This is a genomic window from Bifidobacterium sp. MSK.17.10 (genome assembly GCF_019129655.1).
Taxonomy (GTDB): domain Bacteria; phylum Actinomycetota; class Actinomycetes; order Actinomycetales; family Bifidobacteriaceae; genus Bifidobacterium; species Bifidobacterium adolescentis.
The window spans coordinates 57,672-173,014 of record NZ_JAHOJD010000006.1; the positions used below are offsets into that span (position 1 = coordinate 57,672).

A 115,343-nucleotide genomic window follows, 5' to 3' on the forward strand; every position below is an offset into this window, starting at 1 on the left:
ACGGATGGTTTTGCGGCCCTTCGGACCAGGCTGGTCGAACAGCACCGCGCTTTCATTGCTTGCCATGTCGCGTCACCTCCTCACCGCGAGCTTGTTGGACAGATACGTGGTCAGCATGCCGATCGGAATGATCAGAACCACATAGCCGAAGGCGAAGATCAGGAAGATCGGTACGATTTGGTCGGCGTGGTATTCGATCATTTCGCTCATCATCGTCGAGGTTTCGGTGGCCACGGATGCCGCCGCCGCGACGGTGGAGTTCTTCAGCAATGCGATCAGCGTGTTGCCCAACGGTGCCACGGAACCGCGGAACGCCTGCGGCAGGATGATCTGAGTGGCGGCCTGCATGAAGTTCAGGCCCAACGCGCGGGCGGCCTCGGCTTGACCAAGCGGCACGGTGTTGATGCCGGAGCGCAGCGATTCACATACGAAAGCCGCGGTGTACAGGCTCAGGCCCGTCACGGCCAGCCAGAAGAAGTTGGTGGCGAACGTGTCGGAGAAGCTGAACTTCAGCTGCGCGTACGCACCCAGCACCATGAACACCATGATGATGGTCAGCGGCAGGTTCTTGAACAGTTCGACGTAGGCACCGGAAACGGTACGGAGCGAGGCGATCGGAGAAATGCGCATCATCACGAGGATGACGCCCAGAATCGTGGAGAACAACGCCGACCACAGGGTCAGCTCGATGTTCACCAGAAACGCGCCGGGAATGTTGTATTGGCTGAACAACGCGAGGAATCCGTCCATCACTTATTCCCCTTTCCATTCGGCACCGGCGGATTGTACTTGGCGTTCGGCGTGTAGGCCACTCCCCTGGTGTTGTCGGAAATGGCCCTTTGCCAAGAACCGTCCTGAATCATATCGGTGATGGCGTTGTTGATTTTGTTCTTCAGCTCGGTGTTGCCCTTCTTGACACCGATGCCGTAATACTCCTGGGTGAACGGCTTGCCCACCACGCGCAGGCGTCCACGTGAGGCGGATGCGAGGCCAGCGAGAATGATGTCGTCGGTGGTGGCGGCGTCCACAATGCCGGAAAGCAACGCGGTGGCGCATTCCGCCATGCCGGGCTGTTCCATCAGCTGGGTCTGCTTGGCGAACTTCTCCTTGACGTTGACGGCGGATGTGGTGCCGGTCATGGAGCACAGCCGCTTGCCGTTCAGATCCTTAGGTCCGTCAATGCCGGTTTCGTCCTTGCGTACCAGCAGATCCTGTCCGGCCACGAAATACGGGCCGGCGAAATCGACGACCTTCTTGCGTTCGTCGGTGATGGAATAGGATGCGACGATGTAGTCGACATCGCCGTTCTGCAGCATAGCCTCACGCTGCTTGGACGGCGATTCCTTCCATACGATCTCGTCTTCGGAATAGCCGAGTTTCTTGGCCACGTACTTGGCCACGTCCACGTCGAAGCCGACGTAGGTGCCGTTCTTCTTGAAGCCCAGGCCAGGCTGGTCGAATTTGATGCCGATGCGGATCTTGCCGGTTTCGTCCGCGCCGCATGCGGATACCGCGAACACGCACGCGCACGCGCAGAATGCCGCGACGGCTCTGCGCAACATGCGTTTCGCCGTGATCGAAAGTGGTTTCATATCAGGTTCCTTCTTCTGTCGTTATGTTCCGTCACTTCAGTGGGTGAGGATCTTCGACAGGAAGTCCTTGGCGCGATCGGTCTTCGGATGTTCGAAGAAGTCGTCCGGCGTGCTCTGTTCGAGAATCTGTCCGTCGGCCATGAACACGACCTTGTCGGCCACCTTGCGCGCGAAACCCATCTCGTGGGTCACGCACAGCATGGTCATGCCTTCATGGGCGAGTTCGACCATGACGTCAAGCACTTCGTTGACCATTTCCGGGTCGAGAGCGGACGTTGGCTCGTCGAACAGCATGACCTTCGGCTGCATGGCGAGGGCGCGGGCGATGGCGACACGCTGCTGCTGGCCGCCGGACAGCTGCGACGGCATTTTGGAGGCCTGCGAGGCCACGCCGACGCGGCCCAGCAAATCCATGGCCAGGTCCTCGGCTTCCTTCTTGTCCATGTGGCGCACCTTGATCGGCGCCAATGTCACGTTTTCCAAAATGGTTTTGTTGGCGAACAGGTTGAACGATTGGAACACCATGCCCACTTCCGCACGCAGTTTGGCGAGTTCCTTGCCTTCCTGCGGCAGCGGTTTGCCGTCGATGCGGATATCGCCGGAATCGATGGTTTCCAGACGGTTGATGGTGCGGCACATCGTGGATTTGCCGGAGCCGGACGGTCCGACGATGACGAGCACCTCGCCTTTGCGTACGGTGAGGTTGATGTCCTTGAGCACATGCAGATCGCCATAATGCTTCTCGACATGGGTCAGTTCGACGAGCGGCCTGTTATCCGCTCCCGCGTCCGGCATGATGGGACGCTTCGCTTCGGTTTCTTTCATTTCAGACATAAAGGGCAGTATAAGAAAGCAATGCGAAATTCATGTTTCCTATACTGCCCGTTCACATCATTTCGTCCGGAATATGAGACATTTCATACCGTTTGACGAACATATTCATCAAACGGATCGCCGCCGGAGCAATGTCACAGCACCTTGGAGAGGAAGGTCTTCAATCGTTCGCTCTTCGGATGGTTGAAGATCTCGTCAGGGGTTCCCTCTTCCTCGATCACGCCGGCATCGGTGAAGATGACCCTCGTGGCCACTTCGCGTGCGAAGCCCATCTCATGGGTCACCAGCACCATGGTCATGCCTTTGGCGGCAAGGTCGCGAATCACTTCGAGCACATCGCCCACCATTTCCGGGTCGAGCGCGGATGTCGCCTCGTCGAACAGCATCACCTTCGGATTCATCGCCAGCGAGCGCGCGATCGCCACACGCTGCTTCTGCCCGCCGGACAGCGATTTCGGCATGGCGTCGGCTTTTTCGGCCAATCCTACGGTTTTCAGCAGTTCCATGGCGTGCGCGCGGGCCTGCTCATCCGTTTCATGATGCACCAGTTTCGGTGCGAGGGTGATGTTGTCGATCACGCTCATGTTGTTGAACAGGTTGAAATGCTGGAACACCATGCCCACCTGCTCGCGCACCTGGTCGATGTTCACATGGCTGTCCGTCAAATCGTGTCCGTTGACCACGATCTTGCCGCCGGTGGCCTGTTCGAGTCCGTTCAGGCAACGCAATATGGTGGATTTGCCGGCGCCGGACGGTCCGATGATGCAGATCACCTCGCCTTTGCGCACGGTCATGTCGACGCCTTTGATGACCTCGGTCTGCCCGTAGCTTTTGTGCAGATCCTTGACGTCGATGATCACGTCGTTCTCGTTCATCGGTTCACCTTCCTGTCCACGATGTTGGCCAGCCACGTCAGGATGGTGATGGCCACGAAGTACATGACGCCGACGATCAGCAGCGTTTCGGTTACGCGGAAGTTCGCCGCGTACAGCTGCTGCGCCTGGTACAGCAGCTCACCGAAGCCGATGGCGAGCAGTAGCGAGGAGTCCTTGATCATGATGACCAGCTGGTTGATGATCGAAGGCATGGCGATTTTGCTGGCCTGCGGCAGAATCACTCGGCGCATGGCCTGCCTGTGGTTGAGTCCCAGCGAACGTGCGCCCTCCATCTGTCCGGAATCGACCGATTGGACTGCGCCACGCACGATTTCCGCCAGGTACGCGCCGGAGTTGAGCGACAAGGTCAATGCGCCGGCGACCCAGATGTTCACGCTATGTCCGATGAGCTGGGGCACGCCGAAGTAGAAGAAGAACGCCCACACCAGGATCGGGGTGCCGCGGAACACCGCGATGTACACATTGGCCAATCCTGCGGCGATTTTGCTTTCCGAAACCTTCATCAGGCCGAACGCGACGCCGAGCACCAATGCGATCGCGAAGGAAAGCAACGTGATCAGCAGCGTGTTCCTCAAGCCCGTCAGCAATGCCGGCATCGACTGTTTGACCAGTCCGAGGAAACCGACCTTCTGTTGTTCGGCGCTGTCGTCGCCATTGTCGGTGATCATGCCGGAAATCGATTTGGCCTGCTCTTTCGCGCCTTGCTTGCCAAGATATTGTGCGACGATTCGCTCGTATTCTCCCGAAGCGATCATCTTGTTCAATCCATCGTTGATGGCGGCCAGCAAATCTGCGTTCATGCCTTTGTTCACGGCCATGCCGTATTCGCCGTGCGGCACCTTCGGAGTCACGATTTTCAGACCGTTGTTCTGCGATACGCCATATGCCAGTACCGGATAATCGTCGAACACCGCGACGGCATTGCCGGATTTGACCATCTCGTACATGGTTGAGGATTGGTCGACGGAAGTCACCTTGTAACCGTACTTGTCGGCATGCTGTTTGGCGTACGATTCGCCCTCCGAGCCAGTTTTCGCCACAACCGTCCGGCCTTTGAGGTCCTTATAGCCGGTGACGTCGTCGTTGTTGGCCGCGACGGCCATCTGGATGCCGGATTGGAAATACGGATTCGAGAAATCATAGGAGGCTTTACGCTCGTCAGTGATGGACATGCCGGCTATGACGACGTCCACCTGGTTGGAGCTTAGGGCCTGCAACGCGGCGTTGAATCCCAGCGACTGTATCTCGACCTTAAAGCCCTCTTCCTTGGCGATGCCTCGGATTAGCTCCATGTCGATGCCGGTCATCTTGCCGTTCTCACGGTATTCGAACGGTGCGAACGTGGTGTCGGTGCCGATTTTATATGTCTTGCCCTTGACCGAGGCCGGATTGCCAGTTTCGGAGGCGAGCGCATGCGGAACGGTCGTCATGAATGCCGCAAAGACCACGGCGAGCACGGCGAACAGCGCGCATATGCGCATGCCGACCGCGTTCAGTCGCTTCTTGTCCTGTGTTTTCGATTTCATACCGTGCTTCAACCCTTTCTGGTTGCCGGATAATCAAACACGCTCCACTGTAATGACAGCGACGGAAAATAGACAACGCGAATAATAAAAAATGTCCGAGCATCATTGATGTTCGGACATTTTTCATTCATCTATGGGCGAAACCGTATCAGTCCTCGTCCTCATCCGGATCGTAATCGACACCGGTCTCGGCGCGCTGCTCAGCGGAGATCGGAGCCGGAGCGCCGGTCAGCGGATCGCGGCCGCCGCCAGCCTTCGGGAAGGCGATGACGTCGCGGATGGAGTCGGCGCCAGCCAGAATTGCGGCGGTACGATCCCAGCCGAGAGCGATGCCGGCGTGAGGCGGAGCGCCGTACTTGAATGCCTCAAGCAGGAAGCCGAACTTGTCTGCGGCCTCTTCCGGCGTGATGCCAAGCACGTCAAGCACACGGTCCTGAATGTCGTCGCGGTGGATACGCACGGAGCCGCCACCCATTTCGTTGCCGTTGCACACGATGTCGTAGGAATCGGACATGGCGTGTTCCGGATCCTTGTCGAACTTGTCGATCCAATCCTTGGACGGCATGGTGAACGGGTGATGCATGGAGGTCCACTTGGAGTGGCCGACTGCCACATCGTCGTCGTCCGGGTCATCGGTCGGCTTGAACAGCGGGAAGTCCACAACCCAAGTGAAGGCGAAATCGTCGGGCTTGAGCAGGCCCGCGCGGCGGGCAAGCTCGACACGCACGGCGCCCAGCAGTTCCTGGGAGGAGGTGCGGCGACCGGCTGCGAAGAACACGGCGTCGCCGTCTTCGGCGCCGACGGCTTCCTTCAGACCGTTGCGTTCCTCTTCGGACAGGTTCTTGGCGACGGGGCCCTTGAGTTCGCCGTTCTCGGCGAACACCACATAGGCGAGGCCCTTGGCGCCACGCTGCTTGGCCCAATCCTGCCATGCGTCGAACTGACGGCGAGGCGTGGCCGCGCCACCCTTGAAGAGCACCGCGCCGACGTATGGGGCCTGGAACACGCGGAACGGCGTGTTCTTGAAGTAATCGGTCAGTTCGATCAGCGGATTGCCGAAACGCAGATCCGGCTTGTCGGAACCGTACTTGTCCATGGCGTCCTGCCAGGTGATGCGCTGGATCGGCAGCTTGATGTCGTAGCCGGCGGACTTCCAGATGGCGGCGATGACCTTTTCGGCCATGGCCATCACGTCCTCCTGGTCCACGAAGGCCATCTCCATGTCGAGCTGGGTGAATTCCGGCTGGCGGTCGGCGCGGAAGTCCTCGTCACGATAGCAGCGGGCCAGCTGGTAGTAACGCTCGACGCCGGAGACCATGAGCAGCTGCTTGAGCAGCTGCGGGGACTGCGGCAGAGCGTACCAGGAACCCGGCACCAGACGGGCCGGCACGACGAAGTCACGGGCGCCTTCCGGCGTGGACTTGATCATGGTCGGGGTTTCGATCTCCTCGAAGCCCATTTCCTCCAGCGCATGGCGGGCGGCCTTCGACATCTGGGCGCGCAGCTTCAGATTGCGCTGCATGGACGGACGACGCAGGTCGAGGTAACGGTACTTCAAACGCACGTCCTCGCCCGGCAGCTTGTTCTCGGACTCGTTCTCAAGAGCGGTGGAGACCTGGAACGGCAGAGCATCGGACTTGGCCAGCACTTCGATGCTTTCGGCCACGACTTCGATCTTACCGGTGGCCAGATGCTCGTTCTCGTTGCCGTCCGGACGCAGACGAACCTCGCCGACAACCTGGATCACGAATTCGGAGCGCAGCGGACGGGCCATCTCCTCGTCATAGATGACGACCTGCACCAGTCCGGTGTTATCGCGAAGATCGATGAAGGCCACGCCACCGTGGTCACGGCGACGGTCGACCCAACCGGCGAGCGTCACCTTCTGACCGACGAGCTGTTCGGTCACTTCGGTTGCATGGTGTGTTCTGTAAGCCGTCTGGCTCATGCTTCCCCTATTCCTTATCCTCTTGTATGTTGCGAAGTCTTGCGATTTCAGGCTTCAACGGTAACGGTTTGCTGGGCATACACAGTATCCGGCTCCCACGACTGTGCGTCAGCCGGCCGCTGGTCTCCTGTGATGATGTTCTTGACTTCGTCCTGGGCGCCCTCTTCGGAGGCGTCGGCCGGGAACCAGACGTACGGGATGCCGAGCTTGTCTGCATATTTGATCTGCTTGCCGAGCTTGGCCGCGGTCGGCGCCACGTCCGCCGCGATACCGCGGGAGCGCAGCTGGTTGGCGATCAGGTTGGACGCGGAGCGGTCGGCTTCGTTCCATACCGCCACGAGCACGGATGCCGGAGACACACGGTTGGCGTGCGCGCCTGCGGTGTGCAGCATGTAGGAGACCAGGCGGGACAGGCCGATGGACAGGCCCACGCCCGGGTACTTCTTGTTGCCCTGCGATGCGAGGTTGTCGTAACGGCCGCCGGAGCAGATGGAGCCCAAAGCGGCGGCGCCGTCGAGGAACGTCTCATACACGGAACCGGTGTAGTAATCAAGACCACGGGCGATTTTCAGATCGGCGATCACGGAGCCCGGACGGATGCGCGCGGCCTCGTCGACGATCATCGCCAGCGTGTCGAGTCCCTGGCGTGCCAACACGTAGGCGTCGGAATCAGACGCGATGTCATGCTTGGCGCACAATGCGTCGAACTTGTCGGACAGTTCCCTGCCGTCGGCGGCGGTCAGCTCGGCCAGTTCGAGGCAGGCACGGGCCTGGGCTTCGTCGGCGCCGCAGCCTTCGACGAGCAGCTTGGCCACCTCATCGGCGCCGATCTTGTCGAGCTTGTCGATCTCACGCAGCACGCCTTCGATATCCGTAAGGCCCAAACCACGGTAGAAGCCTTCGGAGAGTTTGCGGTTGTTCGCATGCACGGTGGCCTTCGGCAGACCGAACTCACGCAGACGTTCCAATGCGGACACCATGACCAACGGCAATTCGACCTCGTAATGGTCGGGCAGATCGCCATTGCCGATCACGTCGATGTCGGCCTGCACGAACTCGCGGAAACGTCCTTCCTGCGGGCGTTCGCCACGCCAGACCTTCTGAATCTGCCAACGTTTGAACGGGAACGCCAGATCGCCGGAATGTTCGACGACATAACGGCTCAGCGGAACGGTCAGATCGAAGTGCAGACCAAGACGATCCTCAATCGGAGTGTCGGACTCGTGTCCGACCTCCTGAAGACGGCTCAGCAGGTAAATCTCCTTGCTGGTCTCGCCTTTCTTGAGCAGGCTGGAACCCTGCTCAACAGCACGGGTTTCAATGCCTATGAAGCCATTGAGCTCGAATACATTACGGAGCGTGTCGATGACACGCTGCTCCACAACACGTTCAGAGGGGAGCCACTCTGGAAATCCTGAAATAGATGCACCTTTAGCCACGGTTCTCTATAATAAATGAGGTTACGGAAAATGCCGCGCGTTTTTCAAGGTTTGGAAGCGCACGTCACGGACCGTCACCCCTGCACTACATGAAGCTTACGTAAGGAGCTGGCCATGGCCGACGAGAATATCACCGCGTCCGAGAACACCACTGAAACCAACGAGCAGGCAGCGACGCCCGCAACCCAGACCAGCAAACCGGCCGTCCCGAGCCCAGCGGCCATGAAGCCGCATGCGCCGAGCCCCGCGGCCTTCGCCAAGAAGGCTCCGCAGCGTCCTGCAACCTCCACCGGATTCTCCGAAGCCGATATCAAGGCCACCGAAGCGTTCGGCCGTGTCGCCGATGACGGCACCGTGTTCGTGAAGGAAGGCGAGGGAGAACGCGAGGTCGGACAGTTCCCGGACGCTTCCAAGGAAGAGGCCCTGGCACTGTATGCCCGTCGCTATCTCGATCTGAAGGCAAAGCTCGACCTGTTCGCCAACAGGCTCAAGTCCAGCAATGTGAAGAACCGTGAGATCGACGAGTCCATCAAGACGCTTTCCGCCGAAATCGAGCAGCCGGCCGTCGTCGGAGATATTGAGGCGCTCAAGTCCCAGTTCGAAGCACTGAAGGAGGCCGGAGCGGCCAAGAAGGCCGAGCTGAGCGAGGCCCACAAGGCCGCCGTCGCCAAGGCGCTGGCCGAACGTACCGCGATTGTGGAGAAGGCCGAGGCTCTGGCCAATTCCCTGGGCGACAACACCAACTGGCGTTCCACCGCGGACAAGTTCCGTTCGCTGTTCCAGCAGTGGCAGGATCACCAGCACAATAGCGTCCGTCTCGACAAGGCCGACGCCGACGCCCTGTGGTCCCGTTTCTCCTCCGCCCGCACTACGTTCAACAGCGCCCGCCGCAAGTGGGCCCAGGGCCGCGATGAGGAGCGCAGCAACGCCAAGGCCGCGAAGGAGGCCATCATCGCCGAAGCCGAGGAGATCAAGGATTCCACCGCTTGGGTGGAAACCTCCCGCAAGTTCAACGAGCTGATGGATCGTTGGAAGAAGGCCGGTCGTGCGGGCCGTCGTGATGATGACGCGCTGTGGGCACGTTTCCGTGCTGCGGCGGACACGTTCTTCAACGCCCGTCAGGCCGATCGCGAGCAGATTAGCTCGTCCGAAAAGGAAAATCTCGCCAAGAAGGAAGAACTGCTGACCAAGGCTGAGGCTTTGGTGCCGGTCAAGGATGAGAAGGCCGCCAAGCAGGCTCGCCAGGCATTGGCCGCCATTCAGGAGGAATGGGACCAGATCGGCTACGTTCCGCGCGATGACATGCACCGCATCGAAAGCCGTCTTGATGCTGTCGACAAGCAGATCAAGGCTGTTGAGGATGCCGCCTGGAAGCAGTCCGATCCGGAAGCCGACGCCCGTAAGTCCTCCTTCGAGGAGCAGCTCAACGCACAGCTCGCCGAACTTGACGCCCAGATCGCCGCTGAGTCCGATCCGAAGAAGAAGGCCAAGCTTGAGGCGGAGAAGGCCACCAAGGAGCAGTGGCTGAACGCCATCAAGTAATGACGCTCCCATAGAGCGATACGGTTGTGGTTCCGCTTGGAAGTGGCGGAACCACAACCGTCCAGCTGAACGGATAGCTGGACGAATAGGCATATGTAAAAAAGACCGGTGGGTTTCATGACATTCCATCATGAAACCCACCGGTCTTTTTGCATACGCGTTGCCGGGGTTCTTACCCCGGCAACGTTGGAAATCAGTTCTGCGACTGCGCGGAATCAGCCGGTTCCGTCGATGCCGTCGGTTCAGTGGCGGCATCGGTTTCAGCGGCCGTTTCGGTCGCTTTCACCGGATTATCCGTCTGGCTCGGCTCTTCGAAGGCCTCGCCGGTGAACGTGAACTCACCCAGAATGCCTTCGCCTTCGGCGTCCACCTTCACGCGCTGGCCATCTTCGAGGTCGCCCATCAGGATCTTCTCCGAAATGGCGTCCTCGATGTCGCGCTGGATCACGCGACGCAGCGGACGGGCGCCCAGCAGCGGGTCGAAGCCCTTCTGTGCGAGCAGATCCTTGGCCGCGTCGGTCAGTTCGAGCGACATGTGACGGTCGAACAGACGGTCGTTGAGCTGCTTGACATCCAAGTCGACGATCTGGCGCACCTGCGGTTCGGTGAGCTGCTTGAACACGATGATGTCATCCAGACGGTTCAGGAACTCCGGACGGAACTGCTGCTTGAGTTCGGCGGAGACCTGTTCCTTCATGCGCTGGTAGCTCGATTCGGTGTTCGTGCCCAGGTTGAAACCGGTGTTGGCGGCCTTGGCGATGTCACGAGTGCCGAGGTTGGTGGTCAGGATGATGATGGTGTTCTTGAAGTCCACCTTGCGTCCCTGGCCGTCGGTCAGATGGCCATCGTCCAGCACCTGCAACAGCGTGTTGAAGATGTCCGGATGGGCTTTTTCGATTTCGTCGAACAACACCACGGAGAACGGCTTGCGACGCACCTTTTCGGTAAGTTCGCCGCCTTCTTCGTAGCCGACGTATCCCGGAGGCGCACCGAACAGGCGCGACGCGGCGTACTTTTCGGAGAATTCCGACATGTCCACGCGGATCAGCGCATCCTCATCGTCGAACAGGAATTCGGCGAGGGCCTTGGCCAGCTCGGTCTTACCAACGCCGGTCGGGCCAGCGAAGATGAACGAACCAGCCGGACGCTTCGGATCCTTCAATCCGACGCGTGCGCGACGGATGGAACGGCTCAATGCGGACACAGCCTCATCCTGACCGATGATGCGCTTGTGCAGTTCGCTCTCCATGCCCATGAGCTTCTTGGACTCGGCCTGGGTGAGCTTGAACACCGGAATGCCGGTGGTCTGGGAAATCACCTCAGCGATGACGTCCTCATCCACCACCATCTTCACATCGGACTCGCCCTCACGCCAAGCGGATTCCTTCTCCTTGCGCTCGGACTCGATCTTCTCCTGCTTGTCACGCAGCTCGGCGGCCTTCTCAAAGTCCTGGTCCTTGATGGCCTGGTCCTTCTCCTCGGCCAGCTTGGCAGCCTTGGCGTCCAATTCCTTGAGCTCCGGCGGAGCGGTGAGCCTGCGGATACGCAGTCGGGCGCCGGCCTCATCGATCAGATCGATGGCCTTGTCGGGCAGGTGGCGGTCCTGAATGTAGCGGCTGGAAAGTTCCGCCGCGGCCTGCAGCGCGCCATCGGTGATCGTCACATGATGGTGGTTCTCGTAACGCTCACGCAAGCCCTTCAGAATCTCAATGGTCTCGGCGATGGTCGGCTCGTGCACCTGGATCGGCTGGAAACGACGTTCCAGCGCGGCATCCTTCTCGATGTACTTGCGGTACTCGTCGGTGGTGGTCGCGCCGATGGTCTGCAGTTCGCCACGGGCCAGCATCGGCTTCAACATATCGGAAGCGCCCAAGGCGCCATCCGCGGAGCCTGCGCCCACGATGGTGTGAATCTCATCGATGAACAGCACGATGTCGCCGCGGGTCTTGATCTCCTTCAAAACCTTCTTCAAGCGTTCCTCGAAATCGCCACGGTAGCGGGAACCAGCAACCATGGAACCGAGGTCCAAGGAGTAGACCTGCTTGCCTTTCAGCGTTTCCGGCACATCACCGGCGTTGATCTTCTGCGCGAGTCCTTCGACCACCGCGGTCTTGCCTACGCCAGGCTCGCCGATCAGCACCGGGTTGTTCTTGGTGCGGCGACTCAACACCACCATCACACGCTCGATCTCGTTGGATCGTCCGATCACCGGATCGAGCTTCCCAGCGGCAGCCTCAGCCGTAAGGTTGCGGCCGAACTGGTCGAGAATCGCGGAACCGGTCTGATTGCGACGGTCCTGCACGCCACCGGCATTGGCGAGTTCGCCCTTGCCATCGTTCTTGCCGTCGCTGGAATTGCCTCGGATCAGATCGATGGTAGCGCTACGCAGTTCGCCAAGGTTGACATCCATCTTGATCAGCACCTGTGTGCCGACGCCTTCGCCCTCATGAATCAGACCGAGCAGGATATGCTCGGTGCCGATATAGCTGTGCCCCAGCTGCAACGCCTCACGTAGCGACAGCTCCAACACCTGCCTGGCATGCGGGGTGAAGGGAATGTGGCCGTTCGGCGACGCATTTCCCTTGCCGATCATCTCTTCGACCTGCTTGCGGGTGTCGTCCAAGGTCACGCCCTTCGAGGCCAATGCCTTGGCGGCAACGCCTTCACCCTCACGAATCAGGCCCAGCAGCAGATGCTCGGTGCCGATGTAGTTGTGCTGGAGGGTCCGAGCTTCTTCCTGCGCCAACACAATCACGCGTCGCGCACGGTCGGTAAACCGTTCGAACATGCTTGTCCTTCCACTCTTGTTAGTCCTTCAACACTCTACCGATTCGCGGTGACGTTTATTCCGCCGGCGCGTAAATTGCGCTATGGACGCAAAGGAACGGATATGCTTGACTTATGGCAACGACCAAGGAGGTCACCAAATGAGCGACACCATCCTGCAATCGAATGATGTGATGGATTCCCGCCGAGGCGACATCGTCGTCGGCGTCGACGGGTCCGATGAATCCTTCGCAGCCCTGCGTTGGGCTCTTGGCGAAGCATCGCTGACCGGACAGCAGGTGAATGCGGTCTACGCATGGACCCATTCATGGGATATGGGATCCCAGCCGGAAGATGAGGAGCAATGGGCGCAGATGCGTCATGATATCGCCCGTCGGCTGCGCGAATGGGTGGCCCAGGCCTCGCAAGGCATGACGATTGACGAGAACCGCGTCAAACTCACCTCCGTCAAAGCCACCGGAACGGCAGCGCTTCTGGAAATCGGCAAGGACGCCCAACAGATCGTCGTCGGACGTCGTTCGCTTGGACGCGTGGCACGATGGTTTCTGGGATCGCTTTCCGCTTCTCTTGCAGAGGAGGCGAAGGTGCCCGTCACCGTGGTGCGTATCCTCGATGATGAAGAGGCATCCGTGCAGGACGCCATCGCCAATGCGCTTACGCCGACCGAGGAAACGGTCTCCTACACGATGCCGGGTTCTCCCCTGCCTCGGAACCAGCGTCCGGTGGTTGTAGGCGTTGATGGTTCGGAGACCTCCAAACACGCTTTGCGTTTCGCCATCGATTTCGCGGCCCTGCATCACGCTCCCCTGCAGGTCATGTTCTGCTGGCAGCTGAAAGATTTGGGCGTGGTCAAAGGGTATGAGAACGCCGTCGCTCCCATCTCCGTCGGCCAGGCGCAGGCGGAACGCATGCTTGATGAATTGCTCGATTCGGTTCAGGTTTCATCAGCGAACATTCCCGACGATTTCCAAATCGAATCGCACGCTTTCCATATTCCCGCCTCGAAGGGGCTTATCGCGGCTTCCCGCTACGCACGTCATCTAGTGGTCGGTTCGCGCGGCTTGTCCGGTCTGGACGCGCATTTCCTTGGATCGGTTTCCAAGCAAATCATCAACTTCGCAGACTGCACCGTCACCGTCGTGCACTGACCGCATAAAAAAGAAAACAAGATATGAGAGGGCCACGTACACATTCAGGTACGTGGCCCTCTCATATACGATGACGATTATTTGTCGGATTCGGCTTGAGCCGACGAATCAGCTTCCGTCATTTCGCTTTCCGTTGTTTCAGCCGCCGCCGGTTCGGTTTCCACCGATTCGTCTTCCATCGATTTGTTTTCCGTTTGCTCGATGGTTTCAGCAGTCGGCTCAACTACCGTCTCATCCATCTGTTCAACCGGCTCAACCGACCCGGCGGAATTGACGGAATCGGCGGAATCAACCTGTTCAGTCTGTTCGACTGGCTCGTCCGATTCAGTCGGCTCAGCCGTATCAGCCGATTCGGTATCGTCCGACGTTTCCGGCTTATTCTCGTCGACCACGGTGACGGTGGTCTCTACTTCAGGCGCATCGTCGGAGGCCACATGCTCAAGCACATCCTCTTGGCTGGCGTCGTCGTCGATGGTGTTGGCTTCGATGTCCGCGTCCGAACCTTCCTCATCCTCATTCGGATTATGGTCGTCATCGGACGAAAGCTGTTCGATCAGCTCCACGGAGCCCCGCTCGTCACGCGGCGCCTGGGCGATGATATCGATATGCATGTCGTCGAACGCCGGCTTCGACTGCACCCACAGATGCGACGGCTCCGGTGGATCGATTTCGGAATGCTCTCCGCAGCCATGATCGATGGACACGACCCTGCCGTCATCCGGGCTCCACTTGTTGGCGCACACGCCGAACAGCAGGTTCAACTCACCCTTCAGCGGAATGAAGAATCCGCATGTGGAGCAAGGATTGCCGTCGGCCGTCTTGGTGGATAGCGATTTTGGCCCATGTGGGCCTTCGTACCAACGTTTTGCGGTCTGCGACCGGCCAAGCGGAGTCAACACGTGCCTGCGGGACAGGTCGAATTCCTCGACCGCCTCTTCGACATCCTCTTCGGACGTCACAGGCTGTTCGGAATCCTCCGAAACGTCCGTCTTCTCAGACTCATCCGAAGCGTTTCCATCCATCGCCGGTTCCTGTACGGTTTCATCCGCGACTGACGGTTTGTCTTCCGTATCGTCCGATGTTTCGGCATCCTGCGTCTTGCGGAAGCCCTCTTCCATGCGGGGGTCATCGGGATCGGTGCCGATTGAATCGGTCACCGCCAAATCGCCCGGCTCGAGACGGTCCTTCCAAGGAATCCATTTTGGCGGACGCAGGGCCTTGTCGGTCGGGACCAGGGATGATTCGTTGACCGTCCAATGGTCCAGTTCGACATCATGGTATAACGTGACCGACCATTGCCAGCCTTCGTAGCCGCGTACTCGGGATTCGAAGCGGAAATCGGTGACGTTGTCTCCCAGGTCGATGGCTTCCACGAAGTCGCCGACCTGACCGTCCTCGTCGGACACTGTGACAGCGACCGCTTGGGCGATTGCCTTGGGATCCATTGTGGTATCGGACATGAAACTCTATTCCTGTACGTCGAAATTGTCGGCGACCGCGCGCAGAAGCGTGGCGAGCTTCTTGCTTTCAGCCGGTGAAGGATAGCGATGTCGACGAAGCTGATTGCCCGCGGAGTCAAGCAGCTTGATCAGATCCTCCACGATGGCGGCCATATCGTCCGGCTTCGGACGGGTGGCTTTAACCAGCGACGGGGCCGAGGCAACCAGCGTCACTCCCATCGCCTGCGGCCCACGACGACCATCAATGACGGAATACTCGACCTTGGCGCCCTTACGCAGCGTCTTCACGCCCTCGGGAAGGGCGGCAGCGGGCAGGAACACATCATCCGTGCTCTCACCCGTCTGAATGAAACCATAGCCTTTGTTCGCATCAAACCAACGAACACGTCCGCTCGGCATTGTCACCTCACATTTTGCTGATCAGATACCTTCACGCGAATAGGTAAAACCATTCGCCCATTTTCAAACCAAAGATACAGTTTAGCGCAAGAGGTGGGCCGCACCCATCCTTCCGCGCCGATAGCGTCTGCTTTCCCGACGGAAAAGAGCGTTATTTCTTTGATTTGCGATTCTTTTTTTCGTTTTTTCGATTCTCGCTCGCCGTAATCGGCTGCGGCTTGGGTTCGACCGGGGCGATCGGCAGCACCACCGTCAGGGTCAGTCCCGTTCCTTCGCTGCCGGATGCGCAGATGAATCCATGATGCGCCTTGACCACGGATTGCGCGATTGCCATGCCGAGTCCCGTACCGCCCTTCTGACGCGCACGCGACGGGTCGGCGGTGTAGAAACGTTCGAAGATCTTCGACCGTGCCTCCGGCGGCACGCCGGGACCGTGGTCGCTGAATCGCACAATCGCGTAGTTCATACCCACTTGCATGGACTGCCCCACTTCGATGGCTTCGACCAGATGGCGCAGCGACTGCTCGTTGGACGGCATACGGGATAGGGATTCGGGACTGATCGACGCGGGGAGCACACCCATGGAGATCTCCACAGGCGAGTCCGCCGGCGTATACCGGTGGATATTGCCCACGATGTTGGTGACCACTTGACGCAGTCTCGAAGCATCACCCTTCAACTCAATCTGGGGCATCTGGCCATTTTGGAAGGCGAATTGGGCGGGATGATCCATATCGGTACTTGGTTGGAGCACGACCTGTCCGCAGGAAATGCCGCGGTCGGGGTCGAGCGCATGCAGGTCATCGGCTGCGTCGCGCACCACGAAGGTCAGTTTCACCTGCTGCGTGATGTCGATGCCACGTCCTTCGTCCAAACGAGCCAAAGACAGCAGGTCCTCCACCAGAACCGTCATACGCGCGCTGGACGCCTCGATATGTTCGATGGATTCGTCAGCCCTCTCCAAAGCCCCAGGCATGTCGCGCTGCATTTTGTACAGCTCGGCGTACCCGTGAATGGCGGCGAGCGGCGTACGCAATTCGTGACTGGCGTCCGAGACGAACCGCTTCATTTTTTCGGTGGTCTCTTCCTGCGCGTGGAAGCTCTCCTCGATGCGTGTCAGCATGGTGTTCAGCGACATGGACAGAGAGCCGACCTCCGTGCTTTCCGGCAGGTCTGGCACACGTTGGCTGAGATCTCCCGCGGCGATTTTCGCGGCGGTCTTTTCAATCCGCTTCAAGGGCGCGAGCGTGCTTTGCACCAGAATGGTGCCGAGTATCGCGCCGATCAGCACCACCGCGATGCCCACCATCGCGCAGAATCGCGTCAATGTGTTGGCCGTGTCGATCTGATCGCTCAACGACAGGCCGATGAACACGACGCCACTGTCCTTGACTTGCCCGGTCCGTGTCTTCTCGTTCCAAGGCAACGCGACAACACGCCATGGCGACTGCGCGGCCTGCATGATGGAATGATCCGGGGTGCGGCTTGTGGTGATGTGCACCACCGCACGTGTCGTGAATGGCTGTCCAAGAGTGACGCCGTCGATGCTGCCGTCGGCCGGCAGACTTGGTTCCGAAACCACTCCGTCACGGAGCATGGGCACCGATCCGGCACCCGTGCTTTTGTATTCGCTGTCGCGCACCTCCACGTAATACGTGTTCATGAGGCTGCGCCCGTCATCGCCGGTGTCGCTGCTGAGCGAGTCCATGCTGTTGAAAATCAGCTGGGCTTGGTTGATCAGCTGCGTATCGGTCTTCTGCAGCAGATAATTGCCCACCAACGTACGTATGGAAAAGGAGATGCCGATGGTGCCGATGGTCAGCAGCACGATGATGCAGGTGACCAGTTTCGTGCTCAGCGGAATCGCTTGAATCCTGCGGGTGAAACGGCTCCATACCTTGTTCTGCTTCGGCAGCGACCGGGGAGGCTGCATGGGGGCCGGAATGGCCGAAGGATTGGAGGCGTGGCCCGTGGACGGCGAATTGGGATTCTTGCTCATGGCTGAATCTAGTTCTTGGGAGCGCGAATCATATAGCCAATGCCGCGCTTGGTTTCGATCAGCGGCGTTACCTTGTGCTTGTCGCCGTTCTCATCCTCGATGACGATGCCATCGACCTTCTTGCGAAGATAGGAGATGTACGATTCGACGATGGCCGCGTCCCCGCCCCAATCGTATTGCCACACGTGATCGAGAATCTGCGCCTTGGACAGCACGCGGCCTTCATTGTCCATGAGGTAGCGAAGAAGCTTGTATTCGGTGGGGCTCAGGTCGATTGGCTGTCCGGCTCGGGACACGTCGTGCGAGTCCTCGTTGATTTCGAGATCGCCCACACGGATGATCGGATCGTCCTCCACCTGCTGCTGGGTGCGACGCAGGATGGCGCGGATTCGGGCCACGACCTCTTCGAGGCTGAACGGCTTGGTCACATAGTCGTCGCCTCCCACGGTAAGCCCCATGACCTTGTCTTGGGTGTCATCGCGAGCGGTCAGATACAGCACCGGCGTGGTGATGCCTTCCTGCCTGATGCGTCGGGTCACCGTGAACCCATCGATGTCCGGAAGCATCACATCAAGCACGATCAGATCCGGCTGCAGCCTTTCGATGACCTCGATGGCTTCGGATCCCGAAGCGGCCGTGTTCACTTCGAAACCGGCGAAATGCAGGGACGCCACCAGCAGCTCTCGGATGGACGGCTCGTCATCGACAACGACAATGGATGCTTCAATAGGCTTGCTCATGGCTTAAGCATCGCTCGCTTCACTGGATGTTTCCTGAACGGATTTTGAATCTTGCGTTGAAGCGGTATCCGGATTGACATAATCCTCGTTTTCCGATTCGGCGCCCCACTCTTTGACCGGTTGGATACGTTCGGCGACCGCACCATGACGGCCGCTATGGCGGCCCTTACGCCGATGCCCGATCACGCCCTTCTTGCGCAGGATATGGAACACCACCAGAAGCACCACCAGAAGCAGCAGCGCGCCGGCGAATCCTCCCACGCCAATCCATATGGTCCGCGACGAAGTCGAGGTCTTTTTCTGCACCGAAATCTGATTCATCATGTCGGTCGCGGACTTCGCCCAGTCCGGATCGCTTTCCATCAACGGTTTTTGCGCGGCATCGGACAGCGCGTCGACAGTCGACTTCTTCTTCAGCCATTCCTCCGAGTTCGAAGACACGGCCACCACCAGATTACCGTCATTCGAGGCAACCGCCAACATCACGGTATTCGGTTTCGGGTTCAACGATTCCAGCAGCGCGCTCACCCATTTATCCGGCTTGCCCTTGGCGTTGAAACTGTCCAGATACACCAAACGGACGGTGACGCCGGTCTCCTTTTTCGTCTGGTTGATGGCGTCCGTGATCTCCGAGACATTCGAACCGAGCAGATTCTGCGTGTCGGTGATGTCGTCCGTGGCTGTAATGCCCAATCCGGCACTGTCATCCGCATGGACCGGCGGAGTTATCCACAGCATCAAACACAAACCCAGCACGCTCGCCAGCAACATGCAAATCGCGATATTCCAACCTTTTGCCGTTCTGCCGCCGTTTCGCGACACGCCGACGGAACCCAAATGCATATGTTCTCCGACCACAGCTCCGTTTTTTTCGTTGCACACGCTCACTGATGACATAGCATCCACTGTACCGTCCGGTTGCGCCAACCGCGATCGCATGGAGAAACACACCAATCATCATTGAAAGGACCGGCACATGCCACAGTATCAAGTCGACAGCGAGCAGATTCAGTCCTCGAGCGCCGCCGTCAACGCCTCCATCCAATCCATCCGACAGGCCGTGCAGGGCATGTACGGCAATCTCAACAATCTGCAGAGCGTTTGGCGCGGCGGGGCTGCGACGCAGTTCACAGCGGTCGCCGAACAGTGGCGTGCCGCGCAGCAGCAGATGGAGCAGTCGCTTGAATCAATCCAGCGCGCATTGATGCAGGCCTCCACGTTGTATTCGGAGACCGAAATGCAGGCGTCGCGTTTGTTCGCGCAGTAGAAAGCGCGCGTAAGGCGCCTTCCAGATAAGCAAAGGCCCGCTCCCCATCGGGAAGCGGGCCTCATATCAGCTATTTGAGCTTATGGAAGCTTCCGGTCTTTCGATCAGTAGCCCATGTCGGCGCCAGCTGCCGGAGCGGCTGCCGGCGGTTCCGGCTTGTTGGCCACCACGGCTTCGGTGGTCAGGAACAGTCCAGCGATGGAAGCTGCGTTCTGCAGAGCGGAACGAGTCACCTTGACCGGGTCGGTGACGCCTGCGGCCAGCAGGTCCTCGTACTCGTTGGTGGCTGCGTTCAGGCCCTGGCCGTCAGGCAGGGAGCGAACCTTGTCGATCACCACATCGCCGGACAGGCCAGCATTTTCGGCGATCTGCTTGATCGGGGCTTCGACGGCACGGAACACGATCGCGGCACCGGTGGCCTCGTCGCCTTCGAGCTTGACGTCGTCCTTGGCCTTGGCGGCAGCCTGGATCAGGGCGACACCGCCGCCCGGCAGCAGACCTTCCTCGATAGCGGCCTTGGCGTTGCGCACGGCATCCTCGATGCGGTGCTTGCGTTCCTTGGCCTCAACCTCGGTGGCAGCGCCGACCTTGATGACGGCGACACCGCCGGCCAGCTTGGCCAGGCGCTCCTGCAGCTTCTCGCGATCGTAATCGGAATCGGTGTTGGCGATCTCGCCACGGATCTGAGCGACGCGAGCGGCCACGTCCTCCTTGGAGCCGCCACCGGACACGATGGTGGTCTCATCCTTGGAGACGATGACCTTCTTGGCGGTGCCAAGCACGGACATGTCGACGGAGTCGAGCTTCAGGCCCAGCTCATCGGACACCACCTGGGCACCGGTCAGGATGGCCATATCCTGCAGCATGGCCTTACGGCGGTCGCCGAAGCCCGGAGCCTTGACGGCGCAGGACTTGAAGGTGCCGCGGATGTTGTTCAGAATCAGGGTCGGCAGAGCCTCGCCGTCAACGTCCTCAGCGATGATCAGCAGCGGCTTGCCGGTCTTCATAACCAACTCGGCGATGTGGACGACATCCTGCTGGGAGCTCAGCTTGCCGGAGGTCAGAAGGATGTACGGATCCTCGAGAACGGCGGTCTGGTCCTCGGCGTTGGTCACGAAGTACGGAGCGATGTAGCCCTTGTCGAAGCGCATGCCCTCGGTGAAGTCAAGGTCAAGACCGAAGCGGTTGTTGTCCTCGACGGTCACGACGCCATCCTGGCCGACCTTGTCCAGAGCTTCGGCGATCTTCTCGCCGACTTCCGGATCAGCGGCGGAGATCGTTGCGGTGGCAGCGATCTGATCCTTGGTCTCAACGTCCTTGGCTGCTGCGACGAGTTCCTTGACGATGGCGTCGGCGGCCTTCTCGATGCCACGACGCAGCGCGATCGGGTTGGAGCCGGCGGTGACGTTCTTCAGACCCTCGTGCACCAGGGACTGGGCCAGCACGGTTGCGGTGGTGGTGCCGTCGCCTGCAACGTCATCGGTCTTCTTGGCGACTTCCTTGACCAGTTCGGCGCCGATACGCTCATACGGATCGTCCAGATCGATTTCCTTTGCGATGGAAACGCCATCGTTGGTGATGGTCGGAGCGCCGTAGGTCTTGTCAAGCACCACATTGCGGCCCTTCGGACCAAGGGTTACCTTGACGGTGTCAGCGAGCTTGTCGAGACCCGCGAGCATTCCCTGACGAGCTTCGTCGTCATATGCAATCATCTTTGCCATTGTTCCTCCACATATGGCTACACGGTATTATTTCCACCTTCGGAGCGACAATCAGAACCAGCCGTCAGCTGCCAGTTATCACTCTCACTCGTCGAGTGCTAATTCGCAGATTAGCACTCTCACGTCGAGAGTGCCAAACCCGATGACGTTCTTTGCGCTGTGAGCAAGATGTCAGTCGCATCGAATCAACTTGAAAAACGCCGGATTTCCAAGAAAATAAAAGAACCTCGCCTATGTTCGGGCGAGGTTCCAAACCGGTTCGGACGGCGTTTTTTCAGTTCAACAGCACCACAACGATCGGCGTGACCAATCCGCTGCTCTGCTGGACATTGGAGATTCCCAGCGTCTGCGCGACATTCTCCGCCGTCGCCTTGTCGGCCTCATTCTGATACCAGACAACCGTCTGGCTGGGAACGTTGCCGGTCGGATTGCTGGGCGTCACGCTGGTGTATCCGGCCTGGGTCAGGGCATCGGCCTTGCTCTTGGCGTAACCGGTGATGCTGGTGGCGTTCACCACGCGGATCTCGGTGGCCAGATTCACGCTCTGCTCAGAAGCCGCATCCTGGCCATTGTTCTGATCGTTATTCTGTTCCGCGTTCTGGTTGGCGTCCGAAGCGTCCTTCGACTGGCCATCCGAAGTACTGGTCTTCTTGCCGTCCTCGGACTTCTTGTTCTCCGTCTTGGCGTCTTTGGACGTGTCGTCCGTCTTCTTATCCGCCTTATCCGCCGTGGAGACGGACGATGAAGAGTCCTCCTTGGCCGACCAAGGCATTCTCAGGTTGCTGATCTCACCAGAATAGACTCCCCAGAACAGCAAGCCGGCGAGCAGAGCCACAATCACGACAATCACATACGGCAGAGCCCTGGACGCCATGGAACGTGCGCCACGGTGCACGCCCATCGGTCCCGCCGGAGGATTGTCGAACATATCCTTGGCGTAGGATTCGTAGGTCTCCTTGTCCTGCTTAGCCATTTTCTGCAACCTCATTTCTCACACTTACCGCCCCAGTGTACCGGCCCGTGCAGTCAGCCCACAATCAGCATCGTCGATTTTGCGCGTATTCGACACGTTTCCGCATGGAATCGGCATGGACATCCACAGGGCACGTCGTACAGTGGGAAAGTATGACTCATATCAAACCATTGAAGGATCTTGTGGAGCCCGGATGGGCCCAGGCCCTCGCCGATGTCGAACCCCAGATACATCTCATGGGAGACTTTCTGAGGTCGGAAATCGCGGCGGGACGTAAGTACCTTCCGGCCAGCAGGAACATTCTGCGCGCGTTTACCATTCCATTCGACGACATCAAAGTGCTTATCGTCGGCCAGGATCCCTACCCCACGCCGGGCCATCCGGTGGGACTGAGCTTCTGCGTGGCACCGGACGTCAAGCCCATTCCGCGCAGTCTGGCGAACATCTACACCGAGCTGACCGACGATCTGGGCGTGCCCATGCCGGCCAACGGCGACCTGACACCCTGGACCAAGCAGGGCGTCATGCTGCTCAACAGATGCCTGACCGTCGAACCGGGAAAGCCGGGAAGTCATCAGGGGCGAGGCTGGGAAGTGGTCACCGACGCGGCCATCAGCGCATTGAACAATCGCCGTCGGCCTGACGGCAGCGTCAAGCCTCTGGTCGCGATTCTGTGGGGACGAAAGGCGCAGACGTTGGAGCCCCTGCTCACCAACGCTTTCATCATCAAATCCCCCCATCCAAGTCCGATGTCCGCCCGCTACGGATTTTTCGGCTCGAAACCGTTCTCCCGCGCCAATCAGGCGCTAATCGAAGCAGGAGAACAGCCGGTGGATTGGACCCTCCCGTCAGCTTGACCCGTTAGAGTAGCAACCATGGCTTTATTCCCTCCAAAGAATCCGGCGCCAGCACCGGCACCCATCCCCATGCCCGCAGCCGCAAGACCAACCACGCTGTCGGCCGAAGACATCGCACGCGCCAGGAACATCGGTTCGCAGATTCGCGGACGTTTCGCGCAGACCCTGGTCGGACAGGACAATCTTCGTGAATCGCTGATCACCACTTTGGTGGCCGGCGGTCATATCCTCATCGAATCCGTCCCGGGTCTGGCAAAAACCACTGCCGCGCAGACCTTGGCCACTTCGGTGTCCGGCTCGTTCAAACGTGTGCAATGCACTCCCGATCTGATGCCTTCGGACCTGGTCGGCACTCAGGTCTTCGACTTCGCCACGCAGAAATTCTCCACGCAGATCGGCCCGATCCACGCCAATTTCGTGCTGCTCGACGAAATCAATCGTTCCAACGCGAAGACCCAGTCCGCCATGCTTGAAGCCATGGCGGAGGGCGCGACCACCATCGGAGGCCAACGCATCGCGCTGCCGAAACCATTCATGGTCATCGCAACGCAGAATCCAATCGAGGAAGAGGGCACCTTCAATCTTCCCGAGGCGCAGATGGACCGTTTCATGATGAAGGCCGTACTGACCTATCCGACAGCGCAGGAAGAGCAACGCATGCTCGCCATGCTGACCCGCCGCGGCTCCGATACCGTAGACCAGCACGCGCTCACCGGTGACACCGTTTCCATCAGCGACGTCGAATTCCTGCGTTCCGCGGCACGTCGTGTGCACGTGTCCGATGCGATCATGCAGTATGCGGTCAATATCGCGGCCACCTCCCGTGGCGCTGGAACCAAGCCCGTCCAAGGACTTTCCTCGCTCGTCAGGCTGGGCGCCTCGCCGCGCGCGTCCATCGCGCTGGTGCGCATAGGACAGGCCAACGCGCTCCTGCAGGGACGAGATTACGTCATTCCTGAGGATGTGAAGGCGTTCGCCCACGAAGTGTTGCGCCATCGTATTCTGATGACGTTCGAAGCACTTGCTGATGGCGTCACCAGCGACCAGGTGGTGGATTCGATCGTGCAGGCGGTCCCCGTTCCATGATCGACCAGATCCGTTCCGACGATCCGATCCGCAGAAAAATCGAGACGCTTGGAACCACGCTGAGTCTGCCGACGGTACGCAAGGCGCTCGGCATACTCGAAGGCGCGCACGCATCGAACAAACGCTTCGGCGCCGACGATGTCGTGGATATCCACGCCTATGAGCCGGGAGACGAGGCGAAACGCATCGATTGGAAGACCAGTGCCCGAGCGGGACGTCCAATGGTGGTGCAGCGTGAGCGTCCCTCCACTTCGAAGGCATGGTTGCTGCTTGACGTCGGACAGGAAATGACCGCCGCATGCCCTTCCTCGGAACAGGCGTACCAGGTGGCGGCAAACGCCTTATGCATGTTCGCCGCGCTCAGCCTGCGCCGAGGCGACGAAGTGTCCATGGTGTTCGGCGACAGCGCTTCCATCACCCGGGTGCCGTTCAACGGTGGCCTGGCGCAGTTCGAACGAACCTTGGATACGGCATTGCAGCGCGAGTGGACCAGGCCCCGCAATATCGACGCGTTGCTGGAATACGCACGCCGCATTCGGGACAAAGAGGCGCTGGTCGTCATCGCCACCGAGGAGCATGCGTTGGAGGAACGTCATTTGAGCGCCATCCGCACGATTGCAAGGACACATCCGATGGTGCTCATCGATGTGGCCACCATCAATCCGTTTGATGTCAGCCATGCGCGCGTGGTGCTTGACGGGGCTGGAAAACGACGCGTGCCTGCGTTCCTGCGTAGGGGAAACACAGCTGGGCAAGTGCGAACGCATCGTGAATACCTGGCTGCGTCCATTCGCCATGAGCTGAATCGCTGTGGCTCGACGGTAATTCGATCCGATTCCAGCGAACGCATGTTCCATGAGTTCGTGCGCATGGTTTCCACGGCTTTGGCCCAGTCCACACGTAACCAATTGAGAGCCCCGTCCGTATTGTCGTTGGGAGACAAGGCATGATGCTCTTCCTTGCCGAGGATGACCTCGTCATCAAGGACCAGATTCATCTTGAGAACGGTTTGGCCGTCGTCATCGCGGTCTGTCTGTTGCTTGCCGTCGTTTTGGTGGCTCTTGTGGTCTGGCTTGCCCGGCCGAGCCGGAAGCCCGCAAAAATAGTCAATCGCGGCCGACATGACGCGCTTGCCGGCAAAACCGTCTGGCATCAGCGTATCGATGATGTTGTGTCCCGCCATGCCCAGGGGGAGCTGGAGCGCGAGGAGGCTTTCGCACAGCTGGCCGCAATCGCCAGGGATTTTGCTTCCACTGCCACCGGAACGGACGTGCGCAACCAGACGCTCACCGACATCGAAGAGACGCCTCGGACCACGGGGAACCAGCAGGGTCTCACCTTGCTCAGGCAAACCATCGAGGCATTGTATCCGCCGGAATTCGCGGATGCCGAGCGCAATCACATCGCCAGGCAGGCCACGGTCGAGCAGGCTGGCGAATGGGTGGCCAATCTTGTGGAAAGGTGGCGATAGATGCAACTGTCATGGCATTGGCCTTGGGTCTTTCTGGCAGGCGTCATCGTGGTGCTGGCCGTTGCCGGCGTCACGTTGCTGGTGGCCGCGCGCCACAAAACCGATGACATCGAGAGTGCCCGCACCTTCAGCCTGGATGATGACCTCAACACGGAATCCGCATCGAGATTATTCCGCCAGTGGAGGGTTCTTTCCCGTTTGGCGGTGATTCTTCTAGTGGTCGCGTTGGCACTCGCCACGGCTCTGGTGGCACGTCCCAGCACCGTGGATGAAGGCGAGGAGAAGGCCAGCAGCCGAGACATCGTGCTGTGCTTGGATGTTTCCGGCTCGGCGCTCCCCTACGACCGCGAGGTCATCGACACCTACCGTCAACTCGTCGACAGCTTCAAGGGCGAGAGAATCGGCCTGAGCATCTTCAATTCGACGTCACGTACCGTTTTTCCGTTGACCGACGACTACGAACTGGTGTCCAAACAGCTTGACAAAGCCAGCAGCATCCTCGCAGGCGTCGAGTCCCAAGACGATATCGACAAGATGAAGGACAGCGATTATCAGGCGATTTCCGACTGGCTGGAAGGCACGCAGAACCGTAAGGAGTCCACTTCGCTGATTGGCGATGGCGTGGTGAGCTGCGCGGCCATGCTTCCCGGATTCGCCTATGGGAACGCAAGCGCCGACAATGCCGAGCGTCAGCGCGCCGCATCCATCGTGCTTGCCACGGACAACGTCGTTTCCGGAAAACCAACCTATACGCTTGACGAGGCGCTGAACCTGACCAAGCAGGCCCAAATCACCGTGGATGGATTGTTTTCCGGACCGAAGCAGAGCGAGGCCGACGAGACCACCCAGAAATTCAAATCCGCCATCGAAGCTCATCATGGGGTGTTTCTCACCCAATCGAATGGAGCATCCGTCTCTTCGCTGGTCAAGGAAATCGAATCTCGGCGGAACCATGAAAACGAGTCGAGCAACAAGGCCGCCATGGTGGATGCTCCCGGATGGTGGACACTGGCCTTGGCCATCGTTTTGATGGTCTGGCTGGCATTGGCTTGGAGGTTGAGGAGATGAACCATCTGACGCTTTCCCCTGCTTTGGGTTGGCCTGTCGGCGGAGCCGTCGCCGTGGTTCTGCTGGCCTGCGCCATTGCGCAGATCGTATTGCATGTTCGTCGCCGCGCTGACAGCGACGAAACCGTTTGGGCATGCGTTCGGCGCGTATTGCTTTGTCTGACGGTGTCGGTCATGGCATTGACGCCCAGTATCGTGGCGCCGACCAATAGCCGTGCGGTGAACGCCACCGACGTGGTGGTGGCCGTTGACGTGACCGGTTCCATGGCCGTCAAAGACGCGCAATATGGTTCAGCCGAACAGTCAAGCCGTCTCGACGTGGCAAAACAAGCCGTGAAGGACGTCACCGCGCTATATCCCAATTCCAGTTTCGCCGCTTTGCGATTCGGAGCTTCCGGCACGTTGGACGTGCCGTTGACCCCGGATTCGAACGCGATCGACAATTGGGCGGATACACTCGCGCCCGAGGCGACTTCCGTTTCGGCCGGTTCGACGTTGGATGCCCCTATCGACCAGCTGCTGCTGACCTGCAAGTCCATTCATGATCAGCATCCCGATGATGCGATCGTGCTGTACCTGTTTTCCGATGGAGAACAGACCTCGTCAAAGGCACGGCGCACGTTCTCATCATTGCGACGATACCTATCCGATGCCTTCACCGTAGCCATCGGCAGCGAGCAGGGAGGCAACATTCCCGTAATCGCCGACGGCGTCGATGGAAATGCGGACCAGTGGGTCACCGACCCTGATACCGGCAAACCCGGAGTGTCACGCATGAACAAGGATGAGATGGCGTCCATCGCCGACGAGTTGAGCGGTACCGCGCTGGTGTTGAACGCCTCCAACACCATGCGTGACGGCGTGTCCAAGGAAGCGTCCGATAAGTGGCGAGTCACCCAAACCACCAAGAAGCGCACCAGGACGATGCCCGTCGTATGGCCACTGGCCATCGTCACGCTGCTGCTGCTCGCATGCGAATTGGGGGCTTGGATAATTCAGTCGAGGAGTTTGCTATGACCAGAACAACCATGAAACCGCGTGCCTCGCTGACGGTTCGCATCGTTTTGGCCGTCATGGCGGCGTTGCTGGTCATGGCCGCCCTATGGGCCATAGTGAATCTCGCAGCCGTCAATAGCTACAACCAGGCCACGCAAAGCCTGCAGGAGAACATCTCGACCAGCAGAAAAGACGATGCCGATTGGGACAAGCTGCACACCAGGCAACAGCAGACGGACGCCCAATTCAACGAGGCATCAGCCATGAAGCCACTGCTGCTGCCCCAAGTGCGCGAATCAATCGAGCATAACAGTCATGTTTCCAGCCAGCTTACGGATCACGCGTCCAAGAAGATCAAAGCCGAGCAGAGCGATCAGTCCGCTTCCGCGGATTCAAACACCGCCGACGCTCAGGAATCGGGTAAATCAAGTCACAAGAACGACGAAAACCTATCCGACGAACAACGTCGGAAAATAGAGGAGCTATTGGCTCAGAACGCCCAATCCACGCAATCGGATTCCAATGACGATTCAGGTTCGGCTGCGAAAAAGAACCCAAGCACGTCATCCTCGCAGACCAAACCCTGGTAGGGGGCTTTTCGAATATAGTTATCCACATGCCGTCGACGTGGTTTTCGTTGTTTTTCCAATAACGACACGCCGACGGTTTTTCATAGACTCGTTCTTTGACCACAAGCTCTGTTTTCCGATTGGCGTCAACACCGAATGTGGTCAAATGGCTGCCATGAACGTTTCAAATGCTTTTCTTGGTGCCGCCCCAGGCATCGCAGCCTTCAATTCGTTGGCATCTCTGTCGGAAATGTCCTGTCGTTGCCGAATTGGCGTGCGGACCACCCAAACATTGATCAATGCGAAACTTGTTACCGCGTCACGGCTTCTCGATGGACTTGATGCGGCAATAGCCTCCAACAGACTGGCCGACTGGACCGGCACCGCGGCCGAGGAATACCGCACCCGTCTCGATCGCATCGCACGGCAATCCGCTCTGCTACGTGATGATATGATCGCCACGTCACGTCTTCTCTGGTCGGCAGGTGCGGCATGAACCAACGAGTGACGGCCCGCATCGTTGGCGGAAAGAGATTCACCACCGCCGAATACCGGGAATACTTCAATGCTTCAAGAATCCTCAGAGACCAAGCGAATCGTCTTGGCACTTCCCGTAGATCCTTCATTGCCGCAGGCTATGAACTCAAAATCCACCCTCGCGCCACACCGCTCCTGTCCGCTTTGACCGGGGCAAGTCCACGGTGTACGGCGCAGGACCATATCGAATTGCCGTACCGGCAGCTGCTCGGACGTTGCGAAGCACATGCCGAGGCCCTGCAATCCATGGCATCCCAGCTTAATGAGCTATCCTCATTGATCGCACAAGCCCAATCCTTATACGCCCAAGCTGAGGAAGCCAGCAGGAAAGGGCTGAATATCATGTTGCGAGGGCTTTTCATGTCATCACGGAAATCCGCGATTCTCGCCTTGACCGCCAGCGCACTGATGGGGGTAAGACGCAGTTACGCCAAAGAGGGGAAATTCAACAAATTCTATCTTGTGGAATCCACCGCATGGATGCAGGAAAGCTTCGTGAGCGTCCTCGGAGAGCATGCGAGCCGATTGAACATACAGGAACGGCCTTCAAAAGACACGTCCATCCTGGAATACATCACGAAAACCTTATTCATGATCACCAAACCGGGAGCGGCTATAGCAGAGGGGCTTTCCGGCAAAGGCTCGGTCAATCGCGGTCTTAAGAAAATCGACAGACTGCTCATACCGTACTTCGACAAAGACCATGGAGACAATCTCTCCGTAACCCGTGTGTATCCGAAAACCAAAGTGGTCAGAGGCGGTACAAGCACGAAGGACGCCATCGCCGACCAACGGCGGCTGTCCGAAGGACCTCTCAACGGCGAACGTGAAAGCGGTCTGGAATACGGAACCATCGCATGCTGCAAGTACCGCAAAGCCAATGGCACATATGCTTGGAGGATCATCATTCCCGGGACCGACGGCAATCACGATTCGCCTATGGACTGGTACACCAATTTCGAGCTGATGAGTGCCGATGAGCGGCAGCGCGGAACCGCGGAAAGCCTCCGTTTCCTGGATGAGACCATGAAACAGGCCGGCATCCAGCCGGATGATCCCGTGGAAATCGTCGGCCATTCGCAGGGCGGCATCATCGCGGCAGCGGCGGCGACGGATTTCCAAGATAAATACGACATCCAACATATCGCCACGCTTGGCTCCCCGATAGCGAATTTCGAGATTCCCGAGAAAACACGGGTCACCGCCATCGAGATGGATAATGAAGGCATCGCGGCACTTGACGGGGAGGCTAACCCCCATACGGAGAACTGGCTCACCATACGATGCTCCGTCCATGAGGAGGATGCGCCGAAGAGGGCTTTTCCAGGAGCCGAAGTCAGTGATTCGTCTGGGGAGAAGAACTCCACGCACTACCCGAAATACCATGAAGCGGGATACCGGTACGCCTACGACACCGGAAACAAATCCGTGCTGGACCATGACCGTCATTTCCAAGAGGTCGTGGAAGGCGAGCTGGAGAAGGTCCAGTATTATGAGGGACGCATCAGCAAATGACGGGACCAATGGTTCACGGCTGAACGTATGCTGTTGTCTATGAAGCTTACTGACATCTCCCCCGCAATCGCACTGACCCCTCTTGACGGCCGCTACCACAAGCAGACCGCTCCCCTTGTCGAATACATGAGCGAACCGGCGTTGAACCGCGAGCGCATGCGCGTCGAAGTCGAGTGGATGATTCTGCTTGCCAACGGTTTCGAGGGCAACGGCAATCAGACCATCGTTCCGGGTGTCAAGCCGCTCACCGATGATGAGCAGGCGTATCTGCGTTCCATTCCGGAGAATTTCGGAGCCGAAGGCATTGCCCAGCATGCCGCTTATGAGGCTAAGACCCACCATGATGTGAAGGCCGTGGAGTATTACATCGACGACCAGCTGGAGAAGGCCGCCGATGTGTTAGGTCATGACACCCAGCTGACCGGATTGAAGACTCTCGTGCATTTTGCCTGCACGTCCGAGGATATCAACAACCTGTCCATCGCCCGTTGCGTGAAGAACGGTGTGGAGCAGGTGTGGCTGCCCGCAGCCCAGGCCATTGTCGACCATCTGGCGCAGAAGGCCGACGCCTACCGCGACAAGGCCATGCTGTCGCTGACCCATGGACAGCCTGCCACGCCGACCACGCTGGGCAAGGAACTGGCTGTTTATGTGTATCGTCTGAACCGTCAGCTCAACAAGGTCAAGGCCCAGGAATATCTCGGTAAGATCAATGGCGCGACCGGCACATTCGGTGCGCATCTGGCCGCCTGCCCTGATGTTGACTGGGTGGCCGTCTCCCGCGAGTTCGTCACCAACCGTATGGGTCTGACGTGGAATCCGTTGACCACGCAGATCGAATCGCATGATTGGCAGGCTGAACTGTACGGTACCATCAGCCACACCAACCGTATCCTGCACAACCTGTGTGTGGACGTGTGGATGTACATCTCCCGTGGCGTGTTCGCGCAGGTACCGGTCAAGGGCGCGACCGGTTCCTCCACCATGCCGCACAAGGTCAATCCGATTCGTTTCGAGAACGCCGAAGCCAATCTGGAGATCTCCTGCTCGCTATTGGACACTTTGTCGGCGACGCTGGTCGAATCGCGTTGGCAGCGCGATCTGACCGACTCCACCACGCAGCGCAACATCGGCTCCGCGCTGGGCTATTCGCTGCTGGCGTTGAACAATCTGATGGGTGGTCTGAACTCCATCCATCCGAACGATGTTGCCATCCAGGCCGAGCTCGATTCCAATTGGGAGGTGCTCGGCGAGCCGATCCAGACCGCCATGCGAGCCTGCGAGCTTGCAGGACTGCCGGGTATGGATAAGCCGTACGAGAAGGTCAAGGAGCTCATGCGCGGTCACGAGATCTCCAAGGATGACGTCGAACGGTTCATCGACCAGCAGGCCTTCGACGAAGCCACTGCGGCGCGTCTCAAGGCGTTGACTCCGGCGACATACACCGGAGTTGCCAGCAAGCTGGTTGACTTCGACCGCTGATAACGCATCGCCACACTCATCTTGCGGATGATACGCCTTGGGGCGGCTGTGTTTTCACACAGCCGCCCCAAGGCGTATCATCGGAGACGATAATAGGTGCATGTCACCCGGACGTATTCACCCACGTACCTATAAAGCAGGTCAATAGTGTCTCACGACTTCCCAACCAGCAAACACGAAACGCGCATTGAGGATGTTCCGCCGAAACGGAACCGCGATTTCGCGGATCTGCTCCATGCGCTGTTCGCCGTGCTTGTCGGCGCGGCCGTCATCCTGTTCTCCATCTACTTGCATGGCACCACCTCCGGAGTGGAGTCCGACGTGCGTTCCGCGGGCCACGTGGTCAGTTGGCTCATGGATGTGCCGACATCGCTGTTGCAGCAGATCGCCATAGTTTTCATTACCGTCAGCGTGCTTATCCAGCTGCTCATCGCCAAGGAATGGCTGCAAAGTGTGGTTTCCGCCATCGCCCTTATTCTCGGTTTCGCTGCGATATGGGGCATATCCGCTCTTATCAGCGGCTCGGGCAATGACACCCTCATCATGTCCATGATGTCCAACGGCACTTCCGTGGGAACCGGACTGCTTCCCGATTTTTATGCGGCGATGGCCTCATTCCTTACCGTCGCCGGACCGCGTCGCACCCGTTCCGGCACCAAATGGGGCTGGAACATCCTCTACACGGTCGCCGTGCTGTTCGTGGTGCTGTCATGGAATTCGCTTTCCGGCGTGCTGGTCTCCTTTGCCGCGGGACGTGCCTTGGGCATGCTGATCCGTTTCATGCTCGGCACACAGACCAACGGAGCTTGGGGCAACCAGGTGGCGCAGGCGCTCCGTTCCATCGGCATCGACGTGGCGTCGCTCTCCCGCAGGCTCGCGACCTACACCGATTCCGGCATGCTGAAGACCACATTGGACGATGATCTGACCGAGAACTCACGCATCTACGACGCCATCGACGTCGACGGCCACCAATACACGGTATCCGTTCTCGATAACCAAGTGCATATGGCAGGCTATCTCAACCAGCTATGGCAATGGGTCAGGCTGACCGGGGTCTCCATGCGCCGTGACCGTTCCTCCTTCGACGCCATCCACCACCATTACGCGATGATTCTCGGCCTGCAGAACGCCGGATTGACGGTGCCGGGAGTCTACGGAGTCGCAGACAGCAGCGAATCGTCCATTCTGGTGTTTCACCGCGACCACATGCCCTTGGAATGCAATCCGAACACCATGTCCGACCATGACATGGAATTGTTCATGACCTATCTGTCCGAAGCGCACCGGCACGGCTTCACCCATCGTCGAATCACTCCCGAAACGTTGTCGCGCATGGAAAACGGACAGCCGGTGATCGCAGGATGGCAGAATGGCGACTATGGCAGCGCGCCGCCAAACTATGCGCTGGACAAAGTACAGCTGCTGGTTCTGCTCGGCGCGCTGAACGGCATCGACCGTGCGATCGCATGCGCCCGCAGGACGTGGGGCGACGAGCAACTGATCGACCTGGCGCCATTCATCCAGAAGGCGGCGGTTCCGGCGGCGATACGCGCCCTGCCCGCCTGCGACAAGCACATGCTCAACACGCTGCGTTCCCGTATCGCGGCTTTGGCTCCGCAGGAGGTCGCGGATTCCATGGAAACGGTTACGCTGTCGCGGTTCAGTTTCCGTTCCTTCATCGCAATCGCGCTGCTGGTCGTCGCCGTGTATGTGGTGTTCACCCAGATTCAACCGGCCGAAATGATCAAGGCGGTCAAAGAGGCCAACATCGCCATGGCTCTGGTATGCGTGCTGTTCGGACTGCTGGCTTGGTTCGGATCGGCCATGACCCTTGGCTGTTTCATGGATGCCGATAAACGCAATCCGATCGGCTTGTACTGTTCCCAAATGGCTTCGGGCTTCACCGCGGTCTCCATGCCCGCCGGCGTCGGCCCGGCCTTTGTCAACCTGCAGTTCCTGCGCAAGAGCGGCTACCGCAATACCGCGGCCACCGCCATCATGAGCGCCGTATGGGCGGTGCAGGGCGGCACCACCATCATTCTGCTGCTGCTGATCGGCATCTTCACCGGACGCAACACACTGTCCGGCATGATTCCCACCAACACGCTGATTTTGGTGATCACCATCGTCGCATTGGTGATTTCCGCGGCCATGGCCATTCCCCCGGTGCGGCACATCGTCACGGAGAAGTACCTGCCCATCGTCAATTCCTACGCACGCAGTCTCGTCAACGTGTTGTCCCACCCGAAGAAGCTGGCCTTCGGCATCCTCGGCGCATTGGTGCTCAACATCTCGACCGGATTGGGATTCTGGATTGCATTGATGGCTTTCGGATGCCACACCAATCCGGTGGAGACCACATTCATCTTCCTGCTGGCGAATACGCTCGGTTCCGCAGTGCCGACACCAGGCGGCCTTGGCGCGGTCGAAGCCGCGTTGTCCGTGGCCTTCACCGCCGTGGGCATCCCCTCCACCATCGCCGTCTCCGCTACTCTCGTCTACCGAATCGCCTTCTATTGGCTGAGAATTCCAATGGGAGCCGTGGCTATGAAATGGCTGGACAGGCATAATTTGATCTAGCCCAACCCCCCGTTAGGGTTTTTTCTCCCCCTATGCTGAATCAAAAGGGCCAAAACCCTTGGAAAATGGCATTTTTGGCACATGCGTGCGCTATCATTGCAATGAACGTGGATGTTCATAAGCGGAATATCCCCTGACTCAAGAAGGATGCTTTATGGCATACAACAAGTCTGATCTCGTCTCGAAGATCGCCCAGAAGTCCAACCTGACCAAGGCTCAGGCTGAGGCTGCGGTGAACGCTTTCCAGGACGTGTTCGTCGAGGCAATGCAGTCCGGCGAAGGCCTGAAGCTGACCGGCCTGTTCTCCGCCGAGCGCGTCAAGCGCGCAGCCCGCACCGGCCGCAACCCGCGCACCGGCGAAACCATCGAGATTCCGGCAACCTACGGCGTTCGCATCTCTGCCGGCTCCCTGCTGAAGAAGGCCGTCACCAAGTAAGTCGACCACGCAGACCTATATGAGAGGTTTCAACCACGGATGGTTGGAACCTCTCTTTTTTCTTTTTATAACAGGCAAAGGCAATGTCATCCCACACTATGCGCTATGATACTAGACAATATGACTAGATAAAGGGGGATGTCATGGTCGACCAACGCAGACAGATCATCGACGAAATCCACAAACTCAACATCCTGCTCATCCACACCAAGCTCAAAACGACACGTGCCCGGACCGTGGCTCGCGCCACCACACACGTGCGGAACGTCGACGCGGCAAGACGGGGAACGGTTCCACGGCCCAAGCCGTCCAAACCCATCGAAGCCGACGTTCATATGCTCGACTGCCTGAACGACGAGGAACTTTCCACTCTCGGCGAACTGCTGCAGCGTATCATCGACAACACCGATACCAAACTTCTGGATGAGGAGATTTCCGAACGCCGCAAGGCGATCCACGAATTCCTCATGCTGAACCATACGGATGAGGAGGTGCGGGAATGAGCGTCGGGCAGGAACATGATTCCGGTGCGGACGATCCGGATCTCATCCGTCTCAACAAGCGTTCGCTATTCACCCCCAGCGCGTCAGTGGCTGTGGAGCAGCATTCAGCCGTGCCGCACGTGTCGCGAAGCACCTACGGTACGGCGAAGGTCGAAGGCAGACTCACCTCCCCCAACGCCAGGGTTCCGGAAATCATCACGCAGCGTTGCGGCGGCATCACCGTCAAAGGTCATACGCTCAAATCGTTCGCCTATACCACCGATGCGGTCATTATCCGCAACACGAACGCGAACGCCATCCTCGCGGTGTACCCTTTCACCGGCGAACCGGTGATCACGCAGGCGTTGCTCACCGTGGCGCAGATGCCGCTGTTCGTCGGCGTGGGTGGAGGCACCACCACCGGTCCGCGTGTGGCAGAGCTGGCCATGGTGGCGGAGATGCAGGGCGCGGCCGGCGTGGTCATCAACGCGCCGGCACCGGCGGAAACCATCGAAACGACCATGTCGATGGTGGACATCCCCGTCATCGCCACGGTCACGGAGGATGATGAAATCACCGAATGCAAGATTCTTGCCGGTGCGGCCATCATCAATGTGGCAGCCGGTGCAAGAACCGCGCAAGTCGTGGCAAGCATCCGCGCGCATCATCCGGAAATCCCGATTCTGGCTTCGGGCGGAGGTCGTGAAGACCGTATTCTCGCCACCATTGATGCGGGCGCCGACGCGATCACGTGGACGCCGCCAAGCGCGCAACAACTCCAGTCGCAGATGATGGCCAAATACCGTGGAGAAGTCTGAGCGGCAGTTACAATCCGACCAACCAATATCAAAAGCCTGCGGTGGAGACGAGTCTTCCATCGCAGGCTTTTGGCTACTGCAAAGCCTCTAGTATCGTGAGGAACCGGTCGGACGGTTGTGCGTCGAACGGATCAAGCAACGTCACGTCCATCCTGTTCGGCGAGGTCAGCGATAGTCGCGTCCAATCACAGGAATATTGCGCGTTGTGCGATCGTGCCGACTGGATGAACCGTCCACGCAGTGCGGCGCGGGTATCGTGGGGAGGAACATCGATGGCCTCATGTGCTTGTGACTCGTTGACCAACGTGCGCATGGCTCCGCGACGGCACAGCGAGGCGTACAGCGCGCCGTTGGCCACGTCATGGTAGTCCATGTCCAACTGTTCCAACTTGCTGACGGAGAGTCGGCTCCCCGCACGGTTGCGGAGCATGTCGAACAGCCGTCGTTTGGCAAGCCAATCGACCTTGTCGGCGAACGTTTCGCTAGCCCCCGAGCGGAACGCCTCTATGACACGCCTCCATTGGCGAATCACCTCATGCACGTCCGTGCGCGGCAACGAGGAGCACACTTCGGGATGTTGTCCAACGAATCGTTCGACGATTTCAAGATAACGTTCCTGAATCGCTACGGCACCGCCTTCCATGACAGTGCCGTCTGCCATGTCGAAGGACGCTTCGACGCCCGTCAGGTCACGGCTTACCTTATGGTTGGCCGCACTGGCGTCAGCGAAGGAGAATCGGGCGAACCCGGAATCCTTGCCTTCGCGCCCGGCCTGTTCGATGACGCACAACACCAGATGCGTGGTGGCGAGCTTCATCATCGTGGCCCACTGGGACCGGTTCGAATCGCCGATGATCACATGCAGCCGTCTGAACGCGTCAGGATCGGCATGCGGTTCGTCGCGCGTGTTGACCATCGGACGCGAGCGCGTGGTGGCCGATGAGACCGCCTCATCGAGGAAATCGGCACGCTGCGTGATCTGGAAGCCCTGCTCCCCCATACGTCCTGCGCCGGTGAACAGCTGCCGGGTGATCAGGAACGGCAGCAGCTCCTGTTCGATCGTCTTCAACGGCACGAACCGTCGCACCAGGTAATTCTCATGGCAGCCGAAGGAATGCCCGGCGGAATCCACATTGTTTTTGAACACATGGACCGTGGAGCCGGCTCCCTGGATGGAGCGCAGACGACGTTGGGCGTCCAGGGCAAGATCCCTCATCACCAATTCGCCGGCCGCATCCAATGCCAGCGCGTCCATCGGATCCCGGGCTTCCGCCGTGGCGTACTCGGGGTGCGAGCCGACATCAAGGTAGAGTCTTGAACCGTTTTCAATATATGTGTTGGTGGATCTCGCTTCGGCCACAATCGGCTGGAACATCATCATCGCCGTCTGTCCGGCGTCGCATGGGCGGTCCGAACCGGTCACGCTCACACCGTATTCGGTTTCGATGCCGAAAATACGGGCGAAGGATTGGATTTCGTCCTTGGTATGGGCGTCAAGCGGCGCTGTGGAATGGTTGCCGCTGTCACGCAGCTGCGGCATCACTCGCCGCCTTTTTGGACGAAGCTGCCCACATATTCCTCGGCGTTGGATTCGAGGACCGATTCGATGTCGTCCAGCACCGCGTCAAGCGCATCGACCGTGTCATCGATCTGGGTGCCAGCCTGCGCAATGGTCTCATCCTCGTCATGTTTTTGTTCGGCGGATTGCATCTGCTCAAATTTCTGGGGCATGGTCCTTCCTTTCTCCGAAAGCGTCTTTGCGGGTTCTCCTGCGAATAGCATACTGCCCCACACCTTAACCCAGGTGTGGGGCAGTCAATCAGTCTTATGCCAAATACTGGCGCAGATCATCGGTAATCAGACCGTTGGTGGCGAGTACGTCGTTTTCCTGACGCCAGTGGACAAGATCGCCGTTCCACCGGCTCAGATGCCCCTGCGCTTCCCAGACCACGACGGCTCCGGCGGAAACCGCGGGAACGTCCCACTTGTGCAGATGCGCTTCGAAATACGCGTCATATGTACCGTCCGCCACCTTGCACAAATCCAAGGAGGAGGGGCCGACGCGCTTGATGTCGGCCGGACGGCCGGCGATACGCGACACCACTTCAAGCGCGCGCTTGGATTCCTCCGGCACATGGGACATGCCGAAGCTCACCACCGCATAGTCAAGGGACGGGGTGGTGGACGGCATGATCTTCTCGCGTTTGTCTCCAAGCGGCGTCTTGCGGATGCGGATGGCTCCGGATCCGCGCACCGCCAGATAGGTCAGGCCAAGCGCCGGAGCATGCACCACCGAAAGGATCGGCTGCGCGGAGCATTGGTCGTTGAACTCGAACAGTGAGACGGTGATGGTCCATTCCGGCATGCTGCGCACGAAATTGATCGCGCCGTCGATGCCGCCAACGCACCAATACCGTTCCCCCGGATGGCATTCTTCCGGACGGAACTGCCAGAAACCATCGAACACATCCACATACGTGATGCGGTTGCTGATGAATTGCGCCAACCGCTTATCGATGTCGGAGGTGAAGCTCAGATGATTGTCCGTCATTTCAAAACTTTTCAGATCACGCGGATTCATTTGATCGTTCAACGCGTGCTTGCCTGCATCTTGCAGGATACGGGCCACTTCGAGGGCCACTTGCCTCAATTCCATGTAGTATGCCTTTTCGTTTCCTCATAACCGGCTTGGACGCACCCTCTCCCTCAAGCGTCCTGCCGTGTGGTTCATCGAATATGGGTATGGCCTCTACCATCACCTACGGCAATGGTACCCGCACAACATGAGATTCAACGCAGGGATTCCACGATTCCGCTCGCAGTGTGGACACGCTCGAACGCTTCGGAACACAAGGATTCCGTGAATTTCAACGGATTGGACATGTCCAACGAGACCATCGAATTCTCCACGTTTTCATCACCGGACGACTCGCCGCGCACCGTAAGGTGGGACCACGACGCCGCAACGACCTGTTCGGGGAAACGTCGTACGATCTCCGCGCGCAGCCATGCGCGTGTGTCGGCCGGCGCTTGGCCGACCGCCTCGGCAAGCTGCTTATCCGTCACCAGTCGTTCGGTCTGTCCGGCAAGCCGGGTGAAAATCGAATCGGCCGGATCGAGCGCGGCCCATTTCAGATCGACCGCGGCCAGGCGCCGATCGGTCCAATCCGAACCGGTCTTGCGGCGTAGCTTCTCCAGCAACTGCCATTTGAGCAGCCATTCGAGACGTGACGCCTGTTCCCGCATCGTCAGTCGTCCGTCATCGTCGGCATGGCGTACTGTGGCGACGTCGGCGAGAGCCTGCCCCCACATCGCCATGATGTTGCGGGTGGAGCGGTCGGGCCATGCCGGCTCTCCGGATGTGTCGGTGCCGTATACCGTTGCCGCGGCCGCATATACCAGTCCACGCAAAGTGACCTGCATCTGCCATGCGGTGGTGGTTCCACCTGTTTCCAATGGTAGTGGGGCGGCCAGGGTCAGGTCGTGCGATACCGTGTGCATGGCTTCCACCGGGTCGGCGAGCGTAAGCGGTTCCAGCGCCTCGTTCAAGTCGATTTCGGCCATGTCGGCGTGTTCGAGCAGCCACAGCAGCATGCTGGTGGTGCCGAGTTTCAAGGCCTGTGGCACGTCCATGCGGTTGGCGTCGCCGACGATCACGTGCAGTCTGCGGTATTCGTCGGTGCTGTGCGATTCGTCTCTGGTGTTGATGATCGGCCGGTCGAATGTGGTCTGCAAACCGACTTTCATATGGAAGTAGTCGGCACGTTGGCTTAGCTGGTAGCCGGCGTTTTCGCTATGTTCGCCGATGCCGACGCGGCCGGAGCCGATGAAGATCTGTCGGGAGACGAAGTGCGTGGTCATGAGGCGTGTCACCAGGTCGAACGGTACCGACCGCAGCATCATGTAGTTTTCGTGCGTGCCCCAGCTGGCTCCTTTGCCGTCGACGTTGTTGCGGTGCAGCACGATTTTCCGTCCCGTCGTCTCGCTTGCCTTGGCTGCGGCGGCGCGCATGATGAGATCGCCGGCACGGTCGTATCGCACCGCTTCGAAGGGGTCGGTTGTTTCCGGCGCGGAGTATTCGGGATGCGCGTGGTCGACGTAGATACGACCCCCGTTAGGGGCGATCACGTTGGTGATGTTGAGCTGTGGGGCGTCGGTGAGCAGGTCCGGGTGGGCCGCCGCACGTTCCAGTCTGGTGCCGCGCGCGTCGTTGACGGGGTCTTCCTGCCGGTAGTCCCAGCGGATATGGCTGCGTGACGCATCCGAGGCGGCGCCAACCACGTCGAATGAGAGCTGCACCGGATTGTAGCGGCCTTGTCCTGGCGCGGAGACCGCGTATTCCGTTTCCGTGCCCATGACCCTGCGAACGCTCATCGCGCCGTTCCTTTCCGTATTTAGATTGCGTTCCATACCATACCGTCCAGCATTCATACGCCGGCCGGCATTCATGCCACCGGTCTGATGCCGGTCACCCGTCCGGGTTCAAGCCCGTTGATGCGGCTCCACTGTTCCGGATCCGCATCCAGCAGCGCGTCCCGGGTCTCACCGTATTCTTCGTCCACGGCTTTGGCCAGCAGATTGATGCCGATCGCCGCAGCCTGTCCGGTGGTGATGGACAGTTTCACCGCATAGGTTTTGGCACGGTCCACGATGTTCTTGAGCACCGCGCCGGACACCACGTCGGCGAGGTACACCGGACGCCACTGGCCATGGTCGTCGCAGATGTCGCAAAGGTGCCGATGCTCGTCCTGCGCGTAGATGTCGTTGACCAGCACGCCGATCAACGCCTTCGCATCCACGTTCGGAGACAACGGCAGCTTGTCTGTCAGATAGTGGCGGACGATCTGGGTCGCCTGCTGGATGCCCGGACGGTCCACGCGGATCTTCACGTCGAGGCGTCCGGGGCGCAACACCGCCGGATCGATCATGTCGATGCGGTTGGAGGCTCCGATCACCATGACGTTGTCCAGCGATTCCACACCGTCCAGCTCGGTCAGGAACTGCGGCACGATGGTGGTCTCCACGTCGGACGAAACGCCCGTGCCGCGGGTGCGCAGCAGCGAATCCATCTCGTCGATGAACACGATGACCGGTTTGCCGTCGGCCGCTCGTTCGCGGGCGCGTTTGAAGATCATGCGGATCAGACGTTCCGATTCGCCCACGAATTTGTTAAGCAGCTCCGGTCCTTTGACCGACAGGAACACGCCACTTCCCGCGTCGGTGCCTTCGGCGAGCGCGTTCGCCACGGCTTTGGCGATCAGTGTCTTGCCGTTGCCTGGAGGACCGTACAGCAGCACGCCTTTCGGCGGTTTCAGGTCGTAGCGTTCGAACAGTTCGCGATGCTGGAACGGCATCTGCACGGCGTCGCGGATACGTTCTATCTGCTCGTCCAGTCCGCCGATGTCGGCGAAGGTGACGTCCGGCACTTCTTCCAGAACCAAATCGTCGTCGTTTTCGGGGGGAACCAACGAAAGCGCGAACCGCAGAGATGCGTCGACGTTCACGCGATCGCCCGCGCTGATGGCCTGTTTGGCAAGCGTTCCCGAGCATCGGACCAACGTCACGTTGCCGCCGCCATCCGCGACCAGCAGGCGGCCGTCATCGCACACCTGCCGTACCGAGCGCACCGCGCCCAGCGTGTCGGTGTCGAGCTGTGAGACCACCACCATGTTCTCGTTGAGCAGCACGGTACGTCCCGGTTCGAGCCTGGAAGCTTGCAGATTCGCCGCGATCGGCACGATCATGCGTCTCGCGCCGGCAGCCACTTCGGCGCTGGCATGCTGCACGCCCTGCTCGTCCGTTTTGGCTGAATGCACGCGGACCATGGTGGCGAAAGTCATGGGAGGCCCCGCCAGCTGGTTCAATTGGGCCTTGGTTTTCGTCATTTCCTGCGTGGCGCGGCTCAACGCCTTGACCAGCGCATGGTTCTTGGCCATGAGCTGGTCGTTGGCCTGCTGCAGCGACGCGAGCGTCTCTTCGTCATGATCGTTCATGTCGACCTCGCTTTCCAACACGTTCAACCCTCAAGAATACCCATTGTCCTAATGATTTCCGACAATCGGAACCATGCTTGAACAAGAAACGCCGAACATCGCATCCATGGCATCCCTGCCCACGCTGTCCGCTCCCGGACTGCTGGTGATGGATGTGGATTCCACGTTGATCGACGAAGAGGTCATCGACGAGCTCGGCGTGGCCGCGGGAGTCGGCGAGCAGATAGCGTCCGTCACCGCTCGAGCCATGAACGGCGAGCTTGATTTCCGCGAGGCGCTGCGCGCACGCGTGGCGTTATTGAAGGGTCTGCCGACCACGATTTTCGATGAGGTCTACCATCGCGTGCATTTCACGCATGGCGCGCTTGAACTGATTGACACGCTTCACGCGCATGATTGGAAGGTCGGCGTGGTCTCCGGTGGTTTTCACGAGGTTGTGGACCGTCTCGCGGCCGATGCGCATCTCGATTATTGGATTGCGAACCGTTTGGAGGCTGCCGATGGCAGGCTGACGGGACACGTGCTGGGCGATATCGTCACGAAGGATACGAAGCTGGAATCGTTGCGCGCGTGGGCCGCGCGGATGGGCATCGATATGGCGCAGACCGTTGCGGTTGGCGACGGCGCGAACGATCTGCCGATGATTCATGCGGCCGGTCTTGGCGTGGCGTTCTGCGCCAAACCGAAAGTGCAGGAGGATGCTCCGCACCGGCTCAATGAACGTAATCTGGCGAAAATCCTCGATTATCTCAAATAACTTTTCCGCACCTACGAGCGACCGGTGGGCGGCATGCGTTGTAAGACCGTAAAGACTTGGCCTGAGCGGCCCGGAGCGTGTCGTCAATGCATGCCGCCCGCCGGTCGCGGACGCCGCAGCTACTCACATACTTACAGTAGAAACAAAAATCTTACTCACAGAAGGCGTTATCGAGGTGGGCGCCACGGGCCCAGTCGGCGGCGCGCATGGCTTTCTTGCCTTGCGCTTTAACTTCCAGCAGCTCGAGCGGCTCGGTGGAGGTGCCGACCCACACGTTCTTCTTGCCGGCCACGATATGGCCGGGTTCAAGCGATGCCGGTGCGTTCGGATTGGATATGTCGGCCGGCTGCGCGCGCAATACGTGCAGGGTCGCCGGTTCGGCGTCCGCATGGGCATGCAGTTCGCACCAGGCTCCCGGATTCGGCGTGCATGCGCGAATCTGGCGGTCGGCGGCGAATACCGGCACGTCGAAGCGGATATGCGCGTCCTCCACGGTGATCTTCTGCGCGACCTCATACGCTCCGGCAGGCTGTTCCACCGGTGCGATCTGATCATCGGCCAGCGCCTGCAACGAGGCTGCGAGCAGATGCGAGCCGTCTTCGGCCAAACGTCCCAGCAATTCTCCGGCGGTCTCGTGCGCGCCGATTTCCACGGTGGATTGCGCCAGAATCGGGCCGGCGTCCATGGCACGGACGATACGGAACACGGTGGCGCCCGTCACCTTCTCCCCCGCCCAGATGGAACGTTGCACCGGAGCGGCGCCACGCCATTGGGGCAGCAGGGAGAAATGCAGGTTGTACCAACCCATCGGCAGCGCGTCGAGCACGTCCTGTTTCAGGATCTTGCCGTACGCCACCACAGCGGCGGCCTGTGCGCCGGTGGCCGCAAGCTCGGACACGAACGTTTCCTCGCTCGGATCGGATTCGATGACCGGCAGACCGAGTTCGAGCGCGGCCTGCTTGACTGGATTCGCCACCAGTTTGCGACCTCGTCCGGTTGGCGCGTCCGGCCTGGTGAGCACGGCCACCACTTCGAAATGCTCGGTATCCTGGGCCAATAGTTTCAACGACGGCACCGCCACATCCGGCGTACCTGCGAACAGCACTTTCAACATGAGACGAATCTCCTCACCTTCATATCCATCAATGCATGCGACCGTATGCGTCGATCCCGCATAGCGACCGCAAGCACAACCGTCTGTCTAATCTGCGTATGTCGTTATTTTTCATGTACCGCGGGAATCGCCACGCCCGCGTCGATCAGCAGGGTGCGCAACGCGCGGGCATCCTTGAACCGTACGCCGCGAATGCCGGCTTCGTTCGCGCCGACGATGTTCATCGCCTTGTCATCCACGAACAGCGCGCCGGAAGCGTCGATGCCGAACTGTTTTAGAGCGTAATCGTAAATATCGCGGTGCGGTTTGCGCAGTCCCACGTAACCGGACACCACGCGGTCCTCAAGACTGCACAGAATGTCGTAATGGTCGAGCGCCACCGGGAACAGGTCCTTCTGCCAGTTGCTCAAGCCCCATACGTGGACGCCGGCTGCTTTCAGATCGTTGATGAGCACGCGCGCGCCTGGCACCACGCCGGTCAGCGAATCGACGAAATTGTCCAGATAGTACCGCATCATATCGGCCCACTGGTCTCCGTGGCGTTCACGCATCAGAGCCACGCCATCGTCATTGGACATGCCGGCGTCCAGTTCGTTGTTGATGTCGTAGAAGCCGGAAACGTCATTGTCGAGGAACTGTTCCACCAGTCCGTCCGAGTACCGTGGGGTCATCACCGCCGCCGGATCCCAATAGATAAGCACGTTGCCGAAATCGAAGATCACGTCGGTGATCTGCCGGCCGGCGTTCGCAGCGGCGTTGCCGTCGGCCATAAGCACGTCATATTCCATTTGCGGCTCTCCCGGCCAGCCTTTCATGCGTTTCTCCATTCCTAACGTCAACGTCATCAGTCGTTCCAGTGTTTCACGTTGAGGGGACGTCCGTCAGATGCGTTCCTTCGGATCCATCTGGAATCGCAGTTCCCCAGGCTCGCGTGAAGCCACGTGGCGGGCGCTTGCCGAACGCAGCCGCAACGCCAATTCGGCACGTCTGCCCTGTGGGACGCGCACGACTGCTTTGACCCTGTCCGCGGTGCCTTCCAATTCACGTGAATCGATGGTGCGTGGCTGCGGAATCGGCACCGGCCCCAAGACGGACGGCATCGTACCGGCGATCGTGTCGATGGTGGCCATGTCGCCACCGGCCAACGCGCCGATTCGTTTCAACATCGTCCCAACCGCATCTCGTCGGCCCCACACGCAGGCCGCGGCGAATACCGGCGGCAGCGCGGTCTGGGCGCGGTCCTCCACTTCGACTTGGGCAAGCATCGGCGAATTCCACAGCATCAACGATCGTGCGAGCACGGGATCTGTTTCCCCGATCAGCAGCGCCTGTCCTCCACGGGTCCGCGGCGCGCACAGCGACACCGCGCGCATCCATCCGGTCAACGTGTCCACATCGGCGTCGATGCCGGACGCATACAAACTGGTCCACGCGTCGAGGATGGCCACGGCACGGTATTCGCATTGTGCCGGACTCTCCCCGCGCACACGCGGCTCCGCGCCGGGCGTGGCGATGACCAGTTGCGGAGCGAATCCGATATCGGACACGACGCCTCTTGGCTGGCTTGGCGTGGACAGCACCATCGGCACGCCACGGAACAGTCTGGCCAGTTCCATCGCGGTTCCGGCGGCGCCGACCCTGACCACGCGCATGCGCTCGTTATGGCATGTCGGGCATGACCATTGCACGGTGGCGGCGCCGCACCAGCGGCATCGAATCGTTCCGTCCGCCAACCGTTCCAATGGTCCCGTGCAACGCGCGCATCGCACTTGGCGGTGGCATTTCGAGCAGCTTAACGCTTCGGTGATGCCGTCCTGCGGTATGGACAGCAGCACCGGACCGGTTTCCAAAGCTTTGGACAGTATCCGGACCGCGGTGTGTGGCACGCGTGCGCCGATGGTCGGATCGGCGAGTCGTGCCAGCTCGTCGCGATTGAGCCAGCGAATCCATGGAGACGCTTCCTTGGTCACGGCCGGCAACGCGTGTATGGGCGTGCTGAAGCCGCTCACCTGCGTGTCTCCGACGTGCGCCGCGTCGGTTTCCCATTGGCTTTGCGCGCTGCGCGCATTGGCCATCGCGACGAACACGCCGTTATGCGATTTCGCGCGGAGCCGAAGCACACCGCGCGCGTTGGCGTACGGCATCATGCCGTCGGCGTCCTGGTAGCACACGTCATCAAGGATGAGGAACAGCGCGTTGCCTTCCACCGGCGCGTACATGGCGGCGCGCGTGCCCAGCACGCAACGCACTTGTCCGCAGCTGATCGCGAGATATGCCCGGTAACGGTCGGCTGGCGCCATCTGCGCGTTGAGCACCGCGAAATCGCCGTCATAGACGCCGTTCGCGGCCCCAGTCGGAGCGAATGGTTTCAAGCCGACCGACCGTAGGGTCTCAGTCATGTCGGCGATCTCCCGCATGGTCGGCAGCACCAGCACCGCCGGCTTGTTCTGAGCGAGCGCCGCGGCCACCATCCATGCCGCGCAGCGCCGCCAATGGTCGGCACCGGGTAGCAGGTCGAAGACGAACGATTGGAAACGTCTGCCTTGCAGCGCGTCATGCAGCAGATTGATGTTGCCGTATTGACGTTGCAACTGGCCGTATATCTCCTGGTCGACGGCGGCGAGCCGTTGTTTGCCCGCCGCGGTTCCTGCGGCATCGCGATTGCCGACGCGCAGCTGGCTTTCGACTTTTGCCACGCGCGGCGGCACTGCCAGGCGGAGGATATTGGCGCGCGTGCCGCCGAACGCGTCCGCGATGCGCGTCATATCGTCGCGCATGGATTCGGGAACGAGCACACGGTCGGTGACCACACGTTCGATGTAACGTATCGATGATTCGGGTGTGGCGCTGGTATCGGCGCGTTTCCATATGATGCCGTTGACCCGCTGCCCGCCGAAGCGGACGCGCACCATCACGCCGGGTTGGGCGGCCGCAGAGTATTTTTCCTCGACGAAATAGTCGAAGGTCTGTCCCAGATGCGTGGCCTGGATGTCCAGCACCACTTGGGCTATGGGATGTTCGGAGGCTGGCGTTTTGACGGCGGGCGCGCGTTTGCGCCGCTTGCGCGGGGCAAGCCCGTCAAGCGCCAGCTGCTCGGCATCCTCATTGGTCATAATGCAAGGGTAACGCATGCGCCGACGCCTGTTTCATCGTAGGACGTCGGCCGCGTTTTCAAGCCTTGATGGCCTCCTTGAGTTCGTCGACCATGTTGGTGGCTTCCCAAGTGAAGTCGGCATCCTCGCGACCGAAATGGCCGTAGGCCGCGGTCTTGGAGTAGATCGGACGCTTCAGGTCAAGCTCGTCGATGATGGCGGCGGGACGCAGGTCGAACACCTTGCGCACCGCCTGCTGGATCTGCTCGCGGGTCACACCGATCTCGGTGCCGTAGGTCTCCACGTTGATGGACACCGGATCGGCCACGCCGATGGCGTAGGCGACCTGCACCTCGACCTTGTGGGCAAGGCCGGCGGCCACGATGTTCTTGGCCACCCAGCGTGCCGCATAGGCCGCGGAACGATCCACCTTGCTCGGATCCTTGCCGGAGAACGCGCCGCCGCCATGGTGGGCAGCGCCGCCGTAGGTGTCGACGATGATCTTGCGGCCGGTCAGACCGGCGTCGGCTGCCGGACCGCCGAGGATGAACGAGCCGGTCGGATTCACCAGCACGCGGTATTCGTCGTGGGCCACACGGTCGGCGAGCACGTCATCCAGCACCGGACGGATCACATGTTCGGTGAGCTGTTCCTTAAGCCATGTCTGGTCCACTTCCGGGTCGTGCTGGGTGGAGACCAGCACGGTGTCGAGACGCACGGGATGGTCATCGTCGTCGTATTCGATGGTCACCTGCGTCTTGCCATCCGGACGAAGATGCGGCACCTCGCCGCTCTTGCGCACTTCGGCGAGACGATACGCCAGACGGTGCGCCAGATGAATCGGCAACGGCATAAGCACGTCGGTCTCGTCGCACGCATAGCCGAACATCACGCCTTGGTCGCCCGCGCCTTGCGCCTCATACCGCTGTTCACGGGACGCCTTCGACTCCTCCTCGCCACTCAACCGGGCAACGCCCTGGTTGATTTCCGGACTTTGCTCGGTAAGCGACACCGTCACACCGCAGGAATCGGCGTCAAGTCCCACGCGGGAGCTGGTGTAGCCGATATTGCGCACCACGGAGCGCACGATGTTCTGGATGTCGGAATAGCCTTCGCTGGTCACCTCACCGAACACGAAGAACTGTCCGACCGTGGCGCAGGTCTCCACGGCGACATGGGAATGCGGATCCTGCGCGAGCATATCGTCGAGAATCGCATCAGAAATCTGGTCGCAGACCTTATCCGGATGGCCCTCCGTCACCGACTCGGCGGAAATCAACTTCAATTCAGCCATACGGCTGCTCCTTTCGCGAACACCCAACCGTTCGCATCCTGTGATCGCCCACGAAAAACGCCCCGTCCTTCACAGACGCAATCAATAGTTAATTGTTGACTATTCAAAGCGCACCGCTCAGGTATCGGGGCGAATGAAAAATGATGCCAGTCCCTCTATGGGAACCGTGTAGATCAGTTGCCTTCGGTCAGATCGTCCTCACCAAGGGTTTCCTCAAGCAGACCACTGTTGATCTCGCGGAACGCGATGGACAGCGGCTTCTCCTGATTCTGGTATTCCACCAGCGGGCCGACGTTCTGCAGCAGACCCTCATTGAGCTGGGTGAAATAGGAATTGATCTGGCGGGCACGCTTGGCCGCGAAAATGGCCAGAGCGTACTTGGAGTCCGCATGCTCCATCAAATCGTCGATCGGCGGATCCGCAAGACCGGTCGGGGTTGGCTCAGTGCCGAATGCCATAGTGATTATCTCCAAATCATCAGATAAGCCAAAAGCTTCTTTTCCAAAATCATTAGTATAGGCAATCCACTGGACCTCAACCTTGCCTCTCCCACAGGCCTTCTCCACCAGCGTAGTTATCCAACCTGTAAGGGAATCACACGGTTTTCCGAAAATTTCCACATAGTGACTCTTGACAAAACACGTGTCCCGTTTAGCCAGCACAATAGGAGGCATGGAAATGCGATCTGCAAAACTAATGAATGGACGAGTATTCGCGGGCGCTCGCGCCCTCTACCGCGCCGCCGGTGTGGATGGCAAGGATTTCGGCAAGCCGATCATCGCCATCGCCAATTCCTTCGACGAGTTCCTGCCGGGACATGTGCACCTGAACAAAGTGGGCCGTCTGATTTCCGATGCCATCAAGGAAGCCGGCGGCATTCCGCGCGAGTTCAACACGATGGCCGTTGATGACGGCATCGCCATGGGCCACACCGGCATGCTGTACTCCCTGCCGAGCCGCGACATCATCGCCGATACCGTGGAATATCAGGTGAACGCGCACTGCGCCGACGCGCTGATCTGCATCCCGAACTGCGACAAGGTCGTGCCGGGCATGCTGATGGCCGCGCTGCGACTCAACATTCCGACCGTGTTCGTTTCCGGCGGTCCGATGGAGGCCGGCACCACCGTGCTGCCCGACGGCACCGTGAAGAAGAACACCGATCTGATCGACGTGATGTACGCCTCCGCCGATGACAATCTGAACGAAGAGGATCTGCTCGCCTACGAGAAGACCGTCTGCCCGACCTGCGGTTCCTGCGCCGGCATGTTCACCGCCAACTCCATGAACTGCCTGACCGAGGCCATCGGTCTGGCTCTGCCGGGCAACGGCACCATTCTGGCCTCCCATTCCTACCGCAAGGACCTGTTCAAGCGCGCCGCCGAGCAGGTGGTGAAGATCGCCAAGCAGTATTACGACGATGACGACGATTCCGTGCTGCCGCGTTCCATCGCCACCAAGAAGGCTTTCGAGAACGCCATGACCATGGATGTGGCCATGGGCGGTTCCACCAACACCGTGCTGCATATCCTCGCCATGGCGCAGTCCGCCGACGTGGACTTCACACTGGATGACATCGAGCGTATCTCCCACACCGTGCCGTGCATCTGCAAGGCGTCGCCGTCCGGCGAATGGGAGATTTCCGATGTGCACCGCGCCGGCGGCATCACCGGCATCCTCGGCGAGCTTGACCGTGCCGGCAAGCTGCACCGCGACGTGCATTCCATTGATTACAAGTCGTTGGAAGACAAGCTTAACGACTGGGACATCATGCGCGACACCTGCACCGAGGAAGCCAAGCAGATGTATCTGGCCGCTCCGGGCCACATCGTCTCCCCCGAACCGTGGACGCACACCACGCTGTTCGATTCGCTCGATCGTGACCGTGTCAACGGCGCCATCCACGATATCGACCATCCGGCGGTCACCGAAGGCGGTCTGGCCGTGCTGCGCGGCAACCTCGCGCCTGACGGCTGCGTGGTGAAGACCGCAGGCGTGCCGAAGGAGATCTGGACGTTCCGCGGACCGGCGCTGGTCGTCGAATCCCAGGAGCAGGCCATCGAGGTCATCCTCAACGACACGTTGAAGCCGGGCATGGCTCTGGTCATCCGTTACGAAGGCCCGAAGGGCGGTCCGGGCATGCAGGAGATGCTGTACCCGACCTCCTTCGTGAAGGGCAAGGGCATCGGCAAGCAGGTGGCCATGCTCACCGACGGCCGCTATTCCGGAGGTTCTTCCGGTCTGGCGATCGGACACATCGCGCCTGAGGCCGCGAACAAGGGCCCGATCGCTCTGATCAAGAACGGCGACATCATCAACATCGACATTCCGAACCGTACGGTGAACGTCGAGCTTTCCGACGAGGAGCTGGCTCAGCGCCGCGCCGAGCTGGAGGCCGGCGATGGCTATGTCGCCCATCGTGATCGCAAGGTTTCTCAGGCTCTGAAGGCTTACGCCGCCTTCGCCCGCTCCGCTGACAAGGGAGCGACCCGTGATCCGGAGCTGATCGACAAGCTGTCCGGTCTCGCCTGAGACAAACATACGAAAAGGGCCTGCGCGATTTCGTGCAGGCCCTTTTCGTATGCCGGTTTTTATTGGCTGGATAGTCGGATTGACGGATTACAGGCCGAACTCTTCGGCGATGATGTGCCAAAGCTCGTCTGCGGCCTCGTCGACCACGTTATTGACGATGCGTTTGTCGAATTCCGGCGCAGCGGCCAACTCGACCTTGGCGGTCTCAAGCCTTTTGGCCTGCTGTTGAGGGGTTTCGGTGCCACGGCCGATCAGACGACGTTTCAGTTCTTCGAAGGACGGCGGCTCAATGAACACGGTAAGCACTTCGAGGCCGAGTTCCTTCGCGCGCCGTTTGACCGTCCGGGCTCCTTGTAGGTCGATTTCCAAGACCACGGGGATATTGCGTTCCAGATGTTCCACGACTGGTTTCACGGGTGTGCCGTAGTGGGCGAGGCCGAACACGTCGGCGGTTTCGAGAAACTCCCCCGCCTTTTCTTTGGCCAGGAATTCAGGTTCGGTCATGAAGAAATAGTTCACGCCGTCCACTTCGCCCGGACGAGGCTGGCGTGTCGTGGCGGACACCGACAGCCAGATTTCGGGGTGCTGTTCGCGTACGCGCCCCAGAACAGTGCCTTTGCCCACTCCGGCGGGTCCGCAGAGCACAATCAAACGTCCATGTTGAGAATCAGCCATTCCATCCCCACTCTTGGTTATGTCTTGTTTTCCAAAAAGGAAGCTATTCAGAAAAAGAATTTATTCGGCGTCTCCGTCAGCCGCATCATCGGCGCTTTCGTTTTGAGCCTCGGTCAATGCCTGCCGAATATCCCCGGCGACCGACGCGGTGGCTTCGGTCAATTTTGCGATGTCGGGACCGTGCGTGGCGATGGAACGAGATACCGTAACCAGCACATTGCCCTTGGTGCCTTTGAACACGGTCTTCAGATCGCGTGTCTCCGCTCCCTGCCATCCGTAGCCTGGGGAAAGAATCGGTCCGGTGAACTTGGCCGGGTCGACGCCCGAATCGTTGATCCACTGCCCGATGGTGGCGCCGATGATAAGGCCGACGGAACCCATTCCATCATTGCCCTTATTGAATTTCTGAGCAGTGCTGGCGATGCCGTACGCCACTGTTTTGCCCTTGTATTCGCCTGCCTGACGAATCGCCGTCTGCAGGCTGGCGCCTTCCTGGTTGGACGTCAACGATGCGATGAACACGCCCCTGCCGTTGTTGAGCGCGTCATTGATGACGCCTCCCAATGACCGTGCGCCGTAATACGGCAGCAGGGTGATGGCGTCTGCCAGCAATGGCGCGCCCGGCTTGAAATAGGCGTCCGCGAACGCGGAAATCGTGGTCGGCAGGCCGCCATGCAGGCAGTCGACGATGGTGATGACACCCATCTGCCGTGCCGCATAGAGCACGCGTTCAAGCGCGGCGATGCCTTTGGAACCGTACCGCTCGAACATGGAGGACTGGAATTTGACAGCTGCGGCACGGCCATTGGCCGCCTGCAGCATGCGCATGGAATACAGCTCCGCCCCCAACGCGTCGACGTTATAGCCCCAGTCAGTGAGGAGCTGCCGATGCGGGTCGATGCCGACGCACAACGGGCCGTATTTGGCCATTGAATTGCTCAGTCGCAGACCGAAATCCGAACGCTGGGCATTCACTTCCTCACTGCTGGGGCTACTCATCATTAGTCACGGCTTTCCAATTCGAACAGCTGCGTGGAATGATCCTGAATACTCATGATCTGATAATCATTATTGCGCACCGCCTCGATAGCCATCAACACGGCGGAGAATTCCGTCATGGTGGTGAACTGCGGCAGGTCGGCTGCGATAGCCGCCGAACGGATGGCGTAGCCGTCGGAACGGGAACCGCGGGAGTTCGGCGTGTTGAGAATCAGGTCGATCGCGCCTTCCTCGATCAGCTGGACGACGTTCTTGCCGACGCTGCCCTCCGCATGGTAGGTGGTGATCGGGTCGTCTGGATCGGAGTCCATACGCACGCTGATCTTGTCGACGATCTTGGAATCGATGCCGTAGCGGCGCAGCACGGATGCCGTGCCTTCGGTGGCCCAGATGTTGAAGCCGAGCTCGACCAGTCGCGCGGCGAACAGCGGCAGCTGGCGCTTGTCGGTGTCGTTCACGGAGATGAACACGTTGCCGCTGGTCGGCAGGCCGCCTTCGTATGCGGCGAGCTGGCTCTTGGCGAACGCGTGCGGGAAGTCGCGGTCGAAGCCCATGACCTCGCCGGTGGAACGCATTTCCGGTCCGAGCAGCACGTCGACGGTCTTGCCGAGCGGAGTGCGGAATCGCTTGAACGGAAGCACGGATTCCTTGACGGCCACCTGCTGGCCACGATGGATGTCGCCACCGTCGCCGTGGGGCAGGAGCAGGCCGTTGTCACGCTGCTGCTGGATGGTTTCGCCGACCATGATGCGGGCGGCGGCCTTGGCCAGTGCCACACCGGTGGCCTTGGAAGCGAACGGCACGGTACGGGAGGCACGCGGATTGGCCTCGATGACGTACAGAGTGTTGGCCATGAAGGCATACTGCACGTTGATCAGGCCCTGCACGCCACAGCCCTTGGCAATGGCGTAGGTGCCTTCACGCAGACGACGGATCTGGTCATCGGACAGCGTGCTCGGAGGCAGGGTGCAGGCGGCGTCACCGGAATGGACGCCAGCTTCCTCGACGTGCTCCATGATGCCGCCGATATACAGCTCCTCGCCGTCGAACAGCGCGTCGACGTCGATTTCCACGGCATCCTGCAGGAACTTGTCGATGAGCAGCGGCGAAGGCAGACGGCCGGACACGACGGTGTCGGCCTGGGCTTCCTTCAATGCGCGATCGACGTACTTGCGCAATTGGGCGTCGTCGTAGACAATTTCCATGCCACGGCCGCCGAGCACGTAGCTCGGACGGACCAGCACCGGGTATCCGATGGCGTGCGCGGCCTCGCGGGCCTCGTCCAGGCTCAGCGCGGTGCCGTAGCGCGGCGCGTTCATGTCGGCCTTCTTCAGCACCTCGCCGAAGAGCTCACGGTTTTCGGCCAGATCAATGGATTCAGGCGTGGTGCCGAGAATCGGAACGCCTGCGGCCTTCAGTCGGGCGGCCAGGGACAGCGGGGTCTGGCCGCCGAGCTGGACGATGACGCCCTTGATCGGACCCATCTTCTTTTCGGCCTCGTAGATCTCGAGCACGTCTTCGAAGGTGAGCGGCTCGAAATACAGGCGGTCGGACATGTCGTAATCGGTCGACACGGTCTCCGGGTTGCAGTTAACCATGATCGTGTCATAGTTCTTGCCCAGTTCCTGCACGGCGTGCACACAGGTGTAGTCGAACTCGATGCCCTGGCCGATGCGGTTCGGACCGGAGCCGAGGATGATCACGGCCTCGCGGTCGCGAGGACGCAGCTCGGTCTCATCCGCGTAGCAGGAGTAGTAGTACGGGGTTGCCGCGTCGAATTCGGCGGCGCAAGTGTCGACGGTCTTGAACACCGGGCGGAGGTCGTACGACCAACGCAGCTCACGGATGGTGTTCTCGCCCTCGTCTCCCAGACGGCGCAGGTGCGCGATCTGCAGGTCGGACAGGCCGGCGAGCTTCGCCTTCTTCAGCAGCTTCCTGGTGAGCTTCTCCGCGTTCTTGACTTCCAGCGCAGTCTCGTTGATGAGCGCGAACTGGCGGATGAACCACGGGTCGATCTTGGTGGCCGCGAAGATCTGCTCTTCGGTGGCGCCTCCCCACAGGGCACGCTGAATCTGCAGATAACGGTGCTCGGTCGGCACCTTGATGGCGTCGAGCAGCTGGGAAACCTCGTCCTCGGACGGCTTGTCACCATCCCAGTTGAAGCCCATGTGACGCTTGTCGATGGAGCGCATAGCCTTACCAAGCGACTCCTGGAAGTTGCCCGCGAGAGCCATGGCCTCGCCGACGGACTTCATGGAGGTGGTCAGCGTCGGATCGGCGCCCGGGAACTTCTCGAACGCGAAACGCGGCACCTTGGTGACCACGTAGTCGATGGTCGGCTCGAAGCTGGCCGGCGTGGACTGGGTGATGTCGTTCTGGATCTCGTCCAGCGTGTAGCCGAGGGCCAGCTTGGTGGCGATCTTGGCGATCGGGAAGCCTGTGGCCTTGGAAGCCAACGCGGAGGAACGGGACACGCGCGGGTTCATCTCGATGACGATGATACGGCCGGTGTCCGGGTTGACGGCGAACTGGATGTTGCAGCCGCCGGTGTCGACGCCCACGCCACGGATGATGGCGATGCCGATGTCACGCAGCTTCTGGTATTCGCGGTCGGTCAGGGTGAAGACCGGTGCCACGGTGATGGAGTCGCCGGTGTGCACGCCGACCGGGTCGACGTTTTCGATCGGGCAGACGACCACGACATTGTCCTTCTTGTCGCGCATCAGCTCGAGTTCGTATTCCTTCCAGCCTTCGATGCCTTCTTCGATCAGCACCTCGTCGGTCGGGGAATAGTGGATGCCGGCGCCGGCGATGCGGTGCAGCTCGTCTTCGTCGTGCGCGATGCCGGAGCCGAGACCACCCATGGTGAAGCTCGGACGGACCACCAGCGGGTAGCCGAACTTCTCGGCGATCTTGTCGACTTCCTCAAGGGAATGCGCGATGTCGGAGCGGGCGGATTCGGCGCCAGCCTCCTCCACGACCTTCTTGAAGAGTTCGCGGTCCTCGCCACGATCGATGGCGTCAAGGGACGCGCCGATCAGCTCGACGTTGTACTTCTTGAGCACGCCCGCCTCGCCCAGCGCCATGGCCGCGTTCAGCGCGGTCTGTCCGCCCAGCGTCGGCAGCAACGCGTCAGGACGTTCCTTGGCGATGATCTGCTCGAGGATCGGGGTGGAGATCGGCTCGATGTAGGTGGCGTCGGCCATTTCCGGATCGGTCATGATGGTGGCCGGGTTGGAATTGACCAGAATGACCCTAATGCCCTCTTCGCGCAGCACGCGGCAGGCCTGGGTGCCCGAATAATCGAATTCCGCGGCCTGGCCGATCACGATCGGACCGGAGCCGATGACCATCACGGACTTGATGTCTGTGCGCTTAGGCATTGCGGGTTCCCTCCTTGACGGAACGCATGAGATCAACGAAACGATCGAACAGGTATGCGGCATCGTGCGGGCCGGCGGCGGCTTCCGGGTGATATTGCACGGAGAACGCCGGGATATCGACGCACTGCAGGCCTTCGACCACGTTATCGTTCAAATCGATATGGCTGACGAACACCTTGCCGTATTTGCCGTTCTCGAATGGCGCGTCGACGGTTTCGCCGATTGGCGCATCCACGGCGAAGCCATGGTTGTGCGCGGTGATTTCGATTTTGCCGGTGGTCATATCCTTGACCGGCTGGTTGATGCCGCGGTGGCCGAATTTGAGCTTGTACGTGCCGAAGCCGAGCGCGCGGCCCAGCAGCTGGTTGCCGAAGCAGATGCCGAAGAACGGATATCCGGCGTCGAGCACTTGACGCAGCAGATTCACTTCAGGATCGGCCTGTTCCGGGTCGCCCGGACCGTTGGAGAAAAAGACGCCGTCGGGATTGAGGGACTGGAGCTCGTCGAAGGTGATGGTGGACGGCACCACATGCACGCGGCAGCCGCGTTCGGCCATGCGATGCGGGGTCATGGACTTGATGCCCAGATCGACGGCCGCCACGGTGAACAGCGGTTCCTTGCCTTCGAATTCGCCGCAGGGTTCGATGGTATAGGCTTCCTTGGTGCTGACCTCGTCGTAGAGGCTCATGCCCTTCATCTGCGGAGTGGCCTTGACCTCGTCGAGCATGGAGTCGATGGTGCGCAGTTTGCCGTCACCGTCGAGCAGCGCGTCGCCTGAGAAGATGGCCGCGCGCATCACACCGGCGGAACGCAGGTGGCGTACCAGCTTGCGCGTGTCGATATGGCTGATGCCGACGATGTGGTTGGATTCGAGATCGTCGTCAAGGCTGCCGGTGGCGCGCCAGTTGCTCACATTCGGGCTGGGATCGCGCACCACATAGCCTGCGACCCAGATTCTGGAGGATTCCGGATCCTCCCCGTTGATTCCCGTGTCCCCGATGTGCGGGAACGTCTGTACCACGATCTGACGGTCGTAGCTGGGATCGGTAAGCGTTTCCTGGTAGCCGGTCATGCCGGTCGCGAAAACGATCTCCCCGCTGGTCGTGCCGATCGCGCCGTATGGCTCGCCCACATACACCTGTCCGTCTTCGAGAACAAGAACGGCATCCTGAGGGTCAAACATCACGGCTTCGGAATCATACTGGTTCACCAAAACCCCCTTATAGTCAAGGTATTCGTACCAAGGATAGCGGCCGGTTAGGACTCGCGACCCGGCCGAATCGCTTAACTTTCGGCTTTATTCAGCCGAAGGTTCGGTCGGTTGTTCGGCCACTTCAGTGGCTTCCGCATCGGCGCTCACCGCGCTGAGCAGACCATGGATGAACGCCGGCGAATCGTCGTCGCACAGCGTTTTGGCAAGGCTCAACGCCTCATCGATGGCCACCATGTTGGGAACATCATCGTTGAACATGATCTCCCATGCGGCGATGCGCAGGATATTGCGGTCGACGACGCCCATGCGCTTGACCTTCCAACCGGTGGAATGTTCGTCAAGCATGGCGTCGATGGCGGCGATATGCTCCGCCACGCCACGGACGATTTCGATGGCGTAGTCGGGCAGCGGGGTCTGAGCGCCGGGCTGCTCGATGCGCTCAGCAAGAAGGGACAGGATGTCCTGTCCCTTCTCATCCGCTTCATACAACGTGTTCAGAGCCCTCTTGCGAGCGGTGGAACGTGCCATGAAACTTCGCAGTCCTTACTCTCAGTTCTCGCGGCCGAGGTAGGAGCCGTCGGTGGTGTTCACCTTGACCTTCTCGCCTTCGCCGATGAACAGCGGCACCTGGATCTCGGCGCCGGTTTCGACGGTGGCCGGCTTGGTGCCGGCGTTGGAACGGTTGCCCTGCAGGCCCGGCTCGGTGTGGGTGACGGTCAGGACGACGGAAGCCGGCAGCTCGACGGACAGCGGGGTGCCGTCGTGGAAGGACACGACGCAGTCGGTGCCTTCGAGCAGGAACTTGGCCTGGTCGCCGACCAGGGTCTTCGGAATGAAGATCTGGTCGTAGGTGGTCATGTCCATGAAGACGAAGTTGTCGCCGTCTTCATAGGAGTACTGGAGGTTGCGGTTGTCGACGGTTTCGAATTCCATCTTCATGCCCGCGTTGAAGGTCTTGTCGACGATCTTGCCGGAAAGCACGTTCTTGATGGTGGTGCGCACGAAGGCGGGGCCCTTGCCCGGCTTGACGTGCTGGAACTTGATGACGGTCCACAGCTGGCCATCGAGGTTCAGAACAGAACCGTTCTTGATGTCATTGGTAGTCTGTGCCAAATTAACTCACCTATTTCTTCATCTGACGGAAAAGCTTACAAAAAGCCTTGCTCATTATGCCACGGCGTGCATACTTTGGAGCGTTGCCCTTCCATATATAAAGAAACCTCCCTCGGATTCTCATCCTTGGGAGGTTTCTTTAAAACGCTAGTTCAAGCGTGTCTTGATGTCGGGTAGAAACTACTCGATGATCTTGGTGACACGGCCCGAGCCGACGGTGTGGCCGCCTTCACGCACTGCGAAGGTCAGGCCCTCTTCCATAGCGATCGGCTGGATCAGCTCAACGCCGAAGGTAGCGTGATCGCCCGGCTGCACCATCTCAACGCCTTCCGGCAGGGTGATGACGCCGGTGACGTCGGTGGTACGGAAGTAGAACTGCGGACGGTAGTTGGAGAAGAACGGCGAGTGACGGCCGCCTTCGTCCTTGGTCAGCACGTAGACTTCGCCCTCGAACTTGGTGTGCGGGGTCACGGAGCCCGGAGCAGCCAGAACCTGGCCACGCTCGACCTGGTCACGGTTGATGCCGCGGAGCAGCAGACCGGTGTTGTCGCCAGCCTCGCACTCGTCCATCTGCTTGTGGAAGGTCTCGATGGAGGTGACGGTGGTGGTCTGGGTCGGACGGATGCCGACGATCTCGACGTTGGAGTTGACCGGGAGCTTACCACGCTCGACACGGCCGGTCACCACGGTGCCACGGCCGGAGATGGTGAAGACATCTTCGATCGGCATCAGGAACGGCTTGTCCAGATCGTGGACCGGGGTCGGGATGTAGTCATCGACGGCGTCCATGAGCTTCTTGATCTGCTCAACCCACTTCTCGTGGTCCGGAGCGTCATCGTGCAGTGCGCCGTAAGCGGACACGTGGATGACCGGGCAATCGCGATCGAAGCCGTTTTCGTCGAGGAGGTCACGGACCTCTTCCTCAACGAGCTCGATGAGCTCGTCGTCGTCGACCATATCGCACTTGTTCAGAGCGACGAGGATCTTCGGGACGCCCACCTGACGAGCGAGCAGCACGTGCTCGCGGGTCTGAGCCATCGGGCCGTCGGTGGCGGCCACAACGAGGATGGCGCCATCCATCTGAGCGGCGCCGGTGATCATGTTCTTCACGAAGTCGGCGTGGCCCGGGCAGTCGACGTGAGCGTAGTGACGCTTCTCGGTCTGGTACTCGATGTGGGCGATGTTGATGGTGATACCGCGGGCGGCCTCTTCCGGAGCGGAATCGATCTGGTTGAAGTCGTACTCCGGGTTGACATCCGGGTACTCCTCGTGCAGCACCTTGGAGATGGCTGCAGTCAGGGTGGTCTTGCCGTGATCGACGTGGCCGATGGTACCAATGTTAACGTGCGGCTTAGTACGCTCGTACTTTTCCTTTGCCATGTGTTTGTCCTCCTGGACGTCTCGTAGTAAGCCTTGAACTCACTTCAAGGCACTCGCTACATTTTACTGGGTTTGACGGGTTTGTGCCACTTTGGAGCCCGAACCCAGTCAGCGCTACAAAATACTAGCGCTGACTGGAGACAGTTTCCACTTCAGTGGCAGCGCGTGTCACTCGCCGCGCTGGGCCTTGATGATCTCCTCGGAGACGTTCTTCGGAACCTCAGCGTAGGAGTCCATCTGCATGGTGAACATTGCGCGGCCCTGGGTCTTGGAGCGAAGATCGCCGATGTAGCCGAACATCTCGGACAGCGGGACCTTGGCGTCGATGACCTTGACACCGGTGGAGTCGGTCATGGACTGGATGGAACCACGACGTGCGTTGATGTCGCCCATCACATCGCCCATGTACTCTTCCGGAGTACGCACTTCCACGGCCATGATCGGCTCGAGGATGACCGGCTTGGCCTTCGGGGCAGCTTCCTTGAAGCACATGGAACCTGCGATCTTGAAGGCCATTTCGGAGGAATCGACGTCGTGGACCTGGCCGTCGGTGACGGTAGCCTTGACGCCAACCACCGGGAAGCCGGCGAGGATGCCGGATTCCATGGCTTCCTGCACGCCAGCATCGATGGAAGGAATGAATTCCTTGGTGATGTGGCCGCCGGTGACTTCGTTGACGAACTCGTAGGTCTCGCCGTTCTCGGTGTCGAGCGGCTCGAAGTTCATCAGGACCTTTGCGAACTGGCCGGAACCACCGGTCTGCTTCTTGTGCGTGTATTCCTGGTTCATGACGGCCTTGCGGATCGTCTCGCGGTATGCAACCTGCGGGTTACCGACGTTGCACTCCACCTTGAATTCACGACGCATACGGTCGACGATGATGTCGAGCTGCAGCTCGCCCATGCCGGAGATCAGGGTCTGGCCGGACTCTTCGTCGGTCTTCACCTGGAAGGTCGGATCCTCGTCGGACAGCTTCGCCAGAGCGATGCTCATCTTCTCCTGGTCGGCCTTGGTCTTCGGCTCCACGGCCACCTCGATCACAGGATCCGGGAAGGTCATGGATTCGAGGGAGATCGGGGACTTCTCGTCGCACAGGGTATCACCGGTGGTGACGTTCTTCAGACCCACGAAGGTGTAGATGTTGCCGGCTTCGGCGGCATCCACCGGGTTCTCCTTGTCGGCGTGCATCTGGAAGATCTTGCCGACGCGTTCCTTCTTCTCCTTGGTGGAGTCGAGGACGGTGTCGCCCGGCTTGACGGAACCGGAGTACACGCGCACGAACACGAGCTTGCCGTAGAACGGGTGGGTGGAGATCTTGAAGACCAGTGCGGAGAACGGATCATCGGTGGTCGGCTTGCGGTCGATCTCGATGGACTCGTCCTGCGGGTCGAAGCCGACGATGGACGGAACGTCCTCCGGGCTCGGCAGGTAGTCGACGACGGCGTCCAGCATCGGCTGCACACCCTTGTCCTTGAAGGCGGAGCCGCAGAGCACCGGGTAGGCCTCACGGTTGATGGTGAGCTTGCGGATGCCGGCGCGGATCTCGTCCTCGGTCAGTTCGCCGGACTCGAGGTACTTCTCAAGCAGCTCCTCGTCGGACTCGGCGACCTGGTCGAGCAGCTCGGAACGATACTGCTCAGCCTTGTCCTGCAGGTCGGCCGGGATGTCGGTGGTGTCGTAGTGGGCACCCAGATCGCCGGAAACGTCGTTCCAGACGTAGGCCTTCATGCGGATAAGGTCGACGACGCCGGCGAAGTCGTTCTCAGCGCCGATCGGCAGCTGGACGACCAGCGGGGTCGCGCCCAGCTTGGTCTTGATGGTGTCGACGGAGTAGTAGAAGTCAGCGCCGAGCTTATCCATCTTGTTGATGAAGCAGATACGCGGAACGCCGTACTTGTCAGCCTGACGCCACACGGTCTCGGACTGCGGCTCCACGCCTTCCTTGCCATCGAACACGGCGACAGCACCATCGAGCACACGCAGGGAGCGCTCCACCTCGGCCGTGAAGTCCACGTGGCCAGGGGTATCGATGATGTTGATCTGGAACTTCTGCTTCTCGTCATGGGTCTGACGGTTCCAGAAGCAGGTGGTAGCAGCGGACTGAATGGTGATGCCGCGCTCCTGCTCCTGAGCCATGAAGTCCATCGTCGAGGCGCCATCGTGGGTCTCGCCGATCTTGTAGTTCTTACCGGTGTAGAACAGAATACGCTCGGTGGTAGTGGTCTTACCGGCATCGATGTGAGCCATGATGCCGATGTTACGGATCTGGTTGAGATCATTGAGCACGTCTAGTGCCATGATTGTTCCTTAACTCTCGTTCTCGACTAATTACCAGCGGTAATGAGCGAAGGCCTTGTTGGCCTCTGCCATCTTATGAGTATCCTCGCGGCGCTTGACAGAAGCACCGAGGCCGTTGGAGGCATCGAGGATTTCGTTGGCCAGACGCTCAGCCATGGTCTTCTCGCGACGGGCGCGGGAGAAGTCGGTGAGCCAGCGCAGAGACAGCGTGTTGGCGCGGCCCGGCTTCACTTCGACCGGGACCTGGTAGGTAGCGCCACCGACACGGCGGGAGCGAACCTCGAGGGACGGACGGATGTTGTCCAGAGCGCGCTTGAGAACGGCGACCGGCTCCTGGTCGGTCTTCTCCTTGACCATGTCGAGAGCGCTGTAGACGATGTCCTCGGCGATTGACTTCTTGCCGTCAAGCAGAATCTTGTTGATGAGCTGTGCCACAACGGTGGAACCGTAGATCGGATCCGGCAGCAGCTGATGCTTCTTGGAAGGTCCTTTACGTGACATATCTCTTACTTCGCCTTCTTTGCTCCGTACAGGGAACGACCCTGCTTGCGATCCTTCACACCCTGGGTATCGAGGGCGCCACGAACGATGTGGTAACGAACACCCGGCAGATCCTTGACACGGCCGCCGCGAACGAGCACGATGGAGTGCTCCTGCAGGTTGTGGCCTTCGCCCGGGATGTATGCGGTGACTTCCACACCGGAGCTCAGGCGCACACGGGCGACCTTACGCAGTGCCGAGTTCGGCTTCTTCGGGGTGGTGGTGTAAACACGGGTGCACACGCCACGACGCAGCGGGCTTCCCTTCAGTGCCAAAGTCTTGGACTTCTTCGGCTTTGCCTGACGTCCCTTACGGACGAGCTGTTCAATAGTAGGCAACTTGAATTCTCCGATTCAGTGGTTTCTCTTGTTTTCGTGTGACCGCCGCACTGCACCCACACTCCACGACACTGAATCGTAAAGATAGCCACAGTCCACCGGCCCGATGGCCCGTCCCTCTCTCACCGCCGCATTGCTGCGCGTGATGCAATCGAGTTCCGGGATATCCCAACCCGCACGCCTGTTACATAAGGCATGCCGTTGGCACACACAAATTACCAGTATACAGGTCTGCCGGACAATGCTGGATAATCGTGTCGCGACAGCAACGGCCGTTATACGAAGAGTGGCTCCGACGCCATCCTGGCATCGGAGCCACTCTCCCACGCGCCACCTTGCGCGCATCGCTTCAAACCTCTGAGTCTTTTCATAACCCCATGCGGCCCGGCGCCCTCGCCGTACTGCCTATGCCGCCATCTCGAATCGCTATATTCGGTTGTTCTTCAGTTATATCTTGAAGGCGTTGCGCATGGGCCTCACGGCCATCGGCGCCTCATTGCGACCTGACGAATTCTCGACCGATCTGCAACTCCGGCCTTCACCTTTAGTATACCGCAAACGAACATATGACACGGGGCAAAACACCCCTAAATCCCAATATTTTCAATACTTAACCGAACTTCAGCGCAAAGCAACACAATCTAACATCGCCATGGAAAAACAGGTCAAAACAGAACAGCCTCTGAACCGTTCTGTACGGTTCAGAGGCTGCCTGACCGATGCCACGAATCACATTCAGGCGTTGACCGTTTCCTCGGACTCATCCTTGACGGCGTCCCCGGCTTCCGAAGCCTTGGCCGCGGAACCCTTCTCGCCATTGTCGGAATCCGGGTGGATCTGATGCTTGTCATCGTGCTCGCGCCACCAGCTGGACAGCACCGAACCGGAGATGTTGTGCCATACGCTGAAGAAGGTGGACGGCACGGCGGCAAGCGGGTTGGACGCGAAGGAGCTCAGGGCCAGCGTGGCGCCCAAAGCGGAATCCTGCATGCCGACCTCGAAGGTGATGGCCTTCTGCTGCGCGTAGCGGAAGCCCTTCGGATACACCTTGTACATGAGCTTGGAGAAGCCGAAGCCCAGCGCGTAGCCGCACAGGTTGTGCAGGATGACCACCGGGATGGCAAGCAGCGAGGATGCCACGAACAGCTTCGAACCATTGGCTGCGACCACGACGCCGATGATGAGCAGGATGGCGACCTGGGACACGATCGGCAGCGCCACCGTGACCTTCTCGATCTTCTCCTTGAAGATGGCGTGGCAGATCACACCGAGCGCGATCGGGAACAGCACCACCTTGACCGCGTTGAGGAACAGGGACTCGACCGGCACGGTCACATACTGGGAGGCGAGCCACTGCATCAGCAGAGGAATCATGAACGGCGCGCACAGCGTGGACAGGATGCCGATGGACACGTCAAGCGCCACGTCGCCACGGCTCAGATAGCTCATCACGTTGGATGAGGTGCCGGACGGGCAGCAGCCGACCAGAATCACGCCCACGGCAAGCGGGCCGTCGAGACGGAAGATCCAGCACAGCAGCACGGCCACCAACGGCATGATCACGAAGTGGGCCACCGTGCCGACGACGACCATCAGCGGCTGGGTGAGGATACGTTTGAAATCGTCGAGCGTCAGCGTCAGGCCCATGCCGAACAGCACGATGCCCAGGAAGTATCCGGTGTAGGACTTGCCCCACAGGCTGGTTTGCGGCACGAAGTAGTTGAACACGGCCCATACGATCACGATCACGGTGAACCATTTGGTGAGCCAATCACCAAACGCCTTGATCTTCTGCATTATCGTTTCCTCTTTTCTCAATCACGTTTCCATGGAAGTCATTTCCGGGGAAAACAAAACGGGACCGGCTTTCCGCCGACCCCGTCGTGACATCTTCCGTTGGAATTGCCTACAAATCAGGCACCCACCCATCAAGTGCGTAACATTCCGTTCACATAATGAACATCACTTGACGGCCGGAAGCGCAACACGCCGACGCGCGCACATCCAAAAAATCGTGTATAGTATCCATTCGTTGCGCTTCCGCATGGAAGTGAGAACATGGTGGCTATAGCTCAGTTGGTAGAGCATCTGATTGTGGTTCAGAAGGTCGCGCGTTCGAGCCGCGTTAGCCACCCCGGTGAAACCTCGGAAGAAATTCCGAGGTTTTTTGCTATCCGCGGCGGCCGAACGCGCGGAACCAGACTTTCCCGATCGCAAGCAACCCACAACAAAAGGAACGACCATGCTGTCTTTCGAAAACGACTACTCCTGCGCCGCGACGCCGGAAATCATCGCCCGTCTCGCCGAAACCGCGACCAACCAGTATCCCGGCTACGGCACCGACGACGTCTGCGAAAGCGCCAAAGCCAAAATCCGCGAGGCCTGCGCATGCCCGGACGCCGAAATCTTCTTCCTCGTCGGCGGCACTCAGACCAACCAGGTCGTCATCGACGCCATCACCCCACCGTATGCGGGCGTGGTGGCGGCCACCACCGGACATGTGAACGTGCATGAGGCGGGCGCTATCGAATTCACCGGCCACAAAGTGCTCACGCTCCCCCACCATGACGGCAAAATCGACGCGGATGAACTCGACGAATACTGCGCCACGTTCTACGCGGACGGCAACTACACGCATATGGTGTTCCCCGGCTGCGTGTACATTTCGCAGGCCACCGAATACGGCACGCTGTACACGCTGGCCGAGCTCGAGGCGATCCGCAAGGTCTGCACGAAGTACGACATGCCGTTGTTCATCGACGGCGCGCGTCTCGGCTACGCGCTGACCGCCTCCGGCAACGACGTGACGATCGAGGACATCGCGCGTCTCGCCGACGTGTTCTATATCGGCGGCACCAAGGTGGGCGCGATGTTCGGAGAGGCCGTGGTGTTCACGCACGGCAACATGCCGAAGCATTTCGTGACGATCGTCAAGCAGCATGGCGCGCTGCTGGCCAAGGGATGGCTGCTGGGACTGCAGTTCGACACGTTGTTCACCGACGGCCTGTACCTGCGCATCGCCCGCCACGCCAACGATGCCGCGGACCGTATCCGCAAGGTGCTGGTGGAACGTGGCTACACGCTGACTTTCGATGCGCCGACCAACCAGATCTTCGTCACGCTCGACAACGAGATCTCCGAACGTCTGCAACGCGACGTCCGTCTCGGCTTCACGGAAAAGGCGGACGACACGCATACCGTGATGCGCATCTGCACCAGCTGGGCCACGACCGACGAGCAGGTGGACGAGCTGGTCGCACTGCTGTAAAAGACAGTCCGCAAAACAAGGAAAGCCGGGAAATCGCTCCCGGCTTTTCGCTTATGTATAACGATTGTATTGCGATTGCGGCAGGCGCCATTCAGCGACGGTTATCGGCGATCGCCTCACGTTCCATCGCGACGAACTTACGTACGGACGATTCCACCGAATAATTGGTTTTCGTATGTTTGGCGTAGGTGCCGCCCCACTTGGCGAGCTGCGCCGGATGGTCGATCCACCAGTCGATACGACGGGCCAGCGCGTCCACATCGTCCACGGGGAACAACGATTCGTCCAGCAGCGCGAACTGGCCGGCCGCGCTCAGCGACGACGAGGCAATCACCGGCACCAGACCGGCGGCCATGCCTTCGATGACACTCACCGATTCGAGATCGGCGATCGACGGATGCACCAGCAGATCGCCGGAACGCAGCAACGCCGGCATGTCGGCATTCCGGTGGAATCCGATCGAAGCCGGACGAGACAACAGCCGTCCGGCCATACGCTGCAACCTCTTCTTAAGCGGCCCGGTGCCGGCGATCACCAATTCGATGTCCTGCGCGTGACGGCAGCGGGCGATCGCCCGGATCAACGCGACATGGTTCTTCTCATTGGTCAGTCGTCCCGACGCGACGATACGGAACGGCACCGGCGACGGCTCGTCCGCCTTGCGCTGCCGCTTCGGCGTGAACCGCGATTCGTAGCCGTTGGAGATGACATGCAGCTTCGACTTGTATCCATGCGAGCGCAGCAGGCTCGCACCCAATTCGGTCGGCACATGCACATGGTCGATCTTGCGGTACAGCCATATGTCGAACAGCCAGTAGATGAACGAGTCGATGCCGGGCACATATTTCAAAGGCCCCGCGGAATACGTGACGTTCTCCGGCTGCACGTGGTAGCCGGCCGTAACGGCGATGCCCATCTGTTTGGCGACCTTGCAGGCATGCTGGCCGAAACGGAACGGCGTGTAGATATGCACCACGTCCACACCATCGAACGCCTTGCGAAACAGCGTGTCGCTCGGCTCGGCGAACTGCATCTGCTGCTTCTTCGCCACCCAGCTGACCAACGGCACATGATTGACGCGCGCGGGATATTCGGGCGCGCCGATGCCCACCAAACGGACATGATGCCCCTGGCGCTCCAGCTCCTGCGCCCACTGCAACGCCGAATTCGAGGTGCCATTGCCCCGATTCCCCGACGTGTCGACCACCATGGCAATGGTCAGGGGGGGTTGCGTTTCATTCTTCTCATTCTCGGACATGCGTTCCATCCTACGCCGATGGCACAATAGAAGTCATGACTGAAGAGAATCGTGCCCTCGGCACTCCGCTTGGCAAGCATCCGACCCGTGTTCTGTTCCTTGGCTCCGGCGAGCTGGGCAAGGAAGTCACCATCGAACTGATGAGACTCGGCGCATGGGTGTGCGCGGCCGATTCCTACGCCGGCGCGCCGGCACAACAGGTGGCGCACGAATACCGCGTGCTCGACATGGCCAACGCGGACCAGCTGCGCGCGCTGTTCGACGAAATCCAGCCGGACATCATCGTGCCGGAAGTCGAAGCGATAGCCACTTCCGAGCTTGCGGCCGCCGCAGCACGTGGCGCGCAGGTGGTGCCGAGCGCCGAAATCGCGGCGATCTGCATGGATCGCGAACGCCTGCGCGTGCTCGCACACGAGGAACTGGGACTGCCGACCACCCCGTACCGTTTCGCCGGCTCTCTGGAAGAACTACGTGAGGGCGCGCAAATCGTCGGCTATCCATGCGTGGTCAAGCCGATCATGAGCTCCTCCGGCCACGGACAGTCCGTGGTACGTTCCACGGAAGCGATCGACGCGGCTTGGACCGAAGCGCAGGAAGGCCGCCGCGCACACGACGAAGGCGACGTGTCACGCGTGATCGTGGAGGCGCTCGCTCCACTCGACTACGAGCTGACCGTACTGACCGTCAGCTCCAGCGCCGGCATCGTGACCTGCGCTCCAATCGGACAACGTCAGGAAAACGGCGACTACCGCGAATCCTGGCAGCCGGCCACCTTCACGCCGGACGTGCTCGAACAGGCCCAGCACATCGCACGAACCGCCGTGGAAGGTCTGGTGGCGAAGGCCAAGGCATCCGGCGAAAAAGGCTGGGGCGTGTTCGGCGTCGAACTGTTCGTGCTGACCGACGGAAACGTGCTGTTCAACGAGGTCTCCCCTCGTCCGCACGATACCGGCATGGTCACCATGGCTTCCCAGCGATTGAGCGAATTCGCATTGCACGCGCGCGCGATCCTCGGCCTGCCGATCACACAGGAACATGTCGCCCTGTCGATTCCGCAAGGCACCGTCGCGGCAAGCCATGCGATCGTCGTCCAGGGCGATGGCGAAGCGGAATTCCGCAACGTCGCCGCCGCGCTCGCCGAACCGGGTACCGACCTGCGTATCTTCGCGAAGCCGGAAGTGCATGGGCACCGACGCATGGCAGTCGCGCTGGCCATCGGCGGCAACGAGGCGGATGCGCGCGCCAAAGCCGGGAACGTGGCCGAATCGCTCGACATCGCAATCGTTTGACGGCTATCGCCGGATGCTGAGACGAGGCTGCCGGAACGCGCCCAAAAGTCGCGCGATTGTAGCCTCCCGTTGGTATCTTGTTAACCGTCAAGTTCACCAAACTATCTACCTCCCACACACCAGGAAAGGCGAGTAATGGAGAAGTTGGAAAAGCTCTACGAGGGCAAAGCCAAGCAACTGTACGCAACTGACGATCCGGAGGTCCTCTGGGTCGAATACAAGAACTCCGCTACCGCAGGTGACGGCGAAAAGAAGGAAGACTTCGCCGGCAAGGGCAGGCTGAACAACCTCATCACCACGTTGATCTTCGATCTGCTCAAGAAGCGCGGCATCGACAGCCACCTGGTGGCACGCGTGGGCGAGACCTCCCAGCTGGTCAAGAAGGTCACGATGTTCCCGCTCGAGATCGTGCTGCGTAACACCGCGGCCGGCCACTTCTGCTCCCGCCTGGGCGTCGAAGAGGGCATCGAGCTCAAGGAACCGGTGCTGGAGTACTTCCTGAAGAACGATGACCTGCACGATCCGTTCGTGAACGACGACGATCTGGTGGCGCTCGATGTGTGCACCCGCGAGGATCTGGCCGAAATCGCGCCGCTCGCCCGTCGCATCAACGAAGCCCTGATCGAAATCTTCGCCAAGATCGACGTCAAGCTGGTCGATTTCAAGATCGAGATGGGCCGCACCTCCGACGGCACGCTGCTGCTCGCCGATGAAATCACGCCGGATTCCTGCCGTCTGTGGGATCAGCGCGACCATTCCGGCAAGGTGGAGCACCTCGATAAGGACCTGTTCCGCCGCGACCTGGGCGACATCATCCCGGCATACGAGGAGATCGAAAGCCGCTTGGCCGAGCTCGCCAAGTCCGAGGGCATCGAAGTCGCAGAGTAATGCGTTTGCAAGCCCGCATCTGAAGCGAAAGCCGGATGCGGGCTTCCTTGTTATATCGCAATCCTTCATTCTTTTGTCAATCCAAATCCAATAACCCCTCTTTTTTCAAGGAGTTGACCATGGTTTTTCGCGTGTACGTGGAAAAGAAGCCGGGCTTTGACGTCGCGGCCCAGCAGCTCGCCAACGAGTTGCGCACCATTCTCGGCATCGAAGCTTTGAAGAACGTCCGTCTCGTCAACCGTTACGACGTGGAAGACATCAGCGAGGAGCTGTTCGCCCAGGCCACGCCGACCGTGTTCAGCGAGCCGCAGGTGGACAACGTCTACGCCGACCTGCCTGATTTCGGTTCCGACACCGTGTTCGCGGTGGAGTATCTGCCCGGCCAGTTCGACCAGCGTGCGGATTCCGCCAGCGAGTGCATCCAGCTGATCTCCCAAGGCGAGCGTCCGACGGTTCGTTCCGCCAAGGTGTATGCGTTGGAAGGCGAACTTTCCGAAGCCGATGTCGAGGCCATCAAGCATTACGTGATCAATCCGGTGGAAGCCCGTGAAGCCTCTCTGGATGTCAAGACCACGCTGAAGACCCAGGTGCCGGTGCCAGGCAAGGTGGAAGTCATCGACGGCTTCCGTTCTATGAGCGACGCCGAGCTTGAGCAGTTCATCGAGGACCGTGGTCTCGCCATGGATCTGGCCGACCTGCAGTTCTGCCGTGAGCACTTCACCGAGGAGCAGCGCGACCCGACGATCACCGAGATCAAGGTGATCGACACGTATTGGTCCGACCATTGCCGTCACACCACGTTCGGCACGCAACTTGACGAGGTTTCGATCGACGATGCCACCGTCAAGGCCGCGTTCGACAAGTATCTTGAGATGCGTCACGAGCTGGGCCGCGACGCCAAGCCGGTATGCCTGATGGATATGGGCACGATCGGCGCGAAGTGGCTTAAGAAGAACGGCATTCTGAAGAATCTCGACGAATCCGAGGAAATCAACGCCTGCACCGTCAAGGTGAAGGTGGATGTGAACGGCCATGACGAGGATTGGCTGTTCCTGTTCAAGAACGAGACGCACAACCACCCGACCGAGATCGAACCGTTCGGTGGCGCGGCCACCTGCATCGGCGGCTGCATCCGCGACCCCCTGTCGGGCCGTTCCTACGTGTATCAGGCGATGCGTGTGACCGGTGCCGCCGATCCGACCGTGCCGGTTTCCGAAACGCTTGAGGGCAAGCTCCCCCAGCGTAAGCTCGTCACCACCGCCGCGGCCGGCTACTCCTCCTACGGCAACCAGATCGGTCTGGCCACCGGCCAGGTGAATGAGATCTATCACCCCGGTTATGTGGCCAAGCGCATGGAGGTCGGCGCGGTCGTGGCCGCGACTCCGGCCGATCATGTGCGCCGCGAGACCCCGGCTCCGGGAGACAAGGTCATCCTGCTCGGCGGCCGCACCGGTCGTGACGGCATCGGCGGCGCCACCGGCGCTTCCAAGGCGCATAACGTCGAATCGCTGGAGCTTGACGGCGCCGAAGTGCAGAAGGGCAACGCGCCGGTTGAGCGCAAGCTGCAGCGTCTGTTCCGCCGTGGTGACGCGTGCCGTCTGATCAAGCGTTGCAACGATTTCGGCGCCGGTGGCGTGTCCGTGGCGGTCGGCGAGCTGGCCGACGGCCTGTACGTGGACCTCAACAAGGTGTCCAAGAAGTACGAGGGTCTTGACGGCACCGAACTGGCGATCTCCGAATCCCAGGAGCGCATGGCCGTGGACGTGGCCGCCGAAGATGTGGACGAGTTCCTCGGCTACGCCAAGGAAGAGAACCTCGAGGCCGAGGTCATTGCGACCGTGACCGAGGATCCGCGCATGACGATGGTGTGGAACGGCGACACGATCGTGGACCTTTCCCGCGAATTCCTCGCCTCCAATGGTGCTCCGAAGCATCAGGTGGTGCATGTCGAGGCGCAGCACGGCTACACGACGCCGTGGACTTCCGGCACGCTTTCCGAGCGCATGCACACCATGCTCACCGACCTGAACGTGGCCTCCAACAAGGGCCTTTCCGAACGCTTCGATTCCACCATCGGCGCGGGCACCGTGCTCATGCCGTTCGGCGGTAGGAAGCAGCTGACCCCGAACATGGCCATGGTCGCCAAGCTGCCGGTGTTCGGCGAGACCACCACCGCTTCCGCGATGACGTGGGGCTTCAACCCGTACATTATGGAGAAGAACCAGTTCACGGGCGCGTACCTGTCCGTAGTCGAGTCGCTGTCCAAGCTGGTGGCCGCCGGCTTCGAGCATGAGAATGCATATCTGAGCTTCCAAGAGTACTTCGAGAAGCTGCGCGACGAGCCGGAACGCTGGGGCAAGCCGATGGCCGCCGTGCTGGGCGCTTTGATGGCCCAGGTGGATCTGGGCGCGGGCGCGATCGGCGGCAAGGACTCCATGTCCGGCACCTTCGAGCAGCTTGACGTTCCCCCGACCCTGATCTCCTTCGCCGTGGCGGTGGGCAATATGAAGCGCGCCACCTCCCCCGAGTTCAAGGGCGCCGGCCACCGTGTGGTCCGCATCGCCCCGCGCTATAAGGCCGATGGCCTCACCCCGGACAAGGATTCGCTGCTGGAGGTGTTCTCCGCGGTTGAGGAGCTCACCGATTTCGGCGACGCTCTGGCCGTGTCCACTCCGGGCTACGGCGCCACCGCCGAGGCGATCTTCAAGATGACGGTCGGCAACCAGATCGGCGTGAAGCTGGACGACGGCATTGCCGTGGATGACCTGTTTGCTCCGGCCTATGGCTCCTTCATCATCGAGCTTGCCGACAACGCGAAGGTTCCGGCCGTGTCCAACCTGGTGGAAGTCAGCGAGGTCGGCGAAACCACCGAGGAGTATTCGTTCGTGGCCGCCGGCGAGACGCTTGATCTGGCCGAGCTGCAGGACGCGTGGGAGGGCGGCATCGAATCCGTGTTCCCGTACCGTTCCAAGGGCGAGGAGAAGGGCAAGACGGTTGAAACCATGTCCTTCGACGCTCCGAAGAAGACCGTATACACCGGCACCGGTGTGGCCAAGCCGCATGTGATCATCCCTGTGTTCCCAGGCAACAACTGCGAATACGATTCCGCAGCCGCCTTCGAACGCGCGGGCGCCGACGTGAGCACGCTCATCGTGAACAACCTCACCCCGGCGGCCGTGGCCGAATCCACCAACGCGTTGGTAGAGGAGATCAAGAAGAGCCAGATCATCATGATCCCTGGCGGCTTCTCCGGCGGCGACGAACCGGACGGCTCCGCCAAGTTCATCACCGCGTTCTTCCGCGCTCCGGCCGTGACCGAGGCCGTGCGCGACCTGCTGAACAACCGTGATGGCCTGATGCTCGGCATCTGCAACGGTTTCCAGGCGCTTATCAAGCTTGGCCTGGTGCCGTACGGCGACATCGTGCCGATGACCGCCGAATGCCCGACGCTGACGTTCAACACCATCGGCCGCCACCAGAGCCGTCTGGTGCGCACCCGCGTGGCGTCGAACCTCTCCCCGTGGCTGGCGAAGACCGAGGTGGGCGACATGCACACCATCGCCATCTCCCACGGCGAAGGTCGTTTCGTGGCTTCCGACGATGTGCTCGCCCAGCTCAAGGCCAACGGCCAGATCGCCACGCAGTATGTGGACGAGGCCGGCGTGCCGGGCATGGACCTGGATGTGAACCCGAACGGTTCGCTGCTGGCCATCGAAGGCATCACCAGTCCGGACGGCCGCGTGTTCGGCAAGATGGGCCACTCCGAGCGCTACAGCAACGGCACATTCGTGAACGTGCCCGGCGAGAAGGACCAGCCGCTGTTCGCAGCCGGCGTGGAGTACTTCACTGCCTGAGCATCGAGACTCTTTTCACGCTCACATAATCAAGGGTGGGTTCGAAATCTCATGATTCCGAACCCACCCTTTCATATACAGCAATCCGCGACATTCGTCATAGCAGCCGCTTCAGGCGGAAAGGTAGCCCTCGGCGAGATCGACGGGCCTGTTGGCGCGTTCCACCGCATCATCGCTGGATTGCGCGGTTTGTCTGATGATGTCGTCGTAACCGGTCAGGGCGGCGAAAGGCATGAATTGGGCGGCACGGTTATGCATGCTCATATGGGCATGCGTCTGCGATTGGTGATGCGGCAGATCGATGATGTCGTCGTAGCGATGGGTTTCCGTAAGGCTCATGCCGCATGACCTCCTATCTGCTTGTTGCGCTGCTGGCCTGTGGCGTCATCGAACATATCCATGGCCTTGATGATGGAATTTCTGCCGAATTTGCGTTTGATGTCCAGAAGCGTTTGCTGCATATGCAGTTCGGCGTCCCCTCGTGGCGAATCCTTGGAACCACCATCGGCGGAACGCATAGCCTCGCATTCGGCCGCATCAGCGGAAGCGGAATCCACCGGCGCTTCCATCGCGGCGAACAAATCAGGCTGCGTATATTCGGACGCGGCCGCCTGCCGCCGTTCCTCAAGTTGCTCGTCGGTCAGCACATCGGCGGCGACCACATTCAGCCGACGGACCAGCAAACGCCTGTCTACGATCGAAAGGAAAAGCTTATCGACCGCGTCGCAAATACGCGACGTAGCCGACGTCGGCTCCGGCAATGCGATCGACCCGGTGGCCGGCTTGGGTACGCGGCGGCCATACCTGTCGATTGAAACAGGGCCGTCGTATGTTGCCGCGGCATGTTCGGCAATCGCCTTCAAATCAGCGGAACCGTCCTTGCCAAGCCGTTTCGGATCGAGACTTGCCGTGTCGTAGCCGACCATCAATCCCACTCTGCCGGCTTTCACGCCCTTCGCTACCAAATCCAATGACAGCGTATCCGCCATTTCACGCACAATCAGCCGGGCTGCGTCGAATCCCGCCGGCCCTGTCAGCACTTGTCCGGAACTCAAGCTGTGCCCCGACGGCTTGTACACTTTGATGTCCGCGATGGTGCACGGCTCCCAACCCCACGCATGGTCGATGAGTAGTTCAGCATTCACTCCGAACATCCGATATAGCAGATCCTCGTTGTAATACTCATCGGCGCGACCCATCGAGCAACGTGCGATATCTCCCATGGTCAACAAGCCCTGAGCCTCGAGCCTTTTCGCATATCCTCGTCCAACACGCCAAAAATCAGTAATCGGACGATGCCCCCACAACAGTTTCCGATACGACATCTCGTCCAGCCTGGCAATGCGGATGCCATCCTCCCCAGCATGGATATGCTTGGCCACAATGTCCATGGCAACCTTGGCCAGATACATGTTCGTACCAATACCCGCTGTAGCGGTGATACCAGTCCGAGCATGAATGTCATGGATAATGTCGCGCGTCATCTCCTCCACGCCTTTGCCATAGGCGCGTAGATACCCAGTGACGTCCATGAACACCTCGTCCACCGAATAGACATGGATGTCATCCGCCGACACGTATTTCAAGTAAATACCGTAGATTTTCGCGCTCATCGCCAGATAATGCGACATGCGCGGCTTGGCTATGAACACGTCCGCAGCCAGATTCGGATTATCAGCGAGCGCTTTCGCATCATACGATTTTCCCGTCAGCACTCCGCCCGGGGCAACAGCCCGACGTGCCGCATTGACCTCTTTGAGTTTCGCTTTGACCTCGAATAGACGGGCACGACCCGGCAACCCGTATTCCTTCAGCGACGGAGAAACCGCCAAACAAATGGTTTTGTCGGTACGCGACTGATCCGCTACTACCAGATGCGTGGACAGTGGCGGAAAACCATGCTCGACACATTCCGAAGATGCATAGAAGGATTTCAAGTCGATTGCCACGTATGTTCGTTCGGCCATAACACTCCTTCCATGCAACAGTTCTTATAAACGTATCCATCACGCCCGCAAACATGATACGTTCTCAACGTTCTCATCATAACAAAATATTCGAACAGCCGTTCGAATGCGTGTTTAGTTTTGCATTCATCCCAAGGACTCCCCGAAACCTGTCGCTTGTAGCCTCCCGTTGGTAGGGTTGAACGGTAGCGAACCCCTTGTCTCCATGGTTTTGGAAGGAGCTTTGGCTTGTCAGCTGAACTCGAAGACATCCACGAGGAATGCGGTATTTTCGGCGTTTGGGGCCACTCGGACGCCGCCCGACTCACCTACTTCGGTCTGCACGCGCTGCAGCATCGCGGTCAGGAGGGTGCCGGCATTGTCTCCAACGATAATGGTCATCTCATCGGTCATCGCGGAACGGGTCTGCTGACCCAGGTGTTCAGCGACGAACGGGAAATCGAACGCCTGAAAGGAGACAAAGCAATCGGCCATGTGCGTTACGCCACAGCCGGTTCCGGCGGCACCGACAACATCCAGCCGTTCATCTTCCGCTTCCATGACGGGGATATGGCGTTGTGTCACAACGGCAATCTCACCAATTGCCCCTCCTTACGCCGCAAGCTGGAGGACGAGGGAGCGATCTTCCATTCGAACTCCGACACCGAAGTGCTGATGCACCTCATCCGTCGTTCCAGCAAGCCCACGTTCATGGACAAGCTCAAGGAAGCGCTCAACACCGTGCACGGCGGCTTCGCCTATCTGATCATGACCGAACATGCCATGATCGGCGCGCTCGATCCGAACGGATTCCGTCCGCTGTCCCTTGGCAGGATGACGAACGGCGCCTATGTGCTCGCTTCCGAGACCTGCGCGCTCGACACTGTCGGAGCCGAACTGGTGCGTGACATCCGCCCGGGCGAGATCGTGGTCGTGGATGACGATGGCTACCGCATCGACCGTTACACGGATCAGACCCAGCTGGCCATCTGCTCGATGGAATTCATCTACTTCGCACGCCCCGATTCCAACATCTACGGCGTGAACGTGCATTCGGCCCGCAAGCGCATGGGCGCGCGCCTGGCTCAGGAATCCCCCGTCGACGCCGATATGGTCATCGCCGTGCCGAACTCCTCCCTGTCGGCGGCTTCCGGCTATTCGGAGGAGGCCGGCCTGCCGAACGAAATGGGTCTGATCAAGAACCAGTACGTGGCACGCACCTTCATCCAGCCCACGCAGGAGCTGCGCGAGCAGGGCGTGCGTATGAAGCTGTCCGCAGTGCGCGGCGTGGTCAAGGGCAAGCGCGTGGTCGTCATCGATGATTCCATCGTGCGCGGCACCACCTCGAAGCGCATCGTGCAGATGCTCAAGGAGGCCGGGGCGGCCGAAGTGCATATGCGCATCAGCTCCCCGCCGCTGAAGTACCCGTGCTTCTACGGCATCGACATCTCCACCACCAAGGAGCTGATAGCGGCCAAGAAGTCCGTCGACGAAATCCGCGACTACATCGGAGCCGATTCACTGGCGTTCCTGTCGCTCGACGGCTTGGTGGAATCCATCGGCCTTGGCGCGGACGCACCGTATGGCGGCCTGTGCGTAGCCTACTTCAACGGCGACTATCCGACCGCCTTGGACGACTACGAAGCCGACTTCCTGAAGTCGCTCACTCCGGAGGATCGTGTCCGTCTGCCCGAATTCGCCCTGTACAAGAGCAAGTACGAAGGCAACGAATACACCACCACTTCATCCCAAGAAGAACACTGAGACCCGAGAAAGGTTAGATATGCCAAAAGCATATGAGGAAGCCGGCGTAAGCGTTGAGGCCGGTTACGAAGTCGTCAAGCGTATCAAGTCCCACGTGGCGCGCACCAACCGTCCGGGCGTGGTCGGCGGCATCGGCGGCTTCGGCGGATTGTTCGATCTCGCTTCCCTCGGTTACAAGGAGCCGGTGCTGATTTCCGGCACCGACGGCGTCGGCACCAAGCTGGTCGTGGCCAAGATGGCCAACAAGCACGACACCATCGGCATCGACTGCGTGGCCATGTGCGTCAACGATATCGCCGCCCAGGGCGCCGAGCCGCTGTTCTTCCTGGATTACATCGCCTGCGGCAAGAACGATCCGGCTCTGCTCGAGCAGGTCGTCTCCGGCGTGGCCGACGGCTGCGTGCAGGCCGGTTCCGGTCTGATCGGCGGCGAGACCGCCGAGATGCCGGGCATGTATGACGAGGACGAGTACGATCTGGCTGGCTTCGCGGTCGGCGTGGCCGAAAAGTCCGCTATCGTCGACGGCTCCACCATCGCTGAGGGCGACGTGCTTATCGGCCTGCCGTCCACCGGCGTGCATTCCAACGGTTTCTCCCTGGTGCGCAAGGCCCTGTTCGAGCAGGTCGGCTACACCGTGGACACCGTACTGGACGAACTGGGCGGTGAGAAGCTTGGCGACGTGCTGCTCACTCCGACCAAGATTTACGTGAAGGCCCTTTCCCCGCTGTTCAAGGCGGGCGTGGTCAAGGGCGTCGCGCATATCACCGGCGGCGGTTTCATCGAGAACATTCCGCGTATGATTCCGGACGGTCTTGCCGCCCATATCAACCTTGGCTCCTGGCCGGTGCTCCCGATTTTCGACGTGCTCGAGAAGGCCGGCAGCATCGATCATATGGAAATGTTCAACATCTTCAACATGGGTATCGGCATGGTGCTGGCCGTCAGCGCCGAAGATGCCGATAAGACCATGGAACTGCTGAAGTCCAATGGCGAGGCCGGCTATGTGCTGGGCAATATCGTCAAGAAGACCGGCGAGGACGTCGAACTGCAGTAAACGAACATACGGGGGTAGCCGAACAGGCACCCCCGATATTATTTCTTGAGATTGGCACTCTTCCCCATAAGGGATACAACAGGAGGAAATATGAAGGTTCTGGTCATTGGTTCCGGTGCGCGTGAACATGCCATCGCCCACGCGCTCATGCGTGGCGGCAGCGTCAGCGAGGTCACTGTGGCCCCAGGCAATCCGGGCATGGAGCTTGACGGCATCCGCACCACGCAGCTCAACCCGTCCAATCATGCGGCGCTCATCGATTTCGTGAAGAACAATGGTTACGACTGGGTGTTCGTCGGACCGGAAGTGCCGCTTATCGAAGGCATCGTCGACGATTTCGCGGCCGCCGGCATCAAGGCGTTCGGCCCGAACAAGGCCGCCGCGCAGATCGAGGGTTCCAAGGACTTCGCCAAGCAGCTTATGGAACGTCACGACATTCCGACCGCGAAGTACCAGACGTTCGACGATTTGGAGCGTTCCACCGCTTATGTGCGCGAGCATGGCGCGCCGATCGTCATCAAGGCCGATGGCCTGGCCGCAGGCAAGGGCGTGACCGTGGCGATGGATGAGGAGACCGCCATCGCCGCTTTGGAGGACATTTTCGTGGACCACCGCTTCGGCAACGCCGGCGCGAAGGTGGTTATCGAGGATTTCCTTGAGGGTCAGGAATTCTCTCTGATGAGCTTTGTGAACGGCACCGATTTCTGGCCGATGCCGATTTCGCAGGATCACAAGCGTGCCTACGATGGCGACAAGGGTCCGAACACCGGCGGCATGGGCGCCTACAGCCCGGTTCCGCAGATCGGTCAGGATGTGATCGACACCGCCATCGAAACCATCGTCAAGCCGACCGTTCAGGCCATGGCCGACGAGGGCACGCCGTTCACCGGCATTCTGTACGCCGGCCTCATCGCCACCGCCGACGGCCCGAAGGTCATTGAGTTCAACGCGCGTTTCGGCGATCCAGAGACCGAAGTGGTGCTGCCGAAGCTCACGTCCGATCTCGGTGCCGGCATCAGCGCCATTCTCAACGGCGAAACCCCGGAATTCACGTGGGATGAGGACAATGCCACTCTTGGCGTGGTGATCGCTTCCGAAGGTTACCCGACCAACGTGGTCAAGGGTGCCGCGATTCCTGAGATCACGGTAGATGACGATTCCCATGTCTACTATGCGGGCGTCGCACGTGGCGAGCATGGTCTCGTGGCCAACTCCGGTCGCGTGCTGCTGGTCGAGTCCTCCGCTGCGGACATCAAGGCCGCGCAGGACAAGGTCTACGCGATCATCGACAAGCTCGACACCAAGGGCATGTTCTACCGTCACGACATCGGTTTCAAAGCGCTGAACGCGTGATGATGGTGTGTTGGCTGCGCTGAACCAATAGCCGTTGAGGGGCTGTTCCAATAGTTTGGAACAGCCCCTCAATGTTTTAAGATTTGTGCGGCAGGCGCGTCGTCGCCCACCACACTCCTGCCGTGACGAGGACGTGCGCGAATTCCGTGCGGCCCGACACGAAGGCGCACAACGGTACGTCGAGTGTCGAGCCGTGCGGCAGGCGCGCCGTCCTCGTTACGGCAGGTCCATGAAGGAGGTGTCTTTCAGGTAATTCTTCCCCGTGGTGATGTCGTACTGGATGAGCTTGTAATCCGCCATCAGCTGTTTGGTTTCGGCGTCGAAATCGCTTTCGGCCATGGGATTGCCCTTGGAGTCAAGGTAGATGTTCTGACCTTCCGGAATACGGTCCCAGCCTTGGATGTTGTTGACCACCGGCGGTTCCATGGCCGAGATCTTGGAGTGCATTTCGGTGAGGAACGCCAGATACGGCGACACCTTGGCATCCATATGCTCGGCGGCCTGCGCCACAAAGAAGTTGGGCGACGAATAGTCGGCGTTGCCGATCTTGTTGCCTTGCGTGCCGGAAGCCTTGTTGGACCAGATGAAGTAGTCCGTCTGATGCAACGCCAGCGAGTTGCCGTCATCAGCGGAAGCCGACGAGTAGATGCCCGGCAGATGGTCTCCGTAGAAGACCACGGTGACCGGCTTGCCGAGCTTGTCGAGTTCGGCAAGGAAATCGGCGGTCGCATCATCCGTCAGCGAAGCGCCCTTCTGATAGGTTTCGATGGACTCCTGCTCGTCGTCCTTCAACGGTTTGTCCGTGGTGGAGGTCGCCTTGAAATCGTTATGCTTGTACCACTTGTGGTAAGGCATGTGGTTCTGCATGGTGATGACCTGCAGGAACTGGTTGGACTTGGTTTTCTTCACCTGTTCCAGCGTGCTCTTGTAGGTGGCCTCGTCGGAGACGTACGGCGAATCGTCGATCTTGTCCTGATGAGAGATGACGTCCGGACCGGTCAACGTATAGAAATGCGAGAAGCCGAACTTCTTGTAGTTGGTGGCGCGCGAATACATAGACGATTCGTACGGGTGCAGGCCGATGGAGTTCTTTGCGGCGCCCCACATCTGGTTGATTGTCGGCGTCCAATGCTCGCTCGGCACCAGCTGCTGGTATGGGCTGGTCAGGGAGGAATCGAAATTCGCCATGCTCAGACCGGACAGTCCCATGTATTCCAGATTGGCGGTGCCGCCGCCGTATCCGGAGGACAGCATCAGGCCGGACGTGGTATTCTGCTTAATCTTGCGGATGTTCGGTATGGAATCCTTGTTGACTTTGAGTCCCGGCACGCGGGACGGGTCGGAGAAGGATTCGGACAGCACGTAGATGACGGTGCTGTCGGTCATGTTCGCGAAACGTTTCGCGTTGATCTTCTTCGCGGCCTTCTCATAGCGGGCCGCGACCTGCTTCATGGTCTCTTCGGAATAGTCGTCCGGCTTGACCATGACTTTCGGGTTGAGCTGACGGGTGAACGCCACCAGCGGCCCGTTGCGCTGGGCGTCGTATACGGAGTCCCACATGGAGGGCTTGTCCCCCATGACGGTGGCGAAGCCTTTGGCCCACGAGCCGACGGTGCTCACCTGCATCGAATACAGCGTGAAGAACAGGCCTGGAAGCAGGATCAGCAGCAGTCTTGCGATCGCGTTCACGGAACGGGATCGCTTATCGGAGCCGCGAAACAGTTTGCCGTGACGCGCGTCGAGGCGGTTCAGGAAGACGAACAGCGCCACGAACGCGGCAAACGCCGCCACCGCGATCAGAATGGTCCATTGCGCGCCGGACGGCATGAAACTCATCAGATTGCCGGCGTCGGCCTTCAGAAAGTTCAAATCACTTGGCAGAATCGCCTCGTATCGTATTGAAACCTTGAAATGCTCAATCACGGCGACGATGAACGTGACTGCCAGAAAAACCGGCGTGGCCACCCAGAAACGATTGGTGAGCATCAGCAGAATGACATACAGGACGCCCCATAGGATGAGGTTCAGCACCGCCACGAAATTGGCGCTGGTGAACATCTTGCCGACGAATCCCCAACCGGTGAGCCACATGTTGTTCGACAGCTGCACACGCGTCGCGGATTCGCTGACGCCGATCTGCAGGGCGGCAACGCCCACCGCATCGAACAGCACGAATAGCACGCCGTAGAGCCAGCCGGGGAACTCCTTGCCCGCTTTCTTGGCCATCGGGTCCACGGTAGCGATGTCGAGCTCCTCAATCGGCTCGTTTTTCGATGTTGCTTTGGTCACGCATAACCCCACTTAGTTCGTTTGCAATGCCCTATTGTCATATATGCGTCTGAAAAAGACAACGTCCAACGTTTTTTCTTTACGATTTTTACGATTGGATTGCGCCGATGGCGATACGATTCCAACGGAAATACGGCAGACAGCCGCTACTTGTCCGCCTTCCGGCAATCCTCGCACAGGCCGAACACCTCCAGCGTGTGCCGTTCGATGGTGAAGCCGTACTTGTCGGAGATGCCTTTCAGCCAGCTTTCGGAAGGCGATTCAATTTCCACGGTTTTGCCGCAGTTCGTACAGACGAGGTGATGATGGTGTCCGTCGTCGCCGCACAGGCGGAACAGCTGCTGGCCGTCGAGGCGGACCGTGTCGGCGCGGCCCGCCTCGGCCAGGGCGTTGAGCTGCCGGTAGACCGTGGCGAGTCCGATATGTTCGCCACGGTCTTCCAGCTTGCGGTGCAGCTCCTGCGCGGAGATGAATTCGTCGCAGCCGTTCAGCGCGTCGCGGATGGCGTCTTTCTGGCGGGTCTGCCGCACGATATGTTCACTCATTACTTATGATGTCAGGCTTTCTTCAAGTCGTCCCAGCAGCCGGTGGCTTCAAGGTCGGCTACGGTTTTGGCGGTGTCGTCGGTCAGCACGGTGATGTGTCCCATCTTGCGGTCGTGGCGCACTTCCGCCTTGCAGTAGTCGTGCACGTTCCATTCGGGATGGTCGGCGATGAGCGCACGGGTCGGCGCCACATGCTGGCCGAGCACGTTGACCATGACGGCGGGCTTGAGCAGCTGCGGCTGTTCGAGCGGCCAGCCGGCGATGCCGCGAATGTGCGCGTCGAACTGGTCGAACGAGCAGGCCTCGATGGTGTAGTGGCCGGAATTGTGCGGACGTGGGGCCAGTTCGTTGACGATGACCTTGTTGTCTTTGGTGATGAACAGTTCGATGGCCAGAATGCCGGCGAGTTCGAAGCCTTTGGCCAGTCGCAACGCCAGCTCGTGCGCCTCCTTGGCCACGGTTTCGTCCACTTCGGCCGGCGCGATGGTCATGTGCAGGATGTTGTTGCGATGCTCGTTGCGCACGATCGGGAAGGTCACGTAATCCTTGCCGTTGCCGGCGACGAGGATGCTCGCTTCGAACGCGAAATCGACGAAGCCTTCCAGAATGCTTGGCGGGAAGCTGCCGTCATGGTCGGCGCGGGCGCGCACCTGCTCCAAGTCGGCTTCGGACTTGAGCACGGTCTGGCCGTGGCCGTCGTAACCGCCGGAACGGGTTTTGAGCACAGCCGGATAGTGGATCTCATCAAGTGCCGCTTCAAGTTCCTCGACGCTGTTGACAGCCTTCCACGGCGCGGTGGGCGTGCCATGGTCGTTGATGAACCGCTTCTCGTTGACACGGTCCTGCGTGACGCGCAGCAGATCGGTGCCTTGCGGGGCCGCCGCGAGGGAACGCACTTGATCGATGGCGTCGGCGTCCACGTTCTCAAACTCGTAGGTGAGCACGTCGGACTTTTCAGCCAGTTCGCGGATGGCGGCGATGTCGTCGTATTCGGCGGTCACTTGGAAATCCGCGACCTGAGCGGCCGGACAGTCGGGTGTCGGGTCGAGCACGCCGATGCGGAAGCCCATGTAGCGTGCGGACAGCGCCATCATGCGGCCGAGCTGGCCGCCACCGATGATGCCGATGGTCGCGCCGGGCATCAGTCGTTCGATACGGCCGTTGGTTTCCTCAGACAAGCTGGGCATTGGATTCAGCCACCTTTTCCTTCAGGGAGTCACGATAGTCCTGCAGCGCCTTGGCCAGTCGCTCGTCGGTGGTGCTCAGAATGCTCACCGCGAGCAGGCCGGCGTTGGTTGCGCCGGAGTTGCCGACGGCGGTGGTGGCCACCGGAATGCCGCCCGGCATCTGCACGATGGACAGCAGCGAATCCCAGCCGGACAGCGCGTGGGAGCGTACCGGCACGCCGATGACCGGCAGTGTGGTCTGCGCCGCGACCATGCCCGGCAGGTGGGCCGCGCCGCCCGCGCCGGCGATGATGATCTTCAGCCCGTTGGCACGGGCGTTGTGCGCGAACTCACCCATCAGTTCCGGGGTGCGGTGCGCGGAAATCACCTGCTTCATGTACGGCACCTCGAACTGGTCGAGCATCTCGCATGCGTGCTTCATGGTCTCCCAATCGCTTGCCGATCCCATGATCACCGCGACTTCAGGCTTGTTGTCTGCCATCAAAACCTCCGAAGGATTTACGTAGACTTACGTGTTCCAGAACACCGCCTACTTTACTTACTTGGCTCGATGTGCAGCACGACCTTTCCGAAAACGTCGCCGTCGACCACTTTGCGGAACGCCGCGGGCGCGTCGGCAAGCGCGTAGGTGGAGTCGATGACGGGGTGCAGGTCGGCGTGTTCCACGAATTTGAGCAGTCGTGCGAAATCGTCACGCGAACCCATGGTGTTGCCTTGCACGCGAATGTCCTGGAAGAAGATGCGGGTCAGTTCGGCTCCAGGCTGGTCTCCTGTGGTGGCTCCGCAGATGGCGATGGTGCCGCCGGGGCGTACGGATTTGACGGAATGGCTCCAGGTGGCCGCGCCGACCGATTCGATGACAGCGTCGACCTTATGCGGCAGTCGCGCGCCGGTTTCGAAGGCGGCGTCGGCTCCGATGGCGATCGCGCGGTCTCGTTTCTCTTCGCTGCGTGACGTGACGAACACTTCCAGTCCTGCCGCATGGGCGAGTTGGATGGCCGCTGTGGACACGCCGCCGCCCGCGCCTTGGACGAGCACGGTGTCTCCCGGTTTCACGTTGGCCGATGTGAACAGCAGTGAGTAGGCGGTCAGCCAGCTGGTGCCGAGCGCGGCAGCCTCATCGAGGGTCAGGTTGGCGGGTTTGGCGAACACGTTGGCGCTGGGCACTTGGGTGGTTTCGGCCATGGTGCCCGCGTATTTTTCGGATAGGATGGTGCGCCGCTCCCCCGGCATGACGCCGGCGCCGTCGGTGCCGACGAAGGTGTAGAGCACCACTTCGGCTCCGGCTTTCAGCCCTTTGCGAACAGGAATGTCCTCGTCGAGCACGCCTGACGCGTCGGTGCCGAGAATCATCGGCGTCTGTTCGGCGGAGAGTCCCACGCCCTGCAGGCTCCAGATGTCGTGGTGGTTCACGCTGGCTGCGGCCACGTGGATGGTACTCCAGAACGGCTTGGTTTCGGGCGTGTCCAGCTCCCCCACCTTGAGTTGCGACAGCGGATTGTCATAATCGGTTCCTGCTGCGTATACGGCTTTCATGGTCAGCGCTCCTTCGCGGTTTTTCGGTGGTTCGATTCATTTCATCGTTTCCATTGTGCCGCAGTTGAGAAGACTTTGCAGGTATTTCACAACCGACACCCCGGCAGAGGCATACAGTGGGATAGGATTTTCCGCGGTAAAGAAGACAGGTTCAGGGAAGGACAGTTGCGCATAATGACCGCTGGCATACTGGGTTCGATTCATTCTCCGGCGGATGTGCATGCCCTTTCTTCGCAACAGTTGCGTGATCTGTGTCTGGAGATTCGTTCCACGCTGTTGAATTACGGCCGGAAGCATGGTGGCCACATCGGTTCGAATCTTGGCGTGGTGGAGCTTACCGTGGCGTTGCACCGCGTGTTCGGTTCTCCACGTGACCGTTTCGTTTTCGATGTCTCCCACCAAAGCTACGTGCACAAGATGCTTACCGGGCGCGCCGAGGCGTATCTGGACGAGTCGCGGTTCGGCGAGGTGACAGGTTTCACCAATCCGTTGGAAAGCGAGCATGATTCCTTCGTGCTGGGCCATACCGGCACGTCCATCTCCCTTGCCTGCGGTCTTGCCAAAACACGTGATATGCAACATACCGCTGCGGGAGCAAGCGAAATCGGCAACGTCATCGCCATCATCGGCGACGGTTCGTTGAGCTCGGCGATCGCTTTCGAAGGACTGAACAACGCTGCCGAACAGGGCGGTAATCTCATCATCGTCGTCAACGACAATGAGATGTCGATCGCCGAAGATTTCGGTGGCATGTACGGCAATCTTGCCCGTCTGCGCGCGTCGAACGGAACCGCGGAGCTGAATCTGTTCAAGGCGTTCGGACTTGACTACCGTTATGTGGAGCAGGGCAACGATGTGGACACGCTGGTCGCGGCGCTTGAAGACTTGAAGGATATCGACCATCCCGTCGTGCTGCATATCCACACCACCAAGGGCTTGGGTTTCAGCGATGAGACCGAGGCGCAGGATGGTTCCGACGGATGCAACCAGACCAATCCGCAGCCGCATGCCGGCCAATGCGAGGCGAATCATTGGCAGGATCCGGACAGCGCGCTCGGCAAGCCGCTTGACGCGCGCAAATACTACGGTCAGATGGCCATGGCTTCGTTGGAGTCCCGTTTCGAAAACGAGCCGGGACTGGTGGTCATCTCCCCCGCCACCCCTGGTTCGAATGGCATCACCCGTGATTTCCGTGAACGTGCCGGATCGCATTATGTGGACACCGGCATTACCGAGGAGCATGCGGCCGCGTTCGCCGCAGGCATCGCGAAGGCTGGAGGCCGGCCGGTTCTGGCGACTTCCGCCACGTTCTTCCAGCGTATTTACGACCAGTTGCAGCAGGAGCTGGCGTTGAATCATGTTCCGGCGACGCTGCTGATTTTCGGAGCGGGCATTTCCGGCGCGGACAATACACATTCCGGCACGTTCGATATGACGATGTTCGCCAACACGCCTGATGTGACCTGTCTGGCACCGACCAGCGGAGAGCAGATGCTGGACATGCTTGCATGGGCCACGGGGCCGTCTGATCATGGTGTGACGGCTATCCGCATGCCCGGCGAGCAGATTCTTGCCATGGAGCGTTCCGCCGATATGGCGTTCGACCCGGCCGAACGTGCCGCCGCGCACGAAACGACGATCGATATTACCGGCGATTGCCCTTTCACGCGGTACCAGATCGTGCGTCCGGGACGTGAAGTGGCGATTCTCGGCTTGGGCAATACACTGCCGTTGGCGGCCGAGGTGGCGGCAACGCTCGAAAACGACGACGATATCAATGCGACGCTTATCGACGCGCAGCAGTATTCCGCGATGGATGGCGAGCTGCTGGACGTGCTTGCCGACGGTCATCGTGTGGTCGTCACCCTGGAGGATGGCCAGCTGGAAGGCGGTTGGGGTGAGAAGGTGACCGCTTTCTACGCGAATTCCACTAATCCGAAAGCAGCCACTGTGCATGCGCTCAATTTCGGCGCATCGAAAGAATTCACCGATCGTGTGCCCCTTGCCGAGCTTGATGAACGTTACGGGCTGACTGTGGAAGCGGTGGCTGATCGCATTCGCCGCGTCTTGGCCCGTTAATCACGCAACTAGCCGGCACCGTCAAAAATCGACAGGGAACGTTGAACAATCGCGAAATGCCGGCCCACGCTGAACAGCACATGGCCGACCATAAGCATTATTGTCAATCGCAATCGCTATTGCTCGTTCTTGATGGCGTCCAACGCAGGAATCTTCACAGCCTTATTAGCTGGCCCCAAACCGGCGAGTATGCCCACCAGAATCGAAAACAGCACGGCCACGACAAACAGCCACCATGGAATCACGGAGATTCGGCTCACGTCGTCACCGCCCATAATCGCTTTGCCTACGTTTTCCATACTGAATCCACCAAACGACAGCAGATTGATGCTCAGCGACCCCAAGGCGGAAATCAGACAGGCGATAAGTCCACCGACCAGACCGATGGCACCTGCTTCACATAGGAACATCGTGCGAATATCCTTCACATAGCAGCCGAGCGCCTTCATAATGCCGATTTCCCGAGTGCGTTCCGACACGGACATAATCATGGTGTTGGCGATGCCGATGGCCGCCACCAGGAATGACACCGCGCCAATGCCTCCCAATGCGAGCTGGATGCCACGACTCTGCTTTTCAATCTCCTTGCGGGTCTGTTCGAAGGACGTGGTTTGGTAGCCAGACATTTTGATCTGCGCTTCGATACCCGGCACATCCTTGATATTTTGAGCGTGCACCACCACTTGGTCGTAGTTTGTTTTGGTCCGGCTGGTGGTATTGGTTTTGCCGTCGATTTTGGCCTGCAATGTGTCCATATCCTCCAGCGACATGACTACACCGGAGCTGAATGCATCGTAATTATTGGTTGAAGCGTCCAACACACCGACCACGGTGAGAGGCATGGAAACCACAGGATTCTGCGAACTGGCAGTACCATCGCCGTCGCCTGAATCGGTGGAACTCATCGAAGTGCTGCCTATTTTGCGGTAATCGTCAGGGCTTTGATAATCGGCTCCGGTAATCAAATTGAGTTTCGTGGTCAGTACGTCGAAGAACGGCTTCTCCCCCTCGCTCTCCTTGCAACCGTTCTCATCGCACTCATAATCACCGGGAGCGATACGCCTGGAGTCATCATCGGAACGATACTTATCCATAAACTGGTATGCCGCGTATTTGCCGAGCAATACTTCTCCGGCACGCTTCGGCATACGCCCTTGAACGAGCTTGTATCCCGATGCTTCAAGCTGGGTCATATCCGTACCCATCACAGAAGCATATTGAGCCACGTATCGGGATCCGGCTCCCGCAGTGAGATCCACGGTGCTCTGCGCCGACCGCTGTGGCATCACGGCTGCGACGCCTGAAATGCCACGGAACGTCTGTACCGCAGCATCGTCAAGCTTGGCCTGATGATCCGATGATGTCATGTCCGACGAAGACAAACTCGACATACCGACGCCAGAGCTGTCGTACGCGCCCGAGCCGCCGGCAGCTGTGACGGTAATGTCGTTGAGATTGCCCATGCTCTTGAGCATCTGCTCATTCTGCTCGCTGATGCCTTGTCCAATCGAAATCATCAGGACGATGGAGCAGCAGCCGACGATCACGCCCAGCACCGTCAAAATCGTACGCGATTTGCGCCGCAGCAAATTCTGCGCGCAAGTATGTGCGATATCCGAAAATCGCATGCCTACTCCTTGACGGATGGAGTGGAAGATGACGTTGCGGATACGGAGGCGGCCGATGTGCCACCTGCCGTGGCGATTACCTGCGTCGGCGCATCGGCAGCCATGGCAGTAGATTTACCCTGCTTATCGGCTCCAAGATCGGCAGGCTCCCAATCCCAATCGTCATCATCGGCCGCCTGCTTTGCCTTCTTACGGCGGTGACGGACCACCAATACGACCGTCAGTACAATCACGACGAGTGCAACGGCCGCCGCCACTATCCACACCCAGACCGGCATGCTCTGATCCTGGACGTCAACATCCGTATCGGAATCATCCGGAACAGGAGCTTCAACGGCATTGATTTTCACCGGAAATTCCTTGGTCTGCGGCTGTCCATCGGAATTCTCATACGTCACCGTCAGTTTCGCTTCGGTTTCGCCGGGCTTGTCCGCAGTGAATGCGAATCCAATGGAGCCGGACACGCCGGACGCCACATTGCCGACGTACTGCTTGGCCTGCGTGGCGGTGATACCGTCGCCTTCAACGCTCGCCTCGACATTGGAAACGTCGCCCTTGCCCTTGTTCACGTAATCCATGGTGATAGTAGTTTCCTCACCCGCGTTGACGATATTGGGCACCACTGGATCGTTCAATTCAAAACGATCAGGCTGCGAAACGGGTACGGAAATTTTGATGTCGGAAGTGTTGGAGCTGCGTGCGGCACCGTCCACATACTCGTATTTGAAGCTGATGTCGATGCCCTGCGCGCCGTTTTTCGCACTGGCCAGTGTCTGCATCGGCACGGTCTGCGTCAACGCAGCTCCCGCATTCAGCGCATCGTAGTAGAACGTGTTCGTACCGCCGGAGATGGCAAAATTCTCACCGCCGTCCACGGTGACCACCATGTTGCTCACCGCCACTTTGCCCATGTTTTGGAAGGTGAAACCGAGGTTGAAGGTGCTGCCGACAGCCACCGACCCGTCGCCATAGGTGAAATTGGTGATAATGATGTTCGGCACCGGCCCAGCAATCTGCTCAACACTGTTGTCCGCTCCCGCACCCGGAGCATCGGAAGTATTGGCGCCATCTTCGGCGAACGCCGTCGGCACAATGCATACCAACGTGATGGCGACCACCGCCAATAGTGAGATTGCCCCGTTGAGCAGTGTTGCGATTCTTGTGTTGTTGCCCATGGAAGGCCCTTCTGTTGTCGTCATAGTTGTCGATATGCTGTCATGAAGTTACGTAAGCCGGTCGCCGATGATGCGGCCGTCAAGAAGTGTGACGATGCGATCGGCGTATTGCGCCATATTGTCGTCATGTGTGACGAGCACGATGGTCTGGTTGAAATCGCGTGCGAACGAGCAAATCATATCCATCACTTCGGTTTTGGTTTTGGAATCGAGATTGCCGGTCGGCTCGTCGGCGAATACCACTTGCGGACGTGTCACGAAAGCGCGGGCGATGCCAACGCGCTGCTGCTGACCGCCAGACATCTGGGTCGGATAATGGTTCATTCGTTTGCCAAGGCCGACCCGCTTGAGCATGGCACGCGCGATCGTCTCGCGTTTACGCTTCGGCACGCCTCGGAACATCAGTGGCATGGCCACATTCTCGATGGCATTGAGATTGGGCAGCAGATTGTACGACTGGAACACGAAGCCAAGGTGCTTCTGCCTGAATTCGGCCAGCTGCCGTTCGTCAAGCCTGCTGATGGACACACCTGTGATACGTACACCACCTTTAGTTGGTTTTTCCATGCCGGCAAGCTGATTGAGCAGGGTGGATTTACCGGATCCGGACTCGCCATAGATACAGCAGATCTGCCCTTGCGGAATGGCGAGATTGACACGTTCCAGCGCTACGACGGTCTCATCGAGCACTGGATATTCCTTGCGCAGGTTTTTAACCTCGATAATGGGACCGCGACCGGTTTTCCCAGCGTTGGATGTGCTACCTACCGGCACATTCACCTCCTCGTTTTCTGGGAATATGTTGATAATTGCTCCTAAGTCTAAAGTGTTTCACCGCGCTTCGCCACCCTTAAGGGAACACCCTGAAGCCACGGTCCGCGCGTGCCTGAAACTCGAAAACCGTTCAAGAAACCCCGCCTGAACGATATGGAACATGTTGTTTCGTGCCAGAAACCCTTGTTTCGTGCCAAATGACCTTTCGACCAAAATGTCAAAAATAAAATGAAACCATCAGCGATAATCTTCAGATTGTGGAATGTCAAACGGTTTCACACCAAAGGGGAACAATATGAAACGTCATTTCACCCAGGCGGAAGTCTACTATCTCAACACCTTGCCCGCGGTAGAAAGGGCATCAATGGACCGTATCACCTATTCAAGGGAATTCCAAGTGCGTTGCATGGCGCAATACTTACGGGGCAACGGGCCGACCAGCATCTTCGCCAGCGCAGGTCTTAACCCGAAAATCGTTGGCAGTAAACGTATCGAACGCGCCATCGCACGGTGGAAAGCAGATCCGCAAATCATGACCGAAGCACAATCGTTTGCCAACGAAGCCGCAGCTGACCAGCGCGACCTGCTCGTCATCTCCCAATCCATGACCATCGCATGGTTGGAAAAGAAAGTCATGGATCTGCAAGACCAGCTCCGTTCCATGGAAGCGCATGCTGCTGAATGTCTCAACGCACCTTCTCCCGGGAAGCTTGTCACTCTGGCCTGACGTCCGAGCGAAGCCTTCCGTATAACAGACGTGTGTCGTGGTACGACGGCGCACTTGCAACACGAATCCCTTCTTTCATCGTTTCCGCACTCTCCGTCACATCTACGCGGCTCCCCGACGAAAGAAGGGATTCTTTTTTCGTTTTCGCTTTCCTGCGATTTACATGCCTGCGGCCAATCAACGTATGCCCGACGACTGCAGGCATCACCAAACATGTGTCAGATACGCGGCGTCGTCGGAGCGACGTGCGGCGGTGTCGGCACAGTCGAGTGCTGGCCGGCGGTTTCGTTGGCTGTCACCATCGCCTGCGTGATCTGGCTGTACATATCCTGATATCCGCCAGGGGTGGATGCGGGCAGCACGACGGTCTTGGAGTTGTTGGATTCGCTCAAGGAGCGCAGCACGTCGAGGTACTGGTTAAACAGCACCACATTGTTCACATCGCCGATGTTCATGCCGACAGCCTGCAAGCTCTTGATCTGGTCGACGATACCGTTGGCGATCTCGCGACGGTAGTTGGCCTGGCCTTCACCCTGAAGACGGGTCTTCTCCGCCTCGGCGGCGGCCTGGGTCTCAATCTGGATGCGCTGGGCCTCGGCGCGCTGCCGGGTGGCCTCCTTCTCACGCTGGGCTGCGTTGATGGAATCCATGGCGTTCTTGACCTGCGGGCTCGGGTCAATGGCGGTGATCAGGGTCTTGACCACGGTGAAGCCGAAGCGGGACATCTCGTTGCCGACGGTCTTCTGCACGTCGAAGGCCACGTCGTCCTTACGGGCGAAAGCATCATCGAGGCTCAACGCAGGAATGGCGGAACGCAGGGCGTCTTCCATGTAGGAGCGCAGCTGCCCGGCCGGGTCGCGCAGCTCGTAGTAGGCGGTGGCCACGTTTTCCGGGTTCACACGGAACTGGGTGGAGGCGACGACCGTGACGAACACATTGTCGAGGGTTTTGGTCTCCAGCTGCACATTGAGCTGGTTGACGCGCATGTTGGTTTTCATGGCGATACGGTCCACGAACGGGATACGGATGTGGATGCCCGCGAACTGGACCTTGTTGAACTTGCCGAAACGTTCGATGATGTATGCCTGCTGCTGCGGCACGATGAACAACGTGGACAGGAACAGGAACGCGATGATCAGCGCAATGACAAGGAGCGCTACAAGGAACGGCATGGCATTACTCCCTTCTTTGGTTTCTCTTTAAAGGTCTTGTCGCATGACCTTTCGTAGGTTCTGCAACCATTGCCGAACCCGAGTAAAAATTTACCAAAGAATGCAATCGTATGCAGACAATGTCCGCGAGCTGGGCAAGGGCCGTCCACGAACCAACCATCGCCTGTCCAGGAGCTGACCCACATACGCCCACGAGCCGGACAGAGGGGCGCTTTCCCCTGTCCGGTTCGTGAGATAGCGTGCCAGTTAATATTCAAATCCCTACCGATAGCAAAACTTTCAGGCATATACGTGTTGCGCGAAGGTGAACAGACTCTCGCCGGCGTGACGCTTGAGATAGTTCTCGTACGCGATGTCGAAAGCCTGACCGAGATCCTCAATGAGATCCTGCTTGTCTTCGATGCCGACTGCGAGACGCACCAGTTCGTCGGTGATGCCGACCTTCAGACGCTCCTCGCGCGGCAGTTCGAAATGCGTCATGCGGCACGGCAGTTCGGCAAGCGATTCCACCGCGCCGAGCGAAACCGCCAAACGGAAGATATGCAGGTTGTCGAGCACGTCCGCAGGGTCGACGCCCGGCACCACTTCGAAGCTCAGTACGGCACCACCGCCCTTGAGACCGTTGGAGGCCAGCTCGTATTCGTGACCGGGCAGTCCCGGATAATGCACGGACTTGACCAACGGGTGCAGCAGCAGATAGCTGGAAATCGCACGCGCGTTCTCCTGCTGACGGTCCATGCGCAAGGCAAGCGTCTGGATGCCGCGACGCACCGAATCGCATTCGTTCGGCGCGAGCACGCCACCCAAACGGTTCTGCGCGAAGTAGACGCGCTTGCCCAGCTCATCGTCCTTGACCACCACGAGGCCGGCGTTGACTTCGGAATGGCCGGCCAGATACTTGGTGGCGGAATGGATGACGATGTCGGCGCCTTGGTCGAGCGGCTGCTGCAGATACGGGGCGACGAATGTGTTGTCGACGATGGCGATCGCGCCATGACGGTGGGCGATTTCGGCAATGGCCGTCACGTTGTTGACTTGCAGAAGCGGGTTGGTGAGCACTTCGAAGTACACGGCCTTGGCCGGACATCCATGCGCATTGCCCTTGGCGGATTCGCCGGACACCGCCGCATCGAGCGCCTCGTAATCGGTGGTGTCCACTTCCTCTACGATGACGCCCCAACGTTCGAAATACTCGTGGAGCAGCGAGTAGGTGCCACCGTAGATGTTCTTGCCGACGACGATGCGGTCGCCTGACTGGAAGATCGACAGCACCGCGTGGATGGCGGCCAGGCCGGAACCGAACGCGAAACCGCGTGTGCCATGCTCAAGCTGCGCGATCTGCTTCTCCAGGAACTCGCGGGTCGGGTTGCCGCTGCGCGCGTAATCCCAACGGGGCATGGCCTCGACCGATTCGAAAGCATAGGTGGACGAGTTGTAGATCGGCGGGTTCACGGCTCCGGTGTTGTTGTCGTTGACCGGCAGTCCGTGGACGAGCTGAGTGTTGAATCTGGTCATGGTGCGCACCCCCTCGGTGTGGTTTCCTTGCCGCGTGCCGTTCACGCGATCGCTGGTTCCTACTTAACCGTGTCTTGGAAAGCGCCACGCGCCGGAGATTATCGACGTTGCTTATACAACGTGCGAATCGCCATAGCGTTTATTTATGAGGGGTTATCGGATGGTACGAAACCTCCGGAAACATACACCCGCGTGGACTGTAAACGGTTTCGAAGGATGTGACATAACCGGCCCGGAATCGGCATGAAAAAGCCTTCCGCGGCGTGTGCCACGGAAGGCTTGGAAACAGGATTGACGGACGGCAGGCCGCCGTCAGATCAGGTAAGAATCAAAGCTGGCCGCCTTCGACCACAATGTCATCCGGGTCGACATCGGAGCCGTACACCGGCTTCAGGGTCTGCTCGTAATCCTTGTGGAAGAAGTTCTCCTTGCCGAGCTTGACGATCTCGTCGTTGATCCAGTTGAGCAGCTCCTTGTTGCCCTTCTGCACGGCCGGCGCGATGGTGTCTTCGTCACCGAGCTTGGTGATGCCCACCTTGAAGCCCTTGTTGGTCTTGGCCCAGGCCAGCACCTCGGTGTTGTCGGTGGAGAAGGCGTCGCCACGGCCGTCGAGCAGCGCGTTGTAGGCGTCGGCGTACTGGTCGTACTTCTGCAGCTTGACGTCGGGTTCGTTCTTCTCGAAATAGCTTTCGGCGGTGGTGCCCTTGGCGATGATCAGCGTCTTGCCCTTGAGCTGGCTCACGTCGGTGATTTCGGCGTTCTCCGGGGAGACCACGCCGAGCGCGACCTTCATGTACGGCTTGGCGAAGTCGACCTTCTCCTTGCGCTCGTCGGTGACGGTGAAGTTGGCCAGCGTGATGTCCACCTTGTTGGAAGTGAGCACATCCACACGGGCGGCCGGATCGACGGACGTGTACTTGACCTTCACGCCCAGATCCTTGGCGAGACGCTCGGCGAAGACGATGTCGTAGCCGGCGTTCTTGCCGTCCTTGTCGATGTAGCCGAACGGGGCCTTGTCGGAGAAGACGGCCACTTTGAGCACGCCGGACTTCTTGATCTCGTCCAGGGAGCGGGCGGTCACCTTGGACGTGGTGGCGCCGCCGTTGGAGGCGTTGTTCTCCTCGCTCGGGGTGGCGGCGTTGGGACCGCAGGCAGCCACGGAGGCGGCCATGATCAACGCGGCCGATGCGGCCACGATGCTCTTGATTGTCTTGTTGATGATTGATGCGGTCATGGTTACTCCTCTCTTGTACGGATGACTGCTATCAAAACTTGCGATTACTCGGCGAAAGTTCCCGTCGGTTCCGTCGGCGTTTCCGCCGGCCTGCGATGCCTGTCGAATTCGAACGTGTGCAAGAAACGCTTGGCACGCTCGGTTTTCGGATTGGTGAAGAACGCTTCGGCGTCGTCGGATTGTTCAACGATGCCGCCGTCCTCCAGCATGATCACCTGGTCGGCGATGGCTCGTGCGAATTGCATCTCGTGCGTCACGATGAGCATGGTCTGGCCGGAATCGGCGAGTTCCAGCATCACGTCAAGCACCTCGCGCACCATTTCCGGATCAAGCGCGGCGGTGACCTCGTCGAACAGCAGCACTTCCGGATGCAGGATCAGCGCACGGCAGATGGCCACGCGCTGGCGTTGGCCTCCGGACAGCTCATGCGGCCAGGCATCCTTGCGGTCGGCGAGTCCGACGCGTTCCAGCAGAGCGATGGCTTCCTTCTCGACCTCCGCCTTGTCGCGCTTCTGCACGAGCGTCGGAGCGAGCGTGATGTTGCCGAGCACGGTTTTGTTGGGGAACAGGTCGTAGCTTTGGAACACCATGCCGACACGCGTGCGCAGCTCGCTGCCGCGCTTGCTGCGGCCGGCCGATTCGGTGCCCGGCTTGCCGGTTTCGATAATCTCGCCGTTCAGCGCGATGGTGCCGCCCTGAATCGGCTCAAGACCCGCGATGGTGCGCAGCAACGTCGACTTGCCCGATCCGGACGGGCCGACGATGACGAACACCTTGCCATGGGGCACGTCGAAGGAGATGTCGTCCAGCACTGGCTTGTCGGCATTGGCGTACCGCTTGACCAGATGCCTGATTTCAAGGCTTGTCTGCGTTTTCCCGCTGTTTTGCGCGGTCTGCGTAACCTGTTCAGCCTGCTCAGTCATGCTTCCACCTCTTTTCCAACCTGCGGGCCACGATGGACAGCGGCCAGCACACGATGAAGTACATGAAGAAAATCGTTCCGTAAATCCACAAAGTGCCCGTCGGATACTGGAAACGGTTCGCGTCGATGATCTGCTGGCCCACCTTGATGACTTCCACCACGCCGAGCAGCACGGCCAATGACGTGGTCTTCACGATACGCGTGGCGAGGTTCACGGAAGCCGGCAGCAGCCGGCGCAACGCCTGCGGCAGAATCACTTTCGTGAACGTCTGCCAGCCGCTCAATCCCAAAACGTACGACGACTCGTACTGCGCCTTCGGAATCGATTCGAGCGCACCACGCACCAGATCGCCCAGTTCAGCGCCGCCCCACAAAACGAAGACGAACACGCATGCGCCGGTCGCATCCAAATTCCAATTCCATGCCTGCGCGAAACCGTAGAAGGCGATGAACAGCAGCGCCAGCTGTGGCATGATGCGGATGAAATCCAGATAAATCCTGGTCAGCACCCGCACAACGGGATTTTTCATCGTCATCAGCCAGCCGACGATCAAGCCGACGGGCACGGACAACGCCACGGACACGCCGGCGATCCACACCGTGACCCACAGGCCCTGTAGCAGGCGCGGAATCACGCCCGGCTCGAGCAGAATCTCAGCGCCGCTCATAGTCGAACCTCCGTTCCAGCCAAGTGCCGAACAGCGAGATCGGCAGCAGAATCACCAGATACGCCACAATCAGCAGGAACAGCGACTCATAGGTGTCGTAGTACATGCCGATCAGGTCCTTGGCCATGTACATCACGTCGGCGAGCGCGATGGCGGACACCACGGACGATTCCTTGATGAGGAAGATCACATTGGCCACGACGCCTGGAATGGAGGTGCTGATGGCCTGTGGAATGACCACGCGGCTTAATGTCTGCCATTTGCTCAAGCCCAGCACGTATGCGGATTCGCGCTGCACTTCCGGAATGGTCTCCAGGCCGCCGCGCATCGCTTCGGCCATATAGGAGCCGCCGAGGAAGCCGAGTCCGACGATGGCGCACAGTTCCGCGGACCAGACGAGTCCGAGTTTCGGCAGGCCAAAATACAGGAAGTACAGCTGCACCAGCAACGGCGTGTTACGGCTCAGCTCGATGTAGACGCGCACGACCTGCCGCAGGACGGGGATGCGCGCGATCTCGATGCCGGCGCAGACCAAGCCGACCACGATCGCCAGGATGATGCCGAAGACGGAAATGAACAGCGTCATTTCGGCACCGCTGACGAAGAACGGCGCGTAGTGCGAGATGAACGTCCAGTCGAACACGCGCGCCTCCTTCTCTTCTCAACGGATTTTTCGTATTTGTTCCGGCGAACGCGGCTCATACTATCGCTTTATTCGCCACTACGAGCCAGTTTCGTTATCGGTTTTTCGTATAAGGACTTATCAGGTATCGCGAAACAGTCGTCCTGCGATCCCTCCAAGGTTCTTCTACAGTATGGCATGTTGGCGGATTGCGCCGTCGGCGCATATCGAAATGTGAAGATTGGGTATGCCTTGCGAGAGAGTATGCACATGCTCATTCGACATGCAACGATGGAGGATCTGGACGCGATCGAGGCTGTGGAGGCCGCCTGCTTCCCACCTGCGGAGGCCGCAAGCAACGAAAGCCTTACCGCACGCGTGGCCGCTTATCCGGACCATTTCTGGCTGTTGGTCAACACCGATGACGACGATACCCCGTTCCCCTCGCGTGTAGAGGACGGCACGTTGGTTGGTTTCGTCGATGGCATGGCCACAAACGAGCCGAATCTTGCCGATGCCATGTATGACGACGCCGATATGCATGACGAGCATGGCGATTGGCAGATGATTTTCGGCGTGGATGTGGCACCCGTCTACCAGCATCGCGGCTGCGCCAGCTATCTGCTGCGCCAGGTGATTCTCGACGCGGCACAGGCCGGACGCAAGGGCCTCGTGCTCACCTGCAAGGAACGGCTGGTCGATTTTTACGCACGGCTGGGATTCGTGGACGAAGGACTGTCCGAGTCGACGCATGGCAACGTGGTCTGGCATCAGATGAGGCTCGCGCTGACGCACGCCGTCGGCACGGGAAACCCTACTGCGAACGGCTCCGCCAAGACCGCGGAGCGTACCAATGATGCGGATACGACCGCCATGAGCGGCGTGGACCACGACGCGGAAACCTTGGAGTTTCCGCAGGTCGAACCCACCGCGTGAAGAACGGCCGGCGAACTTCACGTGAACATCGCGACACGCCGACGATTTGCATTCCGCCGAGAATCCACGTAAGTTAGCACTCGCTTCGGGCGGTTGGCGCAGAGGTAGCGCACTTCCCTGACACGGAAGGGGTCACAAGTTCGAATCTTGTATCGCCCACGCGAAGCGGATGACGAAGCCGGGAAACCGGTGGAGGCATCCCACGGGTGATTGGCGCAGCGGCTAGCGCACTTCCTTCACACGGAAGGGGTCATAGGTTCGATTCCTATATCACCCACTGGATGCCTGCTTCTCACGGCAGGAATCCTTTGCGGACATAGCTTAGTTGGTAAAGCGCAACCTTGCCAAGGTTGAGACCGCGGGTCCGAGTCCCGTTGTCCGCTCCAGTATGAAGCCTCACCGATTCGGTGGGGCTTTTCGTTTATCCGTTTGTCGGTATCCGACAACATGCCTCGGGTGGGAAGCAATCGGCGCTTCCCACCCGTCTGTCTTTCGGTTCTATTCGCGCATGCCATCCCACGTGTAGTCGAGATGCATGAATTCGGGCACCTTGTACCATTTGACCGGATAGCCGGCGCCATGCGCGCAGAACACCGAATCCGGCGTGTTCTCCAGGTCGGATTCCGGATCGTAAGCCATGTTCTCGATCACCTCGTCAGCATTGTGGCACGGCTGGTAGCCGGCGAACACGCAGCTTAAATGGCCACGGCCGTGCGTGTACGCGTTCACGTCCATCGCATAGTCACGCATTTCGGATACCGGCGCCGTGCCGTTCAACACCATGTATTCGCCGTCGCCGGTAGGCGTGTCGAACGTGCCCGACATGCGCTGGATGTCGGCCATCGCATGTCCGACCATGTCCTGCGGCACTTCCAGACGGAAGCCGTACCAAGGTTCAAGCAGACGGCAATCGCCCTTCTTCTTCGCTTCCATCAGGCCCTGGCGTATCGCGCGGTAGGTGGCTTGGCGGAAATCGCCGCCTTCCGTGTGCTTCAGATGCGCACGGCCTGTCAGCAGCGTGATTCTCATATCGGTGATCGGCGAGCCGGTGAGCACGCCCAGATGCTCGCGTTCCTGGAAATGCTGCATGATGAGGCGCTGCCAGTTGCGGTCGAGCACGTCCTCGCTGCACACGGTGGCGTATGCCATTCCCGCGCCCTGCGGCAGCGGTTCGAGCAGCACATGCGTTTCGGCGTAGTGACGCAACGGCTCGAAATGGCCGACGCCTTCGACCGGCGCGGCGATCGTCTCCTTGTACAGGATGCTGCCCGGTCCGAACGTGACGTCCAGGCCGAAACGGTCGTGCATGATCTGCTGGATGATCTCCAGCTGCACCGCGCCCATCAACTGCAGGTGCACTTCCTCTAGGCGAGACTGCCAGACGACGTGCAGCAGCGGATCCTCGTCCTCCAGTTCGCGCAGGGCGACGAGACATTTGTGAATGTCGCACTCCCCCGGTTCCAGCGTGTACGTGAGCACCGGCTGGAGGACCGGACTGCCGGCGTCCCGCTCCATGCCGAGGCCTTCGCCGGGGAATGTCTGCGTCAGACCCGTGACGGCGCAGATGGTGCCTGCGGGGACCGTGTCGACGGTGGTGGATTTCGCGCCGGAATAGACGCGCACCTGGTCGGCTTTCTCATGCCATTGGCCGTCTTCGGCAACCGCATCCGCGTCGCCGGCGTGCGCGGTGCCGCTTAGCATCATCTTGGCCTTCAGTTCGCCGCCGGTCACCTTGAGCCAGGTCAGACGGTTGCCTTGCGCGTCATGAGACACCTTATATATGCGTGCGCCGAATTCGCCATTGTATTGCGGCTCTTGCGCGAACCGTTCGAAACCTGCGACGAACTGTTCTATACCGTCCATTTTCAGCGCTGATCCGAAATAGCAGGGGAACAGCTCACGGCGGGCGATCATGGCGCGAATGGTTTCGTCCGGCACGGTTTCGGTGTCGAGATACGCGTCCATGGCCGTTTCGTTTTGCATGGCGATCTCCTCCATGCGTTCGCCGTCAATCGGCTCGGTGAAGTCGACGCAGCCGTCCGAGAAGCGTTTCTTGAGTTGGGCGAGCAGTTGCGTTTTGTCGGCGCCGGGCGAGTCCATTTTGTTGACGAAGACGAATGTGGGCACCTGATAGCGATTGAGCAGTCGCCACAGCGTTTCGGTATGGCCTTGGATGCCGTCCGCGCCGGAGATGACGAGGATGGCGTAGTCGAGCACGGCGAGCGTACGTTCCGTTTCGGCGGAGAAGTCGACGTGTCCAGGAGTGTCGAGCAGGGTGATGGTGAGGTCGGGCGTGGCGATGACGGCCGGCTCGGTGAAGATGGTGATGCCGCGCTGCCGTTCCATGGCGTCCGTGTCGAGGAAGGCGTCGCCGTGGTCGACGCGGCCGAGTTTGCGTACTTGGCCGGTAGCGTACAGCAGCGCCTCCGACAACGTGGTCTTGCCCGCGTCCACATGCGCCAGAATGCCCGCGACGATTCGCTTCATGGTCTCCCCTATCTTCGCAAGCCAATGGCTTGCCGTTCAATGGACAGGAAAGCCCCCGCACCGCATGAAACGACGCGAGGGCTTGATGGTGACCCCGGCCGGGCTCGAACCGGCGACCTTGAGATTAGAAGTCACATGCTCTATCCAGCTGAGCTACAGGGCCAAACTAAACACAGTATAGTCAGTTCGCACACGGTTGCCAACTCGACACGGCAATCACATCGCCTTGAGCACAATGCCGACGATGGCTACGAGCACGCCGACATATTGGATGCCGGCCACGGGCTTGCGGGGCACGCCAAGCAGGCCGAAACGGTCGACCAGCAATCCTCCGCCGACCTGACCGAGCAATACCAGCATCACCGTCATGCCGGTGCCGATATGCGCGGATAGGTACGCGTTGCACATCACCAGCGTCGCACCCAGTAATCCGCCTACCCACATCCACCACGGATTGCCTTTCTTCAGCGCGTCGCCGAGGCTGTAGGTGCGGTCGACGAATGCGACGACGATCGCAAGCGAGATCAGACCGACCGCGAACGAGGCGAGCGATGCCTTCACCGGCGATCCCAACGCGACGCCCAGCTTGCCCAACAACGCCGTCTGCACGGCCGAACACATGCCGAACGCGATGCCTGCGCAACTCCACAGCACGGTCGCGGAACCTGGCACATGTACGGCTTTTCCGTCAGTTTCGGATTTTTCGGAATCGCCGGAATTTTCCGAACCGCCAGCCGGGCGATCGATGGCAGGCCTCAATCGCAGATTCGGTCCGGCGACGGCAAGCAGAAAGCCGACCAGCGTGATCGCCGCACCTGCGATGCGCAGCGGGGAAATCGGCTGCGCGGTAGTGCCGAACCAGCCGAAAGCGTCGATCAGCAGGCCCATGACGATCTGCCCGGTGACTGGCATGATCACGGTTTTGAGACTGCCCAGTTTCGGCAGCAGCAGCACATTGCCGGTCAGGAAAGTGACACCGAACACGCCCGCGAACCACATCCACCATGGGCCGTTCGCCGCGGTGGCGGGAATCAGCGGATACGGGCCAAGCAGCAGCGTCAAAGTCAGCATCGCAATGAGGCCGACGCTGAACGACACCAGCGAGGCGCGCAACGGCGAGCCGATGGAACGGCCGAGCCGCGTGTTCACCGCGGTCTGCACCGGCGTGATCAGTCCGGAGAAAATTCCCAGCAATCCTTGCAGCATGTTCAGCCTTCCTACGTTTCTCGGCACACGCTTCCCGGCACAGATTATCACGGCACCAGACCATCAGCCGACGTAACAATAAACCCTTGAAATCCAATGATTCCAAGGGTTTTCATGCAATCCCAGCAAAAGGTGCGAACCGGCGACCTTGAGATTAGCGGTCAGGGAAACCGGTCGACGGCCAAACACTACTCGATAATCCAGCTCAGGCCGACGAGCACGATGACGAACAGCACGTTCACCGCGGTGTAGACGGCCAGATAACGGCCTTTTTTGTCCGGGTAGGCGCGCGTCACGTTCTTGTAGCCGATCAGCGACGCCATGGACGCGATCAGCGTGCCCAAGCCGCCCAGGTTGGTGCCGATGATCAGTTCACGCCACTGGTCGCAGAAGCCGGACAGCAGCAGCGTGGTCGGCACGTTGGAGATGAACTGGCTGGACACCACGGCCACTTCCAGCGGATGCGCGCCCACCAGCGAGGCGGCCAGCTCGTAGAATTCCGGCACGCGTTTCATATTGCCGATGAAGATGAAGAACATGCAGAACGTGAGCGGCAGTCCCCAATCGACGTTGCGGAACACGCGGCGGTCGCACAGCAGAAACGCCACGAACACGATGACGCACATCACCCACAGCGGAATGAAATCGCTCACCGCCAGCAAGCAGACGACGAACAACGCCGTGTATACGATCGTACGCCAGCCGCCATAACCGGCACCGTAGCCGGTCACGCGAATCTCGTCAGGCTGCGGCCGGTCGGAATGCGGGGCGAGCACGTTCTGTTCGATGCCGGAACCATCGATCGCGGAAAATTCGGAAACCGATTTGCTGCCGAAAATCACGCAGGTGATGATTATCAGCAGAACGGCTGCGGTAGCGGAATACGGGGCCATGATGCCGATCATCTCGGACGTCGGCATGCCCGTCAACGCTTTCAGATACAGGTTGTGCGCGTTGCCGATCGGGGTGAGCATGCTGCCCACGTTCGCGCCGACGGTCATCAGCGTGCCGACAAGCACCGCATGCTCTTCCATGTGCGCCATCGTCAACACCGCGATTGCGAACGGCACGAAGGTGACCAACGCCACATCATTGGTGATGAGCATGCCGGAGAAGAACGGCAATGCGATCAACGTGAGCACCAGGCCACGCGCGGTTTTGACGTGATGCAGCAGGCGCGAGCCGATGATGCGGAACACGCCGATGCGCTGGAAGCCACACACCACAAGCATCAGGCAGATCAGCTGCGAGATGGTGCTGGCGTGGATGTAGCCGGCGTATTCCTTGTCTGGCGGCACGATGAAGCACGATATGAGTGCGAGTATGGAAGCGACTACGAGAATAGTCTCGTTCTTCAGGACCTTGACGACCAATCGCCGCATGCATTCCTCCGTCAATCCCGTTTGCAACCGCCTTGCACACCTTGCAAAACCCAAGCGATTTTCATGCAAACGCCTAGACCACTTTACCCAAAAATGCGATTAGCACGAACCCTCGGCGTGCTGCTTTTCCGACCATTCCAACGATTTTCATCCACTATTGCTTACTGCCGCATGCTTTTGCAAACCGGCGAAACCGAAAACAAGGCCCGCAAATCTTCACAAATTAACCCCGCGTGCGCCAAGATTTTGTCTAAAAATCATCTTCCGTTCGCCTTCGATTCACCATATGGGCGTGTCACGCAACGTTGTTGCCGAAAACACGCGACTGCAGGTCCTTGCGCAGCGTTTCCAGTTTGGTGATCTGTCCGAGCAGTTCGATTTTCTCTGCACCGTCCGGCAGTTGCGCCATGCGGCGCTGGGCCGCGCCGATCTTGCGCATGATGCCGGTATCAAGCAGTCTGACGATCAGTTCGGACGCGTACCGCCGCTCCTCCTGCGTCGGCTTGCGCAATTGCGCCGATTGTTCCTGCGACTCGCCTGCATTGCGGTTCGCGTCCGCTTCGCTCGGCGGCAATGGCAGCGGCATGACGGCCAGCTCGTTGATGACCGATTCAAGCATCGGACCGCCCGCCTTCGTCAGATTGTGCATCCACAGTCCCTGCGGCACGTCTTCCCCTGGAAGCCCGCCCGCCGCGGCGACCGCTTGGAACAGCGTGCGGAACACCGGCGTCATGAAACTCGACAAGGTCAGGCTGGCGAACATCGTCGGATCGACTGCCAACGGCACCTGGATCAGCGTGGCCATGAACTGCTGTTCGCAGATGAACACGGCGTCGTCGATGCGATAGTAGCTTTGCCCGGCCGCGTCGCGATGCTCCAACGCCTTGCGTGCGGCGGGATTCGCATACGGATTCGCGCCACGTTCCGCATATGCTGGTTCAGCCGACGGCCCCGCATTGTTTTGGAATCGACGTTTCGGCGCGTACGCGTCCTCGTCACGCACGTTCAGTTTGCGACGCCGGTACGCCACTTCGCGTTGCATGATGTCCAGATCGACGCCGATGCGACGCACCGCCTTGCGTGAGTACAGGTCGAGCAGCGAACGGTCTCGGATTTGCGCGATCAGCGGGGCGACCGCCTTGACCGCGCCCATCTGACCTGTCGCGTACGTGGTGTCGAAACGGTCGATTGCCGAATCGATCACGAAATCGTACAGCGGCCGTGCATTGGCGATCAGCGCACGCACCGCCTCGTTGCCGCGTTTGATGCGCAGATCGCACGGGTCGAGGTTGTCTTCGGCGACCGCGACGAACGCCTGCGTCGAAAACGCGGCGTCCAAACCGAACGCGTGGATCGCGGCCTTCTGCCCAGCCGCATCGCCGTCGAATGTGAACACGACACGCGAGCTCAACGCCTGCCCCTCCACCTTCAGGGGGCCAACCAGCTGCACCGCGCCCAACGAATCGTCCGCGATCAATCGGCGAATGATCTTCGCATGCTCGGCGCCGAATGCGGTGCCGCACGTGGCGACCGCCGTGTCGATGCCGGCCAGATGCATGGCCATCACATCGGTATAGCCTTCGACGATCACCGCCTGGCGTTTCTTCACAATCGCCGATTTGGCAAGGTCGATGCCGTACAGCACCTGTGTTTTGCGGTACAGCTGCGTGTCGGGCGTGTTGATGTATTTCGCATTGATCGTGTCATCCTCGTACAGCTTGCGCGCGCCGAAGCCAAGCGTACGACCGGTCGAATCACGAATCGGCCATGTCACGCGGCCACGGAAATAGTCGTATACGCCACGCTGGCCCTGACGGGCGAGTCCCGCGTCGAGCATCTCCTGCTGGGTGAAGCCTTTGCCGGCAAGGTACCGCACCAGGTTATCCCATCCTTGGGGGGCATATCCGCAGCCGAACCGCTGGCAGTCGGCCTGGCTGAAGTTGCGACCGTCCAACAGCTTGCGCGCGGCGAGCGCCTCCTTGGTCATCAGCTGGGAGACGAAGAATTCCTGCGCCGCCTCGTTGGCTTCGAGCAGGCGTGCGCGTTTCGAACCGGTGTGCGCGGGCACGTTGTCGGCTTTGTCGTAATGCAGTTCGATATGGTATTTGTCGGCGAGCAGCTCCACCGCGTCACGAAAGTCGATGTTCTCCTGATGTTCGACGTAGCCGAACACGTCGCCGCCGAGACCGCAGCCGAAGCAATGCCATACGCCAAGCGCCGGACGCACGGAAAAACTTGGCGTTTTCTCGTCATGGAAGGGGCATAGGCCTACGTATGTGCCGGTTCCCGAGGGTTTGAGCGTGACGGTCGCGGATACGATGTCATACAGGTCGGCTGTGGCGCGGACCTTTTCAATGTCTTCCTTCTTGATCATTCCCGGCATACGGTCCAGCCTACCAGCGATGCCATAGGTTATGGCTACGCGGCGTATGCAACGCGCGACACACTCAACTTTGCCTTAGGCACACAGCCAGCCGCTCCACGCCATGTATGTCATCCGACACACTCAAGGCCGTTCGGCCAAGCCTACGGTCGGACAACATACATGGCGCTACGCGGCACTTATGAATCTCATTGACTCGCCACACAGGAAACGGGGGTATACGCGTCAGCAGAGAAGGGAGTGGAGGGTCAGGGCGGACGTGTCGGTCAGGCTCGCCACCTGGTCGATGGCCACGCGCAGGCGTTCGCCGTCGCCGCCGGCCTCACGCCAATCGTCGAGGAACACATTCTCCAACGCGCTGGACGGTTTGGGATTGTCCGCCATGAACACGTCGACCAGGTCTTTGACGATTCGCTGTTCTTCGCCGTGCATCGGCTCACGTTCGCCGGGCTCCATGACGAAATGCACGGCGATGCCTTTCAGCACCACGATTTCGTAGCTGGTTTCCTCGGGAATCACCAAATCGCCGTTGTATCGCGTCAAAGGCTCGTTGCCGTACGTATCTCTTGTGGCATGTTCCACGGAACCGGCGAACCGACCGATCAGATCGCTGGTCATGTTCTTCAATGCGGCGAGCGCGCGGCGCGATCCATCGAAGTAGCCGGGAAACGTGTCGCGCCGGTGCATTCGTGCGAACGCGTCCACCAGTTTGTCGGCGTCCCATTGCGGACCGTACCAGGCGCGCGCGTCCTCGACGACCGCGTCGATCACTCCGTTTTCGTGCAGTTCGCCCGGATTGAACGCGCCGGTGGCGATGGCGTCCTCCACGTCATGCACGCTGTAGGCGATGTCATCGGACAGGTCCATCACCTGGCATTCGACGGGACGGCGGGTGGTGTCGGGCGCGTGTTGTTTGAGCCAAGCGAACACGTCCGTATCATCCGGATAGACGCAGAATTTCGCGCTGCGCTCCCCTTTCGGATGCGCGGCGGCTTCGGCAAGCGTCCACGGGTATTTGACGGCCGCATCGAGCGCGGCACGCGTCAGATTCACGCCTGCGGAACGTCCGTCGGGAAACAGTATTTTCGGTTCGAGGCGCGTCAATAATCGCAAGGTTTGCGCATTGCCTTCGAAACCACCGATATTGCCGGCGATTTCGGCAAGCGCACGTTCCCCATTATGGCCGAACGGCGGGTGGCCGAGGTCGTGCGCAAGGCAGGCGCAGTCGACCACGTCGGGATCGCAACCGAGCGAAGTGCCGATCTGTCGACCGATTTGCGCGACCTCCAACGTGTGTGTAAGCCGTGTACGTGCGAAATCGTCGGTGCCGGCCACCAGAATCTGCGTTTTCGCGCCGAGCCTGCGCAATGCGGACGAGTGGATGAGTCGGGCGCGGTCGCGTTGGAAGGCGGTGCGGGAGCTGGATTTGGGTGGTTCCGGAGCCCAACGCTCCTCGTCGAACGCGCTGTATCCTTCGCTCGTCATGATGCACCGCCTTCCTATGGGTGCGGCGGCTGCCGCCGCTTTTTACGGGATTACAGGATGCTTGCCGGGTCGAGCTTGGCGAGGTCCTCGGCGGACAATACGTCCGTGGCATGCTCGTACAGGCGCGGGATGCGGTTGCGCAGGCAGGTGAAGATCTCGTAGCTGATGGTGTCGGCGGCACGTCCCCAATCGTCGGCTGTCGGCTCGGCGTAGTCCTCGCCGCGGCCCGGACCGAATAGTTCCACGTTGTCGCCTTCGTGGATGCCGAGTTCGGCGGCGGAACCGTGCAGGTCGAGGATGAACTGGTCCATGCACACGCGGCCGGACACGTGGTACAGGCGTGGGCCTTCCGAGGTCATCACGCGCACCGGGCCGCCGGGCTTGGTCACATGCTTGGCGCCTTCCATGTCGAATCCGGAGGCGGAGCGGTGGATGCCGTCCGCATAGCCGAGCGGCACGATCGCGGTGGAGGTGTCGGACGGGGTCAGATACGTACGGCCGTAGGAGATGCCATGGCCGGCTTCCACGTCCTTGACGGTGCCGAGCTGCGCCTGCAGGGTCATGGCGGGCTTCAGGCTATACGTGGACGGCGTGCCCATGGCCGGATCGGCTTCGTAACCGTACAGGCCGATGCCCGGACGGGTCAGTTCGAAGTGGATTTCCGGACGGGACAGCGTCGCCGCGGTGTTGGCGAGGTGGCGGATTTCCGGCGGAATGCCGGCCGCCTCCATACGACGGGTGAAGTCCTTGAACGTTTCGACCTGCATGTCGGTGGAGGCAACGAATTCCGGAACGTCCGGTGCGTCGGCGACCGCCAGATGGCTCCACTGGCCGACGATGTGCAGCACGCCTTCCTTGGCGAGCGGCACCAGTTTGGCGAGCGCCGCGTCGAAACCGGCGGGCGTGAAGCCGTTACGGCCGAAGCCGGAATCGACCTTCACATGCACGCGCGCCGTCTTGCCAAGCCTGCGTGCGGCCGCGGCGACACCGTCGATGCCGGCGAGCGAGCCGACGGAAATGTCGATGTCGTTGTCGATCAGCTCGTCGAACGGCACTTCGGCGCCGCTGTACACCCATGTCAGAATATGGCAGCGATCGGGGCCGATGCCCGCCTTGCGCAACAACAGCGCTTCATGCGATTGCGCGGTGCCGAGCCACGTGGCGCCGCCTGCGAGCGCGGCAAGCGCGGCGGGGATCAGGCCGTGTCCGTACGCGTCGGCTTTGACGATGCCCATGACGGCGGTGCCGGAATGCGGTCCGCCGACGACACTCACCAGATGGCGCATGTTGTCGCGCAGTGCGGCGAGGTCGACGATGGCCTGCGCCGGATACCGCCGCTGGGCGGCCTTGTAGTTCGCTTTGCCTTGTTCGGAGGAGAAATCCCATTCACGTGTTGCGCTCAAAGTCATGGCTCCCATTGTCGCGCCGCTATGTGACAGGTATGGAACATCAGGGACATATGGTGAGACGATTCACGATGTTTTCACGATTTTGTCCGGCAGTGTTTTTTACACTTTCCATACACAAGGCTGTTGCGCATATCGCCGCGGCCTTTCTGATTTCTGGCGTTAAGGCGTGCCAGAGTCCCGGAAATCCGTCCGGTCCGGCCCATTTTTGAAACAATCACAGGGAATCTGACGACCATGGATCTATTTCGCAAGAAGTCGGTGGACCAACTTGTCTCCGAATCGACTCCGCTGAAGCGAACACTGAAAACCTTCGACCTGACCATGCTGGGCATCGGCGCCATCATCGGCACCGGCATCTTCGTGCTCACCGGCAAAGGCGCGCTCACCGCGGGACCCGCATTATGCGTGTCCTTCCTGCTTGCCGCGATCTGCTGCGGCTTCGCAGGCTTGTGCTATGCGGAGTTCGCCGCGATGGCACCGGTTTCCGGCTCCGCCTATTCGTACGCGTATCTGGCGTTCGGCGAGTTGATCGCCTTCGTGATCGGCTGGGATCTGATTCTGGAGTACGCGTTGCAGGCGGCCACCGTGTCCGCCGGCTGGTCGGGCTATTTCAACAAGCTGTTGGAAGGCTTCGGCCTGCATCTGCCGGTCGAACTGACCGCCGCATACGGCACCACGCCGGGAGTCACCACGTATTTCAATCTGCCCGGCTTCGTAATCGTGCTTATCATCACGTGGGTGCTGTCCATCGGCATCAACCAGACGAAGAAGACCAACGACATCATGGTGATGATCAAGCTGGCCATCATCGTGCTGTTCATCGTGTGCACCGTCTGGTACATCAATCCCGCCAACTGGAAACCGTTCTCCCCGTATGGCATCTACACGTTCCAGCCGGGTTCGACGCAGCCGTACGGCATCGTGCCGGCCGCGTCGATCGTGTTCTTCAGCTTCATCGGCTTCGACGCCGTCTCCTCCTCCGCCGAGGAGACCATCAATCCGAACAAGACGCTGCCGCGCGGCATCCTGATCTCGCTGGCCGTGTCCACCGTGCTGTACATCATCATGACGCTCATCATGACCGGCGTGGTGCCGTACAAGGAGTTCGCGAAGTTCATCGACGCTCCGGTGGCGGGCGTGATTCTCGAGACCGGTCTCAACTGGCTGGCGTTCATCGTGAACCTCGGCGCGTTGATCGGCATGACCACCGTCATGCTGGTGCAGCTGTACGGCCAGTCCCGCATCTGCTATGCGATGAGCCGCGACGGACTGTTCCCGAAGTTCTTCGGCGAAGTGCATCCGAAGTACCGCACACCGTTCAAGGGCACGTGGTTCTTCGGCATTCTGACGGCCATCGCCGGCGGTTTCATCAACATCAACGTGCTGTTCGAGCTGGTGAACATCGGTACGCTGTCCGCGTTCATCATCGTGTCGGCCGGCATCCTGTGGATGCGCAAGACCCAGCCGGACGCGCATCGTGGCTTCCGTGCGCCGGGCGTGCCGTTCACGCCAATCTGCGCCATCATCTTCTGCCTGATTCTGATCTTCGGTTTGAATTGGGAGACGTGGGTGCGTTTCGCCGTGTGGTTCGCGCTTGGACTGGTCGTGTATTTCACGTACAGCCGCAAGCATTCTCAGCTTAACGAGCCGGGACTGTTCTAATCATCCCTTCATATGGAAAAGGACGTCTCCCGCAGTTTTACGGGAGACGTCCTTTTTTCTATGTTTCTATGTATGCGCAATCACCATTCGTGACGCTGGTAGGCGATACGCGTGGTATCGGTGGGGCGGTCAAGCAGTTGGATCAGGCCGCAGCGGGCGAATCCGTTCGATTCGAGCACGTGCTGCATGGCCTTGTTGTTCGGATGCGTGTCGGCGCGCACGTTGCCGTAATGTTCGATGCACCAGTTGATGCAGTCCTTGGCCGCGCCTTTGACGATTCCCGACGAGGCGATGCGGTGGATGGTCACATACGAGTCATCGTCCAGCCAGGCGCCGTCGATATGCGCGTAGGTGGGATCCTCGCCCGTGCACAGGGCGAACTGGGCGAGCACACGCTCCTTGCCGTCAGCCTCGTCCACCAGCAGCATGGTGCGCTGCTGGCGAATGTCGTCAAGGATCACTTCCTCACGTGGGAACGTGTTTCCCCATTGCGTGGGATTCCCGTTGGCCGCCATAAGCTCACGCGCATGCTGGTAGATTTTCAGCATGACAGGCAGATCATCCATGGTGGCACGACGGAACCGACGTTCGGAAGTGGTTTCGCTCAACCCTTTCACCTCAATTCGACTGTATACCTCTCTCAAGCATTCCAGCCGTCCAAACTACCACGCCCACCGCACAGGCATGGTAACGCTCACACAAGGCGGCGTTCGAACGGGTCGGAGCTGATGCCCTTGGCGAGGATGTCCTTGCACCATTCCTTGGCGGTGAACAGGCTGTGGTCGCGGTAGTTGCCGCAGCTTTCGATGGTGGTTGCCGGCACGTCGTCCCATGTGGCCTCGTAGGCGATGAATTCCAACGATTCCTTCAATGCGCGAGCCACATCCTCGGTGGAATGCTCGCCCCACGTCAGCAGGTGGAAGCCTGTGCGGCATCCGAACGGCGAGCAGTCGATGTAACCGGGGATGCGTTCGCGCAGCAGCACCGCGATGGTGTGTTCGATGGTGTGCAGTCCGCCGGTCGGAATGGCGTTCTCGTTCGGCTGCACCAATCGCAGGTCGTAGTTCGAGATCACGTCGCCGTGGGGGCCGGTTTCCGTATCGATGTAGCGCACATACGGCGCCTTTACTTTGGTGTGGTCCAATTGGAAGCTTTCCACCACCGGCTTGTCTTCCGCCATGTTCTGTCCTTTCGTTGTTGTGTTCACATTCCACTATTCACGGTTCGCGGGCTCAACGTCAACCGTCGTGCCATGCGTGTCGGTTATGGCCGGTTCAAGCCTCGTCGCCGGAATCCTCCCGAATCGCGGCCATGAACCGTTCGCCGTACTGTTTGAGCTTGCTTTCCCCCACACCGTTGACGGCAAGGAACTGGTCGTCAGTGATCGGCTTGACCCGTACCATGTCACGCAACGTCTTGTCGGAGAACACGATGTACGGCGGTTTGCCGAGTTCGCGCGCGATGTCCAGTCGCAGCGCACGCAGCTTCTGGAATAGCGCCTCGTCGCCGTCATCCGGCACGTACGATCCGACAGCGGGAGTGGACACGTCGGGCGTTCGACGCGCACGGGCGTCAGCACGTTTGATCTTCTTGATGTCGTAATGGAATTCGGGTGCGACCGTTTCCGCCGCACGGGGTCCGAAGCCGACGATCGGCAGGCGTCCTTCCGCGATCGTCAGGAAGCCGTCGGTGGCCATCTGGCTCAGCACGTCGCGGATGCGCGCTTCCGGCACTTCGTCGAGCATGCCGAACGACGGCAGGCTTTCGGGGTTGAGATAGCTTAGATCCTGTGCCTTCGAGCCGCGCAGCACCTTGACGATTTTACCGCTGCCGACATGCTGGTTCACATCGTGCACGCAACGGCTGATGGCTCGGGCGATGTCGGTGACGTCGATGGTTTCGAATGTGTGCTCGCAGTTGGCGCAACCGCCCACGCATTTGCCGTCCGTTTTCGCCGCCGCGCCCGCGGTTTCGCCGAAATACCGGGTCATGTACGCGTGCAGGCAGTCCGTGGTACGGCAGTAGCCGACCATCGCGTCGAGCAGCCGGCGTTTCGACGCGCGTACGGCCTCCTGCTCTTCGGGAGTCAATCGTTCGTTTTCGTAATCCGAATCGAGCAGCCGGCGGCGGGTGACGATGTCCGATTCGTTCCACAACAGCGTGCAACGGCTTGGTTCGCCGTCTCGTCCGGCGCGACCCGCCTCCTGGTAGTACGCTTCGATGGATTCGGGCATGTTGTGGTGGATGACGAACCGCACGTTGGATTTGTCGATGCCCATGCCGAACGCATTGGTGGCCACGACCACGGGCACACGGTCGGTGACGAAATCGCGTTGCGCCTTCTCTCGTGTGTCGGCGCTCATACCGCCATGGTAGGCGACGGCGATGGTGCCGATATCCGACACATCCGCACCCCCTGCGGCACGCAATTCGGCGACGGCGCTGTTAAGCGATTCGGCGAGCGCTTCCGTTTCCTTGCGCGTGGCGCAGTAGACGATGCCGGATTCGTCCGGATGGCTGGCGATGTAGGACGCCACCCAGGATGCTTTGTCTTTACGTGGCATGCTGATGACGTCGAAATACAGGTTCGGCCGGTCGAAACCGGTGACGGTGATGGACGGTGTGTGCAGACCCAGAATCGAAACGATGTCGCGGCGCACGCGTTCGGTGGCGGTGGCGGTGAACGCGGCGACCGTTGGACGTGTGGGCAGTCCGGCGATGAATTCGCCGATGCCAAGATATGAGGAACGGAAGTCCTGCCCCCATTGGGAGACGCAGTGCGCTTCGTCGACGGCGACGAGCGAGATCGGCACACGGACGGCGAAGTTGCGGAATCGTTCGGTTTCCAAACGTTCCGGCGCCACGTACAGCAGTTTGATCTGGCCGGAGAGCGCCTGCGCGAAGACGAGATCCTGTTCGTCCGGCGTCTGAGTGGTGTTGATGAACGCGGCCGGAAGGCCCACGTCGTTCAGGGCGTCGACTTGGTCGCGCATGAGTGAGATCAGCGGCGAGATGACGATGGCGACGCCCGGCAGGATCGCTGCGGGAATCTGATAGCAGATGGATTTGCCGGCGCCGGTGGGCATGACGCCAAGCACGTCGTGTCCGGTGAGGATGGCCGAGACGATGCCGGATTGTCCAGGACGGAACGAATCGTAGCCGAAATAGCGGTTCAGCGCCTCCAATGCGCGGGGGTCTACGGAATCGGCGGAATCAACAGCTTGCGTCATGGTTTCCAAGTGTAGCAATGCCATGCGTTGACCGTGGAGAGCGAAACGGCCGGCGCGGGTCTTGCCCATGCCGGCCGTTTCATGCTTCTATCGGAAATAGGGAATTCAGATCTGGCGGAACGCCTGCTCCAGGTCGGCGATCAGATCGTCCGCGTCCTCCAGGCCGACGGACAGGCGGATCAGGTTGGCGGGCACTTCGAGCGTGGTGCCGGCCACGGAGGCGTGGGTCATGGCGCCCGGATGCTCGATCAGGGATTCCACGCCGCCCAGGGATTCGGCCAGGGTGAACACTTCGGTGGCTCCGGCGAACTTCTTGGCCGCTTCGAAACCGGCGGCGATCTGGATGGAGATCATGCCGCCGAAACCGCCGTGCATCTGGCGTGCCGCGATGTCGTGGCCCGGGTGGGATTCGAGCCCCGGATACCATACGCGTTCCACTTCGGGGCGGGTTTCGAGCCACTGGGCCACTTTCATGGCATTGCGGCTGTGCTGCTTGACGCGCAGGTCGAGGGTTTTGAGGCCTCGGATGTCAAGCCAGGAGTCGAACGGGGACGGAACCGCGCCGGCCGCGTTCTGCAGGAAGGCCACCGCGTCGCGTGTTTCCTTGTCGTTCAGGACCACCGCGCCGCCGACCACGTCAGAGTGGCCGCCGATGTACTTGGTGGTGGAGTAGACGACCACGTCGGCGCCGTCTGCGAGCGGATGCTGCAATACCGGGGATGCGAAGGTGTTGTCCACGACCACTTTGGTGCCGTGCGCGTGCGCCACGGCCGCGGTGGCGGCGATGTCGGTGATGTTGAGCAGCGGGTTGGACGGGGTTTCCACCCAGATGTACGCGTACTGCTTCTTGGCGAGCGCGGCTGAGACGGCGGCCGTGTCGGTGATGTCCACCACGTCGAGGCCGATGCCCCACGGCACGAACACCTTGGACAGCAGACGGTAGGTGCCGCCGTACACGTCGTTGCCGAGCAGGATGTTGTCGCCGGGCTTCAAAGTGGAGCGCAGCAGCACGTCGATGGCGGCAAGTCCGGAGGAGAAGCTTAACGCGTATTTCGCGCCTTCCACGGCGGCGAGCTGCTCGTCGAAGCTGTTGCGGGTCGGGTTGATGGAACGGCTGTAGTCGTAGCCGTTGCGCAGGCCGCCGACACCATCCTGCTTGAAGGTGGAGGTCATGTAGATGGGGGTGACCACGGCTCCGGTGGTCGGGTCGGGTTCCTGGCCTGCGTGGATGGCACGGGTGGCGAGAGCGGTGGCGTTGAGGGCTTCGGTGTTGGTCGAGATGGTCATGATGGGAACTCCTTGGAAGTATCGGATGGTTTGGGTTGTTCGGATGATTGGCATTGGTTTCAAAGGTGCGATCGGGCTGTCGGACAGTCGTTTGACGGTCTTTTACAGGTACTGTTCGGCGAGGCTGGGCTTGGTGGTGCGTTCCACGACGTCGGCGAATCCGTTGGCGCGCATCCAGTCGTCGTTGAAGATCTTCTCCATGTAGCTGCGGCCGGAATCGGGCATCAGCACCACGACG

Annotated in this window: 95 protein-coding genes and 5 tRNA genes (2 of these 100 cut by a window edge); 34 read left to right on the top strand and 66 right to left on the bottom strand. The window is 59.9% G+C overall.

The features are described from left to right. The 8 genes from KSX58_RS06835 to hisS form a co-directional block, all read right to left on the bottom strand. A protein-coding gene (locus KSX58_RS06835) for an amino acid ABC transporter permease (protein ID WP_003808726.1) crosses the window boundary here: on the bottom strand, positions 1-66 show its start. 1,062 nt of this gene lie to the left of the window's left edge; only the first 66 of its 1,128 coding nucleotides appear in the window; it begins with the start codon at positions 64-66; its stop codon lies beyond the left edge, outside the window. A gap of 6 nt (positions 67-72) precedes the next feature. Continuing rightward, positions 73-750: an amino acid ABC transporter permease gene (locus KSX58_RS06840; protein ID WP_011743020.1), complete on the bottom strand. Its 678-nt coding sequence runs from the start codon at positions 748-750 to the stop codon at positions 73-75. Next, positions 750-1,562: a glutamate ABC transporter substrate-binding protein gene (locus KSX58_RS06845; RefSeq protein WP_011743019.1), complete on the bottom strand. Its 813-nt coding sequence runs from the start codon at positions 1,560-1,562 to the stop codon at positions 750-752. The genes KSX58_RS06840 and KSX58_RS06845 overlap by 1 nt, the downstream gene beginning before the upstream one ends. A 66-nt stretch (positions 1,563-1,628) precedes the next feature. After that, positions 1,629-2,426 (bottom strand): amino acid ABC transporter ATP-binding protein, encoded by a 798-nt coding sequence (locus tag KSX58_RS06850; RefSeq protein WP_038444306.1) that lies wholly within the window; start codon positions 2,424-2,426, stop codon positions 1,629-1,631. Between the two features lie 134 nt (positions 2,427-2,560). Continuing rightward, positions 2,561-3,301 carry an amino acid ABC transporter ATP-binding protein gene (locus tag KSX58_RS06855; RefSeq protein WP_003808719.1) on the bottom strand — a complete coding sequence of 247 codons (741 nt, stop codon included), beginning with the start codon at positions 3,299-3,301 and terminating at the stop codon, positions 2,561-2,563. After that, a complete protein-coding gene (locus tag KSX58_RS06860) occupies positions 3,298-4,848 on the bottom strand; it encodes an ABC transporter substrate-binding protein/permease (RefSeq protein WP_033499166.1) in 1,551 nt (516 codons plus the stop codon). The genes KSX58_RS06855 and KSX58_RS06860 overlap by 4 nt, the downstream gene beginning before the upstream one ends. Positions 4,849-4,996: 148 nt before the next feature. Then, on the bottom strand, positions 4,997-6,796 hold the full coding sequence (gene aspS / locus KSX58_RS06865; protein WP_003808714.1) for an aspartate--tRNA ligase: 1,800 nt from the start codon (positions 6,794-6,796) through the stop codon (positions 4,997-4,999). 47 nt (positions 6,797-6,843) lie between these two features. Next, positions 6,844-8,235 carry a histidine--tRNA ligase gene (gene hisS, locus KSX58_RS06870; RefSeq protein WP_055680405.1) on the bottom strand — a complete coding sequence of 464 codons (1,392 nt, stop codon included), beginning with the start codon at positions 8,233-8,235 and terminating at the stop codon, positions 6,844-6,846. A gap of 114 nt (positions 8,236-8,349) precedes the next feature. On the opposite strand from hisS, the gene KSX58_RS06875 reads away from it, so the two are divergent. Next, entirely contained in the window at positions 8,350-9,777 is a 1,428-nt protein-coding gene (locus tag KSX58_RS06875) for a DUF349 domain-containing protein (protein ID WP_217735667.1), read from the top strand. Between the two features lie 193 nt (positions 9,778-9,970). Here the strand turns inward: KSX58_RS06875 and KSX58_RS06880 are convergent, their stop codons facing one another. Continuing rightward, positions 9,971-12,565, bottom strand: a complete 2,595-nt coding sequence (locus tag KSX58_RS06880; protein ID WP_003808709.1) for an ATP-dependent Clp protease ATP-binding subunit — start codon at positions 12,563-12,565, stop codon at positions 9,971-9,973. 139 nt (positions 12,566-12,704) lie between these two features. On the opposite strand from KSX58_RS06880, the gene KSX58_RS06885 reads away from it, so the two are divergent. Then, complete coding sequence (locus KSX58_RS06885) at positions 12,705-13,712, top strand: universal stress protein (RefSeq protein ID WP_021913929.1); 1,008 nt, start codon at positions 12,705-12,707, stop codon at positions 13,710-13,712. A 77-nt stretch (positions 13,713-13,789) separates the two neighbouring features. Here KSX58_RS06885 and KSX58_RS06890 read toward each other — a convergent pair whose 3' ends face one another. From KSX58_RS06890 to KSX58_RS06910, 5 genes are all read right to left on the bottom strand, one after another. Continuing rightward, complete coding sequence (locus KSX58_RS06890) at positions 13,790-15,172, bottom strand: DUF3027 domain-containing protein (protein WP_217735666.1); 1,383 nt, start codon at positions 15,170-15,172, stop codon at positions 13,790-13,792. A 6-nt stretch (positions 15,173-15,178) separates the two neighbouring features. Continuing rightward, positions 15,179-15,571, bottom strand: coding sequence for a cold-shock protein (locus KSX58_RS06895; protein ID WP_003808704.1), 393 nt, complete (start codon positions 15,569-15,571; stop codon positions 15,179-15,181). 151 nt (positions 15,572-15,722) lie between these two features. Further along, complete coding sequence (locus KSX58_RS06900; protein ID WP_085379665.1) at positions 15,723-17,504, bottom strand: HAMP domain-containing sensor histidine kinase; 1,782 nt, start codon at positions 17,502-17,504, stop codon at positions 15,723-15,725. Positions 17,505-17,578: 74 nt separating this feature from the next. Beyond that, positions 17,579-18,310: a response regulator transcription factor gene (locus tag KSX58_RS06905; protein WP_003808701.1), complete on the bottom strand. Its 732-nt coding sequence runs from the start codon at positions 18,308-18,310 to the stop codon at positions 17,579-17,581. Positions 18,311-18,313: 3 nt separating this feature from the next. Further along, complete coding sequence (locus KSX58_RS06910) at positions 18,314-19,207, bottom strand: TPM domain-containing protein (RefSeq protein WP_085379404.1); 894 nt, start codon at positions 19,205-19,207, stop codon at positions 18,314-18,316. A gap of 79 nt (positions 19,208-19,286) precedes the next feature. On the opposite strand from KSX58_RS06910, the gene KSX58_RS06915 reads away from it, so the two are divergent. After that, positions 19,287-19,577, top strand: a complete 291-nt coding sequence (locus KSX58_RS06915) for a WXG100 family type VII secretion target (RefSeq protein WP_003808696.1) — start codon at positions 19,287-19,289, stop codon at positions 19,575-19,577. 104 nt (positions 19,578-19,681) lie between these two features. Here the strand turns inward: KSX58_RS06915 and groL are convergent, their stop codons facing one another. Both groL and KSX58_RS06925 read right to left on the bottom strand, forming a co-directional pair. Then, entirely contained in the window at positions 19,682-21,298 is a 1,617-nt protein-coding gene (groL, locus tag KSX58_RS06920) for a chaperonin GroEL (protein ID WP_011743003.1), read from the bottom strand. 274 nt (positions 21,299-21,572) lie between these two features. After that, positions 21,573-22,271 carry a LytR C-terminal domain-containing protein gene (locus KSX58_RS06925; protein ID WP_021913933.1) on the bottom strand — a complete coding sequence of 233 codons (699 nt, stop codon included), beginning with the start codon at positions 22,269-22,271 and terminating at the stop codon, positions 21,573-21,575. A gap of 152 nt (positions 22,272-22,423) precedes the next feature. Here KSX58_RS06925 and KSX58_RS06930 point away from each other — a divergent pair, with 152 nt between their 5' ends. The 14 genes from KSX58_RS06930 (at position 22,424) to KSX58_RS06995 (ending at position 36,170) form a co-directional block, all read left to right on the top strand. Beyond that, complete coding sequence (locus KSX58_RS06930; RefSeq protein WP_011743002.1) at positions 22,424-23,128, top strand: uracil-DNA glycosylase; 705 nt, start codon at positions 22,424-22,426, stop codon at positions 23,126-23,128. An 18-nt stretch (positions 23,129-23,146) separates the two neighbouring features. After that, complete coding sequence (locus tag KSX58_RS06935; protein WP_021913934.1) at positions 23,147-24,214, top strand: MoxR family ATPase; 1,068 nt, start codon at positions 23,147-23,149, stop codon at positions 24,212-24,214. Next, the gene (locus KSX58_RS06940; protein ID WP_035009849.1) at positions 24,211-25,164 is read left to right on the top strand and encodes a DUF58 domain-containing protein; all 954 of its coding nucleotides are present in this window, start codon (positions 24,211-24,213) and stop codon (positions 25,162-25,164) included. The genes KSX58_RS06935 and KSX58_RS06940 overlap by 4 nt, the downstream gene beginning before the upstream one ends. Next, positions 25,161-25,685 carry a hypothetical protein gene (locus tag KSX58_RS06945; protein WP_033499174.1) on the top strand — a complete coding sequence of 175 codons (525 nt, stop codon included), beginning with the start codon at positions 25,161-25,163 and terminating at the stop codon, positions 25,683-25,685. Before KSX58_RS06940 ends, KSX58_RS06945 begins: the two co-directional genes overlap by 4 nt. After that, positions 25,686-26,753 (top strand): VWA domain-containing protein, encoded by a 1,068-nt coding sequence (locus KSX58_RS06950; protein ID WP_085379401.1) that lies wholly within the window; start codon positions 25,686-25,688, stop codon positions 26,751-26,753. It begins immediately after the preceding gene. Beyond that, the gene (locus KSX58_RS06955; protein WP_003808678.1) at positions 26,750-27,769 is read left to right on the top strand and encodes a VWA domain-containing protein; all 1,020 of its coding nucleotides are present in this window, start codon (positions 26,750-26,752) and stop codon (positions 27,767-27,769) included. Before KSX58_RS06950 ends, KSX58_RS06955 begins: the two co-directional genes overlap by 4 nt. Continuing rightward, a complete protein-coding gene (locus KSX58_RS06960) occupies positions 27,766-28,338 on the top strand; it encodes a DUF6466 family protein (protein WP_042990190.1) in 573 nt (190 codons plus the stop codon). The genes KSX58_RS06955 and KSX58_RS06960 overlap by 4 nt, the downstream gene beginning before the upstream one ends. 145 nt (positions 28,339-28,483) lie before the next feature. Further along, the gene (locus KSX58_RS06965; RefSeq protein ID WP_117642653.1) at positions 28,484-28,813 is read left to right on the top strand and encodes a hypothetical protein; all 330 of its coding nucleotides are present in this window, start codon (positions 28,484-28,486) and stop codon (positions 28,811-28,813) included. Then, a complete protein-coding gene (locus KSX58_RS06970; RefSeq protein WP_217735665.1) occupies positions 28,810-30,369 on the top strand; it encodes an alpha/beta hydrolase in 1,560 nt (519 codons plus the stop codon). The genes KSX58_RS06965 and KSX58_RS06970 overlap by 4 nt, the downstream gene beginning before the upstream one ends. Before the next feature lie 39 nt (positions 30,370-30,408). After that, complete coding sequence (gene purB / locus KSX58_RS06975) at positions 30,409-31,851, top strand: adenylosuccinate lyase (RefSeq protein ID WP_033499177.1); 1,443 nt, start codon at positions 30,409-30,411, stop codon at positions 31,849-31,851. Between the two features lie 147 nt (positions 31,852-31,998). Next, positions 31,999-34,434, top strand: a complete 2,436-nt coding sequence (locus tag KSX58_RS06980; RefSeq protein WP_217735664.1) for a lysylphosphatidylglycerol synthase transmembrane domain-containing protein — start codon at positions 31,999-32,001, stop codon at positions 34,432-34,434. Between the two features lie 154 nt (positions 34,435-34,588). Beyond that, positions 34,589-34,870, top strand: coding sequence for an HU family DNA-binding protein (locus KSX58_RS06985; RefSeq protein WP_003808664.1), 282 nt, complete (start codon positions 34,589-34,591; stop codon positions 34,868-34,870). A 143-nt stretch (positions 34,871-35,013) separates the two neighbouring features. Further along, a complete protein-coding gene (locus KSX58_RS06990) occupies positions 35,014-35,373 on the top strand; it encodes a hypothetical protein (RefSeq protein ID WP_003808647.1) in 360 nt (119 codons plus the stop codon). Then, a complete protein-coding gene (locus tag KSX58_RS06995) occupies positions 35,370-36,170 on the top strand; it encodes a dioxygenase (protein WP_003808645.1) in 801 nt (266 codons plus the stop codon). Before KSX58_RS06990 ends, KSX58_RS06995 begins: the two co-directional genes overlap by 4 nt. Before the next feature lie 73 nt (positions 36,171-36,243). On the opposite strand, the gene pafA is transcribed toward KSX58_RS06995, so the two are convergent. The 5 genes from pafA to arc form a co-directional block, all read right to left on the bottom strand. Continuing rightward, complete coding sequence (pafA, locus tag KSX58_RS07000) at positions 36,244-37,710, bottom strand: Pup--protein ligase (RefSeq protein WP_003808643.1); 1,467 nt, start codon at positions 37,708-37,710, stop codon at positions 36,244-36,246. Further along, positions 37,710-37,901 carry a ubiquitin-like protein Pup gene (locus KSX58_RS07005; protein ID WP_021913941.1) on the bottom strand — a complete coding sequence of 64 codons (192 nt, stop codon included), beginning with the start codon at positions 37,899-37,901 and terminating at the stop codon, positions 37,710-37,712. The genes pafA and KSX58_RS07005 overlap by 1 nt, the downstream gene beginning before the upstream one ends. Before the next feature lie 94 nt (positions 37,902-37,995). Further along, a complete protein-coding gene (locus KSX58_RS07010; RefSeq protein ID WP_117565601.1) occupies positions 37,996-38,826 on the bottom strand; it encodes an inositol monophosphatase family protein in 831 nt (276 codons plus the stop codon). Between the two features lie 134 nt (positions 38,827-38,960). Beyond that, positions 38,961-40,544 (bottom strand): depupylase/deamidase Dop, encoded by a 1,584-nt coding sequence (gene dop / locus KSX58_RS07015; RefSeq protein WP_070122841.1) that lies wholly within the window; start codon positions 40,542-40,544, stop codon positions 38,961-38,963. 71 nt (positions 40,545-40,615) lie between these two features. Continuing rightward, positions 40,616-42,163 (bottom strand): proteasome ATPase, encoded by a 1,548-nt coding sequence (gene arc / locus KSX58_RS07020; RefSeq protein ID WP_050750177.1) that lies wholly within the window; start codon positions 42,161-42,163, stop codon positions 40,616-40,618. 73 nt (positions 42,164-42,236) lie between these two features. Here arc and serB point away from each other — a divergent pair, with 73 nt between their 5' ends. Continuing rightward, a complete protein-coding gene (gene serB / locus KSX58_RS07025) occupies positions 42,237-42,920 on the top strand; it encodes a phosphoserine phosphatase SerB (protein WP_217730809.1) in 684 nt (227 codons plus the stop codon). A gap of 151 nt (positions 42,921-43,071) precedes the next feature. Here serB and fmt read toward each other — a convergent pair whose 3' ends face one another. From fmt to rpoZ, 5 genes are all read right to left on the bottom strand, one after another. Continuing rightward, positions 43,072-44,034 (bottom strand): methionyl-tRNA formyltransferase, encoded by a 963-nt coding sequence (fmt, locus tag KSX58_RS07030; RefSeq protein ID WP_003808630.1) that lies wholly within the window; start codon positions 44,032-44,034, stop codon positions 43,072-43,074. A 104-nt stretch (positions 44,035-44,138) separates the two neighbouring features. Continuing rightward, positions 44,139-44,849, bottom strand: a complete 711-nt coding sequence (locus KSX58_RS07035; RefSeq protein ID WP_011742985.1) for an HAD family phosphatase — start codon at positions 44,847-44,849, stop codon at positions 44,139-44,141. Between the two features lie 66 nt (positions 44,850-44,915). Continuing rightward, positions 44,916-47,147, bottom strand: coding sequence for a primosomal protein N' (locus KSX58_RS07040; RefSeq protein ID WP_217735663.1), 2,232 nt, complete (start codon positions 47,145-47,147; stop codon positions 44,916-44,918). A gap of 58 nt (positions 47,148-47,205) precedes the next feature. After that, a complete protein-coding gene (metK, locus tag KSX58_RS07045; RefSeq protein WP_033499182.1) occupies positions 47,206-48,420 on the bottom strand; it encodes a methionine adenosyltransferase in 1,215 nt (404 codons plus the stop codon). A gap of 173 nt (positions 48,421-48,593) precedes the next feature. Then, complete coding sequence (gene rpoZ / locus KSX58_RS07050) at positions 48,594-48,878, bottom strand: DNA-directed RNA polymerase subunit omega (protein WP_011742982.1); 285 nt, start codon at positions 48,876-48,878, stop codon at positions 48,594-48,596. Between the two features lie 214 nt (positions 48,879-49,092). Between rpoZ and ilvD the strand changes: the two genes are divergently transcribed. Then, positions 49,093-50,952, top strand: a complete 1,860-nt coding sequence (gene ilvD / locus KSX58_RS07055; RefSeq protein WP_003808620.1) for a dihydroxy-acid dehydratase — start codon at positions 49,093-49,095, stop codon at positions 50,950-50,952. Between the two features lie 87 nt (positions 50,953-51,039). Here the strand turns inward: ilvD and gmk are convergent, their stop codons facing one another. The 11 genes from gmk to KSX58_RS07105 all read right to left on the bottom strand — a co-directional run bounded on the left by gmk (position 51,040) and on the right by KSX58_RS07105 (position 64,688). After that, the gene (gene gmk / locus KSX58_RS10475; RefSeq protein WP_003808618.1) at positions 51,040-51,627 is read right to left on the bottom strand and encodes a guanylate kinase; all 588 of its coding nucleotides are present in this window, start codon (positions 51,625-51,627) and stop codon (positions 51,040-51,042) included. A gap of 60 nt (positions 51,628-51,687) precedes the next feature. After that, positions 51,688-52,626, bottom strand: a complete 939-nt coding sequence (gene pyrF / locus KSX58_RS10480) for an orotidine-5'-phosphate decarboxylase (protein WP_117320337.1) — start codon at positions 52,624-52,626, stop codon at positions 51,688-51,690. Between the two features lie 2 nt (positions 52,627-52,628). Beyond that, positions 52,629-56,009 carry a carbamoyl-phosphate synthase large subunit gene (carB, locus tag KSX58_RS07065; RefSeq protein ID WP_038444281.1) on the bottom strand — a complete coding sequence of 1,127 codons (3,381 nt, stop codon included), beginning with the start codon at positions 56,007-56,009 and terminating at the stop codon, positions 52,629-52,631. Next, positions 56,002-57,219, bottom strand: a complete 1,218-nt coding sequence (gene carA / locus KSX58_RS07070) for a glutamine-hydrolyzing carbamoyl-phosphate synthase small subunit (protein WP_021913950.1) — start codon at positions 57,217-57,219, stop codon at positions 56,002-56,004. The genes carB and carA overlap by 8 nt, the downstream gene beginning before the upstream one ends. 87 nt (positions 57,220-57,306) lie before the next feature. Continuing rightward, positions 57,307-57,750 (bottom strand): transcription antitermination factor NusB, encoded by a 444-nt coding sequence (nusB, locus tag KSX58_RS07075; protein ID WP_003808612.1) that lies wholly within the window; start codon positions 57,748-57,750, stop codon positions 57,307-57,309. A gap of 21 nt (positions 57,751-57,771) precedes the next feature. Then, entirely contained in the window at positions 57,772-58,335 is a 564-nt protein-coding gene (gene efp / locus KSX58_RS07080; protein ID WP_003808611.1) for an elongation factor P, read from the bottom strand. Positions 58,336-58,515: 180 nt separating this feature from the next. Next, complete coding sequence (gene tuf / locus KSX58_RS07085; RefSeq protein ID WP_003808607.1) at positions 58,516-59,715, bottom strand: elongation factor Tu; 1,200 nt, start codon at positions 59,713-59,715, stop codon at positions 58,516-58,518. A 168-nt stretch (positions 59,716-59,883) separates the two neighbouring features. After that, entirely contained in the window at positions 59,884-62,013 is a 2,130-nt protein-coding gene (fusA, locus tag KSX58_RS07090; protein WP_003808605.1) for an elongation factor G, read from the bottom strand. Between the two features lie 30 nt (positions 62,014-62,043). Further along, positions 62,044-62,514 carry a 30S ribosomal protein S7 gene (gene rpsG, locus KSX58_RS07095; RefSeq protein ID WP_003808603.1) on the bottom strand — a complete coding sequence of 157 codons (471 nt, stop codon included), beginning with the start codon at positions 62,512-62,514 and terminating at the stop codon, positions 62,044-62,046. 5 nt (positions 62,515-62,519) lie between these two features. After that, positions 62,520-62,891 (bottom strand): 30S ribosomal protein S12, encoded by a 372-nt coding sequence (gene rpsL / locus KSX58_RS07100; RefSeq protein ID WP_003808601.1) that lies wholly within the window; start codon positions 62,889-62,891, stop codon positions 62,520-62,522. 735 nt (positions 62,892-63,626) lie between these two features. After that, positions 63,627-64,688 carry a bile acid:sodium symporter family protein gene (locus KSX58_RS07105; RefSeq protein WP_003808596.1) on the bottom strand — a complete coding sequence of 354 codons (1,062 nt, stop codon included), beginning with the start codon at positions 64,686-64,688 and terminating at the stop codon, positions 63,627-63,629. A 264-nt stretch (positions 64,689-64,952) separates the two neighbouring features. Here KSX58_RS07105 and KSX58_RS07110 point away from each other — a divergent pair. Both KSX58_RS07110 and KSX58_RS07115 read left to right on the top strand, forming a co-directional pair. Next, a tRNA-His gene (locus KSX58_RS07110) sits at positions 64,953-65,025 on the top strand. A 108-nt stretch (positions 65,026-65,133) separates the two neighbouring features. Further along, on the top strand, positions 65,134-66,159 hold the full coding sequence (locus KSX58_RS07115) for a low specificity L-threonine aldolase (RefSeq protein WP_085461834.1): 1,026 nt from the start codon (positions 65,134-65,136) through the stop codon (positions 66,157-66,159). 91 nt (positions 66,160-66,250) lie between these two features. Here the strand turns inward: KSX58_RS07115 and KSX58_RS07120 are convergent, their stop codons facing one another. Then, entirely contained in the window at positions 66,251-67,417 is a 1,167-nt protein-coding gene (locus KSX58_RS07120) for a glycosyltransferase (RefSeq protein WP_046999114.1), read from the bottom strand. 35 nt (positions 67,418-67,452) lie between these two features. Between KSX58_RS07120 and purT the strand changes: the two genes are divergently transcribed. The 3 genes from purT (at position 67,453) to KSX58_RS07135 (ending at position 73,448) form a co-directional block, all read left to right on the top strand. Continuing rightward, positions 67,453-68,706 (top strand): formate-dependent phosphoribosylglycinamide formyltransferase, encoded by a 1,254-nt coding sequence (gene purT, locus KSX58_RS07125; RefSeq protein ID WP_217752057.1) that lies wholly within the window; start codon positions 67,453-67,455, stop codon positions 68,704-68,706. A 135-nt stretch (positions 68,707-68,841) separates the two neighbouring features. Further along, positions 68,842-69,594, top strand: coding sequence for a phosphoribosylaminoimidazolesuccinocarboxamide synthase (gene purC / locus KSX58_RS07130; RefSeq protein ID WP_021913716.1), 753 nt, complete (start codon positions 68,842-68,844; stop codon positions 69,592-69,594). 119 nt (positions 69,595-69,713) lie between these two features. Next, positions 69,714-73,448 carry a phosphoribosylformylglycinamidine synthase gene (locus KSX58_RS07135; protein ID WP_217735662.1) on the top strand — a complete coding sequence of 1,245 codons (3,735 nt, stop codon included), beginning with the start codon at positions 69,714-69,716 and terminating at the stop codon, positions 73,446-73,448. Positions 73,449-73,559: 111 nt separating this feature from the next. Here KSX58_RS07135 and KSX58_RS07140 read toward each other — a convergent pair whose 3' ends face one another. Continuing rightward, entirely contained in the window at positions 73,560-73,787 is a 228-nt protein-coding gene (locus KSX58_RS07140; RefSeq protein ID WP_003808583.1) for a hypothetical protein, read from the bottom strand. Further along, complete coding sequence (locus KSX58_RS07145) at positions 73,784-75,415, bottom strand: type VI secretion protein ImpB (protein ID WP_117565608.1); 1,632 nt, start codon at positions 75,413-75,415, stop codon at positions 73,784-73,786. The genes KSX58_RS07140 and KSX58_RS07145 overlap by 4 nt, the downstream gene beginning before the upstream one ends. 228 nt (positions 75,416-75,643) lie before the next feature. Between KSX58_RS07145 and purF the strand changes: the two genes are divergently transcribed. The 3 genes from purF (at position 75,644) to purD (ending at position 79,565) form a co-directional block, all read left to right on the top strand. Continuing rightward, a complete protein-coding gene (gene purF / locus KSX58_RS07150; RefSeq protein ID WP_003808581.1) occupies positions 75,644-77,158 on the top strand; it encodes an amidophosphoribosyltransferase in 1,515 nt (504 codons plus the stop codon). A 19-nt stretch (positions 77,159-77,177) separates the two neighbouring features. Then, positions 77,178-78,212: a phosphoribosylformylglycinamidine cyclo-ligase gene (gene purM, locus KSX58_RS07155; protein WP_003808579.1), complete on the top strand. Its 1,035-nt coding sequence runs from the start codon at positions 77,178-77,180 to the stop codon at positions 78,210-78,212. 90 nt (positions 78,213-78,302) lie between these two features. Continuing rightward, positions 78,303-79,565 carry a phosphoribosylamine--glycine ligase gene (gene purD, locus KSX58_RS07160; protein ID WP_042990243.1) on the top strand — a complete coding sequence of 421 codons (1,263 nt, stop codon included), beginning with the start codon at positions 78,303-78,305 and terminating at the stop codon, positions 79,563-79,565. A 216-nt stretch (positions 79,566-79,781) separates the two neighbouring features. On the opposite strand, the gene KSX58_RS07165 is transcribed toward purD, so the two are convergent. The 5 genes from KSX58_RS07165 to KSX58_RS07185 all read right to left on the bottom strand — a co-directional run bounded on the left by KSX58_RS07165 (position 79,782) and on the right by KSX58_RS07185 (position 85,122). Further along, the gene (locus KSX58_RS07165) at positions 79,782-81,791 is read right to left on the bottom strand and encodes an LTA synthase family protein (protein WP_236834546.1); all 2,010 of its coding nucleotides are present in this window, start codon (positions 81,789-81,791) and stop codon (positions 79,782-79,784) included. A gap of 209 nt (positions 81,792-82,000) precedes the next feature. After that, positions 82,001-82,399 (bottom strand): Fur family transcriptional regulator, encoded by a 399-nt coding sequence (locus KSX58_RS07170; RefSeq protein ID WP_011742966.1) that lies wholly within the window; start codon positions 82,397-82,399, stop codon positions 82,001-82,003. 11 nt (positions 82,400-82,410) lie between these two features. Then, the gene (gene purK, locus KSX58_RS07175; RefSeq protein ID WP_055309124.1) at positions 82,411-83,586 is read right to left on the bottom strand and encodes a 5-(carboxyamino)imidazole ribonucleotide synthase; all 1,176 of its coding nucleotides are present in this window, start codon (positions 83,584-83,586) and stop codon (positions 82,411-82,413) included. After that, positions 83,570-84,067: a 5-(carboxyamino)imidazole ribonucleotide mutase gene (gene purE / locus KSX58_RS07180; RefSeq protein WP_042990249.1), complete on the bottom strand. Its 498-nt coding sequence runs from the start codon at positions 84,065-84,067 to the stop codon at positions 83,570-83,572. The genes purK and purE overlap by 17 nt, the downstream gene beginning before the upstream one ends. Before the next feature lie 53 nt (positions 84,068-84,120). Further along, complete coding sequence (locus tag KSX58_RS07185) at positions 84,121-85,122, bottom strand: quinone oxidoreductase (protein WP_038444258.1); 1,002 nt, start codon at positions 85,120-85,122, stop codon at positions 84,121-84,123. 174 nt (positions 85,123-85,296) lie between these two features. Here KSX58_RS07185 and KSX58_RS07190 point away from each other — a divergent pair, with 174 nt between their 5' ends. Then, a complete protein-coding gene (locus tag KSX58_RS07190; protein WP_021913727.1) occupies positions 85,297-87,201 on the top strand; it encodes a 1-deoxy-D-xylulose-5-phosphate synthase in 1,905 nt (634 codons plus the stop codon). 116 nt (positions 87,202-87,317) lie between these two features. On the opposite strand, the gene KSX58_RS07195 is transcribed toward KSX58_RS07190, so the two are convergent. The 3 genes from KSX58_RS07195 to KSX58_RS07205 are packed head-to-tail and all read right to left on the bottom strand — an operon-like array spanning position 87,318 to position 90,730. Then, positions 87,318-88,829 (bottom strand): ABC transporter permease, encoded by a 1,512-nt coding sequence (locus KSX58_RS07195; protein ID WP_033499198.1) that lies wholly within the window; start codon positions 88,827-88,829, stop codon positions 87,318-87,320. A 2-nt stretch (positions 88,830-88,831) separates the two neighbouring features. Beyond that, entirely contained in the window at positions 88,832-90,004 is a 1,173-nt protein-coding gene (locus KSX58_RS07200) for a COG1361 S-layer family protein (protein ID WP_033499199.1), read from the bottom strand. Between the two features lie 48 nt (positions 90,005-90,052). Beyond that, positions 90,053-90,730 carry an ABC transporter ATP-binding protein gene (locus KSX58_RS07205; protein ID WP_055680252.1) on the bottom strand — a complete coding sequence of 226 codons (678 nt, stop codon included), beginning with the start codon at positions 90,728-90,730 and terminating at the stop codon, positions 90,053-90,055. A gap of 343 nt (positions 90,731-91,073) precedes the next feature. Between KSX58_RS07205 and KSX58_RS07210 the strand changes: the two genes are divergently transcribed. Further along, the gene (locus tag KSX58_RS07210) at positions 91,074-91,505 is read left to right on the top strand and encodes a hypothetical protein (RefSeq protein WP_035009905.1); all 432 of its coding nucleotides are present in this window, start codon (positions 91,074-91,076) and stop codon (positions 91,503-91,505) included. Between the two features lie 218 nt (positions 91,506-91,723). Here the strand turns inward: KSX58_RS07210 and KSX58_RS07215 are convergent, their stop codons facing one another. The 6 genes from KSX58_RS07215 to KSX58_RS07240 all read right to left on the bottom strand — a co-directional run bounded on the left by KSX58_RS07215 (position 91,724) and on the right by KSX58_RS07240 (position 97,659). Then, a complete protein-coding gene (locus KSX58_RS07215) occupies positions 91,724-92,677 on the bottom strand; it encodes an SPFH domain-containing protein (protein ID WP_070122190.1) in 954 nt (317 codons plus the stop codon). A gap of 279 nt (positions 92,678-92,956) precedes the next feature. Continuing rightward, positions 92,957-94,192, bottom strand: coding sequence for a PLP-dependent aspartate aminotransferase family protein (locus KSX58_RS07220; RefSeq protein ID WP_217735661.1), 1,236 nt, complete (start codon positions 94,190-94,192; stop codon positions 92,957-92,959). Between the two features lie 328 nt (positions 94,193-94,520). Next, the gene (locus tag KSX58_RS07225; protein ID WP_021913733.1) at positions 94,521-95,426 is read right to left on the bottom strand and encodes a cysteine ABC transporter substrate-binding protein; all 906 of its coding nucleotides are present in this window, start codon (positions 95,424-95,426) and stop codon (positions 94,521-94,523) included. A gap of 44 nt (positions 95,427-95,470) precedes the next feature. Beyond that, positions 95,471-96,349 (bottom strand): amino acid ABC transporter ATP-binding protein, encoded by an 879-nt coding sequence (locus tag KSX58_RS07230; RefSeq protein ID WP_237976457.1) that lies wholly within the window; start codon positions 96,347-96,349, stop codon positions 95,471-95,473. Further along, positions 96,342-97,016 carry an amino acid ABC transporter permease gene (locus tag KSX58_RS07235; RefSeq protein ID WP_003808515.1) on the bottom strand — a complete coding sequence of 225 codons (675 nt, stop codon included), beginning with the start codon at positions 97,014-97,016 and terminating at the stop codon, positions 96,342-96,344. The genes KSX58_RS07230 and KSX58_RS07235 overlap by 8 nt, the downstream gene beginning before the upstream one ends. Then, positions 97,003-97,659: an amino acid ABC transporter permease gene (locus KSX58_RS07240; RefSeq protein WP_003808512.1), complete on the bottom strand. Its 657-nt coding sequence runs from the start codon at positions 97,657-97,659 to the stop codon at positions 97,003-97,005. Before KSX58_RS07240 ends, KSX58_RS07235 begins: the two co-directional genes overlap by 14 nt. A 243-nt stretch (positions 97,660-97,902) precedes the next feature. On the opposite strand from KSX58_RS07240, the gene KSX58_RS07245 reads away from it, so the two are divergent. The 4 genes from KSX58_RS07245 to KSX58_RS07260 all read left to right on the top strand — a co-directional run bounded on the left by KSX58_RS07245 (position 97,903) and on the right by KSX58_RS07260 (position 98,960). Continuing rightward, the gene (locus KSX58_RS07245; protein WP_306293010.1) at positions 97,903-98,574 is read left to right on the top strand and encodes a GNAT family N-acetyltransferase; all 672 of its coding nucleotides are present in this window, start codon (positions 97,903-97,905) and stop codon (positions 98,572-98,574) included. Between the two features lie 87 nt (positions 98,575-98,661). Next, positions 98,662-98,733 (top strand) — tRNA-Val (locus KSX58_RS07250). A 45-nt stretch (positions 98,734-98,778) separates the two neighbouring features. After that, positions 98,779-98,851: transfer RNA gene (locus KSX58_RS07255), tRNA-Val, on the top strand. Positions 98,852-98,884: 33 nt separating this feature from the next. After that, positions 98,885-98,960, top strand: a tRNA-Gly gene (locus KSX58_RS07260). A gap of 112 nt (positions 98,961-99,072) precedes the next feature. Here KSX58_RS07260 and KSX58_RS07265 read toward each other — a convergent pair. From KSX58_RS07265 to alr, 7 genes are all read right to left on the bottom strand, one after another. After that, positions 99,073-101,061, bottom strand: a complete 1,989-nt coding sequence (locus KSX58_RS07265; RefSeq protein WP_080863515.1) for a translation factor GTPase family protein — start codon at positions 101,059-101,061, stop codon at positions 99,073-99,075. Between the two features lie 86 nt (positions 101,062-101,147). Continuing rightward, positions 101,148-101,224: transfer RNA gene (locus KSX58_RS07270), tRNA-Arg, on the bottom strand. 53 nt (positions 101,225-101,277) lie between these two features. Continuing rightward, entirely contained in the window at positions 101,278-102,267 is a 990-nt protein-coding gene (locus KSX58_RS07275; RefSeq protein WP_038444248.1) for a DMT family transporter, read from the bottom strand. Between the two features lie 188 nt (positions 102,268-102,455). Then, entirely contained in the window at positions 102,456-103,649 is a 1,194-nt protein-coding gene (locus KSX58_RS07280) for an SLC13 family permease (protein WP_151904907.1), read from the bottom strand. Positions 103,650-103,944: 295 nt separating this feature from the next. Next, positions 103,945-106,032, bottom strand: coding sequence for a DNA primase (dnaG, locus tag KSX58_RS07285; protein ID WP_217735660.1), 2,088 nt, complete (start codon positions 106,030-106,032; stop codon positions 103,945-103,947). 225 nt (positions 106,033-106,257) lie between these two features. Beyond that, the gene (locus KSX58_RS07290) at positions 106,258-107,517 is read right to left on the bottom strand and encodes a deoxyguanosinetriphosphate triphosphohydrolase (RefSeq protein ID WP_118278116.1); all 1,260 of its coding nucleotides are present in this window, start codon (positions 107,515-107,517) and stop codon (positions 106,258-106,260) included. Between the two features lie 50 nt (positions 107,518-107,567). Further along, positions 107,568-108,926, bottom strand: coding sequence for an alanine racemase (alr, locus tag KSX58_RS07295; protein WP_217735659.1), 1,359 nt, complete (start codon positions 108,924-108,926; stop codon positions 107,568-107,570). Between the two features lie 234 nt (positions 108,927-109,160). Between alr and KSX58_RS07300 the strand changes: the two genes are divergently transcribed. After that, entirely contained in the window at positions 109,161-110,588 is a 1,428-nt protein-coding gene (locus tag KSX58_RS07300; protein ID WP_033499217.1) for an amino acid permease, read from the top strand. 80 nt (positions 110,589-110,668) lie between these two features. Here KSX58_RS07300 and KSX58_RS07305 read toward each other — a convergent pair whose 3' ends face one another. The 5 genes from KSX58_RS07305 to KSX58_RS07325 form a co-directional block, all read right to left on the bottom strand. Then, positions 110,669-111,154: a GNAT family N-acetyltransferase gene (locus KSX58_RS07305; protein WP_003808493.1), complete on the bottom strand. Its 486-nt coding sequence runs from the start codon at positions 111,152-111,154 to the stop codon at positions 110,669-110,671. Positions 111,155-111,282: 128 nt separating this feature from the next. Beyond that, positions 111,283-111,768, bottom strand: a complete 486-nt coding sequence (locus tag KSX58_RS07310) for an S-ribosylhomocysteine lyase (RefSeq protein ID WP_003808491.1) — start codon at positions 111,766-111,768, stop codon at positions 111,283-111,285. A 94-nt stretch (positions 111,769-111,862) separates the two neighbouring features. Beyond that, positions 111,863-113,818, bottom strand: a complete 1,956-nt coding sequence (gene recQ / locus KSX58_RS07315) for a DNA helicase RecQ (protein WP_055680251.1) — start codon at positions 113,816-113,818, stop codon at positions 111,863-111,865. 105 nt (positions 113,819-113,923) lie between these two features. Next, positions 113,924-115,105, bottom strand: coding sequence for a cystathionine gamma-synthase (locus tag KSX58_RS07320; protein WP_113736368.1), 1,182 nt, complete (start codon positions 115,103-115,105; stop codon positions 113,924-113,926). A gap of 102 nt (positions 115,106-115,207) precedes the next feature. Further along, positions 115,208-115,343, bottom strand: the 3' portion of a protein-coding gene (locus tag KSX58_RS07325) for a pyridoxal-phosphate dependent enzyme (protein ID WP_021913663.1). It continues 875 nt past the right edge of the window; 136 of the gene's 1,011 nt are visible here — the last part of the coding sequence; its start codon lies off the right edge, out of view; the stop codon is at positions 115,208-115,210.

Excerpts from the sequence above, each read along its gene's own strand:
- KSX58_RS06840 (WP_011743020.1), bottom strand. The coding sequence starts at position 750 with ATGGACGGATTCCTCGCGTTGTTCAGCCAATACAACATTCCCGGCGCG.
- KSX58_RS06845 (WP_011743019.1), bottom strand. The coding sequence starts at position 1,562 with ATGTTGCGCAGAGCCGTCGCGGCATTCTGCGCGTGCGCGTGCGTGTTC.
- KSX58_RS06850 (WP_038444306.1), bottom strand. The coding sequence starts at position 2,426 with ATGTCTGAAATGAAAGAAACCGAAGCGAAGCGTCCCATCATGCCGGAC.
- KSX58_RS06855 (WP_003808719.1), bottom strand. The coding sequence starts at position 3,301 with ATGAACGAGAACGACGTGATCATCGACGTCAAGGATCTGCACAAAAGC.
- KSX58_RS06860 (WP_033499166.1), bottom strand. The coding sequence starts at position 4,848 with ATGAAATCGAAAACACAGGACAAGAAGCGACTGAACGCGGTCGGCATG.
- aspS (WP_003808714.1), bottom strand. The coding sequence starts at position 6,796 with ATGAGCCAGACGGCTTACAGAACACACCATGCAACCGAAGTGACCGAA.
- KSX58_RS06875 (WP_217735667.1), top strand. The coding sequence starts at position 8,350 with ATGGCCGACGAGAATATCACCGCGTCCGAGAACACCACTGAAACCAAC.
- KSX58_RS06880 (WP_003808709.1), bottom strand. The coding sequence starts at position 12,565 with ATGTTCGAACGGTTTACCGACCGTGCGCGACGCGTGATTGTGTTGGCG.
- KSX58_RS06885 (WP_021913929.1), top strand. The coding sequence starts at position 12,705 with ATGAGCGACACCATCCTGCAATCGAATGATGTGATGGATTCCCGCCGA.
- KSX58_RS06890 (WP_217735666.1), bottom strand. The coding sequence starts at position 15,172 with ATGTCCGATACCACAATGGATCCCAAGGCAATCGCCCAAGCGGTCGCT.
- KSX58_RS06895 (WP_003808704.1), bottom strand. The coding sequence starts at position 15,571 with ATGCCGAGCGGACGTGTTCGTTGGTTTGATGCGAACAAAGGCTATGGT.
- KSX58_RS06900 (WP_085379665.1), bottom strand. The coding sequence starts at position 17,504 with ATGCAGCCTCCCCGGTCGCTGCCGAAGCAGAACAAGGTATGGAGCCGT.
- KSX58_RS06905 (WP_003808701.1), bottom strand. The coding sequence starts at position 18,310 with ATGAGCAAGCCTATTGAAGCATCCATTGTCGTTGTCGATGACGAGCCG.
- KSX58_RS06910 (WP_085379404.1), bottom strand. The coding sequence starts at position 19,207 with ATGTCATCAGTGAGCGTGTGCAACGAAAAAAACGGAGCTGTGGTCGGA.
- KSX58_RS06915 (WP_003808696.1), top strand. The coding sequence starts at position 19,287 with ATGCCACAGTATCAAGTCGACAGCGAGCAGATTCAGTCCTCGAGCGCC.
- groL (WP_011743003.1), bottom strand. The coding sequence starts at position 21,298 with ATGGCAAAGATGATTGCATATGACGACGAAGCTCGTCAGGGAATGCTC.
- KSX58_RS06925 (WP_021913933.1), bottom strand. The coding sequence starts at position 22,271 with ATGGCTAAGCAGGACAAGGAGACCTACGAATCCTACGCCAAGGATATG.
- KSX58_RS06930 (WP_011743002.1), top strand. The coding sequence starts at position 22,424 with ATGACTCATATCAAACCATTGAAGGATCTTGTGGAGCCCGGATGGGCC.
- KSX58_RS06935 (WP_021913934.1), top strand. The coding sequence starts at position 23,147 with ATGGCTTTATTCCCTCCAAAGAATCCGGCGCCAGCACCGGCACCCATC.
- KSX58_RS06940 (WP_035009849.1), top strand. The coding sequence starts at position 24,211 with ATGATCGACCAGATCCGTTCCGACGATCCGATCCGCAGAAAAATCGAG.
- KSX58_RS06945 (WP_033499174.1), top strand. The coding sequence starts at position 25,161 with ATGATGCTCTTCCTTGCCGAGGATGACCTCGTCATCAAGGACCAGATT.
- KSX58_RS06950 (WP_085379401.1), top strand. The coding sequence starts at position 25,686 with ATGCAACTGTCATGGCATTGGCCTTGGGTCTTTCTGGCAGGCGTCATC.
- KSX58_RS06955 (WP_003808678.1), top strand. The coding sequence starts at position 26,750 with ATGAACCATCTGACGCTTTCCCCTGCTTTGGGTTGGCCTGTCGGCGGA.
- KSX58_RS06960 (WP_042990190.1), top strand. The coding sequence starts at position 27,766 with ATGACCAGAACAACCATGAAACCGCGTGCCTCGCTGACGGTTCGCATC.
- KSX58_RS06965 (WP_117642653.1), top strand. The coding sequence starts at position 28,484 with ATGGCTGCCATGAACGTTTCAAATGCTTTTCTTGGTGCCGCCCCAGGC.
- KSX58_RS06970 (WP_217735665.1), top strand. The coding sequence starts at position 28,810 with ATGAACCAACGAGTGACGGCCCGCATCGTTGGCGGAAAGAGATTCACC.
- purB (WP_033499177.1), top strand. The coding sequence starts at position 30,409 with ATGAAGCTTACTGACATCTCCCCCGCAATCGCACTGACCCCTCTTGAC.
- KSX58_RS06985 (WP_003808664.1), top strand. The coding sequence starts at position 34,589 with ATGGCATACAACAAGTCTGATCTCGTCTCGAAGATCGCCCAGAAGTCC.
- KSX58_RS06990 (WP_003808647.1), top strand. The coding sequence starts at position 35,014 with ATGGTCGACCAACGCAGACAGATCATCGACGAAATCCACAAACTCAAC.
- KSX58_RS06995 (WP_003808645.1), top strand. The coding sequence starts at position 35,370 with ATGAGCGTCGGGCAGGAACATGATTCCGGTGCGGACGATCCGGATCTC.
- pafA (WP_003808643.1), bottom strand. The coding sequence starts at position 37,710 with ATGCCGCAGCTGCGTGACAGCGGCAACCATTCCACAGCGCCGCTTGAC.
- KSX58_RS07005 (WP_021913941.1), bottom strand. The coding sequence starts at position 37,901 with ATGCCCCAGAAATTTGAGCAGATGCAATCCGCCGAACAAAAACATGAC.
- KSX58_RS07010 (WP_117565601.1), bottom strand. The coding sequence starts at position 38,826 with ATGGAATTGAGGCAAGTGGCCCTCGAAGTGGCCCGTATCCTGCAAGAT.
- dop (WP_070122841.1), bottom strand. The coding sequence starts at position 40,544 with ATGAGCGTTCGCAGGGTCATGGGCACGGAAACGGAATACGCGGTCTCC.
- arc (WP_050750177.1), bottom strand. The coding sequence starts at position 42,163 with ATGAACGATCATGACGAAGAGACGCTCGCGTCGCTGCAGCAGGCCAAC.
- serB (WP_217730809.1), top strand. The coding sequence starts at position 42,237 with ATGCTTGAACAAGAAACGCCGAACATCGCATCCATGGCATCCCTGCCC.
- fmt (WP_003808630.1), bottom strand. The coding sequence starts at position 44,034 with ATGTTGAAAGTGCTGTTCGCAGGTACGCCGGATGTGGCGGTGCCGTCG.
- KSX58_RS07035 (WP_011742985.1), bottom strand. The coding sequence starts at position 44,849 with ATGAAAGGCTGGCCGGGAGAGCCGCAAATGGAATATGACGTGCTTATG.
- KSX58_RS07040 (WP_217735663.1), bottom strand. The coding sequence starts at position 47,147 with ATGACCAATGAGGATGCCGAGCAGCTGGCGCTTGACGGGCTTGCCCCG.
- metK (WP_033499182.1), bottom strand. The coding sequence starts at position 48,420 with ATGGCTGAATTGAAGTTGATTTCCGCCGAGTCGGTGACGGAGGGCCAT.
- rpoZ (WP_011742982.1), bottom strand. The coding sequence starts at position 48,878 with ATGGCATTCGGCACTGAGCCAACCCCGACCGGTCTTGCGGATCCGCCG.
- ilvD (WP_003808620.1), top strand. The coding sequence starts at position 49,093 with ATGGAAATGCGATCTGCAAAACTAATGAATGGACGAGTATTCGCGGGC.
- gmk (WP_003808618.1), bottom strand. The coding sequence starts at position 51,627 with ATGGCTGATTCTCAACATGGACGTTTGATTGTGCTCTGCGGACCCGCC.
- pyrF (WP_117320337.1), bottom strand. The coding sequence starts at position 52,626 with ATGAGTAGCCCCAGCAGTGAGGAAGTGAATGCCCAGCGTTCGGATTTC.
- carB (WP_038444281.1), bottom strand. The coding sequence starts at position 56,009 with ATGCCTAAGCGCACAGACATCAAGTCCGTGATGGTCATCGGCTCCGGT.
- nusB (WP_003808612.1), bottom strand. The coding sequence starts at position 57,750 with ATGGCACGTTCCACCGCTCGCAAGAGGGCTCTGAACACGTTGTATGAA.
- tuf (WP_003808607.1), bottom strand. The coding sequence starts at position 59,715 with ATGGCAAAGGAAAAGTACGAGCGTACTAAGCCGCACGTTAACATTGGT.
- fusA (WP_003808605.1), bottom strand. The coding sequence starts at position 62,013 with ATGGCACTAGACGTGCTCAATGATCTCAACCAGATCCGTAACATCGGC.
- rpsG (WP_003808603.1), bottom strand. The coding sequence starts at position 62,514 with ATGTCACGTAAAGGACCTTCCAAGAAGCATCAGCTGCTGCCGGATCCG.
- KSX58_RS07105 (WP_003808596.1), bottom strand. The coding sequence starts at position 64,688 with ATGCAGAAGATCAAGGCGTTTGGTGATTGGCTCACCAAATGGTTCACC.
- KSX58_RS07115 (WP_085461834.1), top strand. The coding sequence starts at position 65,134 with ATGCTGTCTTTCGAAAACGACTACTCCTGCGCCGCGACGCCGGAAATC.
- KSX58_RS07120 (WP_046999114.1), bottom strand. The coding sequence starts at position 67,417 with ATGTCCGAGAATGAGAAGAATGAAACGCAACCCCCCCTGACCATTGCC.
- purT (WP_217752057.1), top strand. The coding sequence starts at position 67,453 with ATGACTGAAGAGAATCGTGCCCTCGGCACTCCGCTTGGCAAGCATCCG.
- purC (WP_021913716.1), top strand. The coding sequence starts at position 68,842 with ATGGAGAAGTTGGAAAAGCTCTACGAGGGCAAAGCCAAGCAACTGTAC.
- KSX58_RS07135 (WP_217735662.1), top strand. The coding sequence starts at position 69,714 with ATGGTTTTTCGCGTGTACGTGGAAAAGAAGCCGGGCTTTGACGTCGCG.
- KSX58_RS07140 (WP_003808583.1), bottom strand. The coding sequence starts at position 73,787 with ATGAGCCTTACGGAAACCCATCGCTACGACGACATCATCGATCTGCCG.
- KSX58_RS07145 (WP_117565608.1), bottom strand. The coding sequence starts at position 75,415 with ATGGCCGAACGAACATACGTGGCAATCGACTTGAAATCCTTCTATGCA.
- purM (WP_003808579.1), top strand. The coding sequence starts at position 77,178 with ATGCCAAAAGCATATGAGGAAGCCGGCGTAAGCGTTGAGGCCGGTTAC.
- purD (WP_042990243.1), top strand. The coding sequence starts at position 78,303 with ATGAAGGTTCTGGTCATTGGTTCCGGTGCGCGTGAACATGCCATCGCC.
- KSX58_RS07165 (WP_236834546.1), bottom strand. The coding sequence starts at position 81,791 with ATGGCCAAGAAAGCGGGCAAGGAGTTCCCCGGCTGGCTCTACGGCGTG.
- KSX58_RS07170 (WP_011742966.1), bottom strand. The coding sequence starts at position 82,399 with ATGAGTGAACATATCGTGCGGCAGACCCGCCAGAAAGACGCCATCCGC.
- purK (WP_055309124.1), bottom strand. The coding sequence starts at position 83,586 with ATGCCCAGCTTGTCTGAGGAAACCAACGGCCGTATCGAACGACTGATG.
- purE (WP_042990249.1), bottom strand. The coding sequence starts at position 84,067 with ATGGCAGACAACAAGCCTGAAGTCGCGGTGATCATGGGATCGGCAAGC.
- KSX58_RS07185 (WP_038444258.1), bottom strand. The coding sequence starts at position 85,122 with ATGAAAGCCGTATACGCAGCAGGAACCGATTATGACAATCCGCTGTCG.
- KSX58_RS07190 (WP_021913727.1), top strand. The coding sequence starts at position 85,297 with ATGACCGCTGGCATACTGGGTTCGATTCATTCTCCGGCGGATGTGCAT.
- KSX58_RS07195 (WP_033499198.1), bottom strand. The coding sequence starts at position 88,829 with ATGCGATTTTCGGATATCGCACATACTTGCGCGCAGAATTTGCTGCGG.
- KSX58_RS07200 (WP_033499199.1), bottom strand. The coding sequence starts at position 90,004 with ATGGGCAACAACACAAGAATCGCAACACTGCTCAACGGGGCAATCTCA.
- KSX58_RS07210 (WP_035009905.1), top strand. The coding sequence starts at position 91,074 with ATGAAACGTCATTTCACCCAGGCGGAAGTCTACTATCTCAACACCTTG.
- KSX58_RS07215 (WP_070122190.1), bottom strand. The coding sequence starts at position 92,677 with ATGCCGTTCCTTGTAGCGCTCCTTGTCATTGCGCTGATCATCGCGTTC.
- KSX58_RS07220 (WP_217735661.1), bottom strand. The coding sequence starts at position 94,192 with ATGACCAGATTCAACACTCAGCTCGTCCACGGACTGCCGGTCAACGAC.
- KSX58_RS07225 (WP_021913733.1), bottom strand. The coding sequence starts at position 95,426 with ATGACCGCATCAATCATCAACAAGACAATCAAGAGCATCGTGGCCGCA.
- KSX58_RS07230 (WP_237976457.1), bottom strand. The coding sequence starts at position 96,349 with ATGACTGAGCAGGCTGAACAGGTTACGCAGACCGCGCAAAACAGCGGG.
- KSX58_RS07235 (WP_003808515.1), bottom strand. The coding sequence starts at position 97,016 with ATGAGCGGCGCTGAGATTCTGCTCGAGCCGGGCGTGATTCCGCGCCTG.
- KSX58_RS07245 (WP_306293010.1), top strand. The coding sequence starts at position 97,903 with ATGCACATGCTCATTCGACATGCAACGATGGAGGATCTGGACGCGATC.
- KSX58_RS07265 (WP_080863515.1), bottom strand. The coding sequence starts at position 101,061 with ATGAAGCGAATCGTCGCGGGCATTCTGGCGCATGTGGACGCGGGCAAG.
- KSX58_RS07275 (WP_038444248.1), bottom strand. The coding sequence starts at position 102,267 with ATGCTGCAAGGATTGCTGGGAATTTTCTCCGGACTGATCACGCCGGTG.
- KSX58_RS07280 (WP_151904907.1), bottom strand. The coding sequence starts at position 103,649 with ATGCGGCGATTGGTCGTCAAGGTCCTGAAGAACGAGACTATTCTCGTA.
- dnaG (WP_217735660.1), bottom strand. The coding sequence starts at position 106,032 with ATGCCGGGAATGATCAAGAAGGAAGACATTGAAAAGGTCCGCGCCACA.
- KSX58_RS07290 (WP_118278116.1), bottom strand. The coding sequence starts at position 107,517 with ATGACGAGCGAAGGATACAGCGCGTTCGACGAGGAGCGTTGGGCTCCG.
- alr (WP_217735659.1), bottom strand. The coding sequence starts at position 108,926 with ATGACTTTGAGCGCAACACGTGAATGGGATTTCTCCTCCGAACAAGGC.
- KSX58_RS07300 (WP_033499217.1), top strand. The coding sequence starts at position 109,161 with ATGGATCTATTTCGCAAGAAGTCGGTGGACCAACTTGTCTCCGAATCG.
- KSX58_RS07305 (WP_003808493.1), bottom strand. The coding sequence starts at position 111,154 with ATGGATGATCTGCCTGTCATGCTGAAAATCTACCAGCATGCGCGTGAG.
- KSX58_RS07310 (WP_003808491.1), bottom strand. The coding sequence starts at position 111,768 with ATGGCGGAAGACAAGCCGGTGGTGGAAAGCTTCCAATTGGACCACACC.
- recQ (WP_055680251.1), bottom strand. The coding sequence starts at position 113,818 with ATGACGCAAGCTGTTGATTCCGCCGATTCCGTAGACCCCCGCGCATTG.
- KSX58_RS07320 (WP_113736368.1), bottom strand. The coding sequence starts at position 115,105 with ATGACCATCTCGACCAACACCGAAGCCCTCAACGCCACCGCTCTCGCC.